Consider the following 109382-nt stretch of genomic DNA (forward strand, 5'->3'; position numbering starts at 1 on the left):
TAAAGGAGCAGCAGGAGTCGATGCGAAAGATATAGAAGCTACTCGCCTATATTTAAAGGAAAATGGTGCACAGATTATCCAACTGATTAAAGAAGGTAAGTATAAACCTCAACCAGTAAGAAGGGTGGAAATTCCTAAACCAAACGGGGGAACTAGAAACCTTGGAATACCTACTATCACGGATAGAATCCTTCAGCAAGCCGTAGTACAGAAACTTACACCCATATTTGAACCGCAATTTAGCCCATATAGCTACGGTTTTAGACCGAACAAAAGTGCACATCAAGCGATTGAACAGGCTAGAAAATATATCGAAGACGGCTACAACTTCGTCGTAGATATTGATTTAGAAAAGTTCTTTGACCGAGTTCAGCATGACAAATTAATGTCTCTTGTATCAAAATCCATCTCAGACAAACCCACTCTAAAACTGATTCGCCGATACCTTCAAGCTGGAATCATGGAGAACGGTATAGTCACAGTAAATCGTGAAGGAACACCGCAAGGTGGTCCACTTAGTCCGTTATTAAGTAATATCATTCTAAACGAACTAGATCAAGAACTTGAAAAGAGAGGTCACCGATTTGTCAGATACGCAGATGATGCAAACATCTATGTGAAAAGTCTTAAGGCTGGAGAAAGGGTTAAACACGGGGTCTCAGATTTCATTGAGAAGAAATTGAAGCTCAAGGTGAATGGGGAGAAAAGTGCGGTGGGAAAGCCGATAGCACGAATATTCTTAGGAGTGAGTTTCTATGGAAAGAAAACAAGAGTATTTGTGCCAAGGAAGACCAAGAAGAGATTCGAGGATAAGCTAAAGAAGCTGACCAATCGTAACTGGGGAGTAAGTATGGAGTATCGTATCTTAAAGATAAATCAACTCATCCAAGGATGGGGGAATTATTTTAAAGTCGGAGACATGAAGGGTTATGCCTTAAAGTGTGATAAACATACGAGGCGTAGGTTGAGAGCGTGCCGATGGAAAGAATGGAAGAAGGTAAGCACCAAATACAGAAACCTAAAGAAATTAGGAATTTCAAAAGAAGAGGCATGGAAAAACGCCAATACCAGAAAAGGATATTGGCGAATGTCTAATAGTAAAACATTAGATAAAGCCATGAACAATAAATACTGGATTAATTTAGGATTAAAATCGTTGTCTTTAGTAATTACATAAACTTTCGAACCGCCGTATACCGAACGGTACGTACGGTGGTGTGAGAGGTCGGCACGGTAACGTGCCTCCTACTCGATTATGTTGAAAAAATATTTTCAATTAATAAGGTGTATACCCTTGTTGCGGGTACGGATAAGGGTAGGGAAATGGATAAGGCATTGGGTAAGGATAAGCAGGGGTAGAAGTTGAACCTGCTGCTGCACCTGCAAGGCCTCCTAGCAGTAATCCTCCAGCAAAACCTCCAACATAGGGATATCCGTGACCTCCAACGACAGTTGGACCATAATGATTGAACTGATCATGGTGCACTGGATTGAAGGGACCTGGGTTCTAGCCGTGTGGATTCGGGTTGAAATTCCCACCACCATGGCCAGGGAAAGCTCCACCACCAAAACCGCCGTAAACACCTACATTTGGACGTCTTTGATACATGGTATCACTCCTTTACTTACCTACTTTATGTAAGAAAAGGGAAATGGGTGTTTTTAAGAAGATTAATTTGTTAGCTGGGAGGATTCCTCAACAATTTTCAAAAGAGTATTTTTGATATTGGTTGATTCGTATAATCCTCCATAAATATCTGTCAATGTATTTTTTGTGAAGTTTTCTTCCTATTAAGAATTTGATATGTTTAATAAGTAAATAAATTCTGAAGGGGCAATTGATGGTGACCGAGAGATTATATTATGAAAATCAATATTTAGTGAACTTTTCCACTTCTATAAAAAAACAGGCACAGGATCATAATGGAAAATGGTATGTCGTTTTGAATGAAACGGCATTTTATCCAACGGGTGGTGGCCAGCCTCATGACATAGGGGAAATAGCAGGCAATGAAGTCGTAGATGTGGAGGAAGTAGAAGGAGAAATTAGGCACTTCTTACACTCGCCGTTATCAGTAATATCTGAAGATGTCAGTTGCTCTATCGATTGGAATCGAAGGTTTGATCATATGCAACAACATGCAGGCCAACATATCTTGTCGGCGGCGTTTGAGGAAATATACGGTTACCGGACGACTAGCTTCCATTTAGGAAATGAAATTTGTACGATAGATTTAGATATACCTCAACTAAATGTCCATGAGGCCGGTCATGTTGAGGTTTATATAAATGAAGTTATCATAAAAAACCTACCCATTGAAACTAAATGGGTTACGGAAGAAGAGGCAATGTCATTCCCGCTTAGGAAGACATTATCTGTCACGGATGAAATTCGTTTAGTCATCATTCCTGATTTTGATTACAATGGCTGTGGTGGAACACACCCTGATTCCACTGGTCAGGTACAGGCTATTAAAATCCTGGAATGGGAAAAACAGAAAAATGGAATAAGACTTACTTTCGTTTGTGGACGACGAGTATTAAATCAGCTACAACTCAAACATGATACAATCACAAAAATGAAACCTGTACTGAATGCTTCAGAGGAAAAGTTACTAGAAGCAGTAAACAGTTTAAAAGAAAGAGAAAAGTCATTGGATAAGGAACATCAGGCCACCCTTGTAATGTTAATGGAATACGAGGCACAACAATTTATCAATAATGCTAGTCCTTTTGGTAGTGAAAACTGGAAAATGATTGCAGAAAGCTTTGAAGGTAAGACGATGCAGGATCTTCAAAAATTGGCCAAAACCATGTTATCTAAAACTAATGAATCCATGGTTATCAGTCTAGTTTCCAAATATGAAGGAAAGCTTCAAGTGGTAGTTGGTCGAACGGGTGATGTAACGGTCAGTATGAAAACCTGGGTCAATTTATTCCTCCCAGAGATTGACGGACGTGGTGGAGGGAACGATACCTTTGCGCAAGGTGGGGGAGAATCCAGTATGTCAGCCTCCGATTTATTGGCTCTTGCATTAGGGAAATTAGAGAAAGAACTTACATATTAACAATTGAGTAAAAAAATTGTATGATATTAGGTATGCAATAAACCAAGTTTACATAAGGTAAAGGAGCGAAAATTCATGGAAAAGGTTTTAGTTTTTGGTCATAAAAAACCAGACACAGATTCAATCTGTTCTGCTATAGCTTACGCAGACTTAAAAAATAAATTAGGGATGGATGCAGAGCCAATCCGTTTAGGAGAGGTAAGTGCAGAAACTCAATTCGCTTTGGATACATTTAAAGCTGAGGTTCCACGCTTAGTGGAAGCAGTGGCAAGCGAAGCGAAACAAGTAATTCTTGTAGACCATAATGAACGTCAACAAAGTGCGGATGATATTGATCAAGTGAAGATTATTGAAGTAATTGATCACCACCGCGTAGCAAACTTTGAAACAAGCGATCCATTATATTTCCGCGTTGAACCGGTAGGTTGTACAGCGACGATTCTAAACAAAATGTACAAGGAAAATAATGTCGAGATTTCTAGTGGAGTGGCTGGATTAATGCTTTCTGCCATTATTTCAGATTCCCTTCTATTCAAATCTCCGACATGTACAGAAGAAGATGTAAAAGCTGCTCAGGAATTAGCTTCGATTGCAGGTGTGAATGCTGATGAATACGGTTTGGAAATGCTAAAAGCAGGAGCTAGCCTAGGAGACAAAACAGCTGATCAATTGATTGCGATTGATTCAAAAGAATTCCCAATGGGAAATAGCAAAGTTGAAATTGCACAAGTCAATGCGATTGATGTATCAGAAGTAATGGCTAGACAAGCTGAGCTTGAATCTGCAATCAACGAAGTTATTGAATCAAAAGGATTGGATCTTTTCGTATTAGCTGTGACTGACATCCTAAATAGCGACTCAACCGTCCTAGCACTAGGCAAAGAAACTTGGGCAGTTGAAAAAGCATATAACGTAAAACTAGATGGCAATAAAGCTGTATTACCAGGAGTAGTATCTCGTAAGAAACAAATCGTGCCTATCTTGACTGATACTTTTACAAATAAATAATCAATTAGCAGAAGCCTCATTAGTTGGAGGCTTCTTTTTTTATGCTAAAGAAGTACTATGGTGTTGTTTGTCCAGCCACTTCTGCATCAATCATATTGCTCATTAAGGTTTAAACTATATACTCTACCTTTTTTAGTCCCTGAAAATGGGAGATTTAGAGAAGATAGAAGCCTAGTAGCTGAAGACGGTGATTCAAGTACCAAGTACTCTCTTGCTTGGATGTTCGTGATGGTGTTACCAATCAAAAGCATGTAATCATTTAAGGCTGTAAGTGAGCGAACCCTTACACTTTGGACAAAACCAAACTCCATGTTGCCTAATGAGAGGAAGATAGCTACATTCAGGACAATAGATACCTTTTAAAATGTCTCTATGGTTAATTTGGTATTGTTCGAGAATGGAGGTTTCACCTTCAATATTGTGTTTCGTGAGTAGGCGAATAATCTTCTTTATTTCTTTTTCTGAAATGATGGGAATAGGGTTGGACTTTTCAAATTGTTTGATTTTGGAGGGTAATAAATCGCGATGAATGACTTTTTCTGCTATGGAATGGTTATCAGGGGAAGTACGAATGAATGTTCTTGGATTACTAATGAGGACTAAGGAATAGATGGGAATGTGGGGAAAGCCTTTTAATGTGAACCACTTTTTAAGTTGAAATTCATGCCGTTTAAGTCTTTTATGATCATTTTATCACTCCAATCTAGATTTTAATGTTAATTTCTACATAAACAGCTAAAATCCTTTATGTTGATTAGTAGATTTTTAGGTTAGGGAAACGTTAATTTTCGAAACTGAAAGATTTAAAATCGAAACTGAAAAAATAACTTCGAAACCAGGGAAAATAAAATCGATATGGCCAAAATAAAATCGAAAATCATAATATATCGATTATTCGACAAAATACCATCCCCATAAAGATAATGCGCTCGAGTGCTTACTACATCTACATAAGTATCTTTCAAAGTTCAGTAAATAAATTAAAAGTTTATATAGAAAATTGCAACAATTGTAAGGTATAATTTATACTTATGATAATTATAACCATTATTTTACATAAGCGGGTGAACGAATGCGGAAAATTTATCCTATCGGATTAAAAATAACCTCAATCATTCTTCAATTTTTGGTTGGGATTGCAATCATAATATTAGTTACCGGATTACCCATTTTATTTGATAGTCTTGGATTCCACGTAAAAGAATACCTTCAATACACAAAATTATTAACAATGAAACTAATATTCTTTGATAATGCAACATACTGGGAACATACTGAATTATTTCCTATCTTTTGGGTGAAATATAAAGAAACAGCGATTTTTATAGGATCTTCACTCTTGATTGGATTACTATTTTCTATTTTCGTAGTTATTATTTGCTATACATTCTTCTTTAGAAAGGTAGATTCATTTTTAAGGAAATTAGTAATTTTCGAATCCATTCCAGATATATTGATTATTTCTGGTTTACAACTGGGAGTCATTTTAATTTATAAAAACTATGGTGTAAAGCTTACTCAAGTCATATCCATGGGGTCTGAGAGGAGTATTGTTTTACCATTAATTTCACTTAGTATTCCAGCAAGCTTTTATTTCATAAAAATTATTTTACTTTCTATCAAAAACGAATTTGAGAAAAATTATGTCTTATTAGCACAAAGTACTGGCACAACACATCTTTCTATTCTAGTAAAACACATCACAAGAAATATTATTGACGAAATATGGATTAATTCGAAAACGCTTATTTGGATTTTGTTATCTTCTATGGTGGTCGTGGAATATTTGTTTAATATCCAAGGTGTTGCCATGTTTATTCTTACTTTTGAAGCGCCAGAATTATTTGTCATCGTTGCATTATCAATTTTTGTTCCATTTTTTATTGCGTATAAACTGTACGAGCTCATTACTCCTCAGATTATGAAAGGAGAAAGAGAATGAAATCTTATCTTTTAAAAGATTGGAAGTTTATGATTAGTACCATATTCTTTGTAGGGCTTTTTCTATGGAGTATTGGTTATGGTGTTTTTTTTGACAATAAAATCAAACTTACACTTTTGGAAATGAACGAGAAAGCGGAAGTGTTATCAGTACCACCTTATTCACCATTAGAAAAGTTGCCATTTGGTACTGATATATTAGGATATGATATGCTTCAGACGGTAATAGTAGGGGCAAAGTATACACTTTCTGTTGGATTAATAATAGCAATATTGCGCGTTGCAATGAGTTTTCTCATCGGATCTACTGTTTCTTCCTATATACCTAGAGCAATGCCCTTCATGAGATGGATTTCGGAACCTTTTTCTATTGTCCCTCAAACTTTGATAGCATTTTTTATTTTGTTCAACGTTTTGTGGATGAAAAGGACTGGATTCGAGCATCCTTTTTGGGAGCGAGCTTTATTTGAAATATTAGTCTTATCCTTTTTAGCCGTACCGACTTTAAGTTTACAGTTTACTAGTCAGATGAAGAAACTGTGGAGTCAGGAATACATAGAGAGTGCCCTTATATTAGGTGGGTCTAAATGGCATATTTTTTGGAAGCACATTTTACCTAATATGACAGATAAAATATTTTTATTATTTATTCAACAATTTATTCAGGCATTAATTATCCTAGCACATTTGGGAACCCTTAAATTATTTTTTGGAGGAACCTTTATAGATTATGAATCAGGTCAGCCACCAAAATCTATTTCCATGGAATGGTCTGGTATCATTGGTGATTCTTATCGATATTTAAGAGCATACCCATGGATTCCGTTAACACCTATCTTCTTTTTTGCCATAAGTATTCTATCTTTATCTACTATATTAGAATCCTTGAAAAAAGCATTCCGATTAAAGGATGAAGGTAAAATTTAGCGTAATTAGATAATTTTTCCTAAAATACAGGGCCATTTGACCCTGTATTTTTCTTAGGTAATACCAGGTCTTCTTCTAATACAATTGGTTATCCAGGCGCACTTACAAATGTAATCGCAGTAGCCGCATTAGAAAACGTCCAGGAAAATGGGACGTATAGAGTAGCAAACTTTTCATCTAGAGGTAATCCATTAACAGATGGGGACTATTACATTCAAGAAAAAGACGTTGAGGTATTAGCGCCAGGTGCAGCCATTGAATCCACCTGGATGAATGGAGGCTATAACACCATAAGCGGAACTCGATGGCCTCTCCTCATATTTCTGGACTTGCTGCAAAAATTTGGTCTGCAAATAAATCATTGAGTTCTGCTCAAGTTCGTGCAGAATTACAAAATAGAGCAAAGAGTAATGATATTAATGGAGAAACAGGGCAGCTACAGGGGATGATTATGCATCTGGCTTTGGATTCCCGACAGTAAAAAAATGTAATAATAGGGCCTATTATCACTTATCGATAATAGGTCTTTTGCTGTTCTCTATTATTTTTTATCGAAGAAGGATATTGATAGAGATATCCCGAAAAACATACCAATAACTATAAAAGGGTGGGCGGTACATGGAAAAGAAAATACTTTGGAGCATGGCGATGGTGTTACTACTTTTCATTACCGTCAAACCTACGACTATTGGAAAACAAGAAATACAAGTTGAAGCAGAGCCTGTCAAGGATCCATTAAATGAGAAAATTGAAAATGTATTGAAGAATCCAATCCTTGAAGGTGCATTGACTTCTGTCAGTATAAGATCTGCCAGTACAGGTGATTTAGTTTACTCGAAACTGGGAGATGTCAATTTAAGGCCGGCATCCAACCTGAAATTATATACTGCAGCAGCAGCGCTTGAAGTATTAGGAGAGGATTATAAATTTTCAACAGAAGTTTGGACGGATGGTAAAATAATAGGTAATGTTTTACAAGGAGATTTATACGTAAAAGGAAAAGGAGATCCAACCTTACTGAAAGAAGATATAGCAGAACTAGTTACCCAATTGAAAAAGCAGGGTGTGTCCATCATAAAAGGTAATTTAATAGGGGATGACACATGGTATGATTCTGAGCGTTATTCAAAAGACCTTTCATGGAGCGATGAAGGAGAATATTATGGTGCGGCGGTATCAGCATTAACGATGTCTCCAAATAAAGATTATGATACCGGTACAATCATGGTGGATCTTAAACCTTCGACTAGTATAGGGAAGCCTGCCAGTATTAAAATAACTCCATTAACTAATCTTGTATCTATAAAGAATGAAACCGAAACTGTAAAAAAAGGTGAGAAAAAAGAGATTGATATTAATAGAGACCATGATTCGAATTCTATAAAAATAAAGGGGAAAATACCTGTTAAATCATCCCCTTCAAGATCATGGATTGCGGTTACCGAACCAACAGAGCTTGTCATCGATCAATTTAAGAAAGCACTTCTTGAACAAGGCCTTCTTTTTATTGGAGATACAAGCTATAGGTCAACTCCTTCTAATGCAACTTTATTATCAAAACAACAATCGATGCCTTTGTCAGAAATTTTAGTACCAATGATGAAGTTAAGCAATAATGGACTTGCAGAGGTTCTTGTCAAGGAAATGGGAAAAATTCAAAAAGGTGAGGGCAGCTGGGAAAAGGGATTGAAGTATTAGAAGAAACACTTAAAAGTTTTGGAGTCGATCCTGAAAAACGATTAATTCGTGATGGGTCTGGAATTTCACATGTGAATCTTGTAACAGCAAATACATTATCACAATTTTTGGTATCTATTCAAAATGAATCTTGGTTTCCTAGTTTTGAAAATTCTCTTCCTGTCTCTGGAAATCCTGAAAGGATGATAGGCGGCACATTACGAAAAAGAATGAAGGCTGAACCTGCAAAAGGAAATGTGAAGGCAAAAACGGGGACCATTACTTCAGTATCGGCACTTTCAGGTTATGCAGATAACTCCAATGGGGAAAAGTACGTATTTTCAATCCTTATCAATAACGTCAAAGATGAAGAAAAAGTCACAATCATCCAAGATGAGATCGCTACTCTACTAGTTAACCCATAAAGGTGTTTTGGTTTTTATTTAATCGACTATGTTAATGTTGAATATGATTTGGCACTATGTTGATTGGGACGGAAGGCTCGAGATCCACGCAAATGCATTCGCATTTCCTTATTGCGGTGTTTATTCGAGGAGTTGTTGCAATTTCCTGGAGGAAAAGCGGGTCATGGGAGACCCCAAAGTCTCGCAAACCGAAGAGGCCCCCGGAGCGACCGCGGACAGGATTTGCATCACGCTGCAATCAACAGGCTAGTTTAGCAGAGCCATTAATTAGAAAATGAATTGCTCAATTTCGAAAAATGTTGAATAATGTATATCATATGTCATGATAGGAATTTCTCATAAACTATTATGAAGGGAGTGTAATATGAAAAAACGTGCATTAAAGTGGGCAGTGGCTTGCTTATTTTTTCTAGTTTGTATAAACCTACTTGGATTTGTCTCGATCAAGTTAGTAAATGAAAATACAAGCGAAGAAAATAGATATATCAAAATAAAAAATGTGACCATCGTCATCCAAAATGACGGTAATTACGATGATGCTCTTTTGGATGAAATCGAAAAGTACATCAAAACCGCGACAGAAGACGTTTTAGGGGCGATGAAGTCTTCTATTGCACCGAAAGAAAAGGCTACTATAGTCCTGAATAGCAGTAAAGCAGTACAGTATGTACCGCCAAGTTATGTTTCTATGTATTTATATGATCCAGACCAAATGTATTTAGAAGACTGGAATTTCCATGAAATGATGATTTATAGTTTGTATCCTAAAATCAAGATGCGACCTTTTACTACGATTGGTCTAGGAAACTATCTTCATTATTTGCCTAATGAAGGCATTCAATACACAGCTCATGATATGTGGATTATACATAAAAAGCATTTTAAAACTCCTGAATTCAATGAACTTATGACAAAAGATTGGTTTTTTTATGCCATAATCCGTGGGAATGAAGACAGGGAGATTTACACAAAGAATCAAGCATCATATTGGAAAATCGCATCATTTAGTCTCTACTTAATAGAGCATTATGGACCTAAAAAATATCTCCAGTTATTCAATCATCATACTGCCGAACTCAATATGGAAGCGGTATATGGTAAAACACTACATAATCTCCAAAAAGAGTGGGACCGTTATACAATTGAAATTGAAACAACATGGCCAAAGAAATATGAAAATGATTTAGAAATGCACATCCAAAATTTATATGAATAGACGGTATTTCCTATGTTAACAGATCATTTGACAAAGCCAATCTCTCCCAAACTTTTTCTTGGCATGTTCCTAATTACCATCGGGGCGGAGATTACATTATATTTAAATCGGTATAGTTATTTCTTCAGTACAATTTATGATGCAATAATGATCGTAGCTTTTTTTATTGGAATTAAACTGAATGATAGACTAAATTTGGAGGGAAATAAATCATCTTTTTCTGAGAAATTATTTCTTTTTTTTATGGTATCATCGATTTTTATTACAGGTAGCATTCTATCAGATCTGTATACCTCTAATTTATTCAAAGACTTCAATAATAGTTATATAGACTATGTGGAGAGCTATTCAGACTCCATTTCTATTATGGAGGATTCAGGATTGGAAAAATATCCTGGTGCAGAATCTGCTTCCATATTCGATACAATCGATTTAATTGGGTATGACTTATATACAGACCTTTTAGCAGGTTTAGAGGAAGTATGGAGGCTATCTTATATTATTTTTATTCTTTTATTGTGCAAATTTTTCTTCCCAATCCAATGGAATAGTGGCAAAAGGGATCGATTCTTGCTTACATCAGTGTTTATGACCTCGATATTATTTGGAATGGGGCACGCCCTCTCCAGTGAAACAGACTGGCAAATTACCATCGGGACCGTCGTCACATATTCAAATATGGGATTATTGTTCGCCTTACTTTTATTATGGTCTAGAAGCTTGTGGACTTGTGTGATTGTTCACTCGTTATATGATGTTACGGCCACCTTATCCTACCATTATGTGGAATATGCAGTTTTATATTATTTATTACTATCGATACTCGGAATGATAGTAATTTCTGTAATTAAAAGATTAAAAGATAAAAATCAAGTTCCAACTGTAACCAAAGATGTATAGTAGTTTTATTAAAAAAGGGCGACTCGAACCGGTAATAACGGTCATTCGAGTCACCCTTTTTTATTTCTTTTTAATGGAATACACAATAAAACCAAAAACAGTTCCAAAAGTGATTAACAATAGTATCGGCAAAAACCAGCTACCTAATCCAACGGCCGATCCTTCAATTACTTGAATGATTTTCCATTGAATATATGAGAATAAAAAAATCATCCCATTTTTTAATGAATTTACTAAAAGTCTTCCAATTTTATATTGATTCTCAATATTTTCAGGTGTAAGATTCATATAGTTATAGGTGTGCGGAAATCGTTCGAGTATACTCAACCCAACCCAAATTAGCATGCCAATAGCTGTCAGGATCCAAATGGTATGTTTTGAGCCCCAATCATCTGGTTTTCCATTCGCGCCAAAATGCGTCGGGATTATGTCAGGGAATCCCATCCAATGTTGGGCAACATAAACAGCACTTCCAAGAAATGCGATGATGCCAAGACCATCAAACAGCATTTCGATTTTGGTTTTAGGTATTTTAAGTACAGGCTTCTCCAATTTATGAACACCTCCATATTATGTTTTTATTAATATTATAAACGTATTGGGATAATTTTTGGGAAAATTTTCATTTTTTGTTAATGATTTATCAGTGGAAATGGATGATGACAGTGGAAAAAATTACAACCGTACTATTCGATTTAGATGGGACATTATTAGATAGAGAGCTTTCAATCATGAGTTTCATAAAAAATCAGTATGAAAGACTACATACCTTGTTTCCCTATGTGTCAAAAACGGAATACATAAAAACCTTCTTGGAATTGGATTGCAATGGTTTAGTGTGGAAAGACGTGGTTTATGCTGAAATGATCAAAAAATTCGAGATAAATGTTTCTGTTGAATTTTTACTAACTGACTACATAGCGGAGTTCAAAAACCATTGTATCGCTTTTTCGCATTTACAACCTATGATCGAACAATTGAAAAAGAATTCAATTCGTGTAGGCATCATTACTAACGGGAGGGAGCAGTTTCAAAAAAGCTCCATACGTGCTTTAGGAATAGAAAATGATATAGAAACGATTGTCATCTCGGAGGCGGTTGGTATGAAAAAGCCTGACCTTGCCATCTTTGAATGGGCATTGAAGGAAATGAATGTATCTGCTGAAGAATGTTTATATGTAGGAGATCACCCACTTCATGACATTTTCGCAGCAAAAAGTGCAGGGATGAAAACTGCTTGGAAAATCAATGGGTTGTGGGAATACGCAGAAGCGGATTATTGGATTCATGATTTAATGGAAATTCCCGAATTACTCGAATCAAAGAATCGGGTATCAATTTAATATTTTACAGTAAAAAGAATACGAATGAACTAGGTCCTCAGTTCATTCGTATTCTTTATTTAGAATGGCAAAACAATTCCGATACTATCTAATCCTTCTCCAATAATTCATCATCAATATTTTCTTTAAAAGCAAAGGATAACAATAAGGATACTAATATACCCCCTCCAATCAAATTACCAATAGAAGCAGGAATCATATTACGGAAGATGAATTCATACCAACTGAATTCAAATCCTTCAAGCACTGAAATACTGAAATACCCCATATTGGCCACTGCGTGCTGGAAATTCCCAGCTTCAAATATGATGACGGGCAGGAAGATTCCAAGTATTTTACCAGCTACATCACGGGCTGCAGTTGCTAGAACTGCTGCAATGCCAATTAACCAATTTGCAAGGATTCCTGAGAATAATTCCTGCACCCATCCCCAAGTTCCTCGATTATAAAATTGTGTTTTCTTTTCCATGAAATACAAGAGGCTTTTGTAAAAGGAAGCATCCAATGATCCTGATAGGTTTACGAGAAAACCTACAAATAATGCCCCAAGGAAATTCCCTATATAACAAACAGCCCAGAATTGTAAGATTTGTTTTGTTAACCTAAATTTATTGTGGAGGATATAGCTAGGCAAAAGAACGTTTATTTCAGTAAACAAAATCGACCCAGATAAAAAAATCATGGCGTAACCAGAGCCAAATCCAATTCCAGCCAATACATTAAAGTATCCAGCTGTTTTTACTTCTAAAGATAATAGGACTGAAGCCAAAGCTCCAATAGCAATAAACGAGCCTGCCATTAATGATAGGATAAACTGCGCAAGAATCGTCTTGTTTTGGGAATTCTCTCCTTCTTTTATAAAGGACTCAACGATTTGTTCTGGGAAGTAATATTGGCGTAGAGTAAAACTATTTTGGATAGGTTTTAGCTTTTTATCACTCAATGGCTCGCACTCCATTTTTAATCTTGTTTTCCCTAAAACAGATTTAATAAACAGAGACTCAAAAAGAGTGAATCTACTTTGTAAAAAATAATTGAGAATATCAGACATAAAATGTTACACTAAAAAACAATATTCTTAAGGAGGCAAGCTATGAGAGATGTGACTTTACAACAAATAATCAATCATCATATCGCCCAAAAATACTTAAATCGTTCTGGGCTAGCGCACGCCATTGCTGTATCATATCATGCATTTAAGCTTGCCAAACGACATGGAATAGACGTAGATTGTGCAGCAAAGGCAGGTCTACTTCATGATATCGGCCATTTCACATGGTATAAAAACGGGAAATGGGATTATGAGCTATACAAGAAAAATGATATTCACCCAATAAAGGGAGCAGAGAGAGCCCATAAGTTATTGATAAGGCTTGGTGAAAATCCAGTAAAGGCAAGAACCATCTCTTTAGCAATCCTGTTTCATACAAATTCATTTTTACCATCAAATGATATTAAAAGGACTCCTTTACAACAAATTGTTAAATTAGCGGATGAAAAAGATGAAGAAGAGGGAGGAAAACATCATTATAGAAAAATATCCAACGAAAGGGCCGCTTCTAGTTTAGGCAGATTGGATCAATGGATTGATGAGTTTTATAATTGAGAAAAATTCAAAAAAATATTTTGAATTTTTTGTAAATATACTTGATACCTTCTTGTTATAGGAGTAAAATAACTCTAATTCATTACCACTTTACAACATCACCCTTTAAAAGTATAGGGAACAAGGAGCCATGTCTATGTATGACCATTCGATCTTAATAACTGAAAATCCTACAAAAAAACCAAAACCTTCTCATGAAAACCTGGTCTTCGGTAGAACATTCACAGACCATATGTTTATGATGGATTATACTGAAGGAATTGGTTGGCATGATCCACGGATCGTTCCTTATCAACCGATAACATTAGAACCGTCTTCAATGGCATTCCATTATGGGCAGACTGTATTTGAAGGCCTAAAAGCATATCGGAATAAAGAAGGAAGAGTTTTGTTATTTAGACCAGAACAAAACATGAAGCGGTTGAATTTATCTAATGAAAGATTATGTATTCCGGCAATTGATGAGGAATTTGCCCTCTTTGCTTTAAAAAAGCTGATTGATTTAGAAAAGGAATGGATTCCTACGGCTGAGGGTACTTCTCTTTACATACGTCCATTCATTATTGCAACCGAGCCGTTTTTAGGAGTTTCACCTTCGAAACATTACCAGTTCATTATCATTTTGTCCCCAGTAGGTGCTTACTATAAAGAAGGCATTAATCCGGTAAAAATTGCAGTGGAAGAAGAGTTTGTCCGATCAGTAAAGGGTGGGACAGGGACTGCTAAAACAGGTGGGAATTATTCTGCAAGCTTAAAGGCCCAGGAAGTTGCAACAAAAAAAGGATGTGCACAAGTCCTATGGTTAGATGGTCTGGAGAAGAAGTATATTGAAGAAGTGGGAAGTATGAATGTATTCTTCAAAATTAATGGAGAAATCATCACTCCTGCACTTAACGGTAGCATTTTGGCGGGAGTCACACGATCTTCCATCATCGATTTATTAGAACATTGGGGAATTCCTGTTACAGAGAAAAAGATTTCAATGGAAGAAATCAAGGAAGCCTATTCAAATGGATTGCTTGAAGAAGCATTTGGAACTGGGACAGCGGCAGTCATTTCTCCAATCGGAAGTTTCCATTGGCAAGACCACGATATGATCATAAACAATGGTGAGACAGGAAAATTATCAAGAAAGTTGTTTGAGACACTAACTGGACTCCAAACCGGTAAATTGGAAGACACATTTGGTTGGGTAAGTGAAGTAAATGTTTTACAACGATCATAATGTTAAGAAAGGTAAGAGGAGATTTATGCTCCTCTTACTTTTTTTGCTGCACCTTTACTTAGAAAAATTGGTAACAGAGAATGATCCACAAAGGAAAGTATGAGTTTAACTACGCTTCTGCCATCTCTAATGCTCTCCAATCGACGAATTTTCTAACTTTTTTTCCCTCTTCATATAAAACGTCAGTGGCTGATCACTTCCTGTCATAAGCTTATAAATATATGAGGAGGTTAATTCATACCCACTTTCAATCTTTTCAACTAGATGATTCGTTCTTTCAAAAAGAATAGATCGGAAATCATTCAATTGCATCATTATACGTTGGACCAATGCTTCTTGTTGATCTAGCCTTACCAGTACTTCTTTTGTGCCAACTTCTGATTGACCTAGCCTTACTAGTACTTCTTTTGTGCCAACTTCTTGTTGATCTAACCTTACTAGTACTTCTTTTGTGCTAACTTCTTGTTGATCCAACCTTTCAAGTACTTCTTTTGTCCGAATTTCCTGTTGATCCAGCTTTGCCGTCATTTCCTTTTGCTGTTCATTTAGTTCTCTATGCTCTACCTGTACTTCATCGAACTTCTCAGCAATTTCAAGAGTTGCTTGACTCTGTACCTTAAGCTGCTCAATCATTGCTTGCTTCATGCTTTCTTCCTTAGCGACTAGTTCTTTCAATGCCTCTGTTTTTTCATCTATTGCTTTCATCCAAGTGATCATCATTTCGGCAAATTCATTTTGTGATTTCCCACTCTGCTTTAAATCAATCAATTGGTTTGAAATATCATTCCAATTAGTAGTTTGTTCTTGCTCAATTTTGTCAAAGGAACGCGAAAAAGTTTGCATGATGTCTTGGACAGAATGATTGAATAATTCTTGTTCTTTCAGTAACTCTTGCAAATAATTCTTTCTGTCTTCCATTTGATTAGATGTTTTTATCTCTCCTGAGAATTTATAAACGTCTAAATTACGATTAATGAAAAGTCCCATGTTTTCACCTCCCCATAAGGAATTGATATATACTATGCTAATAGACAACATATTGGGAAAATTTCGCAAATTTATGCTTGTTGCTTGATTACTAATGTCATATAGTATGGTGAAAAGGCTTATCAGGAGGCAATCATGGTGGAACCAATCATGAGCATTGAAATCCCAGATCCCATTAAGAAATTTTTTATAGAAATTCAAAGACTAGAATTCCCACGCCAAGGGTGGGCATCAGATGTAGCCATTGTTTATTCGAAAAAGGGTACGTTTGCGTTAAAGAGAACAAAGAAAGAAAAATACAATCTTTGGCTTAAAAAAGAAATTGAAGTAATGAACGAGCTCGCTCTCCATACTGACCTTCCCATTCCTAAGGTTTTCTTATCACATATAGATGATGAGCAGGTTTGGGCAGTATTGGAGTACTTCGAAGGAATAACTTTGCGAGAAGCACTAATGCGTACAAAGAACAAGGAAGTGAGACGGAACCTGATTTTCGAATTTGGGGCAACACTCAACAGAATCCATTCAGTAACCTGTCCCCCTGCATTAATCACTCCTTCCGATTGGCTGGAAGCTAAGCTTAATGAAGCAAAATATAACTTGATCACATATGGTACTGAAGGAACACTTGAATTATTGGATAAACTGATTAAACATAGGCCAGAACCAATTCAGCCATGTCTGATTCATGGAGACTTCACAATCGATAATGTTCTAGTGGTAGACCAAAAAATCGTGGCTATCATTGATTGGAGCGGTGGAGGATATGGTGACCCGCGTTATGATGTAAGCCTTTCTGTCCGACAAAAAGAAGGAATCTTTGACCACAAGAATGATAGTGTTATTTTTTATGAAGGATATGGAGAAAAACTAATTACGGAAGAAGAATATGATTACTTCGAAAATGGTCTTTATAACTTTTTCTAAAAATTTTTTCTCACCCGTATCTAATTCCTCTCTGTTTTCGTTTAAATAGCAGAGGGATGAAAAAGGAGTGATGGTAGATGGCTGGCAAAGCTATTCACCTACAAGTAATTAGTAACAAGGTAGAAATTGACGAGGAAACGAAATGGGATCCATATTTTTCGCGCATAAAGCAGTATTGTAGGTTTCTAACACAGAGCGTTTGGGATGGGGATGACCTTGCCCAAGAAACCTTAATTAAAGCATTGAACTCTTATCCTGAATCATCGGTCTGTCATTCTTTATTGCAAAAAATCGCCTATAATACTTGGATTGATATCACGAGGAAAAAGGCTAGGCAACAGGAAGAGCAATTGACCGATCAATTACAGGACAAAACTTGGAATACACAAACTCAAGGAAATGAAGTGGTGGAGCATTTATTGGAAATATTGACTCCAAAGCAAGCGGTCGTTCTTGTATTAAAGGAAGCGTTTCTCTATAAAATCAAGGAAATTGCCGAAATCCTAAATACAACTGAAATGGCTGTCAAATCTACCCTCCATAGGGCTAAACAAAGACTTCACTCCCATGGAAACGATTCGCTCACATCATCGAAGAAAGTCCATTTCATGAACGAAGAGGAGGAAAGGAAAATTAAAGAATTGTTCCTATCAGCCATCTCCTCCGATGATCCATCGGTGTTATTAATCGCCATTCCGTTGTTCCCAAGTTTATCGAGCCTTGCTACGGAACCAGTCCAAAACAAAAACAAGTTTACTTCCTTCTCATCTCTCTATTTGGCTGCATAGCCGCGAATTATGAAGGAGGACAAAACAATGAGCACGATTCCTTATGTGATTGAACAAAGCAGTCGCGGAGAGCGTTCTTACGATATTTATTCAAGATTATTGAAAGACCGGATTATCATGATTGGAGATGAAATCAACGATCATATCGCAAATAGCGTAGTGGCACAGCTCCTATTCCTTGAAGCGGATAATCCTGATAAAGATATATCCATCTACATCAATAGCCCTGGTGGTTCGATTTCAGCAGGATTTGCCATCTTTGATACGATGCAATACATTAAACCTGATGTAAGGACAATTTGTACCGGGATGGCAGCATCATTTGGTGCGATGCTATTATTGGCTGGGACAAAAGGAAAAAGATTTGCTCTCCCAAACAGTGAAATCATGATTCACCAGCCTTTGGGAGGTTCAAGAGGGCAAGCGACTGATATCGAGATTTCGGCTAAAAGAATATTAAAACATCGTGAGCTGATCAATGGCATCATTGCTGGTAGGACCGGCCAGCCAATCGAGAAAATCAACCAAGATACTGATCGGGATTACTTTATGACTGCAGAAGAAGCCAAGGAATATGGGATCATCGACGAAATAGTTTATCCTAAAAATAAATAAAGAATTTATCGAAACAGGGTATCTTGTGATACTCTGTTTTTTGTTATCTTACAAACAAATAAATGATAATCTTTAACACAATTATGCTATTTTATTATAGTAGTTGATTATACCGAATAGATAAGAGGAGAAAATATATGAAATTAGTATCTTGGAACGTGAATGGAATTAGGGCATGTGTGGGAAAAGGCTTTCTAGATTATTTCCATGCCATTGATGCAGATATTTTTTGTATTCAAGAATCCAAGTTGCAGGCAGGTCAAATTACACTGGAGCTTGAAGGATACCATCAGTACTGGAATTACGCATTAAAAAAGGGGTATTCAGGGACTGCGGTTTTCACAAAAAAAGAACCCATCTCTGTTAAATATGGAGTTGGATTGGCCGATGAGGAAGCCGAAGGTAGGATATTGACTCTTGAATTTGAAAACTTTTTCTTAGTTAATGTTTATACCCCTAATTCACAAAGAGACCTTGCAAGACTATCCTATCGTCTACAATGGGAAGATGAATTGTTAAACCATTTAGTTGAACTTGAAAGAATTAAACCTGTCATATATTGTGGTGACTTGAATGTGGCACATGCTGAAATGGATTTAAGGAACCCAAAATCAAACATGGGTAATTCAGGATTCACGATAGAAGAAAGAGGGAAAATGACACAACTGCTTTCATCTGGTTTTGTGGATTCGTTCCGATACCTTTATCCAGAAAAGACAGAATCCTATACTTGGTGGTCGTATATGGCTAAAGTAAGGGAAAGAAATATCGGATGGAGAATCGATTATTTCATTGTTTCAAACCGATTAGCTCCTAATATAAAGGATTCACAAATCCATTCGGATGTAATGGGCAGTGATCATTGTCCGGTCGTGCTGGAGATTGAATTGGATTAAAGGAGCTGTAGAACGATCTGAGAATATTTAATAAATCAAGCAAAAAAGACTTGTGATTGCCACAAGTCTTTTTTCTTGAATTCTAGCCAATTATTAATAATTGATAATAGATGAATTAATCAAATTAGGGTCACCAATTACAATGATCGGTTTTTTCTTCGCGTCGAGCCATCTAAGAATGTTTACTACATGTTTCTCACTTACAGCCACACATCCCGCAGTGTATGTGGTTGGACCATTCCATACGTGAAAGAAGATTGCACTTCCTTTTCCATTTACGATCGGTTGGTTATTAAAGCGAATGACAAATGCATATTTATATAAAGGATGGTTTAACCGTTCAAACGATTTCCAACGGGAATAAGGGTTTCCTGTATAATACATCCATTTGTTATAATCCCTAGATGTTGTATCATCCACCCAATAATGAAACTTATTCGTTTGTTTATAGGGCATTTTCATGTTAGTTGGACTTTTGGCCCAACCAAAAGTACTTCCAATTTGATAAGCCCCAACTGGCGTTTTTCCATCACCCTCTGTAGTTTTACCGATTCCATTTTTACCAATCACAGCAGGAATAGGTTGGAAAGAAGCCATCCATTGTCCATTGATTTTCTCGAAACCTTGTACTGTAGCAGTTCTTGAATATGGTTTTGCTTTCACTATAATAACTTGTCCGGTATCTCTTACCTTTGATAATGCATTTCGTAAGTTTGGATCGCTGATTGGTGTTGCGGCACTGGTTGTATTACCGAGACTAATAACAAATGTAAATACCAATGTGAAAATAATGATAAATTTCCTCTTCATGCTTCCCTCCATTTTCGAATGTTACTCTATAATAGTAGGTGAAACAAAACGGCTACATTAAAGGCAAAAGCATTAAATCCATACAGTCATTTCATACTATTTTGTGGAATTTGTACGAGTTAATCCTATCCATCCTTAAAATTACCTAATCCTATTTGATCTAAACTTTTAAATATCCAATTATAAAGAGGGTATTGTTTTAAATAAATGAAAAAAATTTTTAAAGAGTAATTATAAGGTTTCTGTGGAAAATACTCCTATATTAATGAAATAGGAGTGAATTTTTATGGAGCAAACACTTTACGAAAAAGTAGGAGGAGAAGAAGCTATTGCGAAAGTCGTAGACTATTTTTACTCTGAATTAGTTTTGAAAGATGAAACTGTTAATCATTTCTTTAAAAATACTGATATGGAAAAACAACGTCGCCATCAAGCTAAATTTATTAGTTTTGCATTAGGCGGTCCCCATCAATATACAGGGAAATCAATGGCAAAAGCACACGAAGGTATGAATTTACAGCCAGCACATTTTGATGCAATCGCGACTCATCTACATGACTCTCTGGCACATTTTGGAGTTAGTGAAAGGGACATAGATACAGCGTTAACAAAAGTCGCTTCTCTGAGGGATGATATTCTATATAAATAATGCCTAGCTTTCGATGATAAGTAGGATAGGATAAAAAAAAGACTAAGATAGACAAAGTTATTTCTGTCTATCTTAGTCTTTTTTCGCTTATGATGTTGGGCACTTTCCTTTTTGACTCTTCAACAATTGCTGATTATTGCCCGATGCGATTCACAAATTCCCTTACCATTTCTTGAGTCACCTGCTTACGGGAAGGAAGGTTCTCAATTTTCATGGAAAGTTCATTCATTTCCTTTGTAACAGCATTAATTTGGTCGGTCGAAAATGGTTGACCATTTTTACAAAGAGCTGCTGCTTCTTCAATGAAACGTTCACGTTGCTCGTCTAAGTAAGCAAAATGACGGATAATTTCATTCTGGCCATTAACATGCTTGCTGATTGCTTTATGTACACTCATATTGTCTCTCCTAGATTCTTTTTCGACTTTATCATAACAGGATTTTGAGGATAACGTAAGGGTTAATGTGTCACGCTTTTCATTCCATTGGGAAAAATGATATGATAATAACTGATTTTATTTACAAAGGAGATGATTTCCATGACTAAACAAGGATACATACTAATGGAAAACGGCGAGAAAATTGAATTCGAATTATACCCAAATGAAGCACCTGGAACTGTAGAAAACTTCGAAAAGCTAGCAAAAGAAGGCTACTACGATGGTTTGAATTTCCACCGTGTAATCCCTGGCTTCGTTAGCCAAGGTGGATGCCCAACAGGTACTGGAACAGGTGGTCCAGGCTATACAATCAAATGTGAGACACAAGGAAACCCACATAAGCACGTAGCTGGAGCTCTATCTATGGCTCATGCTGGTAAAGACACAGGTGGAAGCCAATTCTTTATCGTTCATGAACCACAACCACACTTAAATGGTGTTCATACTGTATTCGGAAAAGTAACTTCCGGCTTAGAGACAGCATTGAACATGAGAAACGGCGATGTAATGAAAGAAGTTAAGGTATTTGACGCTGAATAATCGTTTACTTAAGACACTTGGATTTTCCAAGTGTCTTTTTTTATTCAGATTTTAATGATTGATTAATTTAAAATTCATTCTATTTGAGCGAACACTATTCATAAATAAAATAGGGGTTTATAAAATTCATTTCAGGAATGATTTATCCAGCAATTCCTGTGCCAGCTGCAAAATTTCATGGACTACTGTATAAAATCAATCTATTTGAACCAGATGTACAAAGGTATTAAAGGATTAAAACTGGTTATGGCCTTTTTTATGATGAATTAGAGAAGTTCAATAGAGGTTTATGTATAAGAGTTTAGGAGGTGGGCATTGTCCCGTTTTTTAATTGGGATGGTTGTTAAGCTCGGTTTGATTAAGCTGTACTATAAAGTCAGAAAGGCGAAGGATAAAAGTGGTTAAGTGAAGGATAAATGCCCTCAAAAGTGGATAAAAGAAGTATTTCGTGGGAAAAATTCAATTTTTCCAAAAAAGTGAAGGATAAATTTTAAAAAGTGAAGGGTAAAGCTAGCAAAAGTGCAGGATATCGTGGGTAGAGTGAACGATAACGGATCTAATGTGAAGGATAAAATGAGAGGTTTTTTTAATGACCTGATTAATGGACTGAAGAGTGAAGGATAAAAGGGTTAGAGTGAAGGATAAATGCCCTCAAAAGTGGATAAAAGAAGTTTTTCGTGGGAAAAATTCAATTTTTCCGAAAAAGTGAAGGATAAATTTTAAAAAGTGTAGGGTTAAGCTAGCAAAAGTGCAGGATATCGTGGGTAGAGTGAACGATAACGGATCTAATGTGAAGGATAAAATGAGAGGTTTTTTAATAATGACCTGATTAATGGACTGAAGAATGAAGGATAAAAGGGTTAGAGTGAAGGATATTGACCCTCAAGTGAAGGATAAAAGGAGTAGAGTGAAGGATAAATGCCCTAAGAAGTGGATAAAAGAAGATATCCGTGGGAAAAAATCAATTTTTCCAAAAAAGTGAAGGATAAATTTTGAAAAGTGAAGGGTATCGGGGGTAGAGTGAACGATAACGGATCTAATGTGAAGGATAAAATGAGAAGTTTTTTTATATGACCTGATTAATGGACTGAAGAGTGAAGGATAAAAGGGTTAGAGTGATGGATATTGACCCTCAAGTGAAGGGAAAAAGGAGTAGAGTGAAGGATAAATGCCCTAAGAAGTGGATAAAAGAAGATATTCGTGGGAAAAAATCAATTTTATCGAAAAAGTGAAGGATAAATTTTGAAAAGTGAAGGGTAAATCTAGAAAAAGTGCAGGATATCAGGGGCAGAGTGAAGGATATTGCACCTCAAGTGAAGGATAAAATGAGAGGTTTTTAGAATATAACCGGATCCATGGTCTGAAGAGTGAAGGATAAAATGGGAGGTTTTTAGAAATTAGATGAACAATGGTCTAAGGAGCGAAGGAAAAAGAGGTGAATTGAAGAATAAACGCCATCCAAAGAAGATATAAAACGAATAAATCAGATTTCCCCAAAAAATAATCTTTTTATCGCAAATAAGTCCTCATGCCTACCAAAATATTGAATTATATAACTTTTCAAACTATAATCCTATTATGTTTATTAAATTCGTTAGGAGACAACTATGTTAAAGCGATTTTTTTCTTATTATCTGCCTCATAAAAAATTGTTTATCCTCGACTTCAGTAGTGCCATTGTGGTTGCTGTTTTGGAACTCGCATTCCCGGTTGCTGTCCAATGGTTCATTGATAAGCTTCTGCCAAGTGGGGATTGGTCTACGATTGTATCAGTAAGTATTGCATTATTAGCGTTATATCTTATCAATACGTTCCTCCAGTTTGTTGTGAACTATTGGGGACATATGCTTGGTATTAATATTGAAACGGATATGAGGAAGCAGTTATTTGTCCATGTGCAAAGACAATCCTTCCGTTTCTTTGATAATACGAAGACAGGACATATTATGAGTAGGATAACGAATGATTTATTTGATATTGGTGAGCTTGCCCATCATGGTCCAGAGGATGTTTTTATTACGATCATGACCTTTGTAGGGGCATTTTGGATTATGTTAACGATTAATGTAAAACTTGCTCTGGTCACAATTTGTATTCTACCATTCTTAATTCTTCTTATTGTCATTAGCAATTTAAAGATGAATAAAGCTTGGGGAAATATGTATAGCAATATTGCCGATGTGAACGGGCGTGTTGAAGATAGTGTATCTGGGGCACGTGTAGTGCAATCATTCACGAATGAAGATTTCGAGATTTCAAGATTCACAGTCGATAACAATCGTTTTAGGAAAGCAAAGTTAGGGGCATATAAAGTGATGTCCTTTAGTTCATCAGGTATATATATGATGACACGATTCGTGACATTATCCGTGTTAGTTGTTGGTGCATGGTTGAGTTTTACTAAACAGCTTTCCTACGGTGAATTGGTAGGGTTTGTATTGTACGTAAATGTCCTCTTCAAACCGATTGATAAAATCAGTGCTTTGATGGAATTGTATCCAAAAGGTATGGCTGGGTTTAAACGATTTACAGAATTAATAGATCAAGAGCCAGATGTAGTCGACGTGAAAGATGCTGTTGAAGTGTCGTCATTGAAAGGGAATATACATTTTGATAATGTGACCTTTGCATATGATGATAAAAAGTCAGTGTTAGATTCCATCTCCTTTAAAATCAAGGCAGGTGAAACGGTTGCATTCGTGGGTCCTTCCGGAGCTGGGAAAACAACCATATGTTCATTGATACCACGTTTCTACGATGTGAAATCTGGTAGTATCACTGTTGATGGAATTGACATTAGAAATATGACGAAGCAATCCCTTCGTTCTCAAATTGGAATTGTCCAGCAAGATGTGTTCCTGTTTACGGGTACCATCCGTGAAAATATTGCCTATGGGATGTTGGATGCTACGGATGAACAAATCATTTCTGCTGCAAGACGGGCTCATCTTGAAGGGTTCATACAATCATTGCCTGATGGATATGAAACTCAAATCGGAGAAAGGGGATTGAAGCTTTCTGGAGGACAAAAGCAGAGGCTTGCAATTGCTAGAATGTTCTTAAAGAACCCACCAATCCTGATTTTGGATGAAGCCACTTCAGCGTTGGATACAGAAACCGAACAAATCATCCAAAAAGCACTAACCGAACTGTCTAAAAATAGAACAACCCTTGTCATCGCACATCGACTTGCCACTATTCGTAATGCAGATAGTATTATTGTCGTTACGGATGAAGGAATTAGTGAGCAAGGTAATCATGAAGAATTATTACAGATGGATGGGGTATTTGCAAACCTCCATAAAGTTCAATTCCAAAAATAAAATCAATCCCCCTTCAAAATCATGAAGGGGGATTTTTCAATAAATTTACAATTTGACAAGGGATTTGGACTAGTGTTGTGGAATAAAGTGTAAAAAACAACGAAAGAGGGTACGCCTTTGAAAAATAATTTTTTAGCTATATCAATCGTATTATTAAGCATTTCTCTCATATACTGCAGTTTTCAGTTAAGCAGTTCTTTTCCTAAAAAACAAAGTAATAGTGAAGTAGCAGCAACTGGTTTGATGAATATGGAGGAAGCGGCTGAATATTTAAGTATACCAGTTGATGATCTTGAAACGGTCATATATCAGCAAGATCAGCTACGTAAAGCTGCAGGGACATTTAATACATATACCTTTATTCCCTATATCGAATTAAGAGGGAAAAAGTACTTTAATAAATCTCAGGTCGACGAATGGATTAAAGAGGCATCCATAACTTGGCAAGTGCATAAATAAATCAGATGCACAATTTAAATGAAGAAAAAATCTACCAAACAAAAATAGCTGTCGATTTATACTCGACGGCTATTTTTGTAAAATGAAACATCTATGATATTTTTCTAGCTTACTCACAAGGTTTAAATTATTAGTATAAAAATTATGGAAAATGAGTTTCAGGCTTAATTTTTGTGCTGTAATGGGTTAGAAAAAAGGTCATTTATTTTAAGGGGAGAGATTTTATGTTTTCGATACAAGCAATTGGAACCGTACTAAATAAACGAAAAGAAGTGGAAGACGATTTTTGGGGTGAAGTAATTTCAGTCATCGAAATTACACAAAATCTCGATGAAAGTTGTTTAGATGAAATCGATACGTTTTCACACTTAGAAATTTTATATATGTTCCACCTTGTTGAAGACAAAAAAATTCAATATGGCTCAAGGCATCCAAGAAACAATCAGGACTGGCCTGAGGTTGGGATTTTTGCACAAAGAGGGAAAAATAGACCGAATAAAATAGGTGCAACTATCGTCACATTGATTAAAAAGGAAGGGAAAAAGCTTTATGTAAAGGGTTTAGATGCGATTGATGGAACACCTATCATTGATATAAAGCCTGTAATGAAGGAATTCTTACCTAGCGAAGAAATCAAGCAGCCTCCTTGGGTTTCTGAACTAATGAAGGATTACTGGAAGTAAAATAGTGTATGAACTTTATTTCTTTTTCATGGTATCCCTACCTAAACTCGCCAATCGGCGGGTTTTTTTAGTTCATTTATACTTTTCTTTCAAATACCTGTTATGCATAAGCAATGAAAATCAACAAATACTAATTTCCATATAATTCTGTTCGGGGTGGTAGCAATAAAAAATCAAGATTCGATTACAGTGACTCAATTAATTTTATTATTTATGACTTCAGTCGGAATGCAAAATCATGTTATTGTAATCCCACCCATGATACAAGCAGGGGGAAGAGACGCGTGGATGGGGGCACTTTTAGTCCTATGTATAACTTTGGTCTGGTGTTTTCTCCTACTTTTTATTCAAAAAAATACAAAGCGCCAAAATCTTTTCGAATGGTTGAGTGGGAAAATTGGAAAAGTTTTAACTTATGTCATTCTATTAACAGTGATTATTTATCTAACAATACTTGCTGGTGTGACTTTACGAGAAACGATTACATGGATTGGCATTGCATTCCTGCCAGAAACACCTCCTTTAATTCTGATCTTTGTCATTTGTCTGATTTGCTTGATTCTTGCAGGAACAGATTTCAGAACAATCAGTATCGTGAATTTCATCTTATTGATACTGATTGTAATTTTAGGATTCTTTGTTGCTTTTTCAAATATTAAACATAAAAATTATACCCTTTTGACACCATTTCTAGAGAATGGTTATACTCCCGTTTTCAAAAGCATGATTTATCAGGCATCAGGTATGATTGAAATATTATTTTTTGTATTACTTCAACATAAAACAGATAAACCTTTTAAGTATAAACATTTAGCTATTATCGCACTCATTCTGACTGGCCTTACTATGGGGCCGTTGATGGGGGCTATAGTAGAATTTGGTCCAATTGAAGCTTCAAAACTCCGTTTTCCAGCATATGAAGAGTGGGGACTTGTTACAATTGGGCACTTTATTGAGCATGTTGATTTCTTATCCATCTATCAATGGCTATCAGGTGCATTCATTAGAATATCATTACTATTGCTTCTAATTAGAGAGTTGATCCCATTTAAGAAAAACGCAGAACGCTGGAGTTTAGGTTTTGTAATTTTAATGATTGCAGGATTTACTATGCTACCAATTAGTGATTTTCAATATACAGATATTTTGTCAACTAAAATTTTACCTTACACTTTTTGGTTTCTATTTGGTTTTTCTATTCTCCTTGGTGTAATAGTTGCGATATTTGCAAATAGGGAAAGGAGGTCAAAAGATGTGGTTTAGTAAAAGAAAAGCTAATAAAAATGAAAAATCAGGACAAGAAACACCTGTGATTAGGGATACATCCGAACCATCAGTTCCAATAAATGAACAAAGCTTAACCCAATTGTTTAAAAAATGTACAGATGTTAAATTTGTTTCTTTTAATTACAACGAGCATAGGGTAGTCCTTTTTTATTGCATAGGTCTCATAAGTACGGAAATTTTATATAGAAAAATTCCCGAGACTCTTGAAGCATTTTTTCAAACCTTGGATGTGAAACCAACAAAGGAAGAAATTTTGAATGGTATTCATTTACCCTCATTTGATGTGGTTACAGATTCAAATCAAGTGATTAAAGATATCTTTGCAGGAAAGCTATTCATCGATTTTGGTATCGAGGGCTCTGTTTTTTCTGTAGATATATGTGACCGTCCTCAACGAAATCCAGAGGAAACAAAAACTGAAATGAGTTTGATGGGACCTAGGGACAATTTTATCGAAGATATCACTATAAACATGGCATTAATCCGAAAGAGACTTAGGACTACTTCATTAGTTAGTGAACCATTTGAAATAGGAGAAAGGACGAAAACTAAGGTCGCCTTATTATATATGGAGGATATAGCAAACGACGAGTTCCTTACACAGCTAAGAGATAAATTGAATTCGATTGTTATTGATGGACTCTTTAGTGGAACGCAACTTGAGGAATTATTAAATGACCAATGGTTTACCATGTTTCCACGTTATTACTATACTGGGCGTCCTGATTTTGCAGCACAATCCTTGTTAAATGGTAGGTTCATCATACTAATTGACGGGGTTTCACTTGGATATGTAACACCAATCAATATGTTCTATCTGCTTAAAAGTTCAGAGGATAAGGAATATGCCTTTGCATACAACTCCTTTGAAAGGATAATTAGACTTGTAGGTTTGCTAGTAGCAACATTCCTTCCTGGCATTTGGATTGCTTTAACAGCCTTTCATCAAAATCAGCTTCCGTTGACCTTCTTAGCGACAGTTGTTGAGTCTAGACGAGGTGTGCCTTTATCTACGACAGCTGAAGTCTTATTAATGCTCTTATTGTTTGAGCTTTTTAAAGAAGCAGGCTTACGTCTGCCATTGGCAGTCGGTCAAACTTTAAGTGTAATTGGAGGCTTGATTATCGGTGATGCTGCCATTAGAGCAGGGTTAACGAGTCCAGCCACTTTGGTGGTCATTGCTGGATCCTCGGTTGCCACCTTTACTTTAATCAATCAATCTTTAGTTGGTACGGTTTCACTTGTTCGGTTTTTTGTCATATTATTTGTGTCACTTTTCGGTTTTTTGGGAGTATTTATTTCGTTATTTTTTATCCTTGTATATCTTGCCAAAATTAGAACCTTTGGGGTTCCATACTTGGAAATGGCCACAAGGATCAATTTTGTGAATATATTAAGAACAATTGTCCGCATACCAGAGCAGAAGAATTTTAAACGTCCGAGTATGTTAAATCCAAAAGACTCAACCAGAAGAGATGGTGGCGCGGAATGAAGCATTATTTTAAAAAAACAATGCTTCTCATACTTGTTATTATTTCCATTTTGCCAATTACAGGGTGTTGGGACTCCAATGAGCCTGAGGGAATGGTATACGCCCATGGTATGGGGATTGATTTTAAAGATGGTGTCTATACAGTTTATCTTGAGATAATAAATTTAGGCTTATTGGCAAAATCAGAGGCAGCAGGAGGTGCGGCTGAAACAAAGGTAGAGGTAGCCCATGCTTCTGGAGAGTCAATTGATGCAGCAGCTTTCAATATGTATCACACCACGCAAATACAAGTTTTTTGGGGTCACCTGACCTATCTTGTATTATCTGATGAGGCACTAAAGCATGGGGCACTCGAACAAATGTTAGAATTAATGGATCGATATCGTGAGACACGGTATCGAATATGGCTATATTCGACAAAGGATCCGATTAATAAGGTATTCACGACAATGCCAATGTATCAAAAATCTACAAATAACTCTCTTTTAAGTAATCCAGAGGCTTCGTTTAATCAGAGCTCGATCATCAGGGCATTGGATTTAAGAGAGATTTTACTCTCCATACATGAGCCTGCTCATGAGGCGAAAATACCAAATGTTACCATTTCAAAAGAAAGGTTTTCGACTGAAAAGCAAAAGCATGATGCATTAATGTTTGATGGGATTTCAGTGGTCACATCAAATAAACTTAAGGGCCACATTAAAGGAAATAAGGCTATGGGTTTAAAATGGATGAATAATGAACTGAAACGAGATGAATTAACTGCTGAAATTCCAGATTATACAGACGTTAGCTTGCTGGTAGAAAAGGTTAAGTCCAAAATTGAACCAGATGTTAAGGGAGAGAAAGTAACGTTCAAAATCAATATAGAAGGAAAAGCAATAATTGATATATTACAAGAAGACGTTCCTTTGAAGAAAATAGAGGCTGCAGCTAATAAAAAAATAAAAAATCAAGTTATGAAAACCTACAAAGAAGGACTTAAAATTGATTCTGATATGTATCGTTTTTCCGAAGTTTTATATCGAAAGAAAATCGATACTTGGAAAAAGATCGAACAAAATGGAAAAATTCCATTAGACAAAAATTCTATAAGTGAAGTAAAAGTGAAAATAAAAGTGATACATGGTGGTAAAAACAAGAAAGAACCAGTGTTTAAATAGAAATCAGACCTTCCACTAGCGAGGAAGGTCTGATTTCTATTTTTCAATTAACCTGCCATTTTCCATATAAACAATTCTATCACACAAGTCCAAAACTCGTTTATCATGTGTGACCATTACGGCGGCTTTTTTATTTAATTTCACTTCATTTGCTAACAATTCAACAACGTCTCTTCCACGTTCAGCATCTAGGCTAGCGGTTGGTTCATCAGCAAGTATCAATTCAGGATCATTCATCAATGCTCGTGCGATGGCCACTCGTTGACGCTCCCCACCAGACAAATGTTCTGGATAATGATTTCTCCTATGCTTCAATCCTAAGCGTTCAATCAAATCATCAGCAAGTTGTTCATTTTGTTTTGACCTGACGCCCGCTAATTCAGAAATCAGAAGTAATTGATCTCGAACCGTTAAATAAGGGATAAGGTTCGATGATTGAAAGATAAAGCCAAGATTTTTTAAGCGTATTTGGTTCATTCTTTGAGGAGAAAGCCTACTAATATCATGATCTCCAACAATGATTTTGCCGCTAGTGGGAGACAATAAGGCACCCGCAATAGATAAAAATGTACTTTTACCAGAACCAGATGGCCCCACTACAGCAACGAATTCACCTGCTCGAACCTGCAAATTGACCCCATCAAGGACGGTTACAGCATGGTCTCCATCTTCATAAACCTTAGTAATATTATGCAAAATAAGTTTCGTATTCATTTATGCAGCCCTCCCTATTGCTTCAATTGCGTCAACCTTCACTACCCGATAAAGAGATAACAAGGAGCCAATTACTGATACCGCTAGAAACAGCACAGCACAACCAATAACCAATGTCGGAGTTAAGCTAAAAGGGATGCTTTTAGGCAGGATGAAAGCAACGCCATAGGAAAGGGAAACACTTACAGAAAGACTTAAGATTGATATCGACATTACTTGTGAAATAATGGTCCGAGCTAAATAACTGGATTTTGCGCCAATCGCTTTCAGGACTCCATATTGATTCATTTTCTGGATGGTCATGACGTAAAAGAAAACGGCTAAAACAAATGCAGCAATAACAAACAGAAAAACAATCATCATGATTAAGGAACCTTGTTCTTCCTTGTAACCAGGTATCCCATTCAATGCTTCTTTTTTGCTAATTACCTCTATTCCTGAAACCTCTGATGCTATTTTTTGGGCAGTCACTTCATCTGTATCCAAAATAAGTGCATTAAATGAGGCTTTTGCATCATTCTTGGTTTGGATTAATTCCTCCCACTCTTTAAGGTTCATATGAATGACAGGGGAGTGGCTGAAGGTCTGGCCTTCAGTGAAACCTACAATTTCAAATTCCTTTCCAGACATTTTTTCCTGTATTACATCTCCTAAATCAACGCCTTCGCTCTTTAAAGATAAATCGGCCACAACTTCATTCATTGATTTGTTCGAAATCGATTTTCCTTCTACTACCTTAGGAGTTAACTTACTAGTAAAATCAATGGCAAAAAAGGTGGCATCCCATTTTTGTACAGAACCATTTTTAGTAATAGTTGTCATTTGCATACCTAATGGTGTTGAGGATCCTTCTTGTCCTTTTACATTTTGTATGGTTTCCTCGGTTAAAATAGATCGGTTTAATCGATTTTCAGAGTGTTCTTGTAAAACGATATACTCTGCATTCATGTTTTGAATGGCGGAAGCATTGTCAGTAGAGAGTCCATTAGCCAAGCCAGATACAAAAAGCACGAGCCAGGATATCAGAACCATAATCGAGGCTATTAGAACATAGCGTAACTTAGCAAATTTTAATTCACGTAAAGCAAGAAACATATTCGTACAGCTCCATTCCCATATGATTATATAAAGTTATCTTCAAAAATCAGTATAGGAATGAAAAATGAACAGAATATGAACAGCATATTACAACTGAGGAAGCCGGATATGAAATGTAGTGCCTTTTCCTAAGGTACTTTCGGCAGTAATCGTTCCATTATGCATTTCAATAATCTTTTTGGAAATGGCAAGTCCTAATCCACTGCCTTCTTTTCGACTTCGTGATTTGTCGGCTTTATAGAAGCGATTAAAGATGTTTGGAAGATCCGTTTCATCAATCCCAATACCAGAATCCTTTATATCAATATGACATACTCGGTTGACTTCGGATAATTGTATCGATATCGTTCCGCCATGTTCCGTAAATTTAATGCAGTTTGTTAACAAATTTGTCCATACTTGGTGAAGCAATCTTTGGTCTCCGTGAATAAAAGTTGATGGAATATCCAAATCCATGGCAAGTTCCTTTTCTCTCCAATTCCACTCAGTCAAGAACAACACTTGCTTGATTTGGTCAGCTACATCAAAGGTATGCATTTCTATCGCTTCCTTGTCTTTATCTAAGGAAGCCAATGTCAGTAATTGCTTACTTAACAAGGACAATCGTCTGCTTTCATTCTCAATGATGGATAAATACTCTTTACGTTGATCCTCAGTAAGTGTTTCTGCTTTTAAAGTTTGAGAAAAACCTTGTATCGAAGCGAGGGGAGTCTGCAATTCATGGGAGACGTTTGAGACAAACTCTTGCCGCATCTCTTCTAGGTTCTCCAAGCTTTTTGTCATTTTAGAAAAGTGAGCTGCCAATTGCCCTATCTCATCGCTTCGATTCGTCTGTAATTGGATATTATAATCTCCTTTTGCAATTTGTTTCGTAGCTTCGGAAAGTTTAATAATTGGCTTTACAATATATCTAGTACTTATTGCCACAAACAAAATGCTCAGAACAACGGTTATTACAAGAAGTACCGCGAAAAAGAAACGCATTTCTCCAAATTGGACTTCCACATTAGGCCTGATAAAAAGTGCATATTGTTCGCCATCCTTAACTAATGGTACGCCAATGGTATTAATCAGAGAATCTTCAAAAAAACCAGTGTTAAATGGTTTGGATGGATATTTAGAAATACCGTGATAGACATTTCCACTTAAAACATCTTGAATCACTTTCAATGATAACTCTTTGTTCCTGAATGGATCCCCAAAAAATGTTCCTGTTTCTTTTCCATTTGTAAGATACATTTGATACCCTAAGATACCGACGTTTTTTAGATAAGAATCAATATCTTTAACTTCCTTGCTTTGATAATAATTTTGTACATTTAGTGCCATGTGAGTTACTTTTTGATCGTTAAAGGACTTTAAGTAATATTGATAGTACGCATTTGAAAGGAAAAAAGCTAAAAGACTGCTGATAATCATAAATAGTAAAGTAGTTACTACAATCCGCAAATAAAGAGTCTTCACTTTTTGACCTCCAGCTTGTATCCAACTCCGCGAACGGTTTTAATGGAAAAATCGTCCGTCTTATCGGCAAAGCGTTCCCGTAATCGTTTTATATGCACATCTACCGTTCGATCGTCTCCAACGTAGTCTAAACCCCAAATCATTGTGATAAGCTCTTCTCGACTATAGATTCGTTCAGGATAGCTTGCTAGTTGAGATAATAATTCAAACTCCTTCATCGGAAGCATGAGGAGTTTACCATTACAGTGGACTTCATAACTTTTTCGATCAATGATTGTTTCATTAAGCCTAATTTTTTCAGCATTTACCATTTGATAACGGCGTAAAAGGGCCTTGATCCGGAATATCAATTCCTTTGGTTCAAATGGTTTGGTTAAATAATCATCGGTACCGACTGAAAAACCTTTTTCTTTATCCACTAATTGATCTTTAGCAGTTAACAACATGACAGGGAAATCATAATAAGTCCGAATTTCTTTACATAATTGAAACCCGTCTTTATTGGGCATCATCACATCGACAATCGCTAAATGTATCTGTTGTTGACTAAGTAGCAAGGCTGCCTGTTCACCATCTATAGCTTCTACGACTGAATAGCCTTCTAGCTGAAGATGATATTTTACTAATTCCCTAATATTTGAATCATCGTCTACGATTAATATTCTAATCATAAGTTGACATCTCTCCTTCATAACAAAATCCCACATAATACGATAAACGATTCCAATCAAAAATAGAAGCAAGGTAGCTGTAAGTTTATAAATTTCATTGCTTCTAACATTTAGTGGTAAAATGACCATAGCATGAGAAAATGAAGGAGATCGTAATCGTGGAGACTAAGGAACAGTTACTTAAAGAATTAGATATCATAAAAAAGTGGGAAGAAGATCAAAGTGATTTATGGTTTTGGGAAAAGCTAGGGAGATTGCCTTTTAAACTCCTAGATAAGATTACTCCACAATTTCTCCATAATAAAATCGGGACTTTACTGGACGAATTGGGAGGTTACATACAAAACGGCGGAAAGTACTTAGTCAGTGAAAAGAATATTCTTAAGGACCTAGAAAATGAAATAGGCCAACCTATAGAAAATATGGAGGAAGTCAAAGATATTCCTTTATATACAATGGAAAAGGTCTGTCAAAAAGTCATGCATCAAAGAAAAAAATTGGCCACGGTCCAAGGTGCCAGTACGGGCATTGGTGGGATATTCACTCTTGCTATCGACATTCCAGCGATTTTGGCCCTATCATTAAAGACACTACAAGAAATCGCCATCATCCACGGATACGATCCGAATGAAAAAAACGAACGAGTATTCATCGTTAAATGTTTGCAATTTTCCTCTGCTGACATAGTAGGAAAGCGTGCCATACTGAATGATTTATCATCGCTTAATAGGGAAGGAGCTAAGTCAGGGGAGATGATTTCTCAATTACAGGGATGGCGTGAAGTGGTTTATACATATAGAGATAATTTTGGGTGGAAAAAACTATTCCAAATGATCCCTATTGCTGGATTGATTTTTGGGGCATTCACAAACCGAAGTATGATTAATGATTTATCAGAAGTAGGAATTATGTTATACCGAAAACGAAGAATTTTAGAAAGATTGAATAGGATTGATTAAAACAATTACAAGGGTGGCTCCATATAGAGTCACCCTAAAGTATTTAATTCACAATGGGAGCACAGGCAATTCGGTTGCCTGCATTGCCAGCTGGGTCTGTTTTATAATCGTCCGCTTTTTCGTGAATGATAAGGGCACTTCCGTCCTCGTCCAATAAGGAATTGTTTTTCCCTTGGATTAACGTCACTTCAGAAGCATGCATTTCGATATCCACTTTTCCATCTTGGGACACCTCTAAATTAGGTAGATCACCCGAATGATACCCTTTAGGATTTTCGAAGCCATGCTGCCTATGATAAGGATTAAAGTGAGTACCAGCAGAATTAAAGTCAGGTTTGTCACACTTTCCAGTTTGATGAATATGAATGGCTTTTACGCCAGGTTCAAGACCATCCGCCTGTAGTCGAATCGATACCCCAATTGAGGCTTCTACAATCGTTGCTTTTCCGATTTTTTCCCCCTTACTATTCATTACATCTATATGAAGCGGAGCCACTTTATTTTCACTTACGGGCACTGCTTCCTGATGGTCTTCCATTTCTGAATAATCGTTGTTCACACTACAAGCTGTACTAGATATAACTAAAATAATCATGACTAACCAAAACATCGATTTTTTCAAAATGAAACCTCCTAGCGTTTAAAATTCCTTAGAAGGATTGCCTTTTGAGAGAATAGATATACTTAGATTAGCCGATACATTATAATTAGGTGATTCATTACCATTGTCAGATAAATAGTAGAACTTTCACAGTATTGGAGGAAAAGGAACATGGCAAATGATAATTTATTCGAGAATGTCTATATGGAGAGATGCGATAAAGAATCTGAAAATATGATTGCAGAAGAAGGTCTTAACTTTTTACAACAACCGATCGATCATTTAAAAAAACATAAGAATGAATTTATTTACATAGAAGGAGATTCCTTTGATCAATTAGGTATTGATTCTCTTTCTTTAGAGATAGATGACGTATTTGGTACATATGAAGCTTTATTGGGATTAAAGCTTCAAAAGAAATTCCAGCCTAACATTAAGGATTATTTAAGTCATCAACTGGAAGGTGAAGACCCGAAATATAGTTTAATGTTTAGCAATGAAGATGGTTTGTGGAACCTGAACTTTCCGTTGAATCGTGTTGAAGGATTTAAAGAAGAAATGACATTTGAAGAAGCTTTTACTTTGATTCATCATTTTTTAGGGGATTTAGTGAATTCAGTAAAGGTTAGAAAATAATTATATACGAGTGAAAATGGAAAGGCTCATGATCCTGGTTTTTGAGCCTTTCAATGACAATACATAATTTTGTGGTTACATTTGAATTTCAACATTTTAAAAGAATCATTCCATATTTGAAAGGTGGAAACAGTATGTGGGAAGAATTCAAGAAATTTGCTATCAAGGGAAATGTTCTTGATTTAGCGGTAGCAGTAGTGATTGGAGCTGCTTTTGGAAAAATCGTTTCCTCCCTTGTTGACAATATTATCATGCCCCTAGTTGGGGTCCTTCTCGGTGGATTGAGCTTTGAAAAATTATCATATCCTGTTGGCGATGCAGTCTTAAAATACGGTGTTTTCATTCAAAGTGTGGTAGACTTTTTCATCATTACCTTCTCAATCTTCCTGTTTGTGAAATTATTAAATAGCTTTAAGGACAAAAAAGAAGAACAAGCTGTGGGAGAAAAGGATGTAGTGGCTCCTGAAATAGAACTGCTAACTGAAATTCGTGACTTATTAAAAAATCAGAAATAAAATCGAAAACCGGAGGATCCCTCCGGTTTTTGTGTTTTTAGTAGAAATATCCAGGTCGTAAGATTAAGTTAGAATCCGCTAACGTATATCAGCAAATCCGCTGGATCAGTTCTACTGAATTGTTCTTAGGTGAGTTTACTAAATTTGACACTTCATAGGTTTCCATTAGGTCTTCATTATAAGAGGTTAAAAGGCTATTTAGCTGACTTATATTAGTTATCGAGGGGTTTAGCCATTGTTGTTGTACTTCTTTTTCCAATATCACTGGCATCCTATCATGAATGTCTTTAATAAGCTCATTAGAACCAGTCGTTATGACCGAGCACGAATAATAAGGTTTTCCTTCACCACTTTGCCATTTTTCCCATATTCCAGCCATCCCAAATACTTCATCATTCTTCAATTTGATCCTCATCGGGGTTTTTGTTCCATCAGAATTTCTTTTCCATTCATAAAAACTGTCAGCCAGGACTAAACATCTTCTTTTCAAATAAGCTTGTTTAAAACTCGGTTTCTCTAAGAGTGTTTCTGCTCGAGCATTAATCATTTTATATCCTATCTTTATATCTTTAGCCCATGAAGGCACTAAACCCCAATTCAAATAACCCAATCGATTTTTTGCCCCATCATTAATGACTGCTAACACAGAGTGTGAAGGAGCGATGTTATAACTGGTTTGAAACAACTCCTCTTGTAGGAATTGTTCAATTTCAAACTGTTCCAAAATATCATATATGGGAGCGGTCAAAGTGAATCTTCCACACATTCATATCACCTCACCTGAATCTTTAATAAAAAACCGCATGATAGATGTCTACCATTATTGTCGACAGGATTCTTTGGTTTTGTCGAACGATTATTTTTTTAATATTATGACGGAAAAATGAGAATGCTAATCAACTACTTATAATGTTTGTATTATTAGTTGGAAAAATAATGGTTGCTAATAATTATGTTATTGAAAAATAGTATTTCTTTTCTCTTTGGACGACCCTTTTTTACATATTATTTAAGAATTATAGGATAAATTAAAAGAACTTATTACTAATTACTATTGTAGTTTACCATTTCCTCTTTTTTTAATTAGCTCTGTAAAAGCTTATTGTTGATTTTTCCACTTAGTTGATTGGAGTGGAAGGCACTCGACTCCTGCGGGAGCAGCGGGATAGGTGAGACCCCACAGGTGCGGTAGCGCCGAGGAGGCTCACCGCCCGCCCCGCGGAAAGCGAGTGCCTGGAACGGAAATCAACAACACTGTTTAACAGAGACTTTTAATTAAAAAATGCCCTCTATTTCTACTATTTTAATCCTTTGTTACGCAAAAAAAATGAAATCGCTTTCTTTTGGCCAGCATAAGTAAGTAAAGTTCAATTTCTATTAAGAGAGAGAACTTACTATATATAAAACTACCAAAGGGGGAAATGTATGGAAGTACGTGGTCTGTGGCAGTTCTATCGTGATTGAGGCCCTGAGACGTACGGAGAAATGATGTCAATATTGCCTTAGAGAATCAATGGTCAAATCTAGGTTTACATATCTTTCGTTGTGTAAAGCCTTATTTTTACTATTAGAAAGGGAGGACATACATTTGCCTAAAGAAAAAGGTTCTCACATCTCTTTACTCGATTTGCCGAAAAACTTTGAGGAAGTCCATCCAGGACTTTCAAAGCAAGAGGCAATCGAAGAAGCCAATCGATGTTTATATTGCTATGACGCTCCATGCATAAAAGCCTGTCCAACCGATATTGATATCCCAACCTTTATTAAGAAGATCGCATCAGGTAATCTTTTAGGTTCCGCTACCACCATTATGACCTCTAACCCAATAGGAGCAAGCTGTGCTCGTGTTTGCCCAACTGAAGAGCTCTGTGAAGGTGCATGCGTATTAAATCATTCCACAAAACCAATCATGATTGGCAATCTACAACGATATGCCACGGATTGGGCCATTCAAAATCAAAGAGTATTGTTCAAGGCTGGTGAAACCAACGGAAAGAGAGTTGCCGTCATTGGTGGCGGTCCAAGTGGTCTATCAGCAGCCAGAGAATTAGCCCGACTCGGTTTTACAACTACCATTTTCGAAGCGGAAGAAAGGGCCGGCGGATTAAATACGTATGGCATTGTATCATTCCGATTGCCTCAAGCCATATCTTTTTGGGAAGTCGAACAGGTAAAATCCCTGAATGTAGAAATAAGGACTAATACTCGTGTTGGAAAAGATATTTCAGCTCAAGAAATACTAGATTCTTATGATTTTGTGGTTTTTGCAGTCGGCATGGCTCATGTCCCAGCCCTAGCCATACTTGGGGAAGATTTAGATGGTGTGTATGATGCGATCCAATTTGTTAAAGACACAAAGACGAAGGAAATTTCACAAGACCTGCTTGGTAAAAATGTCGTGGTCATTGGTGCAGGCAATACAGCCATTGATGGTGCAACCTGTTCTGTTCGATTAGGTGCAAAAAACGTCAAGATCCTTTATAGAAGAACTCAGGAAGAAATGTCTGCTTACGATTTCGAATATGAATTCGCAAAGCAAGATGGAGTTGAGTTCCGTTGGTTAACAGCACCAAAAAGGATTATCGGTGAAAACGGTGAAGTAAAATCCATAGAGTGTATCAAAATGGAGCTTGGTGATCCCGACCAAGATGGACGTAGAAGGCCTATTCCAGTTGAAGGATCAGAATTCATATTGGAGGTCGATGCAGTAATAAAAGCGATTGGGCAAACAAGACATCAAGACTTGATCGAACAATTTGGTTTGGAGCATCAAGGCGGAGTTGTAAAGGTACATCAGGATACGTATCAGACTTCCCATCCAAAAGTATTTGCTTGCGGTGATGTCGTGTTTGGAAAAGGCAAGGGAGACGCGATGGTCGTAACAGCTGCTCAACAAGGGAAGCTCACTGCTCATGCTATCCACAAACTCATTAGCCCTGTAACCATTCAATAGATTCATTGACGAAAGGAGAGAAACGAATGGCAGATTTATCAATTAACCTAGCAGGAATTAAGTCTCCTAACCCATTTTGGCTAGCATCTGCGCCTCCTACCAATTCGGGTTACCAGGTCCAACGGGCATTTGAAGCGGGGTGGGGAGGAGCGGTCTGGAAGACACTCGGAGACCCTATCTTGAATGTTTCTTCCCGTTTTGCAGCAGTGAGTTTCAATGGACATAAAGTTGCGGGATTCAATAATATCGAGCTCATTACAGACCGTCCTCTTGAAGTGAATTTAAAAGAAATCTATGAAACTAAAAAGCGATTCCCCAATCATACGATTATCGCTTCGTTGATGGTTGAGCCGAAACAAGAAAAATGGCATGAAATCGTCAAGCGGGTCGAGGATGTGGGAGTCGATGGGTTTGAGCTTAACTTCGGCTGTCCCCATGGGATGGCGGAGCGTGGCATGGGGTCAGCCTCTGGCCAAGTTCCTGAATTAGTCGAAAAACAAACCTATTGGGCTAAAGAAGCCGCAAAAACTCCTGTCATTGTTAAGCTTACACCGAATATCACGGATATTACCGTTACTGCAGAAGCAGCGGTTAGAGGTGGCGCAGACGCCATAAGCATGATCAATACCATCAATAGTTTGATGGGAGTCGATCTGGACACATGGAACACCATCCCACATGTCGCAGGGAAAGGTGCCCATGGAGGTTACTGCGGTCCAGCTGTGAAACCAATTGCACTCAATATGGTGGCGGAATGCGCAAGGAACCCAAGGATTAATGTACCTATATCAGGTATTGGTGGGATTTCAAACTGGCAGGATGCAGTTGAATTCCTATTAATGGGTGCGATAGGAGTACAAGTATGTACAGCAGCTATGCACCACGGATTCCGGATCGTGGAAGACATGATAGAAGGATTAAGCAATTACTTAGATTCAAAAGGACTTTCGTCTGTAGCTGAACTTTCTGGAAAAGCAGTCACGAAATTTTCGGATTGGGGCAATTTAGATTTAAATTACAAAGTTGTGGCACGCATCAATACAGACACATGCATTAATTGTAATAAATGTCATATTGCCTGCGAGGATACGTCTCACCAATGTATCGATATGCTCTCAGACCCTAACGGTAAAAACTATTTGAAGGTTCGTGAAGAAGACTGTGTTGGCTGTAATCTTTGTTCGATTGTTTGTCCTGTTGATGGTGCAATCGAAATGGTGGAGCTGCCAAATGAACTTCCTCCAATGACATGGAATGAGCGCCAGGCAGCCCTTCAAACCCAAGGTTGTTCGATAGATGTAGTAAATAAATAAGCAGGGGGTACGAAAGTGAAAAAGCTAATAACAAATGGAACAATTGTTACGGCAACAGATACGTTTAATGCGGATGTACTGATTGAAAATGGCAAAATTTCAGCGATAGGTCATCAACTGCCTTCACATGGTGCCGAGGTGGTTGATGCGAAGGGCTGTCTTGTTTTCCCTGGTGGCATTGATCCACATACCCATCTCGATATGCCTTTTGGAGGAACGATTACGAAGGATGATTTCGAAACAGGTACAATCGCAGCGGCTTTTGGCGGGACGACAACGATTATTGATTTTTGCCTAACGAACAAAGGAGTGCCTTTAAGGAATTCCATCAACACATGGCATGAAAAAGCGAAGGGAAAATCGGTCATCGATTATGGATTCCATCTGATGATCGGTGAATGTAACGATGATGTTTTACAGCAGCTACATACTGTTGTCAACGAAGATGGAATCACCTCGTTTAAAGTGTTCATGGCCTATAAAAACGTGTTGCAGGCAGATGATGAAACTCTGTTTAAAACGCTCATCGCCGCGAAAGATCTAGGCGCTTTAGTAATGGTCCATGGAGAAAATGGGGATGTCATCGACTACTTGACGAAGAAAGCCCTTAAAGACGGCAATACCGATCCAATTTATCATGCATTGACAAGACCTCCTGAAGTGGAAGGGGAAGCAACAGGTAGAGCAGCAACTTTGACGGGACTTGCAGGATCACAGCTTTATGTCGTACACGTCTCATGTGCTGATGCAGTAGAAAAAATTTCTGAAGCCAGGAAAAAAGGATTTGATGTATGGGGGGAAACATGTCCTCAGTATTTAGTGCTTGATCAATCCTACTTAGAAAAGCCAAATTTCGAAGGTGCCAAATACGTCTGGTCTCCACCTTTGCGAGAGAAGTGGAATCAAGATGTACTATGGAACGCGCTAAAAACTGGACAGCTTCAAACGTTAGGATCCGACCAATGCTCCTTTGACTTTAAAGGTCAAAAAGAGCTAGGCCGCGGAGACTTTACGAAAATACCGAATGGCGGTCCTATCATTGAAGACCGTGTTTCGATCCTTTTTTCAGAGGGAGTGAAAAAAGGAAGATTGACGCTTAATCAATTCGTGGATATCACCTCAACGAGAATCGCTAAGTTATTCGGGCTTTTTCCAAAAAAAGGGACGATTGCAGTTGGGACCGATGCAGACATAGTCATATTTGATCCGAATGTAGAACGGACATTATCTGCTGAAACACATCATATGGCAGTGGATTATAGTGCCTTCGAAGGAATGAAAGTAACCGGTGAACCTGTTTCTGTACTCGTTAGAGGTGAATTCGTTGTCAAAAACAAGAAGTTTGTTGGCAGCCCTGGCTCAGGTCAATATTTAAAACGGGCAAAATACGGCATGTTAAGTTCTTCAGATCAAAATGAAAAACTAACAATATAAGATTCTGTATTCCTTGCATTTTTATAAAACAACTCTACATCGATTTGGGCTCATAAATCTGAACTGCTCCTGCAATTGCTTGCCCTCTGTAAGGAATTGTTTGAAAGATGAATTCCCCAATTAAAGGAGAGTGTTTAATGAGTAAAAAGCAATCGTATTTAAAATCGCCTGATCTTTTGCCGATTTCCCAAAAAGACCGGAAAATTACACCACTTGGTTATTCTTTCATGTGGGTTGGTATGGTTGTAGTATTGGCTACCTTTGCCATTGGAGGGGGTGGGGTCATAAACCTCCCCCTTCCGTTGGTAGTACTGGGAACCCTCATTGGTTCATTGGCAATAGGGCTCTTTATTTCATTAACTGCTGATATTGGAATTGAACATGGAATTTCATTTCCTGTCTATATGAGAGCTCCTTTTGGAACTCTAGGTACCCATATACCTTCGGTAGCTCGTGGTGTTACAGCATCGATGTGGTTTGGGATTAATACCTATTTTGGCGCAACAGCCATAAACGGTATTTTAAATATCCTATACGATTTTGATAACTGGTTTGTCTGTTTCCTCATTTTCGCATTACTTCAAATCATTAATACTGCCCTTGGCATCAAGGCAGTTGAACGATTTGCAGATTTAGCTGCTCCCGTCATTATTATCATTTCCTGCTGGATGTACTCTTCTTTATCTGATGCAGCAGCTGCAGAAGGAAGAGATGTATGGAGCTGGGTGGAAAGCCCTGTAACTGGTGGAGCAGCATTTACGGCATTTTTAGTGGTGATTTTCAGTAATATGGGCTTTTGGGCAACTCTTTCTGCTGATATATTTTCTATTTCCCGTTTTATGCATGCACCAAGAAATCAAAAAAACTGGTTTAAAAGAAATCGAAGCTCATTGATTGGTAACTTGATTGCTTTACCTTTAACACAGGCCTTTATGGTTGTTATTGGTGGAGTTTCATACATTGCCGTTTTGAACTATGATCCAATTGTTGCTTTGCAAGAAGCCGCAAGTGGGTTTGCTCTAGGTATTTTATTATTAATGATTGTTTTAGCTCAATGGTCTACCAATATTGCTGCCAATATCGTTCCAGCTGCAACGATTTTCTCAAACGTAGGTGGACCTAAGTTTCCATTTTGGGCAGGTGTTATCACTTCAGGATTTGTAGGTATCGTGGTTCAACCTTGGAACTTGTTTGATATCATCATTCCTGTTCTTTTATTCGTCGGTGGTATTTTATCTGCTATTGTCGGTATTTTGATTGCTGACTATTACCTACTTCGTAAACGCCGTGTAAATGTCCCTGACTTATATGAGGATGATGGGCAATTCAGGTATTCAAATGGAATAAATTATGCTGGTTTTATTTCATGGATCCTTGGGGGAGTAGCCTCCTATTTCGTTCCAAGCTATGGATTTCTAGTTGGGTTCTTAGTAGGGGCATTTTGCTATTATGTCTTGGCAAAATACTGGTGGTTCCCGAAATACAAGCAGGCTGAAATTGAAGATCCAGATGATAAAAAATATCTAGGGATTTCAGTTGGTCGTGACTGGGTCATCAGTGATTATGAGCAGGAACAGGAACAGCCTAAGAAAATATCTGTCTAAAGGAGAGGAGGCACTTTATTTGTCTGACTACCAACAATTTTTAAGTGAACGTGAAAAGATTGATTTCATGATTGAAAAAGGGTATCGAATCAAAGGGGTAAATGAAAATCTAAGTGGGTCATTTGTAGAGTTTGAGAATACTAGCTTAGATCGAGAAAATACGGAAACTCTTCACATTCAAACTGCAGAGGCAAGAAAGTATTTCTCTGTCATCCTCATTAAACAACAGCAAAAAACTGGTTGAAAAATCGAAATACGATGGAGGTACGATATGGAATTTTCGTTAAAAAGCAAGGATAATGTGTATCCGTGTGAAGTGACCATCGATGAGGATAATGGAAGATTTATGATCCGAAATACGGATTCAACAGGTGAAGTATTTAACTCACCAGAAGAGCTAGTGGTATGGATCATCGAAAACTGGGAATCCAGTGATTTCGAATCAGAACAAGATTTTGACATTATGATGAAAGAAATAGAGGTTTACCTGCAAATCAATCATTAATTCTAGCTAGAGGGTGACTGAAAGTCCTGCCCCATACGAAATGTACAAAGAATATTTTGTTTGGGGCATGCACTTTATATAGAGTCACCCTCTTTCATTACATATCCATTCTAAAGGAGGCATTTACCCGTGACTGTAACGAAAAATGAGACTCTCCATCTGAAAAATTTTATCGGTGGGGAATGGGTTGAATCCGGTGGAACACAAGCATTGGATGTTTTGAACCCAGCTACAAATGCTGTGGTTGCAAAGGTACCTATCTCTACGAAGGAAGATGTGGATCGTGCAGTGAAGGCTGCCAGGGAGGCATTCAAAACATGGAAGAAAACGCCGGTTCCGAAAAGGGCTAGAATCTTTTATGCCTATCATCACTTAATTTCCGAACACCATGAAGAACTAGCGCAATTGATTGTTCAAGAGAATGGAAAAGCTTACACAGAGGCCTATGGAGAGGTTCAACGAGGAATTGAATGTGTGGAATTCGCAGCGGGAGCTCCGACTCATATGATGGGTGAAACACTTTCAGGCATTGCCGAGGAAATAGATTCGGAAATGTTCCGTTATCCACTAGGTGTAGTTGGTGGAATCACACCTTATAATTTCCCGATGATGGTTCCTCTTTGGATGTTCCCATTAGCAATTGCTTGCGGTAACACGTTTGTTTTGAAACCTTCAGAACGTACACCAATCCTTGCTAATAAATTAGCGGAGCTTTTTACAAAGGCAGGAGCACCAGCAGGGGTCTTGAATGTTGTTCATGGAGCACATGATGTGGTGAATGGACTGCTCGAACATGAAAACATTGCAGCGATATCCTTTGTAGGTTCTCAACCGGTTGCCAAATATGTCTATGAGAGAGCTGCGGTTACTGGAAAAAGGGTACAGGCACTATCTGGTGCCAAAAACCACCATGTTGTCATGCCAGATGCTGACATGAGCAAAGCAGTTGAGCATATCGTCACTTCAGCTTATGGAAGTGCAGGTCAACGATGCATGGCTTGTAGCGCTGTCATAGTGGTAGGTGATAACAATGATTTTGTAGAAGCGCTTCGGAAAAAAGCGGACCAATTAATCATTGGTAATGGGATGGATAAGGAAGTATTACTGACTCCTGTCATTCGTAAAGACCATCGTGAAAAAGCACTGGGCTATATCCAAAAAGGTCTCGAAGAAGGTGCGACGTTAATCAGGGATGGCCGTAAGGAAATGGATGAAATGACGGAAGGAAACTTCCTAGGACCAACCATTTTTGACCACGTCACCCCTGATATGACCATCGCCAAGGATGAAATTTTCGCACCAGTATTAAGCCTATTACGAGCTGTTGACTTAGATGAAGGTCTTGAGTTCATCAGAAAGTCGAGGTTTGGTAATGGTGCTACCATTTATACAAAAGATGCAAAGGCAGTCCGTCAATTCCGTGAAGAGGCAGATGCGGGAATGTTAGGTGTAAATATTGGTGTTCCTGCTACGATGGCTTTCTTCCCGTTTTCAGGATGGAAGGATTCTTTCTACGGTGATTTACATGTTAACGGAAAAGACGGCATTAACTTCTATACAAGAAAGAAAATGATTACATCACGTTACGATTTTTAATTGATAGGAGGGTGGACATGAGTAAACTAGATCAAAAACCAGACCTGTTAGCCAACGATGAAAAGTATGTTTGGCATTCGATGAAACCCTATAGCCCAAACAATACCTTAGTTGCCACAAAGGCTGAAGGGTCATGGATTACAGATAGTGATGGCAAGCGCTATATCGATGCCATGGCAGGATTATGGTGTGTAAACGTGGGCTATGGAAGAGAAGAACTTGCTCAGGCAGCTTATGAGCAGTTAAAAGAAATGGCTTATTTTCCACTGACACAAAGTCATGTGCCTGCAGTCCAATTGGCAGAAAAGCTAAATGAAATGCTTGGTGGAGACTATGTGATATTCTTCTCCAATAGTGGGTCTGAAGCAAACGAAGCGGCATTTAAGATTGCTCGCCAATATCACCAGCAGCGTGGAGAATATAACCGTTATAAATTTGTTTCCAGGTACCGTGCCTACCATGGTAACTCAATGGGAGCACTAGCTGCGACAGGTCAAGCTCAACGAAAGTATAAATATGAACCACTTGCACCTGGGTTTATCCATGTAGCACCACCAGACAGCTATCGAGATGGTGACGAACATGTTATGAATCCTCATGAATTAAAGTCAGTACAAGAAATCGATCGGGTCATGACATGGGAACTGAGCGAGACGATTGCAGCGATGATCATGGAACCGATCATCACAGGTGGTGGAGTCCTCGTACCAAATGAACAGTATATGAAAGGTGTCAAAGAGGTTTGTGAAAAACATGGAGCTTTACTGATCGTTGATGAAGTTATTTGTGGTTTCGGAAGAACTGGAGAAGCATTTGGATTCATGAATTACGGAGTTAAACCTGATATCATCACGATGGCAAAAGGCATCACCAGTGCGTATTTGCCACTTTCAGCAACAGCAGTGAAAAGAGAAATTTATGAAGCCTTTAATGGATCGGATGAGTATGAATTTTTCCGCCATGTTAATACGTTTGGTGGGAATCCGGCTGCCTGTGCATTGGCATTGAAAAATCTCGAAATTATGGAAAAAGAAAATCTGTTCCAACGATCCCGTGAATTAGGTGAAAAAGTTATCAATGAATTAAAAAATAAACTCCAAGCCCATCCATTTGTCGGTGATGTAAGAGGGAAAGGCTTGTTAGTGGGTATAGAGTTAGTAAGTGATAAACGCACTAAAGAGCCACTTGATGGTGCAAAAGTCAACGGAGTGATAGCCACTTGTAAACAAAATGGCGTCATTATAGGGAAGAACGGGATGACAGTAGCTGGATATAATAATGTCCTAACATTATCTCCACCTTTGAATATTGAAGAGAAGGATTTAGATTTTGTCCTAAATACGCTCATAGGTGCCTTAGATCAAATTAAATCATAGGAATGAATAATAACCCGGATAATGGACATTTTTAAATAATGGTCCGTCGTTCGGGTTATTTTTATAATAGGTAATTTGAATATAAAATAAATCTTGAATTCGAGATAATAGGCATGCTATAATTATCTCGAAGTTGAGATATTAATTAAAATAATTTTTTAAAAAACAAGAAAGGCGTGATTTTATGACGACTCTAAAAGCTTTAAAGGGACAGCATCACGTTTCAGCCATTACTGCAAATGCCAAGAAAAATTATGAATTTTATACAAAAGTATTAGGACTAAGACTAGTTAAAAAAACAGTGAACCAAGATAACACTTCGGTTTATCATTTATTTTTTGCTGATGAAAGAGGAAACCCTGGAACAGATTTAACATTCTTTGAAATACCTCATGCTGGAAACACTTATTATGGTGCAAATAGTATTTCAACTACATCTTTACGTGTGCCGAAAGACTCTTCTTTACAATATTGGAAGAAGCGTTTTGAGGAATTTAATGTAGAACACGACGAAATCTCTAACGTCACGGGTCGTGCCACATTAGCTTTCAGAGATTTTGAAGGCCAAAGACTAACCCTTGTATCTGATGAAAATAATGTGGGGGTTGCAGGTGGGAAACCATGGGATAAAAGCCCGGTTGAGTTAGAGCATGCAATCGTCGGACTTGGTCCTGTTACCTTAACGGTCCAAAATATATCAGTACTTTCAAATGTATTAAAAGACGTTTTGGGCTATCGCGAAAAAGGGAAGTATGATGCTGAAGGACACGAAGTGTTGGTATTCGAAACAGGTGAGGGAGGTACAGGAGCGGAAGTCCATGTAGTATCAAGAACTGATCTACCTGTTGAACGTCCTGGACGTGGAAGTGTTCACCATGTCGCATTCCGAGTGGAAGATCAAGAAGAGCTCATGAAATGGGCGAGCTATTTAAAAGAGTTACGAATTCCAAACTCTGGATTTGTAGAAAGATACTATTTCAAATCGCTGTATTTCCGTGAGCCAAACGGAATATTATTCGAACTTGCAACGGATGGTCCAGGTTTTGAAGGGGACGAACCATTTGAGACATTAGGTGAAAACTTATCCTTACCACCTTATTTTGAAGGTCAAAGAAAAGAAATAGAAGCAAAGTTAAAACCATTAGACACTAAAGAAGTAGGTAGGGAATAAGTATGAAGCATACATTCATCCAAGGCTCAGATGAAAAATTACCTACACTGCTCCTATTGCATGGTACAGGCGGAAATGAAGAAGACTTAATTCCATTGGCAAATATGATTGCGCCTGGTGCTTCGATTCTTGGAGTAAGAGGGAACGTATTAGAAAACGGCATGCCTCGTTTTTTCCGAAGATTGGCTGAAGGTGTATTTGATGAAAAAGATTTAGTGTTCCGTACAAAGGAATTACACGACACAATTTCTGATTTAGCTTCTCAATATAACATTGACCGTAAAAATATCGTAGCCATAGGATATTCAAATGGGGCGAACATTGCAGCAAGTATGTTTTATCACTATAGTAATGTTCTGGCTGGAGCCATTTTGCTCCACGCCATGGTCCCACTAAGAGGAATGGACTTACCAAACCTCTCAGATACGCCAATCTTCATTGGAGCAGGAAAGAGAGATCCATTAATACCGGCGGCAGAAACGAAGGAACTGTCAGACGAACTCCAAAATGCTGGTGCAGAAGTTACAGAATATTGGACAGAAGGCGGCCACGAACTCAGAAGAGACGAAGTGGAGCAAGCAAAAACTTGGTTTGATAATAGATTTCGGAAATAAATGATAAGGGTGCCATCACTTTGGATAGTGATGGCACCCTTATTGATTTTGGATTTTGGCAATCGAATGTAAATTTCGTGTTTTCGAAAGTGTTTTTTGAAAATCGAATGTATTTTTGCAGTTTCGAATGTATTTTTTGATAAACGAAAGTATTTTTGAATGATCTTTTTTTACTTCTTCACTAAATCTCCATTTTTGCCCCATATCCTCTAGGTTGCTGTTTATTAATCTGTTCAATCACCTGAAATTCTGTAAATACATCTTCTAACAAAATAGATGGCAGGTCTAGAACAGGTAAGTCTTGAGATAAAAGAGCTTCAACAAGCGCATTGATAAATTCCTGTTTTTCGCCTGATTCCATATTTTGAATGGCATTAAGGGTAAATGGTTCATTTTCAATGATAAATTGGTGAATGGACTCGATAAATTCCTGATCAAGGATTTCTAGGTATTGTAAAAGCAGGATTGCTGCTCGTTTTGGTTGTTTGATTTTGAATGAAAACGTAGACTCTGACAGTCCGATGGTAAAGACTTTTACCTCTTCAGAAACTGAATCATAGGTGACTTGGATTTTATATAAAAGTTCATTTCTCTTCCATGGATTATACATGATTCCTTTAGTTGTATATTGAATGCCTTCATAGTCCCCTTGATGTTCGAGAGTAAATGCCATACCTTGGATTCGATTTTTCAGCTGATTAACACATTCATTTTTGAGTTTCTCCATTACCAGATATCCGCTCCTCTTTAGAAAAAACTATTCATTTATTCTTATTCATCCTAAATCGTAAACTAGACTTTTTCAAAGAAAACACTTGGATTAAAAATATTTTTTATTCAATTTATAATGTATATTTTCCATCCTCCGAATAAAATAACATATCCTATTGTAAAAGAGTGGAATGAATATGACCGAAAAGGGAGAGGACTTAATACTTGCTGGAGCAATAATCGTTGCTATAGGTACCATTCTTACTGCTGTCGGACAAACAAAAGAAACCATTTTTAAGGATAGGAATGGTTTAAGCCTTGTTTCAAAAGGGAATGGAGTGGAAGCTTTCGGCAATGTTCTTCAAGCGATAGGTAGGTCCAAAAGTGATAATCCTGAAAAAATAGGCATAAAGGGTAGTTGGATTCAAGCTGTCGGAAATTCAACAAACTCTCTTGCATCGGAGACAGAACTGAATGATTCAGGTCCAGAATCCATCAGGATAAATGCTTTAGGAAGTGGGGTCCAAGCTCTTGGTGCAAAATTAGAAGCCATTGCTGTTGGTGAAAATGAAAAAAAACAATTAAAAAACCTTGAAGTCACTGGTCTTGAATTAATTTCAATAGGAGCATTTTTAGATGCAATAGGAAATTTATTTTTATTAAGGCAATTGGATGAAAAAGGTGATTTTATTTCCCTGATTGGGAGTTGGACGCAGGTAATTGGTGCATCCATTGGAGTGTTTGTAGCTACATATGTTGAAGAGGTTGAATTTGAAAAAAAGGATTTTTGGCATACATAAAGAATGTATGTAAAGTGAATGAAATGGAGGGCGTAAAATTGAAACGAACTTTATCCATCGTGACATTATTTATTTTCATGATGCTTTCAGGCTGTGGTCTGTTAGAGGGAGTAAATGACACACTAAATTATGTAAATGATGCTACTAGCTATGTGCAAAATTTAAATGATGCAGCTCAGGAATTACCAGGTCTGGCCGAACAGGCAGTCAAAGATACAGCAGCTTTATCGCAGTTAGATACGAAACTTGAACAATTAAAAACAGATATTAATACGTTTAATGAATTAAACCCACCATCGATTGCTGATGGTCTCCATGAAAAAATAGTTTCCCAAAATGAAAAACTTGAAAGCTCGATTGACGATTTTCATCAACAAGTGAAAAAAGGGAATGTTACTTTGCAGGGATTCCAAAACTCGGAAATCATGACAACCATAAATGAAATCACCAAGCTTCAAGACCAAATCCAACAGTTAGGAAATTAATATGGAATTATTCCAAAAAGAGAAAATAAGAGTTCGAACATTAGAAAACCATGATAATGTTTTAATCGCAAAATGGCTTACCGATCCAAACGTCCTTCAGTTTTATGAAGGAAGAGATCGCCCACAAACTCAAGAATTAGTAAATGAAAAATTTTACAATCGAGAAGAGGATGAGGTCGGGTGTATTGTAGAGTTCGATGGAGAACCGATAGGTTACATTCAATTTTATCCACTAGATCAAGATGCTCGAAAGCTTTATGGATATGACAAAAGTGAAGTGATATTCGGTACGGACCAATTTATTGGCGAAGTGGAATATTGGAATCAAGGTATCGGGAAGCTGTTAGTCCAATCTATGGTGCAATATTTGTTGGATCAACATGGTGCAGAAAAGATCGTAATGGATCCACAAGCTTGGAATGAAAGGGCAATCCGTTGTTATGAGAAAAGTGGTTTCAAAAAGATCAAATTCCTTCCAAAACACGAATACCACGAGGGTGAATATCGAGATTGTTGGTTGATTGAATATAATCATTTATGCACCTAAATAAAGGTGCTTTTTTTCTGAGGGGAGTTAGAGCACTTAGGACTATTTATAAAGGGTGTTTCCTACCGACATTGCCTAGAAGCTTCAGTTTTTAATATTACAAAAAACTTCTTGAATTAAAGGGAAATAGGGCTTAGAGGGAAACAATCCTAAATATACTGAAATGAGTTATGACCACCAAAGGCGTGGTCTTTTTTTTTGTGAAAAGTTGGCTTTCTTAGTATTAACACTTCCTATAAATTGCTGTTTACACTATGAATTCAGTAGCTTTAGAATGTATCAAAAATATTTTCTACCAATCTGCCTACTCCTCGTAATAACCAGAAAATTATTCTGAAGGGTAGCAATAACAATTCAGGTATCCAGAACAGAACATCAAAAATTAAATCAAAAAACGTATAATGATCGCTATCTTTCTTATATTTTCTCATTTTCTGTTTCTTTTTAGTCCACCATTCACGCATTGTTTATTTCATATCCTTTCGTTGGTATTTATTTTTTTCTACGACTTAGCTGTAATTACGTTGTACTTCCTTTAAAGTTTCATTAACGAGAGATGATTTATACACTCGTTACAGAACGAATATAATCATCAATCTAAAATTCTTTTAAGTAGTAGGAATTTTTCCTCATTTGACCTTCCACAAAGCACCACTATGAATCTATGGATAAACGGGTGTAAAATAAACAAGTGAAAATATAACTAAAAATTAGAGTGGGAGACTAAAAAAGTGAAAAAGTTACTAACCATCTTTATCTCCGGCATTCTCTTATTAAGTATTGTTCCTATAAAAGGAAAAGCAGTTAATCAAAACTTTACAATTGGTACTGTCATTGATGACAACGCTAATTTATATATATCACCTGATTTAAAGTCTTCAGTAATTGCAGTTCTTAAAAAAGACGAGGAATTTCCTATAATTGCATCTTCATCCGGGATTACAACGCCAACCTATCATAAAGTTACGTCCGGCAACACTTTAGCGAAAGTAGCTAAACAATATGGGACTACAGTACAGGATTTACAAAAGGAAAATCATTTAACATCAAGTAAAATAATCTCTGGGCAAGCACTGAGGATTCCACAGAAATATTCAATTCACGCTGTTCAATCAGGAGAATCGTTATGGAAAATTGCCAATAAGTTTGGAGTTACTGTTTCTGACTTGAAAAAGGTTAATTCCTTAAAAAACGAGCATTTAGCGATTGGACAACCAATCAGGATACCGGATTATTTTTGCCAAGTCCAAATTCTGGGAGGTACGAAAGGGTGGATTAAGAAGTCACAACTTCAAGTAAGCAGCAAGGATAGAGTAGTTATGGGCTGGACTACCCCAGGTACTAATTTAAGTTATGAAAAAAATAACCCAGTAAATGTTGTTTCTCCTCGTTGGTATACGCTAGTCAACTCTGGCAAAATGGTAACGTCCACTGAAGATGCGGTATATGTAGAAAATGCCCATAAAAAAGGAAAAAAAGTATGGCCATTAATTGGTAATTTATTCGATCCAGATTTAACAGACGCAATTTTAAGTGATTCAAAAAAAAGACAAACACTTGTTTTAACATTGCGTGATTCTTTAGTTAAAACAAAGAGTGATGGGATCAATGTTGACTTTGAGAACATCAACCCTAAGAATAAACAGGATTTTGTTCAATTTATCAGTGAACTTAAGCATGCTCTTCAGCCTTACGGAATAACTCTTTCCGTCGATGTAACGCGACAAAACGAAGACCCTTTTTGGTCAGGGAGCTTTGATCGGAAAGAACTGGGCAAAATAGCGGACTATATAGTGATTATGGGATACGACGAACATTGGGGAACAAGTCCAAAAGCAGGTTCAGTATCATCATTGCCATGGATTCAAGAAGGTCTCCAATTATTAATGCAAGAAGTTCCCACTCACAAAATCCTGTTAGGTGTCCCTTTTTACACAAGAGAATGGGTAACGGACCACTCGACGCAAACAGTGAAAAGTCATGACCGAACCATGCACCAAATCAATCAGCTTATTGCATCTAAAGGACTCAAGAAGGTCTGGGATCAAAAAGCCTCTCAACATTATGTTGAATACTCAACCGCCAGTGAAAAGCACCAAATCTGGATAGAAGACAAAACTTCCATGGGAAAACGAGTTGACCTCGTGAAACAATTCCATCTTGGCGGGACTTCAGCGTGGTATCTTGGCTCTGAAACTCAAGATATTTGGGAAGTATTCAACTTTACCAACTAAGGGAAGGGAGCGACTTCCATTTGACCAATGAGAACAAATGAGGTAATATACTAATACAAGCTGCGTTGTACGTATTGATAATAAAGTTTTAACCTTTAAGCTGTAATAGGGAGTTTTATATAAAAACTCGAATGACAAGCATCTGTCTATAAGACAAGGATGACAAGCAGGATGGTTTTTGCGAACACCCACTTTGAGGAGTGGTGGTTTAAAACTTTCTTACGCAAAATACGGCAAATGCGGCTTTTTAAATCGACGACAGCAAACCAGCTTCCAACGGAAGCTGGTTTTTTTATTTATCCTTCACTTTATCCCGTTTATCGATCACTTTTATTCTCAATCCTTCAGAAGAAATGTGATATCCTTCACATTAGGGAGGTGGAAATTTAAGGATTGAGATGTAGTAGATTTATCATGCACAATACCCACTTTATCCATCACATACCTCCGTTTATCATTCACATCTGGGGGATTTACCCTTCACTTTTTAAAAAATATCCTTCACTTTTCGCGAAAATGCAGAATTTATCCCTCACTTTATCATTTTACCGATCACTTATAATCTATATCCTTCAGATGAAAGGTGATATCCTTCACTTTTAGGAAAGTGAAACTTAAATGATGGCGATGTAGTAGATTTATCATGCACAATACCCACTTTATCCATCACATAGCACCGATTATCCTTCACTTCTAGGGGATTTACCCTTCACTTTTTAAAAAATACCCTTCACTTTTCGCGAAAATGCAGAATTTATCCTTCACTTTATCAATTTACCGATTACTAATGATTTATATCCTTCAGATGAAAGGTGATATCCTTTACTTTTAGGTAAGTGAAATTTAAATGATGGCGATGGAGTAGATTTATCATGCACAATACCCATTTTATCCATCACATAGCCCCTATTATCCTTCACTTCTAGGGGATTTGCCCATCACTTTTAAAAAAATATCCTTCACTTTTCGCGAAAATGCAGAACTTATCCTTCACTTTATCTTGGTTATCAATCACTTTTGATCAATATCCTTCAGATGAAAGGTGATATCCTTCACATTTTCCCTTGATCCAATTCTTAAACTAAATTACCCTCCCATCAACACGTTCCCAGAAGAGAGCGTCATTGTACTCTGTATCAATTCACCCTCAATTTTTCCTTCCTTAGTACTTTTGAATTGAAACCAACCATAATTCTGATCCTGAAGCATACATTTTGATAAGGGCAACTTTGAATAACAGGAGGAGTGGTATGGACGTTTATGTTAGGCAGGGGGATTCATTTTGGTATTATAGCCAGTTGTTCAAGATGAATTTTCAACTTATTGTTGATTCCAATAGTGGCGTAAATCCGAATCAACTTTCTATTGGACAGCGAGTTCGAATTCCCGGCTATGTTGGAATTGCATATCAAATTAAGCAAGGTGATTCCTTGTGGCAGATTGCTCAAAGTCGAAAACTATCGCTGGATGCAATATTGGTTGCCAATCGGGATATCAATCCGAATTCACTTCAGGTTGGTCAAACGATTAGGGTGCCGTTAAGGATTACATGGCCATTAGTGAAGGGGAAGCAGGAATATTCGTTTGAGACGATGATGAATGACATTGCGAGATTACATCGCGTTTATCCATTTATACAGGTGCCGATGATTGGGAAATCAGTTTTAGGAAAGGATATCCCTGAGGTCCTTATTGGAAAAGGGGATAAAAGAGTACATTATAATGGCTCATTCCACGCAAATGAGTGGATCACAACGCCTGTTGTCATGACATTCTTGAATGAATATTTACTCGCTCTTACGAATCAAACATCAATCCGTGGCATCTCCATGTTTCCTCAATATCAGCAGACGATGTTATCCATTGTTCCGATGGTGAATCCGGATGGGGTGAATTTAGTATTAAATGGTCCTCCACCAACGGAACCATGGAGAAGTAGAGTAATCCAATGGAATAAAGGCAGTACTGATTTTTCTGGATGGAAAGCAAATATAAGGGGAGTGGATTTGAACGATCAATTCCCTGCACTTTGGGAGCGAGAGGTAGCTAGAAATCCTAAGGAGCCGGGTCCTAGAGACTATCCTGGTCCAAAGCCTTTTAGTGAGCCTGAAGCAATAGCAATGGGGGATTTGACCAGAAGACGAGACTTTGCAAGAGTGCTGGCGTTTCATACTCAAGGAGAGGTTATTTATTGGGGCTTTCAAGATCTTGAACCACCGGAGTCAGAAGTAATCGTAAATGAATTTGCAAGAGTCAGTGGGTATGAGCCTGTCAAAACAATTGAGAGTTATGCTGGATATAAAGACTGGTTTATCCAGGACTGGAGAAGACCAGGCTTTACTGTTGAGCTTGGTAGTGGAGTCAACCCGTTACCAATCGAACAGTTTGATGAAATTTATCGAAAAACATTGGGTATCTTTTTAGCGGGGTTATATATGTGAAATGAAAGACAAAAAACTAGCTATTAAATGTTGGCTAGTTTTTTTATGCATTCTGAATTTCAATATAGTATGATGTAAAGGAACTATTCAGCATATGAAAGTTGGGGATAGGTTTTGATTACTCTTGGTCCACGCGTGATAAAAACAGGACTTGCTGTCGTGTTAGCATTATACATTAGTAAATGGCTAGGATTAGAAAATTCTGTATTTGCGGCTGTGGCTGCGACACTGACGATTCAGCCATCTATATATCGTTCATGGAAACAAGTCATTGAACAAGTTCAAGCGAATGCATTGGGTGCAACCATAGCGGTTGCTTCCATTTATTTATTTGGTAACAACCCAATCATTATAGGGCTCGTCATGATCATCGTAATTGCAGTCTGCTTAAAGCTGAAAATGGAAGGAGCCATTTCTCTAACCTTAATTACGGTATTAGTGATGATGAGTTCACATGCTTATGAGGGAATTCTGGCAGCAGCTAATAAATTTGTCGTTGTATTGGTCGGAATGGGATCTGCATTCCTAGTGAATTTAATCATTTCTCCACCTAACTATCAGAAGAATTACTTGGAAAAACTTGATTCGACGTTCAGGAACATGTCCCTTCTATTACGAACAGCGATTTCAAATGAACTAACCGAAAAATCGTTTCAGGAACAATGGGAAGCATTTAGAAAGGATATTAAGAAACTTGAGGATTTATATAATATCCTAGATGAAGAAAGAAGGAAATTTTCTAAACTCAAGCCAGTGGATGCAAGGGAGATTGTTGTCTTTAAACAAATGTTAACCTCACTACAGCATGGTTTAAGATTATTAGATTTGATTGATAGTCATTTCTTTCGCAGTAAGCCTGAAAAAGGTGTAGTAGAGTTATTTGATAAGCATTTAGAAAAACTAATAAACGATCATGAAATCATTTTTCTAAAATACGACGGGAAAATCAAAGAGAATGAACCTAGTAATGATAAGGAATACACGATTGCAAGCAAAAATTTTCTTGAAAAAATCATTGGGGCCAATTTAATTGAAGATTATCAAAAATTAGGACTCGTAGTTATCGCTTCTGCTTTCTATGAGTATTCATTTGAATTAGAAAGATTGAATCAAATAATTGAACAATATTCGAGACGTAAAAGTAAAATGGAATAAGAGTTAAGCTAAGCTGCCAATAACAACGGCAGTTTTTTATTTGGGTAATTCATACTATTGTAAACAATTCATAGGCATCCATCTAATGGAATATATTTCTATAAATCCTTTTACCAAGGAGAGAAGAGATGCCGAAAAACAAAAATGTTCAATTATCTTCTGAACAAATGATTCAAATTATTAAGAATGGACTTCCCGAAACAAAATCCTCTAAACATATTATCATCGTTGGTGCTGGAATGGCTGGCCTTGTAGCAGCCTCCTTGTTAAAGGACGCTGGCCACAAAGTTACCATTCTGGAAGCGAATAATAGAATTGGTGGACGAGTTTTCACTTCACGCTCACCGTTTAGCAAAGGATTATATTTTAATGCTGGCCCGATGCGTATTTCTGATTTACACTTTTTAACCTTTGAATACATTAAAAAGTTTTCTTTACCTACAAATCTATTCATTAACAGAACAAATTTAGATATTATTTATGCTAATGGAATCAAAACACGGTTGGACCAGTATGAAAAAAACCCCGATATGCTTAATTATCCAGTAGCCCCAAATGAAAAAGGGAAATCTTCGGAGGAATTATTACTTTCTGCGGTCCAGCCAATCATTGATTTCATAAATCAAGATCCAACTAAAAATTGGAAGATTGTTGAAAGTCAGTATGAAAACTATTCTTTAGGAAACTTTCTCAACATGTATTTTTCTGATGGAGCAATTGATATGATAGGTGTTCTCCTTGATTTGGAGGCATTCATGGGAATGTCTTTTATCGAGATTCTAAGAGAAATCATTACTTTCACATCTACAAAAGAATACTATGAGATTACTGGTGGAATGGATTTATTACCCCAATCATTCCTCCCTCAATTAAAAGAAGAAATATTGTTTCATCAAAAAATGACGAAGATTTCACAAACTCCAAACAATGTATCCATTGATTCAATTCATCCAAATACATTTGAGGCGACCTCTACCACAGCTGATTTTGCCATCATTACCATTCCTTTTTCAGCGTTACGTTTCGTACAAATAGAACCATACGATTCTTTTTCTTACTATAAACGAAAAGCGATTCGCGAAATTAACTATATGTCTTCAACAAAAATAGGAATCGAATTCAAAAGTAGGTTTTGGGAAAAAGAAGGACAACGTGGTGGAAAAACTATTACAGAATTGCCAATCCGTTTTACATTTTTCCCTAGCACTGGAATTGGAACTGAAGGCAATGCAGTGATTGTTGCAAGTTATACATGGGCGGATGAAGCATTGACTTGGGATTTTCTACCTGAAAAGGAACGTATTCATTTTGCTTTAACCAATTTAGCAGAAATATACGGAGACCAGGTTTATCAAGAATTCGTAACTGGAAAATCCTTTAGTTGGAGTCATAACCCATATTCGGGAGGAGCTTTTCCAATTCTCGAACCAGGGCAGGAAAAAGAACTGTTTCCACATATACTTACACCTGAGGGTAGAGTTCATTTTGCCGGTGAACATACATCATTGACACACGGCTGGATACAAGGAGCAATTGAATCAGGAATTCGCGTTGCATTTGAAGTGAATAACTTGTAATGGTTTATATTTTTGGATAAAGCAGGTTTAAACGGATTTTATCGAAAAGATAAAAAATGAAATTTTACAACAAGAAAAGTAGTGGATTTCCAAAAAAGAAATTCACTACTTTTTATAATTTCTAGCCCTTCATAATATACTGATTTCCGTCTTCGTCTTTAAACTGTACGAAGGTACCCCACTGCATTTCTTTTGGCTCTTCGATAAATTCCACACCATTTGATTTCATCGTTTCGTAAGTACCAAGAACGTCTTCACATTCAAAAACGATCGAAGCTTTCAGTTCATTCCAATTTGGCATCATGGATTTAGGATAAATAACTAAGTGTGAGTCTGCACCTTTAGGAGCGACCTCTAGCCAAGATGCATTAGGACCCATCGGGAATTCCGCATTGACTTCAAATCCAACCTTGTTTGTCCAAAAATCTTTTGCCTTTTGTTGGTCTTCAACATAAACTGCTACTGTTGCTATTTTTTTGATCATTATATTTTCCTCCTCATTTTGTCTTTGCAATTTGAATTCTATCAAGGTTTTAAAGATTCATCTTGTAAAAAAACGACATTCTTGTTCGAAGTATCTATCTTTTTACTTCGATCCAACATCCATTTTTTATATTCATTTGGAGTTAAGCCAAGTCTTTCTTTAAAATCCTTTGAGAAATGCGAGTAGTCGAAGTATCCAAATTCATTCATACAATCATGCAAATCCAATGATGGATTAAAGAATAGTTTTAGACGCACTTGATTGAATCGCGCTACTTTACTTAGCTTTTTGGCAGATAAACCGATAAGATCAGAACATTTTCTTTCAAATTGTCTTGGGGAATAGTGGCTTTCTTTTATAACAGTCTGTACATCTTGATTAATGGGATTAGAATATAGCTTCGATAATAGTTCAATAAACTCAAGTTCTTTTTCAATCTTATTGATATCGAACCGTTCTAATATAAACCCTTTTAGGATTCCTATTCCTTCCTCTAACTCAGCCTTTTCCAATTCTTTCTCAATATTTTCAATACCTTTTAAAAGAATAGACAATGGTAAAAATTGATCCTTAAGCAAATTAATTTTTTCTTCGAGGACTGGTATTAATCCCCATGGTTTAAAGCGTATCCCAAATAATCGGATTTCACCATTCCCCTCTAAGAAATGGTATTTAGATAATGTTCCAATTAAACAGGCAGTTGGTAATGTCTGACCTTGGCTTTTATATTGACTACCATAATGAATAATCATTTCATGACATCCATCTGGCCAAAGAATTTCCCCTGAATCCACATCATTATATGTACGATTCAAGTACCAAAAACATTTTATATATGGTTCCAGCTCAAGTGGAGGCTGTTTTTCGATATATTTCATACATTATTACCCTCTTAGTTCTTTTAATATCACTAATAATAGAATAGGGAGACAACCAACTCAACAGACGAAACCAAAAACTTGAGTTGAGCCAAGGATTCATTTACTATTTAGCTACATTAACATTTGAAACAGAGGTAAAGACATGAAAGCATTAGTTTTTAATAAGTTTGGAGGACCAGAAGTCCTGTATTGTTGTGAAATTCCCGATCCCACCATTAAGCCTGATGAGATTCTGGTAAGAATGAAGGCGATCGGCCTAAATTTTGCCGATGTTTATAGAAGGAAAGGAAACTATCATCTTGTAGGTGAACCGCCTTACATATTGGGGTATGAAGGGGCTGGAGTTGTTGAAAAAGTAGGTTCAAAAGTTACTAATATCAAAGTTGGGGATCGGATTGGTTTTGCCGATGTTCCATTTGCCAATTCTGAACTAGTTGCTGTCCCTATTGAAAAAGCGATTCCAATACCTGATGACATTTCCTTTGAAATTGCATCTTCTGTTTTTCTTCAAGGACTGACAGCTCTATATTTATCCACTGATAGTTATTCAATCAACCCTGGAGATTGGGTTCTTGTTCATGCTGCGGCGGGAGGGGTAGGTCAGCTTCTCGTTCAGATTGCAAAGCTTTCAGGTGGGAAAGTGATTGGTCTAACTTCCTCTAAAGAAAAAGCTTTAGTTGCTCAATCGGCAGGAGCGGAACATGTTTTCTTGTATGAAGAATCATGGGTGGAAAAAATCAAGGAAATTACAGAAGAAAAAGGTGTAGATGTAGTGTACGAGTCAGTAGGTTCTACATTGAATGACAGCTTTGCATCAACTCGTATTGGAGGTACTGTTGTATTTTATGGTATGGCAGGAGGCGATCCAGCACCAGTTGATCCAAGGATGCTCATGGATACATCAAAAACATTAACTGGTGGCGATCTATGGAATGTCCTTACCTCATTTGAAGAAAGAGTTAATCGTTCAAATCAACTTTATCAATGGATTCGTGAGGGGAAACTGAAAATAGAAACTCCTACAACATTTTCTTTGGAGAATGGTCAAGAGGCACACAAGTTGTTGGAGAGCAGAAAAAGTACTGGGAAAATATTATTAATACCTTAAAATGGTTCTCTTAGTAAATCCGTCAATGAATGGCAATATAATTTGCAGACCAAATCGCATTAAGATTTGGTCTTTTCGTATCTTATTAAAATGATGCTATAAGACATTTAAAACAAAATAATTAATAGAAAAAGCGGACATTTTACCCGCTTTTTTATTTTTTCAATTTATAGTTTTTGTGATTAACGACAGTGGTAAGTGGTGCGTTTCTTTCTTTAGAATAACCAAATTCAACAATTACAGAATTTTCTCTAATGACCTTAACGACCCCCTCAAAATTTTCTCCTTCCCGTATAAAAGAAATTGTGTTGCCGATTTCTGCTATTGCCATTTAATCACCCCTCTTCATTTATAATGTCCGAAAATAAGGAGAAATACTGTTAAAAAAAGAGAATATAAAAGGGCTCAATTAGGACGAATAGCTCTAAGGTAAATACTCAATATACGTACTTTCTTTCGTAAAAAAGGAATACGCAAATAGTATGCTCTAATGAAATTAATTGGGTTTAAATTGGATTAAAGTTTCCAGATAGAGAAAGTTCTGAATTAGTATTAAGTAATAACCTTTATATAAACTTTATGGAAGTAGAAATCCTGTTTGATGAAGTTCGGACGACTTACGATGAACTTAGTAAAAATAACGTGGTAAAGTGGATAAGAACTCCGTTTGCAACAGAGTCATGTCATGTCGTTGTAATGGGAGCGTCAGACAAAAATGTATTCGTATAGGTTGGAAAATAAAACAAAGTTTTCAAAACAACTTATTTTATCCAAACAAAAAAGAACTTGGATTTTCTCCAGAGTTCTTTGTATTTTTTATAAAGCTCTTTTCTAAAAGATTGTTGTTTTTTAATTAGTTTTTTTAAGACAAACAGTTATAAACAGGTTGATTGGAGCGGAAGGTGCGAGACCCCTGCGGGAGCAGCGCGACAGGTGAAACCCCAAAGGCATTAGGAGCAGAGGGGGCTCACCGCCCGTCCCGCTGAAAGCGAGCATCCTGGAGAGGAAATCAACCACTCCATTGTAAATTAGCAACTAACTTTACGAAAACAGCCTTTATTAATGAAGATTTTGTTGGATTAGTTGGCTTGTTTGTGTTTTTGTCTGGCTATACTCCTGAATCTGCTTTGAAATATCTGAACTAAGGGCAGGACCTGATGTGTTATACATATTATTTTGTGACATAAAGTTATAGACCTGCCCCTGCAATTGAAGACTATCATTCAATAATAACTGGAACTTCTGTCTTACAACAGGACAATTTGATTCTGTAGTGGCAATTGCATATTCAAAAGAAGTTCGCTTTAAGTCTGCAAGAATTGTATATACAAGATCTTCGTCCTTTAATATGGTATTATGCTGATTCATTTTTTATTGCCTCCTATTGTAAAGGGGATTGGATTCCTTGGTTTTGCTGTTGTTGCATCTGATTTTGCATCATGGTTTGCATTTGAGATTGTTGTTCGGCTTCTTGAACTGTTTTTGGTGCAATGGCAGTATGCTCCTGTAACATTGACAGCAGTTCTTGATAATGCTGCTGGTGTTTCGTTATAAGTTGTTGGCAAAGCTGCTGTACAGCTGGATTACTAGAACTGACTGCTGCTGCTACACATTGTTTTGTCAGCAAATCCTCATTGGACATTGAATCCACAATATATTCTAATTCTTTAGCTGTTAACGGTTTCAAAACAAAACCTCCTAATTATTTATTCCTTTCTATAGTGGATGTTGGCGTGTTTTTCTATTCAATTTCAGTGACAATATTTATCCATTTCCTTAACAACGTAAATATGCTATAGTGTTCAAGGTAAAACTATAAGTAGAAATTCTGTACTGATTTGTGCAGGAGAGGTTCGTGAACTCCCTCTATAAAAAACTAACGAAGGAACGATATCTTCTTTAGGTATGGTTTTTTTCTGTTTTCTTTTGGTGTTAATAGGGTAAGTTCAAGACTTCTCTTTTTTGAATAGAAGGGAAGAAAAAACATGAAGAATGAAAAAGCAGTAGTCGTATTTAGCGGCGGTCAAGATAGCACAACTTGTTTATTTTGGGCAATGAAGGAATTTAAAGAGGTCATTGCCGTGACGTTTGACTATGGTCAACGTCATAAAGCAGAAATTGAATGTGCAAAGACTATTACGAATGAATTAAATATAAAACATCATATTTTAGATATGTCCCTATTGAATCAATTAGCTCCAAATGCATTGACTAGGGATATAGAAATAGAGGAATCTGAGGGTAGTGTCCCAAACACTTTTGTGGATGGCCGCAATCTGCTTTTCCTTTCATTTGCTGGTGTGCTGGCAAAACAGGTTGGAGCAAAGCACATCGTAACAGGTGTTTGTGAAACTGATTTTAGCGGATATCCAGATTGCAGGGATGTATTCATAAAATCACTGAATGTGACACTTAATCTTTCTATGGCTTATGATTTTGTATTAGATACCCCATTAATGTGGTTAAACAAGGCACAGACTTGGGAGCTTGCTGATCAGTTAGGAGCATTCGAATTTGTACGTGAAAAAACGTTGACATGCTATAACGGAATCATAGGAGACGGTTGTGGCGAATGTCCGGCTTGTAAACTCCGTAAAAGAGGTCTGGACGAATATTTAGCAGAAAAAGAAGGTGCAACCCAATGATTCAACAAATCTATCCGGTTGTCTCACATTCTTATCAATATGAATTAAATAAAGACTTTCATTTTGCTGCTGCTCACTATGTCCCACATGAAACAGCTGGTAAATGCCAGCAAATTCATGGGCATACTTACTTTGCCAATGTAACGATTGCGGGTGATGATCTGGATGAATCAGGTTTCCTCGTCAATTTTAAAGATGTAAAAACATTACTACATGATAGATTTGATCACACAATCATGAATGACCATCATGATGTATTTAACGATAAAAACCCTAATGATTTTCCTACAACTGAAGTGACAGCAAGAAAAATGTACGAAATCATCCAGACACATCTGGACCAACTTCCAAATCAACCAAAATGCTTGCAAATCTTTTTACGTGAAACACCAACGAGCTATGTAATATTCAGACCGAAAGCAGCCAAACAGTCATGAAGAAGTTTCCGGTTTTAGAAATTTTTGGACCAACTGTACAAGGTGAAGGAATGGTCGTTGGTCAGAAAACGATGTTTGTTCGAACAGCTGGCTGTGATTACTCTTGCTCGTGGTGTGATTCAGCCTTTACATGGGACGGAAGTGGAAAAGACGATATTGAACAAATGACGTCTGAGCAAATTTGGGAAGAGCTCCGAAAAATTGGTGGCAATTCATTTGGTCATGTCACAATTTCAGGTGGAAATCCTGCACTTTTAACACATCTTAATGAATTGATAGATTTGCTTCATGAAAAAGGTGTGAAAGTCGCAATTGAAACACAGGGAAGTCGTTGGCAGGAATGGTTTGTCGATATTGATGATTTAACGATTTCACCAAAACCACCAAGCTCTACAATGAATACTAACTTTGGAATGTTGGATGAAATCTTGGAAAAGTTACAGGTTGCTGATCGATTTAAGAATGTGAGTTTGAAGGTCGTTGTGTTTGATGACAAGGATCTGGAATATGCAACAGAGGTGCACCAACGTTACCCTCATATTCCTTTCTTTGTTCAAGTGGGGAATGAGGATTTACAAGAAGCTGATTCTACTAAGCTAATGCAGCAATTAATAAAAAAATATGAATGGCTCATCGATCAAACGATGGCCAGTGAAAAACTAGTAAACGTTAGAGTGCTACCTCAGCTACATACATTCGTATGGGGCAATAAACGGGGAGTTTAAGGAGAGATAGACATGGCAGGACGTAAAAATGATGAATTACAAGATATCACATTATTAGGTAACCAGGGTGTGAACTATTTATTTGAATACTCACCAGAAATCCTTGAGACATTTGACAACAAACATCCAGACAGGGATTATTTCGTAAAATTCAACTGTCCAGAGTTTACAAGCTTATGTCCAATTACAGGACAACCAGACTTCGCAACGATCTATATCAGCTACATTCCTGATATTAAAATGGTTGAAAGTAAATCTCTGAAGCTATATTTATTCAGCTTCCGTAACCATGGGGATTTCCACGAAGACTGCATGAACATCATCATGAAAGACCTAATCAAATTGATGGACCCGCGTTACATCGAAGTATGGGGCAAATTCACGCCACGTGGTGGAATCTCCATCGATCCATACACAAACTACGGGAAGCCTGGAACGAAATTCGAACAAATGGCTGAATATAGAATGATGAATCATGATCTATATCCGGAGAAGATTGATAATAGATAATAGATAATCAAAAGAGTCTTAAGAGTTTATTGTCCTTTTACTTAGGACTCTTTTTTTTGTCATTTTTTATGTTTTGGTGATTTCTAGTGGTGACTTCATATGATTTATGATATCCATGTAATAGTATTGAAGGACTGTTAAGGTGTCAGTCAGACTGTTTTTCGTACGAGCCATTTCTTCAGCCTTCTATTCCACATCTTTATACTTATTTTGCCGCCTTCTTACATAAATGAAATTATGGAATATTCAAATATTAAAGGGCCCAATAATGGACCCTTATCTGTGTGAATGAATCATTATGCACTTATTTCTTGTATTTGATATGTTTTGTTTCGCCTTATTGAATAATATATCGCAGAGATCCAGCCAATAAGTATAAATGCATAAATGTATGGAGTCCAATTTGCATCTTCTACCCATGTAGTAATGAGTGTTCGTGAATTTGTTAAAATAATTAATCCACCAACTAAAACACCTAAAAGATGAGCTGGAAGTTTTCTTACTAACCAAGCTGCAATTGGGGCGGAGATAATTCCACCAAGCATAAGTGCAGCTACCCAATACCAATTCACTTGCTCCCATCCTAAGGAAATAAAAAATCCAAGCGTAGCTGAAACTGCAATAGCAAATTCACTCGTATCAACTGTCCCTACAACTTTTCTAGCTGACGTGCCTTGTTTTGATAATAAAACTGGAGTTGCGATTGGACCCCAACCTCCACCACCCGTTGCATCTGCGAATCCTGCAATAAGACCAAGAGGAATTGACTGCTTAAGCGACAAATCAATCGATTTATTTTGAGCCGAGTTCGTAAATTGAAACAAAAATCGGAAAAGAACATACACCCCAAGTAGCAGGAGGAAAATAGCGATGTATGGTTTTACTATATCCCCTGGGAGATTGCTTAAAAAACAAGCTCCAACAAACGCTCCGATCGATCCTGGAATGATTAATCTCAGCACCGTTTGTTTATCAACATTTCCAAATTTAATATGTGCGATGCCAGATGTAGCTGTTGTAACAACTTCTGCTAAATGCACGGATGCAGAGGCAACCGCTGGGAGTATTCCGAATGTTAATAATAATGTAGTTGATGTAACTCCATATGCCATTCCTAGAGCCCCATCAATTAATTGTGCTAAAAAACCAATGGAAGTAAAAATAATTAACTTGCGCATCTTTAACGCCTCCAATTTTAGTCCTAATTAGAATATGAAAAAAACAAAAAGGTCCTTAACAATTGTTAAGGACCTTTGGTTATTCCAATCAGTCTTGTTTTATTTTTTAAAATTATCTTCATTATAAACTATTCCGATTAGATTACAAGGTTTTGTTTTTAAAAATTTTTTTATTTTTACATATGACACTCTATTACTCTAATAATCCCATTAACATGAAAAAGCGAGACTTGTGACCAAATTTCAGCACTCCATTTTACTAAAAATAAACTTCCCCATTTATCTGCAATTTCAGTTTTAAGCATGAAAGCTCAAATCTCTGACTATACTGTTATAAAAAATTTAGTGAGGTAAGTATGCTTTTTAAAAATAAAATTCCATGCTCCACCTGTAAAGGATATTTTTCACGTGTAACTGACAACAACAAGCGAAATGTTTGGACTTGTTTATCCTGTAAGGAGTATTCAATAGATGAAGGGGCAATGAAGTCATTTATTGGAATGAGATTGTGGTTTCATGAGAGGGAAGAGCAAAATATACATCAGTTGATTATGGAGAATGTAAGAAGTATTGAATTAACAGGAAAAAATTGTTTTGTAGTGAATTTCTATGATCAAGAACCTATGTTTCAGAAGGAAAAGCATATTTATTTTGGGATGAATGGATAAATTTATCAGAACATAAAAAATATCAGAACAAAATAAAATCCACGGATGAAAGTGATAATTGATAAGGTATCTTTAGGCTTCCTCAAGATAATGGGGCTTTTAAGTATTTACTTTTTTACTAAACGTAAGAAAAAAACACCTGCAATGTATTAATATTTTTTTAACATTGAAATAAGTTAGCAAATCGGAATGTCTGTTATCGTTAGCATGATTTAACCTAATAAAACTGAGAAAATCAGCTCAAGCATTGAAGCAAGTTGAGCTGATTTTTTATGGTTTGGTTATAAGAAAGAATTGGTTTTATCCATTCCTTTAACTAGAATTCAAACTCTAGACCCCATTTATCTGACACTTTCACTATATTTATCCATCACTTTTCAAAATTTATCCTACACTTTTTCTTGAAAAATCGAATTTTTCCACTTTTAATTCCAGTTAACAATCTAATTTGGAACTTATCCATTTTAATAATTCTTTATCCACGGTTAACCTAGGATATCCGCTAAAATTAGAAGATATCCTCACTTCCCATATTCGCCGATGATTAAGAGACATCCTTCGACTTCCCGGTCATCCCTTTCTCAAAAGCATCCAACAACGAACTAAAGAACCCAACCCTATGAACTACCCAATAAGACATAACCGCCGCAATAATACCAACAACCGCTCCAACCAACACATCGCCAGGATAATGTACTCCAACACCGATTCGTGAAAGACCGACACAAACAGCAATGATGACAAATACAGAACCAACCATTTTTCTAAACAGCCAAATAGTAAAACAGACCGAAAAAAATAAAATAGTATGATCACTCGGAAACGAATTATTGACGCTTTTTTCTATCAGCTGATTGACGTCTGCTAATTCTGCAAATGGTTGGTAATTGCTATAACATAAACCGACTAACTTCCCGATTACTTCAGCCAATCCAAAAGCAACCACAGCGCTCATGACCATCATTCTGTTCTGTTCACGACCCTTAATCCAAAATATGAGAAGGGCAAGTGCTAATAGATAAACGGTATATTCAGCCGTAACTACAAACACTTGATTTAAACCTTCATATTCTTTCCCTAAATCATTGATCATCCTGAAGTATTGAATATTCAACTCTTTCAATGGAAAAATGCCTCCTTGCAAGTCTAATAAGGAGAATATACGTTATCTTCCAATTGTGATGAATTGAAATTGCTTACATGTACCTTACATTTATGTAAGGTAAGAGGATATTGAAGGCAAAAGTCGAATTCGTAATTGGTGTTTAAATAAGATTTTCGGAGTGGATAATACTATGAAATATAAGGTTTCACTTGAAGGGGTTTCTCCAGATCAATTACAGGGATTTTTTGTTGGATGGCCTAATCCACCGAGTCCGGAAACACATTTAAAATTATTAATAAATAGTAATAAGGTTGTGTTAGCGGTTGATGAAGAGATAGATCGTGTGGTTGGCTTCATTACGGCTATCAGTGATGGGGTGTTATCCGCTTATATTCCTTTACTGGAGGTTCTTCCGGAATTTCAAAACAGAGGTATAGGAGCACAATTAGTAAAAAGAATGATCGGTGAACTGAATGAAATTTATATGATTGATTTATTATGTGATGAGAATTTACAGCCTTATTATGAAAAATTAGGGATGAGCAAGTCGAGAGGTATGGTAATTCGAAACTTTAAAAATCAGATTGGAATTAAGGATGAATTGTGATAGTATTAACATTTACAGAAGAAGAGGAAGTGGACTATAGTGATAAAAATTGAAATCCCTACACCGGATGTTACTATTACAGAGCGTAAGCAATCAAAACATGATGAAATTGAGATTCCTTCCATTTATGGATTCATTGATTTCCACCTAATTCCACGTGATAAAGGCGGAGTCTTCATGTTTTATAACATAAATGATGAGCTTTTATTCGTGGGCAAGGCAAGGAAATTAAGACAAAGAATTAAAAAGCATTTCGAGGACAATGTTTCTCCTATTAAAAATCACAGAGACGAAGTATACAAAATCGAAGTTTGTGTGGTTGAAGATCCAACGGAACGTGAAATTTACGAAACATACATTATTAACGAACTTGAGTCAAAATACAATGTAGATAAAGTATTCTATAAATAAAATGTTTAAAGCTTGTGGACGAAATACAGTCCGCAAGCTTTATTGTTTGTGTATGGCTGTTTTCGTAGAGCTTTATGTTTAAAGGGAGGGGAAAAACAACATGACAGCAGATCAACGTAAAAAAATGACAATATTAATGATTAATATGTTTATTGCAATAGGAAGCTTCGGAATCATCATCCCTATCTTACCGGCTTATTTAAAGTCCATTAATCAAGGTGGGGCAGCAGCTGGTTTGATGATTGCTATATTTGCAGGAGCACAGCTGATCTTTTCACCGATTGCTGGAAAATGGGCCGATCAATATGGTAGAAGATTAATGATTATTTACGGATTAACGGGTTTGACTATTTCCATGTTCATTTTCTGGGGTTCAAACTCCATTTGGGTGCTATATTTTTCCCGTGTGGTCGGAGGGATTGGTGCAGCGCTATTGATTCCTGCTATATTCGCTTATGTGGCAGATATTACTACTCTTCAACAACGAGCTAAAGGGAATAGCTTTATCTCTGCTTCAATGTCTCTAGGAATTGTTATCGGTCCTGGAATCGGAGGTTTTCTGGCAGATTTTGGATTGAAAACTCCACTGTTAATTTCCGCGATCGTATCGCTTGTTTCAGTGATTTTTTCAGTAGTGGTCCTGAAAGAAAGTAGAGTACAGCAGGATGCAACAATGAACTCTGTCACAGTAGAAAACGAAACCATGATAAGAAAAATCGGACGTTCTGTAAAAATGCCATTCTTCATTCCTTTAGTCATTACACTTGTGATGAGTTTTGGTCTAATGTCGTACGAATCTATTCTTGGTCTTTTCGTGGACAATCAATTTGGTGCAACACCACAGCAAATTGCATTCATGGTTACATCAACTGGCATCGTTAGCGTTATTGTCCAACTATTTGTTGTAGACAAAGTCGTGAATCGTTTTGGTGAAGTAGCCGTATTGAATTTATTTTTAGCAGTAGCAGCTATTGGTTTCTTCCTTTCCATTTTTGCGTCAAGTTATGCTTTATTCTTTGGGATATCGTTACTTATTTTCCTAGCAACTTCGATATTACGTCCGGTAATCAATACCTTGATTTCAAAACTGGCTGGGAACGAACAAGGTTTTGCGATGGGGATGAATAATGCTTACATGAGTATAGGAAATGTTCTTGGACCAACCTTTGCGGGGTTATTATATGATGTTCAAATCACTTATCCATTCATTCTCGGTCTAATTTTATTATCTGTAACCTTACTAATTACGATTACTTGGCAAAGACGCTCTTTAAAACAAAGGGAGTTCACCAATCCAGAGCAAGTATAAGTAAAAAAAAGCGCTCATGAATTTCAAGAAAAATTCATGGGCATTTTTTGTAAAATTATTTTTGTAGAAAAATATTCATTTACAGAAATTAATGAAAATAGTAAAATTATCGATGGACAACTAAATTGGAAAAAACGGGTATGATAGAGTTATATCATTTAAAAGGGAAGTTGGTGAAAATCCAACGCGGTCCCGCCACTGTAATATGGGAGTGACCTATAAATCCACTGATGGAAATCGGGAAGGAATAGGGAGCATTGATCATAAGCCAGGAGACCTGCCTGTTTTTAAAAAGCACCAATTTCACTACGAGGATAGGTTTGGTGTTAGAGAACGGTATAATTTATTAATCTTAAGATTATGTTTTTATACCATTAATACACACCCGTTTTCTAACATCTCCTTAATTCAAAGGAGATGTTTTTTATTTTTTCCTTTTAGTAGCTCCACATTAGAGTGTTGGAGGGTTTATCATGAAAAAAATTTCTAGTTTATGGATGCTCCTTGTCCTAGTAGCAAGTTTACTATTAGCTGCATGTGGCAATGATACGGAGACGAAGAAAGTTGACGAAGAAACATCAAAGGTTGAAGAAAAAGCAGAGTTCCCAGTCACGTTAACGGACGGAATTGGGAAAGAGGTAACTCTTGATGCTAAGCCTGAAAAAATAGTTTCATTAATTCCAAGTAATACAGAAATACTTTTTGCATTAAACTTAGATAAAGAAATTGTTGGGGTTTCTGATTTTGATAACTACCCAGAAGCGGCAACTAAAAAAGAAAAAATTGGTGGCATGGAATTTAATGTAGAGAAGATCATTTCATTATCTCCGGATGTTGTTTTTGCACATGCTTCAGGGGCACATAATTCAGAGGCTGGTTTAGAACAGATTCGTCAGGCTGGGATTCCAGTGTTTGTAGTAGAGGATGCACAATCTTTTGACACAGTTTATTCATCCATTGAGACGATGGGTACATTAACTGGTAAAAAATCAGAAGCAGAAAAATTAGTTACAGATATGCAAGCTAAATTAGCAGACATTAAAGAGAAGGTAGCAAACGTTTCTGATCAGAAAAGTGTAGTAGTCGAAGTTTCACCATCACCAGAAATTTATACTACAGGTAAAAATACATTCATGAATGAGATTTTGACTTCCATCAATGTGAAGAATGCTGCTGGTGATCAAGAAGGCTGGATCCAATTAACCGAAGAAGCCTACATACAAATGAATCCACAAGTTATCATCACTACTTACGGAGGTTATGTGGAAAATCCTGTAGACCAAGTCTTAAGCCGAAAAGGTTGGGATGAGGTTTCTGCGATCAAGAATAAAGCTGTTTATAATGTAGATGCCGACCGTGTGACAAGACCAGGTCCTAGACTAATTGAAGGAGTTGAGGAACTTGCCTCAGCCATCTATCCAGACATTTTCAAAAAATAAACAAAAATGGGCCTATCCAATTTCCATCGCATTATTGTTGATGGCAATGGCACTTGGAATTAGCATTGGAACATTTTCTGTTTCAATCAAGGATATTATTTATATTATGGGGGCGGAATGGTTTTCCATGCCGCTTCCTGACCATGTATCTTCTTCAATGGTGAACATTGTAATGGATATCAGGTTACCTAGGGTAATCCTAGCTGGATTAGTAGGAGCAGCACTTGCCATTTCAGGTGCTGCTTTTCAAGGTTTATTGCAAAATCCGTTGGCTGACCCATATACACTTGGTATTTCATCGGGAGCTTCTCTAGGGGCAGTCTGTGTCTTATTCTTTGGGATTCAAATTCCGTTTCTAGGAATGCTTACACTACCTGTAGTAAGTATCATTTTCGGACTCATAACGATTTTTTTAGTATTAATTTTCGCACGTATGATTGAAAAAACGATGAAAATCGAAACAATTATCCTGACTGGAATCATTGTTAGCTCATTTCTAGGTTCGTTTATATCATTAATGATTGCGCTTACAGGTGAAGAATTACGTCATATCATCCAATGGCTTCTGGGCAGTGTGTCCATGAGGGGTTGGCAATTCGTATGGATTATTGCTCCTTTTTTCTTCGTGGGTAGTCTTCTCATGCTCCTAAATACAAAGGAATTGAATGCCTTGTCCTTTGGGGAGGAGAAGGCACAATATTTAGGAGTGAATGTGAAGCATCGGAAATTTTTCATCCTCATTTCAGCTTCGGTTTTAACGGGGGCTGCAGTTTCTGTCTCAGGTACGATTGGATTTGTAGGACTCTTGATTCCTCACATGGTCCGGATGATTTGGGGAACGAACCACCAGCTTTTATTGCCGATATCATCGATAATAGGGGCCTCCTACTTAATCTTGGCTGATTTAGTATCGAGGACCGTTATTTCACCAACTGAATTACCAATTGGAATCATTACATCTCTTATTGGCGCACCTGTTTTTGGATTGATCTTACTTAGAAGAAAAAAGGAAAGGAGAGGGTAGTTTTGTTACAAGTTCAAAATATATCTGGTGGGTACAACAATCATGAGGTCGTACAAAATGTTTCCTTCTCCGTCCATAAAGGGGATTTCTTTGGGATTTTAGGGCCAAACGGAAGCGGCAAGTCCACGCTAGCTAAGCTAGTAAGTGGGGTGTTGCCATTAACAGCGGGTACAGTTCTTCTTGAAGGCAACCCATTGACATTATTTTCATCGAAAGAACTTGGTAGGAAGCTGGCTGTACTTCCGCAAACGATGCATACCTATTTTGACTATACGGTTGAAGAAGTGGTGTCCATCGGCAGATATCCTTTTCAAAAAGGGTTATTCCACCATCTGTCAAGTAAAGACCTTGAGGTCATTAGGACCGTTATGGAACAAACTGACACCTATCTCTTTAAAAATAAACAACTTGGTGAACTAAGTGGTGGGGAACGTCAAAGGGTGTTCTTAGCACAAGCCCTAGCACAAGAACCAAAACTGTTACTACTGGATGAACCAACCAATCATCTTGATATTTCCCATCAAAAAAACCTATTGGATTTCCTGAAATCTTATACACAGTCGAATGAGTTAACGGTTCTATCCATTTTCCACGATATCAATTTGGCAAGTCTTTATTGCGATCGCATCCTTTTAATGGATAAACAAGGAGTGGTATCAGTTGGGACACCAATAGATGTGTTGGAACAATCCAGTATTAATGAAGTATACAATACTGAAGTCATAAAACAACAGCATCCAACGATCGCCAAGCCTCAAATTTCAGTTCAACCTTCAATCGAATCAGATACCAATGGTTTGTTTGATCTTAAAGAAAGCTTAGATATTTCAGAAAAAAGAATATTGATCCAATCACGTGAACCATACAAAACTCTTTCATCAAGCCTATTAGGTGGTGGTTTTGGTTGGAACAGGACATTCATTAATCTTCATGTTCATAAAGACTATGACTGTCAAAATCCAAAAAAGGATATGGAAAATTACATTGTCAAAGAAGGATTCTCCCTCAATGAAACGATAGGGATGATGACTGCAGTCCAATTAGAGGATGTTGCAGTAATAGAATTGAATGAAGAGCAACATTCAGTTTATATTGTTGTAACTGCTGGAACTGGAAATGCAGTGGATGTGACGGCAAAGGTCAAAAGTAATCCTGTCACGGCAGGAACCATCAATGTTTGGATCTTTGTAGAAGGCAACCTTTCAGAAGAAGCATTTCTCCAAGGGATGATGACTGCTACGGAGGCAAAAGTGAAAGCTCTCTTTGACGAAGGAATTAAGGATCCTGTATCCAATACATCTGCAACAGGTACTTCAACGGATAGCATCCTATTGGCTGCATCCCAAAAGGGGACGTACTATCAATACAGTGGATCAATAACACCAATTGGTCAAAGTATTGGAAGAGGTGTGTACGAATGTATAAGGAAATCAATTCAATCTTACAAAACAAGGCGAAATATCCATGATTGAACATTGCATAGCTATAAGTATTGCCCTCCTTTTAGATTGGATGATCGGTGACCCGAGGTGGATGCCACATCCAGTCGTCGGGATGGGTAAAATGATAAATCTTTTTGATAAATACCTAAATGAAGGAAGTCATCGAAAAAGAAAAGGAATTGTAATGGTGGTAGTGCTAATCCTAATAAGCTACTTCGTCACCTTGTACTTGGTGAGAATGTTTTACTCCATCCATCCTGTCTTAGGAATCACTTTCGAATCAATAATCATTTTCACCACCATCGCTCAAAGAAGTCTAAGGGACGCAGCAAATGAAATATATACTCCACTATCTAGTGGTGACTTAGAACAGGCTCGTTACAAACTATCGATGATTGTCGGACGGGATACCAACAGTCTTCCAGAATCTGAGATAGTGAGAGGGACCGTTGAAACCATTTCGGAAAATACGAGTGATGCCATCACCGCACCATTGTTTTGGACACTGATTGGTGGAGCACCTTTCGCTGTTGTTTACCGTCTCGTTAATACATGCGATGCTATGGTGGGGTATAGGAATGCACAATACGAACAGTTTGGCTGGGCTTCAGCGAAACTCGATGACGTTCTTAATTGGATTCCAAGTCGGATTTCAGGCTGGTTGATGATGGTTGTCAATAAACCAATTGTGGAAATTAGTAGGAAGAATGCTATTTTACTATTTTTGAAGGATGCGAGAAATCACCCAAGTCCCAATAGTGGTTGGCTTGAATCTGCAGCAGCAGCCCTGTTAGGAGTTCAACTTGGAGGGTTCAATCGTTATAAAGGAATTCCATCGATAAGGCCGAAAATAGGCATACCAATCAAAATACTTGAAAAACATCATATAAAAGTAATGAATGTCATTATGCATCGTACGGTTGTGGCATTTTTTATTTTGTTATGGATAGGGGGCATTTGCATTGAATTTACCATCTCATGGATCAAATCCTTCTAGATTATTTCAGTCGCTTAAAATAAAACAACCCGATCACATCATAGATTTTAGTGTGAATCTCAATCCTATCGGCTCTCCTTATTTATCTTCTAAAACATGGGAAGAGCTCCAGAAGAAGATAATCGATTATCCAGATCCAGAATGCTATGAGCTAAGGAAACTCCTATCTATTCATGAGAACTTACCATTACCCAATATTATAGTAGGAAATGGAGCAGCAGAGCTCATACAACTCGTCGTTCAATCCCTTCTCAGAGGAAAGGACGTTCTAATCGTGGAACCAACCTTTTCTGAATATAAAAAAGTATGTTTACAGCATGACTGCGAGGTTCACTCTTACGTTTTAAGCGAAGAAGCCGGATGGAATATTAATAGGGATGAACTCGTCATTCAGTTAAAAGGAAAGGCTGCCTTATTTTTATGTAACCCAAACAATCCTACAGGAGTGGCGTACGATAAAGACCTGTTATTGTCATTGGCACATGAAGCCCAAAAAGAAGGAATCCTTTTAATAATTGATGAAGCATTCTTTGATTTTTCAATACATACACAATCTATGTCCCAATTTTTAAAAGACTACCCTAATTTAATCATCTTACGGTCCATGACGAAAATGTACAGTATGGCTGGGGTTCGTTTAGGATATCTACTCGGAAATGAGAAGTTAATTCAAAAAATAAAAGAGCATCAGGTTACATGGAGTGTAAATAGCATAGCTCAGAATCTTGGAATCCATTTTTTACAGGACGGACACCATGTGCTGGAATCAAAGCGATTTGTTGCAAGGGAATGGAACAGGTTATCACAGGCATTAGAGGAGCTTTCATTCGTCACATCGAAAAGCTCCGTCAATTTTTACTTGCTAAGAGAGAAGCAGAAACACGATCTTCAGACCTTAGTCCATTTTCTACTAGAAAATGGGATTGTTCCTCGTCATACCTATAATTTTACTAGTTTAGAAGGGGAATATATTCGACTTGCAATCAAAACGGTGCAAGAAAACAATCAATTACTGTCTGTTTTACAAAAGTGGAGGGCACAATGTTAATTTTCATTACTGGAGGAGTCCGGAGCGGCAAAAGTACATTCGCAGAAAATCTATTAACAAGTAGTCTACCTACAGGTGAGACCCCACATTATATTGCAACTTCCATCTATTCTGATGGTGAGATGTCATCAAGAATCAGAAAACATCAACTGGACAGAGAACTCTCCGGATATACATGGATTACCTGGGAAAAATCAAAGGACATACATGAAATGTGCAATCACCTCCCTGAAAATTCGTTTGTACTCCTTGATTGTATGACGACTTGGTTAAACAATGAATTATTTTCTGAAGTGTTTGAAGGTAGTGAGGATTGGATGAAGGTGAAGTTTCAAAAAGAAAAAATGAATCACATTTTACATGGGATTGAGAGTTTAAAGAAGCATTGTTCCAAAGTGATATTAGTTTCTAATGAGGTATCCTATGAACCTATTATGGATAAAGGTCTTGTTTTTCAATATGTAAAGATTATGGGGAAGCTGCATCAAGAGATTGTAGGTATATCCAATCAAGCCTATTTAATCCAGCACGGGGTACCTATTTTAATGAAAGGATTGGTCCTTAAATGAAGGGTGTAATGTTGCAGGGGACTGCTTCTGATGTAGGAAAAAGCTTAATTACTACTGCCTTATGTAAGATTTTTCACGATTGGGGCTATAAAACGTCACCATTTAAATCACAAAATATGTCCAATAACTCCTATGTGACAGTAGATGGAAAGGAAATTGGAAGAGCACAGGGTGTCCAAGCTGAAGCAGCCGGGGTTGAAGGGAATGTGTTCATGAATCCCATTCTATTAAAACCAAAAAGTGAACAGCAATCCGATATCATCTTTTTCGGAGAGAGTGTCGACCATGTGGATGGTAGGGAATACCGTGACAATTATTATGAAAAAGGAATAGAAGCCATTGGGAAAAGCTTAGCATATCTGGATGAACATTTTGACGTGGTCATAATGGAAGGTGCAGGAAGCCCAGTTGAAATTAATTTGAAATCAAGGGAACTCGTCAATATGAAGGTCGCTGAGCTGGCAGATGTTCCTGTCATTTTAATTGCTGACATTGACCGGGGAGGGGTTTTTGCTAGTATAGTAGGAACGCTGCAATTACTTTCCGAAGATGAACGTAAAAGAGTAAAGGGAATCATCATCAACAAATTTCGTGGCGACATTTCACTGTTTGAAAATGGTATCCATTGGATTGAAGAACAAACGGGAGTAAAAGTAGTCGGAGTCCTTCCATACTTACAAAACCATGGCATTGAAAGTGAGGATTCTCTATCTCTTCAAACGGTGTTTCAAAAAGCCGATGTAAAGCCCATCGAGATTGGAATCATTCGACTCCCATATGTATCTAACTATACAGATCTGGAGCCTTTTTTAGAGGAAGAGGATGTTCGCATTCGATGGATTAGCTCTCCATCAGAGTTTGGGAAACCAGACGCCATCATCCTTCCGGGAACGAGAAGCACCATACAAGACCTGCAGCATCTTCAAGGATTAGGCTTGGATCAAATGATTAGAGACCATGCAGCTTCTGGTGGAACAGTGGTCGGCATTTGTGGTGGTTATCAAATGTTAGGTGAAACATTGTTGGATGTCAGTGGCCTAGATACTGGAAAGCCTACTTATTCCATTAAAGGATTTGGGGTTTTACCAATCACAACAGAATTTCATGTTAAGAAAAAAACGATCCGTTCAACAGGTACGTTACATCCTGACTCAGGATTTCCTTCGATACCGGTCGAGGGATATGAGATTCATGTAGGAGTCACAGAAGTCCTTAGAAATGTCCCTCCTTTTATCCTTCAGGCGGATGGGAATGAAGGGATTAGTTTAAACAATGGAGCAATCATTGGCACCTATTTTCACCATATTTTCAATAATGATGTTTTCAGGAATGAATGGCTAAACAGTATACGTAAAAAGAAAGGGCTTCCTACCAAGGCTGTTGTACCTTTAGCTAAATTTAGAAAAAAAAGATATGAAGAACTTGCGACACATGTTCAAGAACATCTTGATATGGCTTACATTCGTGAGCTGGTATTAGGAGTGTTAGAGGAATGAAAGTATTGATAGACGGATTTATCCATTGTCTGCAATTTTTCACGAGCGTACCCATCAACAAGAATATATCCATGGAAAAACAACGTCTAAAAACTAGTTTGCTAATCTTGCCGATAGTGGGACTACTAATAGGAATCCTTGCATCTACATTGATGTATTTTTTACAAGAGTGGAGTCCATTTTCATCCCTCGCCATTGCATTTATCGTTTTTATATATTTTATTTTCATAACTGGTGGACTTCATTTAGATGGATGGGCTGATTGTAGTGACGCCTTTTTTTCCTTTCGGGACAAAGATAGAAGGCTAGAAATCATGAAGGATCCCCAGGTTGGGACGTTTGCGGTTCTATCTCTACTTATCATGCTAGCGGCTCGATTCTTATTTATATATGAGACGATTTTAGTGGAGAGTCCATACTATTATTTTTTCAGTGCCATCATTCCATTTTTATCAAGGTCTATGATGTTGCTGTTGCTAATTAAGGGGCCAGGGCTAGCAAAACAAGAAGGGTTAGCTGCTTTATTCTCACAATCTATAAGGTCTAAACATGTTTGGGTGATAGCCTTGTACAATTTAGTATTAGTAGGAGGAAGCTACATTTGGCTTGGGTGGCCGATTGTCCAACCCTTGATTTATGGAATGTTAGCCATTTTACTATTTTACGTATGGGCGAGTTTCTTCATCAAACGAGAGTTTAATGGATTAACAGGTGATACGTTAGGTGCGAGCATCGAAGGAGGAGAAACCTACTTATGGATGATATTGTGGCTATTACATTCCTACGCCATGGCTTGACCGAATCCAATGCGAAGAATGCTTATCTTGGATGGACAGATGAAGTATTAAGTGAACAGGGAAGAAGAGAATTATGTGGATACTCACACATTAATCCAACTTTCATTTTTACGAGTGATTTGAAAAGATGTAAGGAAACTGCATCAATTTTGTTTCCTTCTCAGTCTATTTCGACCGTTCAAGGATTGCGGGAAATGCATTTTGGGGATTGGGAAGGGTTAACGCATGATGAGTTACAAGCGGATAAGCATTATCAAAAATGGTTAGATAATTATGACAAAATGAGTACCCCAAATGGAGAATCTTTTCAACAATTTCAACAACGGGTCGAAACGGGATGGGAGCAGATTCGTAATAGAATTATTAGTGAAAAGATCAAGGAGACCGTAGTTATCGCACATGGTGGTTCACTTCGCTATATTCTGTCGCTTCTGGATAAAGAGAAAAAATCATTTTGGGACTTTCCTCTGTCACACGGAACGGGCTATACCATTCAACTTACATTACAGGATTTAGGGGAGGGGAAGAGATGCATTTTATCACCGGTGGAGCGTTTAATGGAAAACGGAAGTGGACCTTCCAAAAATTCGAATTAGAGGTTTCCCCCCATACTTGGTTAACAGCTTATGATGAAAAGGATATGATAGAAAAAGTCCAACAAACTGATTCATTCCAACCAATTACAGTCATTGAAGGATTGGAAGAAATAGTTCGAGCAATCCTCGAGTCCGATCAAGCCCCACTAGCAGTATGGGGTAATCTTTTGGAAGGTTGGCTTAATTGGGAACGTGAATTGCCAGGTAGAAGGATGGTCCTTATTGGAACGGACATCACAAAAGGAATTGTACCAGTTGATGCTTTTCAACGGAGATGGAGAGATGATTCCGGAAAATGCTTTCAAATGACCATGGAACAATGTGAACGAGCAAACTTGATTTGGTATGGAATTTCAACTTCATTAAAGGGGTAATAGAACAATGACCAATATAAAACTAAAAAAGACTGTTTTGACAGTTATGTTTATTTCTTTATCTACGGTCGGAGCTATGATTAAAATTCCTTCCTTTATGGGAAGCATTGCTCTAGATAGTTTACCTGCACTGATCGCAGCGGTATTGCTAGGACCAATAGCTGGTGGGGTTACGGCTGCGATGGGGCATATTTTGTCTTCATTATTAGCTGGTTTTCCTCTAGGGATGTTCCATGGGCTGATAAGTCTGGAGATGTTGGGTCTAGTCATGCTTTTCGGTTATCTATACAAGAAGCTAAAAATAATTTCTTATTTGACTATGTTTATCGGGAATGCATTCTTAGCGCCTCTACCGTTTTATTTCTTAATCAGTCCTACTTTTTATTACACATTGCTTACTCCATTAATGGTAGGTACTTTCATTAATATCATCGGTGCGTATCTATTGATACGTAAAGTAAGTCCTATCTTTTCTCGATATGTGGCAACTGGCGAGATCAAAGGATGAGGGATGTTCAATGTATTCCACTTTCAGACGAGGAATGGTTGGTGTTATCGGTTGATAATTCCGCGGGGGTCGGAATGAAAGAGCATGATGTGGTAAAAGCAGATTACGAAGCTGTGTATGAATTTGCATTGCGAGTAGCACTTATGGAATGCATGGCGTTCGGAGCGACACCTATTTCAGTCGTTGTTCATAATTTTATTGACCCTTTGATTTGGAAACCGATTAAAAGAGTTACTGAAGAGGTTTGTATGCAAGTCGGTCTTAAGGAGATGCCTGTCACAGGCAGTAGCGAATCCAATTTTACTTTGCTGCAATCGGCCCTTGGAGTAATGGTGGTCGGTAAAGTACATAAAAAGGAAGTAAGAAATGATGTGACAGCATCTTCTGCATCATATGCCGTGATTGGTTCACCGTTAGTTGGAGAGGAAGTTCTGAGTCAGGGAAATGAGATTTTACCATTACCACTATTTCGCCGATTGTTGGATCTGACAGGGATATATGAAATCCTCCCTGTCGGGTCGAAAGGGATTGCTGAGGAATTTACTCATTTTTCACCGTTGGAATTAGAATGTGAATTAGATATCCATCAATCAGGTGGGCCTGCTACTTGTGTCATCATTTCTTATGATAAAAAGTGCGAAGACATCATTAAAGAAACGACAAATACATATTTCCATCCAATTATCTTGAAAGGGGAATGACGAACATGACAACCAAATCACAAGGGTTAGTGCTCGTATATACAGGAGACGGAAAAGGAAAAACAACAGCGGCCATTGGCGTTGCCATTCGAGCAAAAGGACAGGGGAAGCGCGTTTGTTTTATCCAATTCATAAAAGCACCTGGCCGTTCGTACGGTGAAAAAGTCATTTTTGATGGGGTAGGAATCGAGAATTACCAAACCGGAGTTGGTTTTACCTGGACGAAAACGCCAGAGGAACACCGTGAGGCATTAAAAACTGGCTGGTCGTTAGCAAAAGAAAAAATCATGAGCGGAGACTATGATTTAGTCATACTCGACGAACTAAATAATGCATTAGCAATTGAAACCTTCCCAGTGGATGACGTACTTCCACTTGAAGACATCCTTTCTACGATTGATGGAAGACCAGAAGGAATGCACCTAGTCATCACAGGGAGATCGGCGAATGAGAAGGTCAAAGAAAAGGCCGACTTAATCACTGAAATGAAGCCATTAAAGCATTATTATGACAAAGGGATACCTGCTGTGGAAGGAATTGAGTTTTAATTTGTAAATTAAAGAGCTTGTAGGTGGATGTTGTCATTCCTCTACAAGCTTTTTGGTTTTTTGGTGGGTTGGTGGTTATAGGGGTGGGGGCATTTACTTTCGAAAATGAGTGATTTACATTCGAAAAATGAAAAATACAATCGAAAACCGAAATTTACAGACGAAACTGAACAATTTACTTTCGAAATTTGTGATTTATCGATTTTTCGACAAAAGGAGCCACAAACCTTCCTCCAAAAAAGGAAACCTCCAACCAAATGTAGAATTCAATTTCGAACAGAGTTTTCTTATATAGTCATTTATGTGGAAAAAAAAATGGTTGATACAAGTAGGGGCAAATTCGAGGTATTATTGTTGAAAACACGATACACAATGCCCTCCATTTTTTTTCAGAGTTATCTTCAAATCTCAATACTAATTATATTCAATGAGAGTAACCATTTACCGTATTTAGAGGAGGACCTTCGTTTTATAGAAATGATTATTCAATTTGAAAAAATAGCCTTAAAAGGAGCCAAATCATGACCCAATATACAAAAGAACATATAAACATTTTCCAAAGTGCATTATTCAAGACAACATCTACCGTTGTAGAAGGGGATAATTTCATCCTTATTGTTGACCCGAATTGGCTTCCAAATGAGATTGAAGCCATCCAGAAACATGTAGAAAAGGTACGGGAAAATCGTGAACTTTACATATTATTTACTCATGGAGACTTTGACCATATTATCGGGTACAAGGCATTCCCAGAAGCAAAAATTATCGGAAGTAAAGGATTGCAAAATCATCCGGAAAAAGAAAAGAAATTACGGCTTATTAAAGAATTTGATCACAACTATTACATTGATCGAGACTATCCAATAGAATTCCCAGAATGTGATATTGTCATTGAAAAGGATGGCCAAACACTTCAACTTGGCAATTCCATGGTTACCTTTTACTTAGCCCCTGGCCATAGCCATGATGGGATTTTTACAATCATTGACCCTCTGGGCATATGGATTAGTGGAGATTATCTTTCAGATTTTGAATTGCCATTTATCTATGATAGTGCAATAGCTTATAAGGGCACCCTAAAAAAAGCCAAGCAAATTTTACAGAAACATGTAATTAAAGTTCTTGTCCCTGGCCATGGTGAGCCTACCGAAGATATCGAAGAAATTCAAAATAGAATCAAAATTTCTGAGGACTACCTGGATGGAATGAAAGAGGCAGTGCTTAATGATGACATAGATGCCCTAAAATCGTTTGAGGATCGCCTACCGTACACATCTGACTTTACTGCTGAATGCCACAAGGAAAATATAGAAATAATGAAACGTGAATATAAAAAAGGAGAATGAACATGGATGTAATAAATCTTTACGATCTAGGTAATGCACAGGAAGTAGACAAGGATTTTATATTAAAGGAGTTCAATAAAGGAAGTTTACTCCTGATCAACCTAAAGGAACAGGAATATCCTTATGAAGAGCATTTTGATGTGGAAGAGATGATCATTGCTTTTCAAGGTGAATTTGAACTTGAAACTGAAACCTCAAAGATATCCGTTCCTCAAGGTTCAATGATTACGGTACCGAAGGGAATCAGACACCGATTTGGTTCAGGAAGCAATGGTTTAATCTTAGTGGCATTCGGTGAATGATTGGTCCTCAGATTTGTCTAGGATTTTTTTACTATCGTAAGGAATTTTGTGGGACATTCCAGAATCAACTCGACGATGGTGCAGTAATAACACTGAAGTTGAATGGAGAATAGGTCAAAATAATAAAACGTTCAGTACGAATACTGAACGTTTCAGACCGTAGACAAACTCGAAGAATTTCGAGTTTGTCTACGGTCTTTTTTCTTTTACAATGAAAGAAGTTAACAAGAACTAGAGAAGTTGATTGCAGCGAAGGGCGAACGCTTTCCGCGCGCGTGGCTTGAGCCTCCTCCTTCGCTACGCTCGTGCGGGGTCTCAAGTCTCACGCTTTTCCCGCAGGAGTCGTCGCCCTACGCTCCAATCAACGGTGTTTGTACATAATTCTTGAGGTGATAAGCGGTGATGACGAAAAATCAAATCAATGAACGTGAACAATTAGAAATGCTGGCTATTGAACAACTTGTTCCTTAAGACCACTTAGTCCGAAAACTCGATGCAGCGATTGATTTTACCTTCATCTATCCGTTAGTCGAACACCTCTTTTCTAATTTAGGACGTCCTAGTATTGATCCAGTTGTACTCTTTAAAATGACGTTCGATTGAACGGGTCTTTGCGGATGCGAAGGAAAAGCAAGGTATGCGTTGGACAACCCTAAGAGGATTAAAAAAATTGTCCATGCAGGCGATGCTTACGGTTGCATCCATGAATTTTAAGAAACTGGCAACTTGGACATGGAAAGTTGCTTAGGTGATTTTATGCTTAATGAACAGGTTTTTAAGTTGATTATTCAAGGACACTGGTTGATTGGAGCGGAAGGCGCTTGACTCCTGGGGGATTAGCGTTACAGGCGAGACCCCGCAGGAGCGGTAGCGACGAGGAGGCTCGGCGAACGCCCCCCGGAAAGCAAGCGGCTGGAGCGGAAATCAACCTATTCGCCTACCATACATATCAAAAATAACAAAAGGTATCGAGAGAGCATACTCTCGATACCTTTTGTCGACAATCTGAAACGTTCAGTATGAATACTGAACGTTTTATTGGTGTTACTATTCTTGATTTGTTGACCTTACAGCAAAATTAAAAATAGGATCCTTTAGTTCAAATTGATACGTATATCCATCTACTATACCTACTACTTTTTCACTGTCATATAGATCCAGCATAAATCCAGCCATTTCTTTTGAAGTATGGAACTTCGGGACAACGCCATTATATTTAAATTCTTCTATATCCAGAGATCGTTTTGCAAACTCAGTTTCTGTTGCTGCAGGAGCTAAAACTTTCGCTTTCATTTTTGCCCCTTGTAATGAAAGTTCTTGTGCAAGGCCTTCAGTAAATGCACTCACATAAAACTTAGTAGCACAATAGGTAATGGCATCTGCTACTATTGTATACCCTCCACCTGAAGATACATTAATCAATTGTGTCCCTTCAACATTTGAATAGTCGCCTACGAAAAGAGATGAGAGGATGGTTAAAGTTTCAATATTAAGATGTAACATAGCTTCAATCTTGTTTAAATTCTGTTTTCCAACGGAAGCAAAGTTACCAAAGCCTGCATTGTTAATCCAAGTTTCTATTTGATATTCTCGAAGGCTTTCGTATAGTTTATATGCATTTTTAGAATCTGATAAATCAGCTGCTCGAATTATTACATCCAAGTCTTTGTTAATTTGAGTGATTTTTGACTTTAGTTCTTCTAATTTCTCATTTCTACGGGCTACAATAATCAAGTTTTTTCCACGAGCAGCAAAAGCGAGTGCAGTTTCATACCCAATTCCAGAACTTGCTCCAGTGATAACAGTGTATTTCATTTGACGACCTCCAAAAAAATTTATTGAACTGTGAATCAAATTATAGTGGTTAGAGTTTACTCTAAGTCAATAATTATTTATTATTTAAAACAAGGTGATTAACTATGATGGATTAGATAATTAGGAGGCTATATGTACTCGATTGGTGAAGTTGCAAAAATATTGGACTTAAGCACACATACACTTCGTTATTATGAAAAGGAGAAAATCATTGTCCCTGATCGAAGTGAATTAGGTGATAGGATTTATCATGATTCTCATCTCGCATGGCTACGATTTGTTATGAAATTAAAAGAAACTCAAATGCCATTAGCGAAAATTAGAGAATATGCGCAGTTATTCCTCGAAGGAGAACATACCAGTCAAAAGCGGCTAAAATTACTTGAAAATCATAAAAGTTCAATTCAAGCTCAAATAAAAAACTTAATGGAAACTGATAAAATGCTTGAAGACAAAATTGCATCTTACAAAGATTTTATTAGTAATCAAAAACACTCCTGCAACGAATCTTAATAAATAGTTTTAATAGTTTACATTTATTGAAAATCAGTGTTTAATTAAGAGTGGTTTTAAAAGAGGAAAACTTTATATTGCATTCTCAACTCTATACGAACTCTGAGAATAATCATCTATAGCAATGTGAATTATATTTATAAATAAACAATACAGGGGAATTTATGTGATGGACCAAGCCTTACTATTAAATCTACTAGAAATTATACTAATTAATATTGTATTAAGTGGTGATAACGCAGTAGTTATTGCATTAGCTTGCAGAAATTTACCTGAAAGGTACAAAAAGAAAGCAGTATTTTTCGGTACTTTAGGAGCGGTTGTTTTAAGGGTTCTTTTAACTTTTGTAGCTGTGTATCTATTAACAATTCCCTTCTTGAACTTCATTGGAGGATTGTTATTACTATGGATAGCTGTAAATTTGCTTAAAGGGGAAGAAGAAGAGGATATAAAAGCCAATGCTACACTCATGGCTGCTGTAAGGACTATCATTATTGCAGATTTGATCATGAGCTTGGATAATGTCGTAGCTGTTGCTGGTGTTGCGAACGGGAATGTTACACTAATTATTATCGGGCTTTTAATAAGTATTCCATTAATCATTTGGGGCAGCCAGTTATTAATGAAAATCATGGAAAAGTTCCCAATTATTATTATTCTTGGAGCAGGTCTTTTAGGTTATACAGCAGGTGAGATGATGTTAAAGGATCAGGTGGTTGGTCATTTCTTGGAAAGTATACTTCCTGGCCTGCACCATATAATCCCGTTTGCATTAGCAGCTTTGGTCATTATTGTTGGAAAGCTAAGCAATCGTTCTGATAAAGAAAGAGGACTTATGAGAGGCTAAGCCATAATATAAGATTAATATTGAGGACTTCCCAAGATGGAAGTCCTTTTTTTATTAAAAAGGTTTCTAAGATATTATAAACGTATGTATGATATACATATAACCTTTAGAAACGAGGAATATGATATGTACATACCGAAATACTTCAAAATAAATGATGAAGAAGTAATTTATAATTTCATCGAGGAAAATGGCTTTGCAACGGTTTTTTCTCAACATAATGGGGGTCCGTATGCTACTCATTTGCCATTAATATTGGACCGAACAAAACGGGAGTTGTATGGACATTTTGCAAAACCTAATCATCAGTGGAAAGATATTGAAAACCAAGAGGTGCTGATCATATTCCAAGGACCTCATTGCTATATTTCTCCTTCTTGGTATGAAACGCAAGATGCTGTGCCGACCTGGAATTATGTATCGATTCATGTATATGGAAATATGGAAATGATAATGGACGAACAAGAAATCATGGATGCTCTAAGCGATTTGGTCGTTAAATACGAACTGCCGGAAAGTCCTTACAAACTTGAGGATGTAGACTCCAATTACATGTCTGGGTTAAGTAAAGGAATCGTCCCATTTAAAATCAAAATCAATAGAATTGAAGGGAAATGGAAATTAAGTCAGAACCATTCAGAAGAACGACAAAAACTTGTAATCCAGCAACTGGAAAAGATTCCGAGCGAAAATCAAAAACAAATAGCAAAGCTAATGAAAGAAAACCTCGCTTGTAAAAAATTATAGACAACTCCTCCATGAACTCTGAATATAAATAATTTAAAGCCTATCAGATTTTGGCTTTAAATAAATGATTTAGGGGATTATCAAAAAATGGACCAAGCTTTAGTACTTAATTTGCTTGAAATTATTCTCATTAATATTGTGTTAAGTGGTGATAATGCAGTCGTCATTGCCTTGGCTTGCAGAAATTTACCTAAACATTATAAGGATAATGCTGTATTATTTGGTACTCTCGGTGCCATTGTTTTGAGAGTTTTATTAACATTCGTTGCAGTATATTTATTAACGATTCCTTTTTTAAACTTCATTGGAGGTCTGTTGTTACTGTGGATCGCTGTAAAATTGATAAAAGGTGATGAAGAAGAGGATATTAGAGGAAATACCACTCTTATGGGAGCCATCAAAACCATCGTGATTGCCGATATCATTATGAGTATAGACAATGTCGTCGCTGTAGCAGGAGTGGCTCAAGGAGATATTATTCTAATAATCATTGGACTTCTGATCAGTATTCCATTAATCATTTGGGGCAGTAGCTTCCTAATGTTCATCATGGAAAAATTCCCAATCATCATTATTATAGGAGCTGCTCTATTAGGTTTCACAGCTGGTGATATGATGTTAAAGGATCTGGCAGTGGGTCAACTAATTGAAAACCTACATCCTACCTTACATCATATTATCCCATTTGCATTAGCCACAATGGTCATTATTGTTGGCAAGCTTGGCAAATCTTCAAAGTAAGCATTCTAAGTAGGGCTTCCAATTGGAAGTCTTTTTTGTTTTCTAATTTGTGCTTTATAGAATTGAACTATGTGATTTTTCCATCACCAAGCCTAAATGGTAAATCAAAAAACGAATGCCAATTGGAGGTGTTTTTTTCCATAAATAAAACAATAATACTGGGTCAGTATATAGAGGTACCCTAAGTAAAAAGGAGAGATAGTATGCCACAATTTGACGTAAATCAATTGAATCAAGCAAAAGCAAATGTATCACTTTCTCAAGAATTATTAACAAAAGTGATTGAAAAATCCAATTCTGACCCCGTTTTAGCACAGGAAGCGCTAAAACAAGCATCTAACGAAATTTCGTCAGCCTTATCAGCTGTTGCACAAGTACAAAATACAGCTAAATCACAAGCACAAACTACAGAATAATTTATATACCTGTGGAACTTAAAAATTGATTTAGGATTTTAATATACTATCCAATAGTAACTCAATCATATAAAGGGGAGAAATAAATTCTCCTCTTTATATGAATTATGGTTCAACGACCTTTCATTTGACTATTTATATGGAACGAGTGTATTACGGCCCTTTGATTTCGCTTCGTAGAGAGCGTCGTCTTCATATGCAATCAGGTCTTTTTGATTCATACCTGGGTTAGGAATTAAAGTTGCAATCCCTATGCTGATGGTGACAATGTCACTGATAGGTGAAGCTTGGTGTGGGATACTAAGTTCTGCGACTATGTCCTTTAAAGAAATAGCTACTTGATTGGATTGATGTCTATCGGCTCCAGCTAAAACAAGGACGAATTCTTCGCCACCGTATCGGGCCGTGAAATCATGTCCAAGGCTTAATTTTGATAATGATTGTGCAATTTCAATTAAACAGGCATCACCGCTTAAGTGGCCATATGTATCGTTGTCCTGTTTGTAATAGTCGATCTCGAGAATAAGTGAGAGTGGGATAGAATCACTTTTGCATTGATTCCAAACCTTTTCCAATTCATTTTCAAAAAATCTCCTGTTTGCAATGTTAGTTAATCCATCCAAACATTACGATTAAAACAAGATTGATGCCAACCAACCTGAACAAACATTTAAACCCTCCATGAAAACTGTTCAAAAAAATTTCTATAAATATGAAATAAGATAATTTACATATAATATCATTTACAGATCGGTAGTAAAGAAAAAGACAGCCATATAGCTGCCCTTTTTCTGTCCAATTATTGATTTTTCTTAATGAATTCATAATAAAGAGCAGTAGTTGTCTGAATTACTACAAATATGATCAATGAATATTGAATGTTATAACCATTTAGATAATGTGTGACACCCATTATAGTCGATACTTTTTCCATGGCTAAACCAATAACAGCCCAAGCCACTACATAAAAAATAAAGGTTCTTTTATTTATCCTAAATTTTTCATAAAAGTAAACAAAAAAATAACTGAATGGGGCAAACAAGAAATAGGTTAAAAGATCAGTCAATTCATATTGGTTCGAATCATTGACCTTATAAAAATCAAGTAATCCACCGCCTATTGTAAAATCAAACAAAGTTGCGCTGGTGAATCCCCAAATCAGGAATAAGAATGTGATATTCCTTGGCAATATCTTAGGAAATAAAAACAAGGCAGCATAGGCAACGACTAACAAAATGAAGATATAAATTTCGTTTTTATCGAAGCTTTCCCACAATATCATGATACTCTCACCGTATTCTGGGATATGCGCTTAAATAGCTTATAAAACAATATTGCAATCAGGTTAAGAATCAAGTAGTAAATGACGACAAACCCAAAATTCCAATTTGAATAATCTGTAATTTTCAGACTTGCTGAAAGGGAACTGATACACGACAATAATAAAACAGAAGTGAATATCACAATACTTTTCTCAACCATTGTTTCTTTTGCTTGAAGGAAATTCAGATGGATGAGTATCACCGTCGGGATAATTACACTTCTAATCAAAAGATATGCTGTATAACCAAGACCTTTCTTGGTTACGGTTATTAGTTTAAGCTCCTCAGATACAATCCATGAGTAGTTGATACTTATGATAAGGACAAGAAGAAATACTACAGTGTTTTCTATAATGGATAATTTCTTGATGATAATAGTAAAAATCGAAACGAATAGCCAAGAAAGAAATGAAAAAACTACAAAACCCATAGTTGGTAAGCCTCCAATAGATAAAGATAATAATATTAGTCTTCTACTATTAAATAAATTAGATTCCATATACTAGCTATTTCCTTTAAATGGATTTCTAGTTAATTTGATTATGTTGTGAATGCTGCACCGTAGACACCCCGAGGGCATGATTTTCCCAAAGGATCTTTTCAACCCATTCCTTTTGGCTTACCTCTAATTGAATCATCACTACCACTTCTGATGTATTGGACTTTGTGCCGTTCTTCTTTTTTTTCACGATTGCCAACTTAATGGCTATACCAAGTACAATCCCGGTAACTGCCCCGATGATACCCCATAGGATTGGGCCCCACTTAAGTTCATACCCATAAATCGCGCCTAATAACATTAGGCATGTCCCCAATATGGCTGCAATATCGAGCATCCCCATCCCGTCTGCATAGTGAATCGAATCAAAAAGTTTGTGAGATTGCTTCCTTTTATCCAACGGTACTGCGAATATCTTATCCTTTTTGATTCCTTTTCGATCCAATTCAGTTAGTGCCAACTCTAGGAACGTGTTCTGTTCAAATGTAGCAATGGCCAACATATCTATTTCCTCCCCAAGTGGGTAGTGAAAGGAGGGGCTCTGGTAGCTCTTCCTTAAATACTGAGATTGTTCCTTTTCAAAAAGTTTGTTTTGTTCGATTGCCGAGATGTAAGCGTCATATATGATGAAGGTATAGATGGAAGGTATATATATGAACCACTGCATGTCAATAATCTGCTTGGCTTGTGAAAAATCACCAGTGAATGAAAATTGAATTGCTTGTGGCAAGTGGGAGAAATAACAGATCACCAATGTGTATATGAAAATAAAGAAACCAACGATTAATTTCTGGACATAAAGGTGGCCAAGCCCTGGAATAAGGAATGACCATGCCATGGCCATCCATGGTTCTCTTTTATCAAGATGATTGATCCCCCATGCACTCATTTTCATCAATTTTATGGGAGCGTCTTCCCAGTCTGATAATATATACTGTTTATTCAAATCAATGGTCGAGCGGTAACTATCCCACATGGCATATATATAAATTCCTACATAAAGCATGAGCCATCTTTCATCCAAAACATCCTTAGCTTTTTCAAAATGTCCCTGTAAGGAATACATAATGCCAAGGTTAATTTTTGCCTGTTGATTAATAAACATCTCCCAAAGGATGAGAATAAACGCCTTTCCATATTTATGCAGCATTAAATTCCCAAATCCAGGATATGAAAATGCGAAAAAAGCAATAACCCAAGGGTTCCTTAAATGTAGATGAGTCGTAGTGAAAGTAGAAAGGTAAGCCCTTGGTCGCCTATATGATTGACTCACTAGATGAAATCTCCTTTATTGAAAAAAATACATGATCGATTGCTGATAACAAAAGAATCATTTTTCAAGAATAAAGAACCTATATTTAAACCTATTATTTCCAAATTAATGAAGGTTAATGTATGATCCAAAACATACCTAAATAAAAAGTGAAAGCAAATAGAAATGTGAAAGTGGTATGCAAACACGTTTTTATGTCTCCGAATTAAGTACATAATACGGAGGAGTACACCGATTTCAATATTCCTTCCATTATTTTAAGTCCATAAATTAAATTATAAATAGAAACACATTCACAATAATTTTTAATAGAGCCTATTAATTAATGGATTTTTTGTCAGAATATTATGTTATCATATAATTACCTATATTTACCTATAAATACAAAGGCAGGTTTGATCATGAATTCCATTCAAAAGTTAAAAAGTAATATTCAGAAAGTTTTTATTGGGAAAGATCAAGTGATAGATTTGGTGATTGTTTCACTTTTGTCAGATGGACACGTTTTACTTGAGGACGTTCCGGGAACGGGGAAAACTCTGTTGGCCAAAACATTAGCAAAAAGTATGGAAGGGGCATTTTCTCGTATCCAATTTACCCCTGATGTACTGCCAGGGGATGTGACAGGAATTGAATATTTCAATCCAAAAACGAACGAGTTTGAAAAGCGCCTCGGTCCAGTTCATACGAATATTCTGTTAGCAGATGAGATTAATCGTGCGATGCCAAGGACTCAATCCAGCTTGCTGGAAGCAATGGAAGAGCGCCAAGTCACCATTGACCGGGAAACAGAGAAGCTGCCACGCCCATTCATCGTAATTGCTACTCAGAACCCTATCGAATCACAAGGGACGTTTCCACTACCAGATGCTCAGCTCGATCGTTTTTTAATCAACATCCCTGTCGGTTATCCAACTAAGGAACAAGAAAAGCAAATCATGCGTCTATTTAGGGAAGAACAGCCATTAGATCAGCTGGAGCCTTGTATTACAATCGAAGAATTGATAGATCTCCAAAAGCAGACGAAAAGCATCCATGTGTCGGAGGCAATTGAGGAGTACATATTAAACTTAGTTGAAGCGACTCGTTCAAGTCATTTATGTGAAAAAGGATTGAGTCCACGTGCGACTTTAGCTTTAATGAGAGCCTCACAAGCAAAGGCTTTATTTGAAGGACGTACATACTGCATTCCTGAAGATGTTCAGTTTGTGTTCCCATACATAGCGATTCACCGCATTTCATTGACGATGGAAGGCTCACTGACCGCCAACCGTAAAGATATAGTTAGCGAGATTGCAGCATCGGTGGATGTTCCTGTGGAGATTGCTAGATGAATAGGAATTACATAGATGTCAAAATTCTATTCCAGGAGAGCATGGTTGCTTTATCCCTCCCGGTTTTTTTACTAGTGTTGTTCTTTAAGCAAGAACTTATGGTAGCGGCCTTCCTTTTTTACTATCTGTACGTGTTTATGATTCGGGCCTATACAAAACATATTCCAAGCTATCTACATCTTTTACAGGAGAAAAAGAGAAATCGTTTGTTCCCGGGAGATGCAGTGACATTGAACATCGGTATCCTCAATACATCAAGAATTACCATACCAAATGGAACCATTCATTTAACGATGGATTCATCCATTCAAAAGGAAAATAAAGGTGAATCATTGAAGCTATTGGGTAATTCCACAACGCTCCAATTTTCTGCACCGCCAAATAAACGTCTTCAATGGAAAATCGAGCTTTTTCCTCAAAAAAGGGGACTATATCGAATTGAGAATCTAGAAATCCTTCTTTATGACTGGTTTAGTACATCTAGGGTATTGATTCCCAAAATAGATAAATTGGAGACAGAATTTTTAGTGTATCCGATCATTAAGCCAATCAGAAATATCGAGGCGCTTCAAAAAATGGTAACAGGAAGCCAGCCTACAAACTTCTCATTTTTTCAGGACGAGGCTTCTATATCTGGAATAAAACCCTATGAAGGAGAGATCTTCCGTCAAATCCATTGGAAGGCTTCTTTAAAAACACAGAGTATCGTGGCCAAAAAATATGATCGTGTGACCCATAATGGGATGACTATTTGTTTGAACCTTTCTTCCAAGCATAAAAATTCTTTTCATATAGAAATGGAGAATCTCATTTCCTATACAGCATTCCTATGTCAGTATGCTGCTAAGCAAAAAATGCCTTTTGAGGTTTTCATCAATCTCTATCAAGAAGGTAGGCCAATCACTATCAGTATGAAAGAAGGGGTGGAACATGTGGGTACCTGTCTGACAGCACTTGCTCAGATTTCCAATGCTGGGCTGTTGGTAAAGGAAACTGCGTTCTACAAATATATCGAGTCAAACAAATCCCCATCAGTCGTCTCAGTCATTGTGGGAGACACGTACCATTCTGGAGCAATCAAAGGAAATGTGATTTTTGTGAATGAAAGTGGAGAGATATCAGGAGGTAATTCGAATGCAGCTTCTTTTTAACTCTTCTATATTTCTCCTTTTTTTCTTGGTTTCTATGAAAGAAGAGCAAATGATTTATTTCTTCCCATTTTTTTTCGTAAGTATAGCAGCACAGTGGTTATTGCGAAAAAATAAAGCAACTTGGGTTCGGGTGACCTTTTTTATTCTTCAGTTAGTCATTTTAGGTGTTCTCCCATTTTCATGGATGCAAAGCTTCGTACTTTCATTAACGTTTTATTTACTCTATTGGGATTCCTATGTAAAGAATTTCCATAAAATCTGGATTGCACTTTCGGCGCTAGCTTATTCTGCATTGAACCTATTTTCCATGCCAAGAATAACCGAAATAGCCTTATTCATTCTGATACTAATCCTCGTAGTATTTGTAGAAAGCCAATCAGTTCGAGTGGCAATGAACCGTATTGGAATGCTTGGAACGACTATTCTATTAAGTGCTGCAGTATATTTTGTCTTGCCATACGGCTTTAAGGCATTGGGGTGGCTACTCTATTCAATCGTCCATATCATCTCCTTGCCTATTGGTTTTCTGGTAGAAGGGCTATTGTTTGCATTCCCTAAATTATCGATAGAAGGGAATATGAATGAAGAAGTTGGGTTACTCAAAATGGATAAATGGAATGATTATTATAAAGAAGAAGCTAAAACTGACAACACGATTCCATTAATCATCCTGTCCATTATAGCAGTGTTGATCTTAATTTATCTGTACCGTAAAATCCGGAAGCGGGTTGAAGATACAAGAAACGATTATACAGTAGAAAATTCAGGTTTCCTACAGGTGACAACATTAGGAACAGGACTCATGAATAAGCCTCCAACCAATCCTATACGTAAAGCCGTTTATAAATGGGAAAAGAAATTGAAAAATCCATTCTCTCGACAGAAAGGCGAAGCTTTCTCCAAATGGATAAAGCGAGTCTCAAAAACGGACCATGAATACATCCAACAAGTATATGATAGGGTCCGTTATGGAGGGCAGTCTTATTCTACAGAAGAGGCGAAAAGGTTTCAGAAGGAATTGAATCAGTTGTTTGGTGAGGTAAAGAAGGATAAATAATAAAAATGGTTCTACCTTTGGCTAACAAGGGTAGATTTTTTGATGATTAATAAGCCCCAAAAATAAATGGTTTTGTAAACAATGTGGGCTTTCTCTAAAAAAGTGAATTTACAAGAATACGAAAATGATTTAATGGTAAATGATCAGACAAAAATCCCCCAAACAAAAGTTGGGGGACTCATAGAAGGAGTTTAAAAGTCAAAAGATTTTGGTCATCGACCGTCAATTGCCATAGTGGGTCATCGGTAACTGGTAACAGTGTAATGGGTCATTGGATGATTGGTTTACCTTTGCCATTACAAGTGTATGAGAGTACACGAAAACAGGGCTCCTTCTATGCCTTGAAGAGGAGTCTCACCGCTTCAAGGGTTAGAAATACTTTTCACTGTCAAAGTCTAATTCTATGGAATAGTTCTTAGAGTTGATCAGGTTCGATAATTTATTTGCCTGACGTTCGATATCCAGCCCTTTTAATCGGTATGCTTCAGGGTCAAACATGGCTATCTTAATAAGGGAGATACTTTCTCCATAAGAATAAGAATACTCCTCTTGAGCTGTAGTACCATATTCTTTATATTTTCTTGCTTTTGCACGTAACTGTGTTGCCAACTCGATCGCTTCGACAATCGTCAACCTTTCATCATTAAATGCAATCTCATTTTCAATATTTGCTTGATACATCAATTTGTCGAGTAGACGGAAATCCTTTCGAATCTCATCTATATCCTGCTCTACATGAGAAAGTGTACGTACTTGTTTAGGAACTTTACTGCCTTTTTCCATTTCTACAAATGCTACCCGGTCCATTTCTTCTTCTAACTCACGAATTCGTTTGGACAACACACTTTTTAATTTAACAGCTTCTGCAAGAGAAATTTTAGACATGTGACAAGCTCCTTACCTATATATTAGAAGTTATTAATAGTCTGATAGTTTCATTTGAATTCTAATGGAATCCATCCAGCTAGTCTATGGGAAATTATGAGAGGAACGATACTATGAAAAGTTGGAAACCATTTCTCCTTATAGTCTTTATTGGATTTCTGTACTTCACTAATCCTACTTTACAGAAATATAAATGGTTTTCAGAAAATAAATATGGTGAAATTCCTAATAATCCAGAGCTTCCAATGGAAATTGAACGAATAAATTTCTTACTATTTTCAACGTTCACACCCATTATTGGACTAGAAGCCGGAATAACACACCTTGGTATAATGGGTCAGTTTATTCAAATATCAGATGGGCAATTTGATTATCCTGTTTGGTTAGAGTTATTCCACTAACGAAGTGGAGCGGGAATGAGTAAAAAACAAAAAGTTATTTTTAGCACATCCATTGGAATCAATGTAATTCTTATTTGTATATTGGTCCTTGGAACTATTGTTTTTTAACAAGCAGTCCATTGAAACCGTTGATGGTGGAGGAATAGTAATCCTCATCATTCTGCTGGGTGGAATGCTGCCATTTTTGTGTTTTTGCAAGTAAGGAAGTTATTGAATCATGCGGATGATGCATTAATGAAATACAACGTTAAAAATCATAAAATTATTATGTAAACTAAAGGAGATCCAATAGTGCAATGGAGCAAATCAAAATCAATTCTGGAAAGTTTTTTATGTGAAAAGTTAAAAGGCAGGGTCCAAATTTATACCACCGTTTATCGTAAATATCATGACGGACCAAGTAGGGTATGGATTACTTTTGATAAAAAGCAAATAGTTAGTGCATCTGATGTGACATATATGATGAAACATAACAAGCTCTATGAGGAAATCAAAAAAGAACGCGAACTGAAAAAAATCCCATACAGCCCAGACTTTGATGTCATGTACAATTCGAAGGAACGTCATGAATTAGTAAAGGCGTCGGATGATGCTGAACAAATATTGATTAACGCAGAAATATTTGAATCGTATCATCTTCTCAGGCCGATTATGGATTATCCTTCCCTATCGATTGAAGAAGCCATGGATTCCGAAAATATCTTCATACAAGCTTTTTCAATGTTTGATAGACGGTTAGGGAAGCGACGTTTAGAAAAGAAGATTTTTTTAGAATCTACCCATTCTTTGGTAATAAAGTTTTTCAAAATTAGGTGTGAAGTGGAAGGGATAGACTCCAAAGGATCTATATAATTAGGAACTTATTTTTTGACTAAGTACTAATAATCCAAGCTGTCTTAATGACGGCTTTTCTTTTTAACTAATTGGGCTTCTTAAGGCCCCATAACCCACATGATCCATAAATGCTGATAACCAGAAATAATTCCATTATTTTTGGAAATGTTTGTCCATATACTGAATACTACTCCATAACGCAAAGGTTCATCCTTTGGATTACCACTTAAAATCATAGAATAAAATATTTTTGTGTTTGAATTTCCTGTTTTAAAGAGAAATACATGAATCTAAAAATTGTAAGGAGTAAAAAACATAAAAATGACTTGTATTATCGTCATCCAAACTCTCATATGTATATAAAGTAGGCAAAATATTCATGAAAGGAGTAATTGTATGAGCGAACATATTATGTGGAATTCTGCTTCAGTGTATGATTATTTCTTGAATGATTCTTATGAATGTAGTACTTGTCGAATGTTATTGAATGATAACAAAACGTTTGAAGCAAATGGTAAAGTATATTGTGATAATTGCTTTAAGAGTAAATGAATACAAGGGATAAGTGACACAATTTAGCCCTTTCTAGTAAGATGGTTATTAGAAGAAAATTATGGAATTAATCATGAAGCAGAAGTTATATTGTTGGATATTGGTGTTCCTGATTTGATTGGTACTCCTTTTCCAACATATATAGAGCTAAAAAAACTAATCAAGATCAAAGTTGCCATTAAGGGGCAGCTTTTTTTAATTAACTAGATGGGCAGGTTTGTGGAGGAGGAATGTAGAATATGAGTTTAGAGTAGAGAAGATAATATGTCTTTTGATTTTCTAAAACAAAGTAAGAAAAGCCGGGATATAGTGGCCAATCATTTTAATGTAATAAAAAATAACTGCAATTAGCACTTCTCTAACTTCCCTATTTAAGGGGTACGTTATAATTCATCTTTATTTATCATATTTTGAAAAGGATTACAACTCACTCATATTGAAGACTTATATTATGAGAAGGATAAGCAATTTACAATTGAAAAACGATTTCGATAAAGGGGAATACTAATGTTAACGACACAACAATTACAAGACATTGAACAATTACAAAATGAGTGCGAAACTCATGATCAGCTTCAACTGAAACTTAATTGGGATATGTTGAGAAAACGTAAATCTAATCAGTTAGACTTTCTTCATTATGAAAAAGACGAACTTGTAGCATTTTTAGGATTGTATCCTTTTGGATCAACAGTGGAAGTCTGTGGAATGGTGAAACCGAGTGAACGAAGGAAGGGACATTTCAGTCAATTGTTCAAACAAGGGATGACAACAGTAAAACAAAACGGGTACAAGAAAATCTTATTGAACGCACCAGCGGGTTCAGATGCAGCAAAAGCTTTTTTGAATAAACAAGGTGCTGTTTATTCATTTTCAGAAAATCAAATGGAGTGGCAAGAAAGTGCTGTTGAAGAAGTAGACGGTTTAACACTGCGACAAGCAAAAGCAGATGATTTAGACATGCGTGTACGTTTGTCAGTAGAAGCGTTCGGTATGGAAGAAAAAGATGCCCTAAAGATGGAAAGCTTAATCGACGGTGATGGAGACTCCGATATGTTCATGATTGATGTGAACGAAAAAACAGTAGGGAAAATACGTATAAAACGAGAAGATGGGCAAGCCTGGATATATGGATTTTCCATTTTGCCAGAACAGCAAGGAAAAGGAATTGGCAGGAAAGTGTTGCGTCGAGTCATAAAAGAACAAAGTTCAGCTGGTCATTCAGTACACTTAGAAGTCGAAACGAAAAATGACCATGCTTTAGGATTATATGAATCTGTTGGATTCAAAGCAGTACATTCACAAGATTACTATACTTATCAACTTTAAAAACCAGGCCATTTTACATAAAATCTCTTAAGCACCACACCAAATTATGTGTCTTCCAACATACAGTACGTGAAATAAAGAATGGAGCTGTCATTAAGACAGCTTTTTTTATTAGACTATGGGGAAGATTAAAATTAAAAGGATAAGTATGAAACTGATCGGTAATAAATCATTTTACTTCTGAGGGGTAGTTTATGAAAAAATGGTGGAAGTTCCTCCTTATTGGAGTAGGCGCTCTTTTATTTTGGATCGTTTTTTATTCGAATCTGATTAGATATCCAGTTGGTATGACAAACTTGATCGTCGGTATTGAAGCTGAACCAACTTACATACCTTTTGAATATCAGAATAGCTATGCGACTATTCGATCTTGTGGGAAAAGATGTGATATTCTCAACTTAAATTATTTAGGAACAAATAAAAAATTAGTCATAATAGCTACAGATTATGTAAGTTGGGCAGATGATCCGAAGTGGGATAAAAATAAAAAGATACCTAGAACGGATTATTACTACCAGAATAAAAATGGAAAGCAACAGTTGAATTGGAAAGATAATAAAGAGGAATTAGAACTTGGCATCGAGTTCACAGGAGAAATGAGCTTGCCAAAAGAAGAATTAATAAAACTAGCAAATTCTATTAAAGTGGAAGGTAAGAAACTAGATTGATACTATTCGTCACAGGTTTTAAATTTCAAAGATTTTTTCTCCAAAAGGTCATCAAAGTGTTCGTTGAAGGTTTCATATTTTATATTTATCTAATTGGAAGGGAGCAGGATGCATTACCAATCGATAACAAATTGTTTGTGTCAATTAACTAATGGCAGCATATAGTAATCTTACCCATTGTAATACTTCCTTTAATTTAAAATAAGGAGATGTTTAATTAATGTCAGATTGTCATCATGATAACCGTGGAGTTAGCGGGTTTGCATTAATAGTTGTTTTGTTTATTCTTTTGATCATAGTAGGTGCTAGTTTTGTAGGTGGTGCGTGTTGTGGTCCTGTTGCCCCAATCGCTCCAGCCTATGGATACCCTTCTTATTGCTAAGATAGATAATAAATGCAACCACAAGACACCCTTTAAAGGGTGTCTAATTTTTTAAACGGAAAAAATTGCTGCACGATGTTAAACTAATATGAATCAGGTAGTATGTAAGATGTTTCCATAAAAAAGTTATTAACCTATATATCATTGAAAATGCTGGTTGTTTTTTTGATTTTCAAATGTACCTAACTCAGCCAGGAAATAATCCATTTAAATGGATTTTATATGGTAATATTAAAATGATTATTATCTGTTGTTAATTAGAAGGAAGTGTAAGTTTTGTCTAATCAATTATTAGCTAACGATGATATACGAATTAATTTAAATTCTGACTGTGAAAATTGTTTCGGATTATGCTGTGTGGCTTTACCCTATGCAAAATCTGCTGACTTCGCTTTTGATAAAGATGGAGGGGCTCCATGTAGAAACCTGCAATCTGATTATCGCTGCGGTATTCATAAGAATCTACGAAGGGAGGGCTTTCGAGGCTGTACGGTTTATGAATGCTTTGGAGCAGGCCAAAAGGTTTCCCAAGTCACGTACAAAGGAAAAGATTGGCGAGATCATCCTGAAACAGCTAAGGAAATGTTTGATGTATTTCCTCTTATGCAGCAACTTCACGAAATGCTTCGGTATTTAAATGAAGCACTAAGTTTAGATGAAGCTCGATCTATACATAAAGAATTGCAGAAGGCTATAGAAGAAACAGAACAGCTAACAAATCTAAGTCCAAAGTCTATCTTAAATCTTGATATACCAAGCCATAGAGCAATTGTTAATGATTTACTTCTACAAACAAGTGAATTAGTCCGAGCTAAAGCAAAGAAAGATAATGTCCAAGGTAAAAAAAATAAAATCAAAAGGGGAAGTAATCTAATTGGTGCGAATTTAAGAGGTACTAACCTTAGGGGACTAAATTTGAGAGGAGCTTTACTCATTGCTTCTGACCTTCGAGAGGCAGACTTGAGAGTGACAGACCTTATTGGAGCAGACTTGAGAGACGCTAATTTAAGTGGTGCCAATCTAACAGGAAGTATTTTTCTTACTCAAGCACAAGTAAATTCGGCTAATGGGGATAGTAATACCAAATTGCCACCTTCTTTAAGCATTCCTGAACATTGGTTAGTAAGAGGTTAGGAGTCCATCAATGAATGAATAGAGATTTTATATATTTTTAATTTCTAATATTAAAAGCTGTCATTCGACGGCTTTTTTATATTGGTAAACGGGTATGGGCAGTTTAAAAGTTATCCAAATAATTTTAATGCATTAGGAAAATCTAAAGTAAGAGTATATATGTAGTTAACAGTCACGTTAAGTTAGGGTTTTATTTATTAATAGCCTAGTTTTTAAATTATTTAAATGGAAATAATAGTAAAAATGCACATGAACAACGGTGGTCAATCTTTTTGACCACAGAAGTTAGTATGGTTTAATACATTTGCACTTTTGGATATTCGACCTACCTTATTATGCTATTTGATTTTGATATTAAAAAAATTTAATTTGGAGTTGTCATGATATACTATTTTTCAGAGCTAATAAATCTACAAATAATGAATTCCATTTCACTAGACCAGCTTTTAGAAGTGGAAAAAAATTTTTTTGATACCCTGCAATCTTATTGGCGTGAACATAATTATTTATCTTTTAAGTGGTGGATTTTAGTTATTCTTAGCTTCTTCGCACCTATTGTCTGGTGGATGATAGTCGATAAGAAGAGAATTACTGAAATAACTTCATTCGGTTTATTTTTTGGTGTTGCTGCCATCCTTCTTGATTCCATTGGAAGTACAGCAATGTTATGGACTTATCCCGTTCGTCTTACACCATATTTATACCCACAATATTATCCGTACGATGTTGGTATTGTGATAGTCCCATTTATGTATGTGTACCAGAAATGGGGCAATAATTTTAAAAAATTCGTATTATTTGCTGCTCTTCAATCTGCTGTATTGGCTTTTATTGCTGAACCTCTTATGGAGTGGTTGAAGATCTACAAGGAGTTAACATGGAAATCCATGTTTTCCTTCCCAATCTACTGGTTTTTAGCGATAATTTGTTGCCTGATAATTACACGGTTTAAAAAACTAGAACAGAGACCTTAAAGTGTACGGATAAACTTATAAACTAAAAGAGGGCAATCTTGTATTGCCCTCTTTTTAAGTTATTCTAGCCACACTTACTACGCACCATGAGCTAAGGGGCAATCTTCACTGACTGGGAAATTTAGAAGAAGAAAATAGCTTAATAATAAAAAATGAATTAGGTTCGGATAACCTATTGATTTTATTAAGTATTTTCAATGTAGAACATCTAATCTTACTATCTTCATCTTCAAATTTCTTATTAATACCATTATTGTCCCTCTCGAATAAATCGAACCGCATTTAAACCGATCATCTGAGCAGGAATAGATGTGTTACCGTCAGGTAGGATAGGAGCTATGGAAAGATCGGCTACTTTTAAATGATGAACTCCAAAGACATTTAGATATTTGTCTACAACTCCCTCTTGGATGTCTTTGCCCATCTTACAATGACCTCCATAATGTTCAAAGTTTGTGTACGAGGCTTTCGCATAATCTTTAAGCAAGTTACGCTTTTCAACCTCATTTGTTAATTTGAAAATATTTTCATGAGGGTAAACCAATCTGTATTTGCCATCTCGATCTAGCTCACGGGCTTTCATAATAATATTGAACGTTTCAATATATTGATCAACTATATATTCTAAGTCGTTGTCATTATTTAATGGATTAAAGGTAATGGATGGATAGGATTCAGGATCACTATGGGCTGCTTTTATGGTCCCTTTACTGTTTGGGTTAAGATCCAAAATAGCGATACTCATAATATTGGTTAGTTTTGTATCGTCAAAATTCCACTTCTTAATAAATACATCCTGAATAGGGACAAAGAATGGCAGCGGCAATCCTATTAATTGAAGGCGACGGCCTGGCCCTTGATCCTTTTTGAAAGCACCTAAGGCAATTGGTTGATTAGGATCAGATAACAGTACCTCTCGAAGGCGGTTTGTTTCTACCTCTACTCCCATCCCAACATAGTAGTGGGTTTTTAAGTTATATCCAACATTTGGGTTGTTGATTAATGGCGTAATACCTATTTCAATTAAATCTTCTGGTTTACCAATACCAGAACGTTGAAGTATGACGGAGGAAAAATTACCTGCTGAGACAATGATTCCTTTAGTTGCAAAAGCTTCTTGTGATATCCCATTTTTAACAAATTGAACTCCAACAGCAGTATATTCGCCATTTTTTTCGTCCATTAAAATCTTATTAACAGTCGTTTTTGTATAAATGACCAATTTTCTGTTACCTACTCCAATTTCATCTGGAAAGTTCTCATTTCCATGTGTGACAATATCTTCGTTTAAATATCCCGTTGCAGTAGATGAACGAACAAAATTCCCACCTACTTCTTTTTGGATGAATTGTGATTTATTGAAAGTACAGTCTCTTATCCCAGTATTGTAATCTTCGACAATGGGGATTCCCAAGATTTTTGATGTAGCGTTTGCTAAAGTATTGATAAGGACAGTATCAGGATTGATTTGCTGTCTGACATAAATTGGTCCTTCATTACCTCGTTCCTTTGATTTTTGTGTATCTCCAGTGTAGGTTTCATTTTGCTGAAATAAGGAACGGATCTTCTTATAACTCCATTGGCGTTTTCCATCGACTAGAGACGCCCATTCATCATAGAGGTCTCTGCTTCCGCGGACTGCATACATAGCATTATGGGATGAGCTTCCCCCAATAGCTCTTCCTCCTGCCAACCTAAGTGGACGGCCAATCATTGGCTCGAATCGTGATATCATATTAAATGAAAACTTATTATCTGAAGATTGTATAAGTGCTTGTTCCACAGAGGGACTACTAAGCTTGTCCGTTAAATTAGTACCTGCTTCAAGTACGAGGACGGAGGTTTTATTATCATCCGTCAATTCTTTGGCAATAACTCCTCCCGCAGTTCCTGCTCCAATTACAATATAATCAAAATTATTATTAGAATGGTTTTCCCCCAATTAAATCATCTCCTTTCATATAAGTAGATTATGTTGATATAGAATAATAGAAATGATAAATGAATCTATTTTTAAGAAAATGTGTATATATCCATAGATTTAGAAAAATATTAGCTCGGAACCTGGTTATCATAGAAAATTGAAGATTACCTACACTAACTTATTAATGATATGGCTCGTTAAAGGGAAAATTGGAATAAATAATTGAATGAAATTAATAAATGTGATACATTATATGGAAATTAGAGGTGGATATAATGTCGTCTTTTAAATGTTATCGTACGCTTTCACAATTACATCATCACATCAAGTAGCCTTGCTATTCGATTTTTATAAATCGTGTATAGGAAGGTTATTTATCATTAAACCGCATTGGTAAAGTTTAAAGACTTTAATCTAATGCGGTTTTTTATTTATCAATAAAAATTGGAGGTAAGACCAATGAGAAAAATGGATTATCAAAATGTTAGGGGAACACAAGATTATTTACCAGATGCAGAAGTGGTTCGAAGAAAAATCAGGAGAACATTGGAAGACGTATTTATCCAATATGGATGTAAGCCTTTAGAAACACCAATCCTAAATTACACAGAGCTTATGGCATCTAAATATGGCGGAGGAGCTGAAATATTAGAGGAAATGTATACATTGACTGACAGAGGGGAAAGAGACTTGGCATTACGATATGACCTTACTATACCGTTTGCCAAAGTAGTTGCCATGAATCCTACAATCAGGTTGCCTTTTAAAAGGTATGAGATAGGTAAAGTATTCAGAGACGGCCCCATAAAAACTGGCAGGTTCCGTGAATTTACACAATGTGACGTGGATATTGTGGGAGTAGATTCTCAGATTGCAGAAGCAGAGTTAATGGTGATGGCCTTAGATGCATTTAGCAAACTTGATTTGAATGTAATCATTCAATATAACAATAGAAAATTGCTAACTGGAATGCTTGAAGTATTTGAAACGGAAGCGGACAAAATAAATAAAGTTGTCTTAATTCTAGATAAACTTGAAAAAGTTGGTTTAGAAACTGTTACTTCGGAACTTACGGCTCTAGGTCTACAAGCGACTTCTATCAACTTAATTAAACAGTTTTTAACGGATAAAAATAATACAAGTTATTCCTACTATGAGCCCTTCAGTGAAATCAATGAAAAAGTTATGCAAGGATTAGAGGAACTAAAGGAGCTAGAAACCTATCTGGAGTACCTTGGTGTCAATCAGCAATGTTTATTCAATCCATTTTTAGCAAGAGGCTTGGAAATCTATACAGGTACTATTTATGAAATATTTCTATCTGATCAGACTATTAAGTCAAGCATTGGTAGTGGTGGAAGATACGACAATGCAATCGGAGGTTTATTAGGTACAAATGAGAGCTTTTCAACAGTTGGAATATCTTTTGGTTTAGATGTTATCTATACTGTTCTCCTTTTATCAAAGGAAATGGTTTTAGAATCCTCTGATGTGGATTTTTATATAATACCAATTAATACTCAAAAGGAAGCATTATTAGTGGCTAGTAACCTAAGAAATCAAGGATTCAAAGTTGAATTGGATTTGTCTAGCAAAAAGGTGGGCAAAGCTTTAGATAAGGCCAACAAAGAGAAAGTTCGGAATGTAATCTTAATTGGGGAAGATGAAGTGAAACAGAATCAATTTAAGATTAAAGATATGTTGTCTGGCAATGAAAGAACAGAATTTTTTCAGTTTAATATTGAAGAACTTTGATCTGTTAACTGGTTACAGGTATTTACAAGAATTCTCAAAAATTCGACGGAAAAATTAATAATGAATATTTAGTAAACTATGATAAATATACAGATAATACGATATTATTTTAAGTAAGAATAATACAAAACTTATTATTACAGGGGAGTAGAAATATGGTGCATTCAATAGAAGTATTATCGGATCAGTTGTTAGCTAACGCTAATGACCCGAGCTGGTACATTCCATTTTCAGATTCAGTGGAAAATTTGACTGAGGAGCAAGCATTTTGGAAGCCGAACGAAGATAGTCATAGTATAGCTGAAATTGTGCAGCATCTTTTATATTGGAATCAAACGTGGCAAACAAGGTACCTAAAATCTGATTTCAATGCTGTACCCTCAATAGACAATAATAAGAGCTTTATTATTCCTGATAATCTAACATTTGCAGACTTGAAAACTAGGCTATTAAATGTGCTCTTACAATGGCAAAGATTATTATCTAAAGAAAAAGTTGAAAGTGATGTAAAAGGATTACCTGAACAGGTGAAATGGTGGGCAGTTTTAGGGAATTTATCAACTCATAACTCATATCATATTGGTCAGATTATGTATATTAGGAAATTGCAATATAGCTGGAAAATGGATCTGAAATAGAGGGCTAAACGATGTTAGCCACACATTAAGAGGAATAACCAGTACCATATTGTTTATCTTTGTAGCATTTCTTCAAGTGGAGAGGTGCTTTTTTGTTGAACATACTAGTACATTTGTAAAAACAATATGGATCTATCCCTAAAAATTTCTATGTTAGAGGAAATATTGACATGATACTCAAAATTGAAAGGGGACAACTTATTTTAATGGAGCAGACTAGTTTTACAATCTGAATTAATAACATTAAACAACACATAATATGATGGATTAGGATTAATACTTTCAATAAGGGGGTTGTGTAAATGGCAATATTCTTGACATCAGACGATACTGCACCTGTATCAGGTACGTATGTTGAAGTTGGTCATGGAGGCGGAAAAGTTAAAAAAGCTCAACAAATACATGTGAATCAGGGAGAGAATTTACCAATGTTAAGTCCGTACTCTATAAAAATCCAACATAAAGGCTCAGTGAATGAAAGAAACCGACAGCACAGCTGGAGGCATGTACAATATTGATGTAGGTATTTTTGCTGTGGGGGAAGTTATTTAAAGCATCCATCAATTTGGATGCTTTTTTGTTTTTACATCATACCGGGTAGCACTGGTCATACGGTGACAGATACTGAGCAGTGATAACTAATGCAGATCAAACCCTATTTGATCCAGTTTCAGAGCAAGAGCTGATAAATCTAATACAATTGGAAAAACTTCTTCAATAGGTATTTTTGATACGTTTGGAACTGAGGGTTTATATAAAAATGTAAAATGTGTTGCAGCTTTCATTTAGTTATAAAGGAATGCTTTCCTACAAAAGAGGGAAGCTTTTTTTGTCCCTGAAATAATGCAGTAAAGCATTTGCTAAACTAGGGATTTTTTCATTATTTGAAAGATTCTATTAAGGAATAATGTTGATAAATTAACAACACCAATTAGCATAGCCAACAAAAAAGAAAGCAAACTAAAATCGTGGGTGCTGTCGATATCGAAAAAAATAAAAAGTACTTCATACAAGTTGGCACCCTTTAAGGTAAAAAAAATCGAACTACAAGGTGGTGAAAATATGGCTAAAAATAAAAATAACGAATTTAAGAATAATAAAAATGCTTTACCTAAAGTAGATGTAGAATTTGCGGGTGAAAATGGACTTGAAGAAAAATCATTAAAAGCCCAAAAAAGTCAAAATAAATAATAACAAGCCGGGACAATAAACCTGTCCCTCAAAATTAATTTTAAATTTTTATCTGGATTTTAAAAATAGATCGTCATTATGGACTTAACCCCGTCAAGTAGACAGCTCTAAAAAAGACTATGCAGCCATCGTGATTCGATACTCAATCGGAGCACGATGGTTTAGTCGTTTTTGGAA

The 109382-nt window shown here is 36.7% G+C and carries 113 protein-coding genes, 1 other RNA gene, 5 pseudogenes and 2 riboswitches; of the genes and pseudogenes, 92 read left to right on the forward strand and 27 right to left on the reverse strand.

All coding sequences use genetic code 11. The annotated features are described in order from the left end of the window. The coding region (ltrA, locus tag G3O09_RS15005) for a group II intron reverse transcriptase/maturase (RefSeq protein WP_163102311.1) at positions 1-1177 on the forward strand (1177 nt) is incomplete at its 5' end. Between the two features lie 99 nt (positions 1178-1276). On the opposite strand, the gene G3O09_RS15010 is transcribed toward ltrA, so the two are convergent. Then, positions 1277-1486 carry a hypothetical protein gene (locus tag G3O09_RS15010; protein ID WP_163102312.1) on the reverse strand — a complete coding sequence of 70 codons (210 nt, stop codon included), beginning with the start codon at positions 1484-1486 and terminating at the stop codon, positions 1277-1279. Between the two features lie 355 nt (positions 1487-1841). Here G3O09_RS15010 and G3O09_RS15015 point away from each other — a divergent pair, with 355 nt between their 5' ends. The 8 genes and pseudogenes from G3O09_RS15015 (at position 1842) to G3O09_RS15050 (ending at position 11162) form a co-directional block, all read left to right on the forward strand. Further along, a complete protein-coding gene (locus tag G3O09_RS15015; protein WP_163102313.1) occupies positions 1842-3068 on the forward strand; it encodes an alanyl-tRNA editing protein in 1227 nt (408 codons plus the stop codon). 75 nt (positions 3069-3143) lie between these two features. Then, positions 3144-4076 carry a manganese-dependent inorganic pyrophosphatase gene (locus G3O09_RS15020; RefSeq protein ID WP_163102314.1) on the forward strand — a complete coding sequence of 311 codons (933 nt, stop codon included), beginning with the start codon at positions 3144-3146 and terminating at the stop codon, positions 4074-4076. 1072 nt (positions 4077-5148) lie between these two features. Then, positions 5149-6018 (forward strand): ABC transporter permease subunit, encoded by an 870-nt coding sequence (locus G3O09_RS15025; protein ID WP_163102315.1) that lies wholly within the window; start codon positions 5149-5151, stop codon positions 6016-6018. Further along, positions 6015-6944 carry an ABC transporter permease gene (locus G3O09_RS15030; RefSeq protein ID WP_163102316.1) on the forward strand — a complete coding sequence of 310 codons (930 nt, stop codon included), beginning with the start codon at positions 6015-6017 and terminating at the stop codon, positions 6942-6944. Before G3O09_RS15025 ends, G3O09_RS15030 begins: the two co-directional genes overlap by 4 nt. A 77-nt stretch (positions 6945-7021) precedes the next feature. After that, positions 7022-7427: pseudogene (locus G3O09_RS15035) on the forward strand (S8 family serine peptidase); the annotation flags it as partial. Between the two features lie 135 nt (positions 7428-7562). Continuing rightward, a pseudogene (gene dacB / locus G3O09_RS15040) lies at positions 7563-9046 on the forward strand (D-alanyl-D-alanine carboxypeptidase/D-alanyl-D-alanine endopeptidase). A 364-nt stretch (positions 9047-9410) separates the two neighbouring features. Beyond that, positions 9411-10262 (forward strand): hypothetical protein, encoded by an 852-nt coding sequence (locus G3O09_RS15045; RefSeq protein ID WP_163102317.1) that lies wholly within the window; start codon positions 9411-9413, stop codon positions 10260-10262. A 12-nt stretch (positions 10263-10274) separates the two neighbouring features. Further along, positions 10275-11162, forward strand: a complete 888-nt coding sequence (locus G3O09_RS15050) for a CPBP family glutamic-type intramembrane protease (RefSeq protein WP_163102318.1) — start codon at positions 10275-10277, stop codon at positions 11160-11162. A 60-nt stretch (positions 11163-11222) separates the two neighbouring features. On the opposite strand, the gene G3O09_RS15055 is transcribed toward G3O09_RS15050, so the two are convergent. Beyond that, positions 11223-11714: a DUF1648 domain-containing protein gene (locus G3O09_RS15055; protein ID WP_163102319.1), complete on the reverse strand. Its 492-nt coding sequence runs from the start codon at positions 11712-11714 to the stop codon at positions 11223-11225. Between the two features lie 113 nt (positions 11715-11827). On the opposite strand from G3O09_RS15055, the gene G3O09_RS15060 reads away from it, so the two are divergent. Further along, positions 11828-12505: an HAD family hydrolase gene (locus G3O09_RS15060; protein ID WP_240338449.1), complete on the forward strand. Its 678-nt coding sequence runs from the start codon at positions 11828-11830 to the stop codon at positions 12503-12505. Positions 12506-12593: 88 nt separating this feature from the next. On the opposite strand, the gene G3O09_RS15065 is transcribed toward G3O09_RS15060, so the two are convergent. After that, entirely contained in the window at positions 12594-13448 is an 855-nt protein-coding gene (locus G3O09_RS15065; RefSeq protein WP_163102320.1) for a formate/nitrite transporter family protein, read from the reverse strand. 150 nt (positions 13449-13598) lie between these two features. Between G3O09_RS15065 and G3O09_RS15070 the strand changes: the two genes are divergently transcribed. Both G3O09_RS15070 and G3O09_RS15075 read left to right on the forward strand, forming a co-directional pair. Next, on the forward strand, positions 13599-14111 hold the full coding sequence (locus G3O09_RS15070) for an HD domain-containing protein (protein WP_163102321.1): 513 nt from the start codon (positions 13599-13601) through the stop codon (positions 14109-14111). Positions 14112-14247: 136 nt separating this feature from the next. Continuing rightward, on the forward strand, positions 14248-15336 hold the full coding sequence (locus G3O09_RS15075; protein ID WP_163102322.1) for a branched-chain amino acid aminotransferase: 1089 nt from the start codon (positions 14248-14250) through the stop codon (positions 15334-15336). Between the two features lie 126 nt (positions 15337-15462). Here the strand turns inward: G3O09_RS15075 and G3O09_RS15080 are convergent, their stop codons facing one another. Beyond that, on the reverse strand, positions 15463-16323 hold the full coding sequence (locus G3O09_RS15080; RefSeq protein ID WP_163102323.1) for a hypothetical protein: 861 nt from the start codon (positions 16321-16323) through the stop codon (positions 15463-15465). A 135-nt stretch (positions 16324-16458) separates the two neighbouring features. On the opposite strand from G3O09_RS15080, the gene G3O09_RS15085 reads away from it, so the two are divergent. From G3O09_RS15085 to G3O09_RS15100, 4 genes are all read left to right on the forward strand, one after another. Next, a complete protein-coding gene (locus tag G3O09_RS15085) occupies positions 16459-17250 on the forward strand; it encodes a phosphotransferase family protein (protein WP_240338450.1) in 792 nt (263 codons plus the stop codon). Positions 17251-17327: 77 nt separating this feature from the next. After that, positions 17328-18038 carry a sigma-70 family RNA polymerase sigma factor gene (locus tag G3O09_RS15090; protein WP_163102324.1) on the forward strand — a complete coding sequence of 237 codons (711 nt, stop codon included), beginning with the start codon at positions 17328-17330 and terminating at the stop codon, positions 18036-18038. 9 nt (positions 18039-18047) lie between these two features. Beyond that, positions 18048-18653: an ATP-dependent Clp endopeptidase proteolytic subunit ClpP gene (clpP, locus tag G3O09_RS15095; RefSeq protein ID WP_163102325.1), complete on the forward strand. Its 606-nt coding sequence runs from the start codon at positions 18048-18050 to the stop codon at positions 18651-18653. A gap of 137 nt (positions 18654-18790) precedes the next feature. Then, positions 18791-19549: an exodeoxyribonuclease III gene (locus G3O09_RS15100; RefSeq protein WP_163102326.1), complete on the forward strand. Its 759-nt coding sequence runs from the start codon at positions 18791-18793 to the stop codon at positions 19547-19549. 93 nt (positions 19550-19642) lie between these two features. On the opposite strand, the gene G3O09_RS15105 is transcribed toward G3O09_RS15100, so the two are convergent. Continuing rightward, positions 19643-20359: a L,D-transpeptidase family protein gene (locus G3O09_RS15105; RefSeq protein ID WP_240338452.1), complete on the reverse strand. Its 717-nt coding sequence runs from the start codon at positions 20357-20359 to the stop codon at positions 19643-19645. 286 nt (positions 20360-20645) lie between these two features. Between G3O09_RS15105 and G3O09_RS15110 the strand changes: the two genes are divergently transcribed. Beyond that, the gene (locus G3O09_RS15110; protein ID WP_163102327.1) at positions 20646-21008 is read left to right on the forward strand and encodes a group I truncated hemoglobin; all 363 of its coding nucleotides are present in this window, start codon (positions 20646-20648) and stop codon (positions 21006-21008) included. Between the two features lie 133 nt (positions 21009-21141). Here the strand turns inward: G3O09_RS15110 and G3O09_RS15115 are convergent, their stop codons facing one another. After that, positions 21142-21405, reverse strand: coding sequence for a DUF2533 family protein (locus G3O09_RS15115; protein ID WP_163102328.1), 264 nt, complete (start codon positions 21403-21405; stop codon positions 21142-21144). A gap of 141 nt (positions 21406-21546) precedes the next feature. Between G3O09_RS15115 and G3O09_RS15120 the strand changes: the two genes are divergently transcribed. The 7 genes from G3O09_RS15120 to G3O09_RS15150 all read left to right on the forward strand — a co-directional run bounded on the left by G3O09_RS15120 (position 21547) and on the right by G3O09_RS15150 (position 30394). After that, positions 21547-21987, forward strand: a complete 441-nt coding sequence (locus G3O09_RS15120; RefSeq protein ID WP_163102329.1) for a peptidylprolyl isomerase — start codon at positions 21547-21549, stop codon at positions 21985-21987. A 1607-nt stretch (positions 21988-23594) separates the two neighbouring features. Next, positions 23595-25310: an ABC transporter ATP-binding protein gene (locus G3O09_RS15125; RefSeq protein ID WP_163102330.1), complete on the forward strand. Its 1716-nt coding sequence runs from the start codon at positions 23595-23597 to the stop codon at positions 25308-25310. 117 nt (positions 25311-25427) lie between these two features. Continuing rightward, the gene (locus tag G3O09_RS15130; protein WP_163102331.1) at positions 25428-25769 is read left to right on the forward strand and encodes a helix-turn-helix domain-containing protein; all 342 of its coding nucleotides are present in this window, start codon (positions 25428-25430) and stop codon (positions 25767-25769) included. Between the two features lie 224 nt (positions 25770-25993). Then, the gene (locus G3O09_RS15135; RefSeq protein ID WP_163102332.1) at positions 25994-26452 is read left to right on the forward strand and encodes an SAM-dependent methyltransferase; all 459 of its coding nucleotides are present in this window, start codon (positions 25994-25996) and stop codon (positions 26450-26452) included. A gap of 189 nt (positions 26453-26641) precedes the next feature. Continuing rightward, entirely contained in the window at positions 26642-27715 is a 1074-nt protein-coding gene (locus G3O09_RS15140; protein WP_240338453.1) for an endospore germination permease, read from the forward strand. Continuing rightward, the gene (locus tag G3O09_RS15145; RefSeq protein ID WP_163102333.1) at positions 27705-29231 is read left to right on the forward strand and encodes a spore germination protein; all 1527 of its coding nucleotides are present in this window, start codon (positions 27705-27707) and stop codon (positions 29229-29231) included. Before G3O09_RS15140 ends, G3O09_RS15145 begins: the two co-directional genes overlap by 11 nt. Continuing rightward, positions 29228-30394 (forward strand): Ger(x)C family spore germination protein, encoded by a 1167-nt coding sequence (locus G3O09_RS15150; RefSeq protein ID WP_163102334.1) that lies wholly within the window; start codon positions 29228-29230, stop codon positions 30392-30394. The genes G3O09_RS15145 and G3O09_RS15150 overlap by 4 nt, the downstream gene beginning before the upstream one ends. 36 nt (positions 30395-30430) lie before the next feature. On the opposite strand, the gene G3O09_RS15155 is transcribed toward G3O09_RS15150, so the two are convergent. The 4 genes from G3O09_RS15155 to G3O09_RS15170 form a co-directional block, all read right to left on the reverse strand. After that, a complete protein-coding gene (locus G3O09_RS15155) occupies positions 30431-31108 on the reverse strand; it encodes an ABC transporter ATP-binding protein (RefSeq protein WP_163102335.1) in 678 nt (225 codons plus the stop codon). Continuing rightward, positions 31109-32203: an ABC transporter permease gene (locus G3O09_RS15160; protein ID WP_163102336.1), complete on the reverse strand. Its 1095-nt coding sequence runs from the start codon at positions 32201-32203 to the stop codon at positions 31109-31111. A 90-nt stretch (positions 32204-32293) separates the two neighbouring features. Then, positions 32294-33670 (reverse strand): sensor histidine kinase, encoded by a 1377-nt coding sequence (locus tag G3O09_RS15165; RefSeq protein WP_163102337.1) that lies wholly within the window; start codon positions 33668-33670, stop codon positions 32294-32296. Then, positions 33667-34341 carry a response regulator transcription factor gene (locus tag G3O09_RS15170; protein WP_163102338.1) on the reverse strand — a complete coding sequence of 225 codons (675 nt, stop codon included), beginning with the start codon at positions 34339-34341 and terminating at the stop codon, positions 33667-33669. Before G3O09_RS15170 ends, G3O09_RS15165 begins: the two co-directional genes overlap by 4 nt. Before the next feature lie 158 nt (positions 34342-34499). Here G3O09_RS15170 and G3O09_RS15175 point away from each other — a divergent pair, with 158 nt between their 5' ends. Next, the gene (locus tag G3O09_RS15175; protein WP_163102339.1) at positions 34500-35300 is read left to right on the forward strand and encodes an EcsC family protein; all 801 of its coding nucleotides are present in this window, start codon (positions 34500-34502) and stop codon (positions 35298-35300) included. A 43-nt stretch (positions 35301-35343) separates the two neighbouring features. Here the strand turns inward: G3O09_RS15175 and G3O09_RS15180 are convergent, their stop codons facing one another. Then, a complete protein-coding gene (locus tag G3O09_RS15180; RefSeq protein ID WP_338048415.1) occupies positions 35344-35922 on the reverse strand; it encodes a superoxide dismutase family protein in 579 nt (192 codons plus the stop codon). A 150-nt stretch (positions 35923-36072) separates the two neighbouring features. Here G3O09_RS15180 and G3O09_RS15185 point away from each other — a divergent pair, with 150 nt between their 5' ends. Together G3O09_RS15185 and mscL are read left to right on the forward strand one after the other, a co-directional pair. Further along, the gene (locus G3O09_RS15185) at positions 36073-36537 is read left to right on the forward strand and encodes a branched-chain amino acid aminotransferase (RefSeq protein ID WP_163102340.1); all 465 of its coding nucleotides are present in this window, start codon (positions 36073-36075) and stop codon (positions 36535-36537) included. Between the two features lie 134 nt (positions 36538-36671). Next, positions 36672-37052 (forward strand): large conductance mechanosensitive channel protein MscL, encoded by a 381-nt coding sequence (mscL, locus tag G3O09_RS15190; RefSeq protein ID WP_163102341.1) that lies wholly within the window; start codon positions 36672-36674, stop codon positions 37050-37052. A gap of 88 nt (positions 37053-37140) precedes the next feature. Here the strand turns inward: mscL and G3O09_RS15195 are convergent, their stop codons facing one another. Continuing rightward, a complete protein-coding gene (locus tag G3O09_RS15195; RefSeq protein WP_163102342.1) occupies positions 37141-37818 on the reverse strand; it encodes an SOS response-associated peptidase in 678 nt (225 codons plus the stop codon). Positions 37819-38640: 822 nt separating this feature from the next. On the opposite strand from G3O09_RS15195, the gene G3O09_RS15200 reads away from it, so the two are divergent. The 10 genes from G3O09_RS15200 (at position 38641) to G3O09_RS15245 (ending at position 49618) form a co-directional block, all read left to right on the forward strand. After that, positions 38641-40005 carry an NAD(P)-dependent oxidoreductase gene (locus G3O09_RS15200; protein ID WP_240338454.1) on the forward strand — a complete coding sequence of 455 codons (1365 nt, stop codon included), beginning with the start codon at positions 38641-38643 and terminating at the stop codon, positions 40003-40005. Between the two features lie 26 nt (positions 40006-40031). Continuing rightward, positions 40032-41318 carry an NAD-dependent dihydropyrimidine dehydrogenase subunit PreA gene (gene preA, locus G3O09_RS15205; protein WP_163102344.1) on the forward strand — a complete coding sequence of 429 codons (1287 nt, stop codon included), beginning with the start codon at positions 40032-40034 and terminating at the stop codon, positions 41316-41318. 15 nt (positions 41319-41333) lie between these two features. After that, positions 41334-42752, forward strand: a complete 1419-nt coding sequence (hydA, locus tag G3O09_RS15210) for a dihydropyrimidinase (RefSeq protein WP_163102345.1) — start codon at positions 41334-41336, stop codon at positions 42750-42752. A gap of 137 nt (positions 42753-42889) precedes the next feature. Further along, positions 42890-44356 (forward strand): NCS1 family transporter, encoded by a 1467-nt coding sequence (locus G3O09_RS15215; protein WP_163102346.1) that lies wholly within the window; start codon positions 42890-42892, stop codon positions 44354-44356. Between the two features lie 19 nt (positions 44357-44375). Next, complete coding sequence (locus tag G3O09_RS15220) at positions 44376-44600, forward strand: hypothetical protein (RefSeq protein WP_163102347.1); 225 nt, start codon at positions 44376-44378, stop codon at positions 44598-44600. Between the two features lie 27 nt (positions 44601-44627). Continuing rightward, positions 44628-44861, forward strand: coding sequence for a hypothetical protein (locus tag G3O09_RS15225; RefSeq protein WP_163102348.1), 234 nt, complete (start codon positions 44628-44630; stop codon positions 44859-44861). A gap of 129 nt (positions 44862-44990) precedes the next feature. Next, the gene (locus G3O09_RS15230) at positions 44991-46457 is read left to right on the forward strand and encodes a CoA-acylating methylmalonate-semialdehyde dehydrogenase (RefSeq protein WP_163102349.1); all 1467 of its coding nucleotides are present in this window, start codon (positions 44991-44993) and stop codon (positions 46455-46457) included. A 17-nt stretch (positions 46458-46474) separates the two neighbouring features. Beyond that, positions 46475-47833, forward strand: a complete 1359-nt coding sequence (locus G3O09_RS15235) for an aspartate aminotransferase family protein (protein WP_163102350.1) — start codon at positions 46475-46477, stop codon at positions 47831-47833. Between the two features lie 184 nt (positions 47834-48017). Then, the gene (locus G3O09_RS15240) at positions 48018-49004 is read left to right on the forward strand and encodes a ring-cleaving dioxygenase (RefSeq protein ID WP_163102351.1); all 987 of its coding nucleotides are present in this window, start codon (positions 48018-48020) and stop codon (positions 49002-49004) included. A gap of 2 nt (positions 49005-49006) precedes the next feature. Next, complete coding sequence (locus G3O09_RS15245) at positions 49007-49618, forward strand: alpha/beta hydrolase (RefSeq protein ID WP_163102352.1); 612 nt, start codon at positions 49007-49009, stop codon at positions 49616-49618. A gap of 181 nt (positions 49619-49799) precedes the next feature. Here the strand turns inward: G3O09_RS15245 and G3O09_RS15250 are convergent, their stop codons facing one another. Continuing rightward, the gene (locus G3O09_RS15250) at positions 49800-50345 is read right to left on the reverse strand and encodes a hypothetical protein (RefSeq protein ID WP_163102353.1); all 546 of its coding nucleotides are present in this window, start codon (positions 50343-50345) and stop codon (positions 49800-49802) included. Positions 50346-50526: 181 nt separating this feature from the next. Between G3O09_RS15250 and G3O09_RS15255 the strand changes: the two genes are divergently transcribed. The 8 genes from G3O09_RS15255 (at position 50527) to G3O09_RS15290 (ending at position 59568) form a co-directional block, all read left to right on the forward strand. Next, complete coding sequence (locus G3O09_RS15255) at positions 50527-51129, forward strand: DUF6944 family repetitive protein (RefSeq protein ID WP_163102354.1); 603 nt, start codon at positions 50527-50529, stop codon at positions 51127-51129. 38 nt (positions 51130-51167) lie between these two features. Then, a complete protein-coding gene (locus G3O09_RS15260; protein ID WP_163102355.1) occupies positions 51168-51614 on the forward strand; it encodes a DUF6376 family protein in 447 nt (148 codons plus the stop codon). Between the two features lies 1 nt (position 51615). Further along, positions 51616-52161, forward strand: a complete 546-nt coding sequence (locus tag G3O09_RS15265) for a GNAT family N-acetyltransferase (protein ID WP_163102356.1) — start codon at positions 51616-51618, stop codon at positions 52159-52161. A gap of 731 nt (positions 52162-52892) precedes the next feature. Further along, the gene (locus G3O09_RS15270) at positions 52893-54395 is read left to right on the forward strand and encodes a glycosyl hydrolase family 18 protein (RefSeq protein WP_240338456.1); all 1503 of its coding nucleotides are present in this window, start codon (positions 52893-52895) and stop codon (positions 54393-54395) included. 54 nt (positions 54396-54449) lie between these two features. Further along, a non-coding RNA gene (gene ssrS / locus G3O09_RS15275) (6S RNA) lies at positions 54450-54645 on the forward strand. 1000 nt (positions 54646-55645) lie between these two features. Continuing rightward, complete coding sequence (locus G3O09_RS15280) at positions 55646-56836, forward strand: M14 family metallopeptidase (protein ID WP_163102357.1); 1191 nt, start codon at positions 55646-55648, stop codon at positions 56834-56836. 114 nt (positions 56837-56950) lie between these two features. Then, positions 56951-57991 (forward strand): FUSC family protein, encoded by a 1041-nt coding sequence (locus tag G3O09_RS15285; RefSeq protein WP_240338457.1) that lies wholly within the window; start codon positions 56951-56953, stop codon positions 57989-57991. A gap of 128 nt (positions 57992-58119) precedes the next feature. Further along, positions 58120-59568: a flavin monoamine oxidase family protein gene (locus G3O09_RS15290; RefSeq protein WP_163102358.1), complete on the forward strand. Its 1449-nt coding sequence runs from the start codon at positions 58120-58122 to the stop codon at positions 59566-59568. Positions 59569-59689: 121 nt separating this feature from the next. Here the strand turns inward: G3O09_RS15290 and G3O09_RS15295 are convergent, their stop codons facing one another. Together G3O09_RS15295 and G3O09_RS15300 are read right to left on the reverse strand one after the other, a co-directional pair. After that, the gene (locus G3O09_RS15295; RefSeq protein WP_163102359.1) at positions 59690-60052 is read right to left on the reverse strand and encodes a VOC family protein; all 363 of its coding nucleotides are present in this window, start codon (positions 60050-60052) and stop codon (positions 59690-59692) included. A 41-nt stretch (positions 60053-60093) separates the two neighbouring features. Further along, positions 60094-60930 (reverse strand): AraC family transcriptional regulator, encoded by an 837-nt coding sequence (locus G3O09_RS15300; RefSeq protein WP_163102360.1) that lies wholly within the window; start codon positions 60928-60930, stop codon positions 60094-60096. A 145-nt stretch (positions 60931-61075) separates the two neighbouring features. On the opposite strand from G3O09_RS15300, the gene G3O09_RS15305 reads away from it, so the two are divergent. Next, positions 61076-62041 carry a quinone oxidoreductase family protein gene (locus G3O09_RS15305; RefSeq protein WP_163102361.1) on the forward strand — a complete coding sequence of 322 codons (966 nt, stop codon included), beginning with the start codon at positions 61076-61078 and terminating at the stop codon, positions 62039-62041. 154 nt (positions 62042-62195) lie between these two features. On the opposite strand, the gene G3O09_RS15310 is transcribed toward G3O09_RS15305, so the two are convergent. Continuing rightward, positions 62196-62372, reverse strand: a complete 177-nt coding sequence (locus G3O09_RS15310; protein ID WP_163102362.1) for a DUF2187 family protein — start codon at positions 62370-62372, stop codon at positions 62196-62198. 179 nt (positions 62373-62551) lie between these two features. Here G3O09_RS15310 and G3O09_RS22530 point away from each other — a divergent pair. After that, positions 62552-62770, forward strand: a pseudogene (locus tag G3O09_RS22530) (hypothetical protein); the annotation flags it as partial. A gap of 330 nt (positions 62771-63100) precedes the next feature. Here G3O09_RS22530 and G3O09_RS15315 read toward each other — a convergent pair. Both G3O09_RS15315 and G3O09_RS15320 read right to left on the reverse strand, forming a co-directional pair. Next, the gene (locus G3O09_RS15315) at positions 63101-63409 is read right to left on the reverse strand and encodes a spore coat protein (RefSeq protein WP_163102363.1); all 309 of its coding nucleotides are present in this window, start codon (positions 63407-63409) and stop codon (positions 63101-63103) included. 13 nt (positions 63410-63422) lie between these two features. Next, positions 63423-63728: a hypothetical protein gene (locus G3O09_RS15320; RefSeq protein WP_240338462.1), complete on the reverse strand. Its 306-nt coding sequence runs from the start codon at positions 63726-63728 to the stop codon at positions 63423-63425. 155 nt (positions 63729-63883) lie between these two features. Next, positions 63884-63927, forward strand: a riboswitch (PreQ1 riboswitch). A gap of 99 nt (positions 63928-64026) precedes the next feature. Here G3O09_RS15320 and queC point away from each other — a divergent pair. From queC to queF, 4 genes are read left to right on the forward strand one after another with little or no spacing between them, the layout of a single operon-like run. Beyond that, positions 64027-64686, forward strand: a complete 660-nt coding sequence (gene queC, locus G3O09_RS15325) for a 7-cyano-7-deazaguanine synthase QueC (RefSeq protein ID WP_163102364.1) — start codon at positions 64027-64029, stop codon at positions 64684-64686. Further along, entirely contained in the window at positions 64683-65123 is a 441-nt protein-coding gene (locus G3O09_RS15330; RefSeq protein ID WP_163102365.1) for a 6-pyruvoyl trahydropterin synthase family protein, read from the forward strand. Before queC ends, G3O09_RS15330 begins: the two co-directional genes overlap by 4 nt. Continuing rightward, a complete protein-coding gene (gene queE, locus G3O09_RS15335) occupies positions 65120-65848 on the forward strand; it encodes a 7-carboxy-7-deazaguanine synthase QueE (RefSeq protein WP_163102366.1) in 729 nt (242 codons plus the stop codon). The genes G3O09_RS15330 and queE overlap by 4 nt, the downstream gene beginning before the upstream one ends. A 12-nt stretch (positions 65849-65860) precedes the next feature. Beyond that, positions 65861-66358, forward strand: a complete 498-nt coding sequence (gene queF, locus G3O09_RS15340; protein WP_163102367.1) for a preQ(1) synthase — start codon at positions 65861-65863, stop codon at positions 66356-66358. 296 nt (positions 66359-66654) lie between these two features. Here queF and G3O09_RS15345 read toward each other — a convergent pair whose 3' ends face one another. Further along, entirely contained in the window at positions 66655-67536 is an 882-nt protein-coding gene (locus tag G3O09_RS15345; protein WP_163102368.1) for a sulfite exporter TauE/SafE family protein, read from the reverse strand. Between the two features lie 482 nt (positions 67537-68018). On the opposite strand from G3O09_RS15345, the gene G3O09_RS15350 reads away from it, so the two are divergent. Next, positions 68019-68204 carry a hypothetical protein gene (locus G3O09_RS15350; RefSeq protein WP_163102369.1) on the forward strand — a complete coding sequence of 62 codons (186 nt, stop codon included), beginning with the start codon at positions 68019-68021 and terminating at the stop codon, positions 68202-68204. Between the two features lie 544 nt (positions 68205-68748). On the opposite strand, the gene G3O09_RS15355 is transcribed toward G3O09_RS15350, so the two are convergent. Beyond that, positions 68749-69297 (reverse strand): undecaprenyl-diphosphatase, encoded by a 549-nt coding sequence (locus G3O09_RS15355; protein WP_163102420.1) that lies wholly within the window; start codon positions 69295-69297, stop codon positions 68749-68751. Positions 69298-69499: 202 nt separating this feature from the next. On the opposite strand from G3O09_RS15355, the gene G3O09_RS15360 reads away from it, so the two are divergent. From G3O09_RS15360 to G3O09_RS15455, 20 genes and pseudogenes are all read left to right on the forward strand, one after another. After that, positions 69500-69916 carry a GNAT family N-acetyltransferase gene (locus tag G3O09_RS15360; protein ID WP_163102370.1) on the forward strand — a complete coding sequence of 139 codons (417 nt, stop codon included), beginning with the start codon at positions 69500-69502 and terminating at the stop codon, positions 69914-69916. A gap of 39 nt (positions 69917-69955) precedes the next feature. Continuing rightward, on the forward strand, positions 69956-70327 hold the full coding sequence (locus tag G3O09_RS15365; protein WP_163102371.1) for a nucleotide excision repair endonuclease: 372 nt from the start codon (positions 69956-69958) through the stop codon (positions 70325-70327). A 100-nt stretch (positions 70328-70427) separates the two neighbouring features. Next, positions 70428-71636, forward strand: a complete 1209-nt coding sequence (locus tag G3O09_RS15370; protein WP_163102372.1) for an MFS transporter — start codon at positions 70428-70430, stop codon at positions 71634-71636. A gap of 119 nt (positions 71637-71755) precedes the next feature. Further along, a riboswitch (cobalamin riboswitch) is annotated at positions 71756-71935 on the forward strand. A 174-nt stretch (positions 71936-72109) separates the two neighbouring features. Further along, positions 72110-73075, forward strand: coding sequence for an ABC transporter substrate-binding protein (locus tag G3O09_RS15375; protein ID WP_163102373.1), 966 nt, complete (start codon positions 72110-72112; stop codon positions 73073-73075). Next, positions 73038-74099 (forward strand): FecCD family ABC transporter permease, encoded by a 1062-nt coding sequence (locus G3O09_RS15380; protein WP_240338458.1) that lies wholly within the window; start codon positions 73038-73040, stop codon positions 74097-74099. The genes G3O09_RS15375 and G3O09_RS15380 overlap by 38 nt, the downstream gene beginning before the upstream one ends. 2 nt (positions 74100-74101) lie before the next feature. Then, positions 74102-75571, forward strand: coding sequence for an adenosylcobinamide amidohydrolase (locus tag G3O09_RS15385; protein ID WP_163102374.1), 1470 nt, complete (start codon positions 74102-74104; stop codon positions 75569-75571). Then, entirely contained in the window at positions 75564-76538 is a 975-nt protein-coding gene (gene cbiB / locus G3O09_RS15390; RefSeq protein WP_163102375.1) for an adenosylcobinamide-phosphate synthase CbiB, read from the forward strand. The genes G3O09_RS15385 and cbiB overlap by 8 nt, the downstream gene beginning before the upstream one ends. After that, positions 76504-77586 (forward strand): threonine-phosphate decarboxylase CobD, encoded by a 1083-nt coding sequence (gene cobD / locus G3O09_RS15395; RefSeq protein WP_163102376.1) that lies wholly within the window; start codon positions 76504-76506, stop codon positions 77584-77586. Before cbiB ends, cobD begins: the two co-directional genes overlap by 35 nt. Next, a complete protein-coding gene (locus G3O09_RS15400; protein WP_163102377.1) occupies positions 77580-78155 on the forward strand; it encodes a bifunctional adenosylcobinamide kinase/adenosylcobinamide-phosphate guanylyltransferase in 576 nt (191 codons plus the stop codon). The genes cobD and G3O09_RS15400 overlap by 7 nt, the downstream gene beginning before the upstream one ends. After that, positions 78152-79651: a cobyric acid synthase gene (locus G3O09_RS15405; RefSeq protein ID WP_163102378.1), complete on the forward strand. Its 1500-nt coding sequence runs from the start codon at positions 78152-78154 to the stop codon at positions 79649-79651. Before G3O09_RS15400 ends, G3O09_RS15405 begins: the two co-directional genes overlap by 4 nt. After that, positions 79648-80448 (forward strand): adenosylcobinamide-GDP ribazoletransferase, encoded by an 801-nt coding sequence (cobS, locus tag G3O09_RS15410; protein WP_163102379.1) that lies wholly within the window; start codon positions 79648-79650, stop codon positions 80446-80448. Before G3O09_RS15405 ends, cobS begins: the two co-directional genes overlap by 4 nt. After that, positions 80406-81044: a histidine phosphatase family protein gene (locus G3O09_RS15415; RefSeq protein WP_163102380.1), complete on the forward strand. Its 639-nt coding sequence runs from the start codon at positions 80406-80408 to the stop codon at positions 81042-81044. Before cobS ends, G3O09_RS15415 begins: the two co-directional genes overlap by 43 nt. Further along, positions 80978-81418 (forward strand): bifunctional adenosylcobinamide kinase/adenosylcobinamide-phosphate guanylyltransferase, encoded by a 441-nt coding sequence (locus G3O09_RS15420; RefSeq protein ID WP_163102381.1) that lies wholly within the window; start codon positions 80978-80980, stop codon positions 81416-81418. The genes G3O09_RS15415 and G3O09_RS15420 overlap by 67 nt, the downstream gene beginning before the upstream one ends. Before the next feature lie 7 nt (positions 81419-81425). Beyond that, the gene (locus tag G3O09_RS15425) at positions 81426-81926 is read left to right on the forward strand and encodes an ECF transporter S component (RefSeq protein ID WP_163102382.1); all 501 of its coding nucleotides are present in this window, start codon (positions 81426-81428) and stop codon (positions 81924-81926) included. A 74-nt stretch (positions 81927-82000) separates the two neighbouring features. After that, a complete protein-coding gene (locus G3O09_RS15430) occupies positions 82001-82627 on the forward strand; it encodes an ATPase (protein ID WP_163102383.1) in 627 nt (208 codons plus the stop codon). Positions 82628-82632: 5 nt separating this feature from the next. Then, on the forward strand, positions 82633-83175 hold the full coding sequence (gene cobO / locus G3O09_RS15435; protein WP_163102384.1) for a cob(I)yrinic acid a,c-diamide adenosyltransferase: 543 nt from the start codon (positions 82633-82635) through the stop codon (positions 83173-83175). A 521-nt stretch (positions 83176-83696) separates the two neighbouring features. Beyond that, the gene (locus tag G3O09_RS15440) at positions 83697-84521 is read left to right on the forward strand and encodes an MBL fold metallo-hydrolase (RefSeq protein ID WP_163102385.1); all 825 of its coding nucleotides are present in this window, start codon (positions 83697-83699) and stop codon (positions 84519-84521) included. 2 nt (positions 84522-84523) lie between these two features. Beyond that, positions 84524-84823: a cupin domain-containing protein gene (locus G3O09_RS15445; RefSeq protein WP_163102386.1), complete on the forward strand. Its 300-nt coding sequence runs from the start codon at positions 84524-84526 to the stop codon at positions 84821-84823. A 399-nt stretch (positions 84824-85222) separates the two neighbouring features. Further along, a pseudogene (locus tag G3O09_RS15450) lies at positions 85223-85420 on the forward strand (transposase); the annotation flags it as partial. Next, positions 85419-85571: pseudogene (locus G3O09_RS15455) on the forward strand (transposase); the annotation flags it as partial. The pseudogenes G3O09_RS15450 and G3O09_RS15455, both read left to right, overlap by 2 nt. Positions 85572-85870: 299 nt before the next feature. Here G3O09_RS15455 and G3O09_RS15460 read toward each other — a convergent pair. Next, positions 85871-86638: an SDR family NAD(P)-dependent oxidoreductase gene (locus tag G3O09_RS15460; RefSeq protein WP_163102388.1), complete on the reverse strand. Its 768-nt coding sequence runs from the start codon at positions 86636-86638 to the stop codon at positions 85871-85873. Positions 86639-86770: 132 nt separating this feature from the next. On the opposite strand from G3O09_RS15460, the gene G3O09_RS15465 reads away from it, so the two are divergent. The 5 genes from G3O09_RS15465 (at position 86771) to G3O09_RS15485 (ending at position 89902) form a co-directional block, all read left to right on the forward strand. Then, positions 86771-87151 (forward strand): MerR family transcriptional regulator, encoded by a 381-nt coding sequence (locus G3O09_RS15465; RefSeq protein WP_163102389.1) that lies wholly within the window; start codon positions 86771-86773, stop codon positions 87149-87151. 169 nt (positions 87152-87320) lie between these two features. Next, a complete protein-coding gene (locus G3O09_RS15470; RefSeq protein ID WP_163102390.1) occupies positions 87321-87998 on the forward strand; it encodes a TerC family protein in 678 nt (225 codons plus the stop codon). Between the two features lie 126 nt (positions 87999-88124). Continuing rightward, the gene (locus G3O09_RS15475) at positions 88125-88745 is read left to right on the forward strand and encodes an FMN-binding negative transcriptional regulator (protein ID WP_163102391.1); all 621 of its coding nucleotides are present in this window, start codon (positions 88125-88127) and stop codon (positions 88743-88745) included. 87 nt (positions 88746-88832) lie between these two features. After that, positions 88833-89486, forward strand: coding sequence for a TerC family protein (locus G3O09_RS15480; protein ID WP_163102392.1), 654 nt, complete (start codon positions 88833-88835; stop codon positions 89484-89486). Positions 89487-89689: 203 nt separating this feature from the next. Beyond that, positions 89690-89902, forward strand: a complete 213-nt coding sequence (locus G3O09_RS15485; RefSeq protein WP_163102393.1) for a hypothetical protein — start codon at positions 89690-89692, stop codon at positions 89900-89902. Between the two features lie 131 nt (positions 89903-90033). On the opposite strand, the gene G3O09_RS15490 is transcribed toward G3O09_RS15485, so the two are convergent. The 4 genes from G3O09_RS15490 to G3O09_RS22535 form a co-directional block, all read right to left on the reverse strand. Then, positions 90034-90525 (reverse strand): diguanylate cyclase, encoded by a 492-nt coding sequence (locus G3O09_RS15490; RefSeq protein WP_163102394.1) that lies wholly within the window; start codon positions 90523-90525, stop codon positions 90034-90036. Positions 90526-90701: 176 nt separating this feature from the next. Beyond that, positions 90702-91184 carry a hypothetical protein gene (locus G3O09_RS15495; RefSeq protein WP_163102395.1) on the reverse strand — a complete coding sequence of 161 codons (483 nt, stop codon included), beginning with the start codon at positions 91182-91184 and terminating at the stop codon, positions 90702-90704. Then, complete coding sequence (locus G3O09_RS15500) at positions 91181-91654, reverse strand: hypothetical protein (protein ID WP_163102396.1); 474 nt, start codon at positions 91652-91654, stop codon at positions 91181-91183. Before G3O09_RS15500 ends, G3O09_RS15495 begins: the two co-directional genes overlap by 4 nt. Before the next feature lie 97 nt (positions 91655-91751). Then, on the reverse strand, positions 91752-92996 hold the full coding sequence (locus G3O09_RS22535; protein WP_240338460.1) for a hypothetical protein: 1245 nt from the start codon (positions 92994-92996) through the stop codon (positions 91752-91754). Positions 92997-93397: 401 nt separating this feature from the next. On the opposite strand from G3O09_RS22535, the gene G3O09_RS15515 reads away from it, so the two are divergent. Genes G3O09_RS15515 through G3O09_RS15525 form a run of 3 tightly spaced genes read left to right on the forward strand, consistent with a single transcriptional unit; the run spans position 93398 to position 96538 of the window. Continuing rightward, positions 93398-94330, forward strand: a complete 933-nt coding sequence (locus G3O09_RS15515; RefSeq protein ID WP_163102397.1) for an AAA family ATPase — start codon at positions 93398-93400, stop codon at positions 94328-94330. After that, positions 94327-95481, forward strand: a complete 1155-nt coding sequence (locus G3O09_RS15520; RefSeq protein ID WP_163102398.1) for a DUF58 domain-containing protein — start codon at positions 94327-94329, stop codon at positions 95479-95481. The genes G3O09_RS15515 and G3O09_RS15520 overlap by 4 nt, the downstream gene beginning before the upstream one ends. Continuing rightward, a complete protein-coding gene (locus G3O09_RS15525) occupies positions 95465-96538 on the forward strand; it encodes a DUF4018 domain-containing protein (protein WP_163102399.1) in 1074 nt (357 codons plus the stop codon). The genes G3O09_RS15520 and G3O09_RS15525 overlap by 17 nt, the downstream gene beginning before the upstream one ends. Positions 96539-96907: 369 nt before the next feature. Here the strand turns inward: G3O09_RS15525 and G3O09_RS15530 are convergent, their stop codons facing one another. Next, positions 96908-97423, reverse strand: a complete 516-nt coding sequence (locus tag G3O09_RS15530) for a hypothetical protein (protein WP_163102400.1) — start codon at positions 97421-97423, stop codon at positions 96908-96910. Between the two features lie 113 nt (positions 97424-97536). Here G3O09_RS15530 and G3O09_RS15535 point away from each other — a divergent pair, with 113 nt between their 5' ends. The 8 genes from G3O09_RS15535 to G3O09_RS15570 all read left to right on the forward strand — a co-directional run bounded on the left by G3O09_RS15535 (position 97537) and on the right by G3O09_RS15570 (position 103697). Then, positions 97537-97824 (forward strand): hypothetical protein, encoded by a 288-nt coding sequence (locus G3O09_RS15535; protein WP_163102401.1) that lies wholly within the window; start codon positions 97537-97539, stop codon positions 97822-97824. A gap of 291 nt (positions 97825-98115) precedes the next feature. Beyond that, complete coding sequence (locus G3O09_RS15540; protein WP_163102402.1) at positions 98116-98676, forward strand: SF0329 family protein; 561 nt, start codon at positions 98116-98118, stop codon at positions 98674-98676. 378 nt (positions 98677-99054) lie between these two features. Then, entirely contained in the window at positions 99055-99210 is a 156-nt protein-coding gene (locus tag G3O09_RS15545) for an LIM domain-containing protein (protein ID WP_163102403.1), read from the forward strand. A 507-nt stretch (positions 99211-99717) separates the two neighbouring features. After that, a complete protein-coding gene (locus tag G3O09_RS15550) occupies positions 99718-100539 on the forward strand; it encodes a GNAT family N-acetyltransferase (RefSeq protein ID WP_163102404.1) in 822 nt (273 codons plus the stop codon). A gap of 194 nt (positions 100540-100733) precedes the next feature. After that, positions 100734-101207, forward strand: a complete 474-nt coding sequence (locus tag G3O09_RS15555; RefSeq protein WP_163102405.1) for a hypothetical protein — start codon at positions 100734-100736, stop codon at positions 101205-101207. A 220-nt stretch (positions 101208-101427) separates the two neighbouring features. After that, positions 101428-101589 (forward strand): YjcZ family sporulation protein, encoded by a 162-nt coding sequence (locus G3O09_RS15560; RefSeq protein WP_163102406.1) that lies wholly within the window; start codon positions 101428-101430, stop codon positions 101587-101589. Between the two features lie 276 nt (positions 101590-101865). Next, the gene (locus G3O09_RS15565) at positions 101866-102723 is read left to right on the forward strand and encodes a pentapeptide repeat-containing protein (protein WP_163102407.1); all 858 of its coding nucleotides are present in this window, start codon (positions 101866-101868) and stop codon (positions 102721-102723) included. Positions 102724-103103: 380 nt separating this feature from the next. Further along, positions 103104-103697 (forward strand): CBO0543 family protein, encoded by a 594-nt coding sequence (locus tag G3O09_RS15570; protein ID WP_163102408.1) that lies wholly within the window; start codon positions 103104-103106, stop codon positions 103695-103697. A 250-nt stretch (positions 103698-103947) separates the two neighbouring features. On the opposite strand, the gene G3O09_RS15575 is transcribed toward G3O09_RS15570, so the two are convergent. Next, the gene (locus G3O09_RS15575; protein WP_163102409.1) at positions 103948-105639 is read right to left on the reverse strand and encodes a GMC family oxidoreductase; all 1692 of its coding nucleotides are present in this window, start codon (positions 105637-105639) and stop codon (positions 103948-103950) included. 441 nt (positions 105640-106080) lie between these two features. On the opposite strand from G3O09_RS15575, the gene G3O09_RS15580 reads away from it, so the two are divergent. From G3O09_RS15580 to G3O09_RS22775, 4 genes are all read left to right on the forward strand, one after another. After that, positions 106081-107376, forward strand: a complete 1296-nt coding sequence (locus G3O09_RS15580; protein ID WP_163102410.1) for a histidine--tRNA ligase — start codon at positions 106081-106083, stop codon at positions 107374-107376. 155 nt (positions 107377-107531) lie between these two features. Next, on the forward strand, positions 107532-108014 hold the full coding sequence (locus G3O09_RS15585; RefSeq protein WP_163102411.1) for a DinB family protein: 483 nt from the start codon (positions 107532-107534) through the stop codon (positions 108012-108014). Positions 108015-108316: 302 nt separating this feature from the next. Next, entirely contained in the window at positions 108317-108532 is a 216-nt protein-coding gene (locus tag G3O09_RS15590; RefSeq protein WP_163102412.1) for a YjzC family protein, read from the forward strand. 544 nt (positions 108533-109076) lie between these two features. Then, on the forward strand, positions 109077-109205 hold the full coding sequence (locus G3O09_RS22775; protein WP_275898319.1) for a hypothetical protein: 129 nt from the start codon (positions 109077-109079) through the stop codon (positions 109203-109205). Positions 109206-109382: the final 177 nt, after the last annotated feature.

Origin of the sequence: Peribacillus alkalitolerans (assembly GCF_010882125.1) — a bacterium.
In the GTDB taxonomy this organism is placed as follows: Bacteria; Bacillota; Bacilli; order Bacillales; family DSM-1321; genus Bacillus_BN; species Bacillus_BN alkalitolerans.

Bases quoted from the DNA above. Each gene is read 5' to 3' on its own strand.
- G3O09_RS15015 (WP_163102313.1), top strand. From the start codon at position 1,842: ATGGTGACCGAGAGATTATATTATGAAAATCAATATTTAGTGAACTTT.
- G3O09_RS15020 (WP_163102314.1), top strand. From the start codon at position 3,144: ATGGAAAAGGTTTTAGTTTTTGGTCATAAAAAACCAGACACAGATTCA.
- G3O09_RS15025 (WP_163102315.1), top strand. From the start codon at position 5,149: ATGCGGAAAATTTATCCTATCGGATTAAAAATAACCTCAATCATTCTT.
- G3O09_RS15030 (WP_163102316.1), top strand. From the start codon at position 6,015: ATGAAATCTTATCTTTTAAAAGATTGGAAGTTTATGATTAGTACCATA.
- G3O09_RS15045 (WP_163102317.1), top strand. From the start codon at position 9,411: ATGAAAAAACGTGCATTAAAGTGGGCAGTGGCTTGCTTATTTTTTCTA.
- G3O09_RS15050 (WP_163102318.1), top strand. From the start codon at position 10,275: ATGTTAACAGATCATTTGACAAAGCCAATCTCTCCCAAACTTTTTCTT.
- G3O09_RS15070 (WP_163102321.1), top strand. From the start codon at position 13,599: ATGAGAGATGTGACTTTACAACAAATAATCAATCATCATATCGCCCAA.
- G3O09_RS15075 (WP_163102322.1), top strand. From the start codon at position 14,248: ATGTATGACCATTCGATCTTAATAACTGAAAATCCTACAAAAAAACCA.
- G3O09_RS15080 (WP_163102323.1), bottom strand. From the start codon at position 16,323: ATGGGACTTTTCATTAATCGTAATTTAGACGTTTATAAATTCTCAGGA.
- G3O09_RS15085 (WP_240338450.1), top strand. From the start codon at position 16,459: ATGGTGGAACCAATCATGAGCATTGAAATCCCAGATCCCATTAAGAAA.
- G3O09_RS15090 (WP_163102324.1), top strand. From the start codon at position 17,328: ATGGCTGGCAAAGCTATTCACCTACAAGTAATTAGTAACAAGGTAGAA.
- clpP (WP_163102325.1), top strand. From the start codon at position 18,048: ATGAAGGAGGACAAAACAATGAGCACGATTCCTTATGTGATTGAACAA.
- G3O09_RS15100 (WP_163102326.1), top strand. From the start codon at position 18,791: ATGAAATTAGTATCTTGGAACGTGAATGGAATTAGGGCATGTGTGGGA.
- G3O09_RS15105 (WP_240338452.1), bottom strand. From the start codon at position 20,359: ATGAAGAGGAAATTTATCATTATTTTCACATTGGTATTTACATTTGTT.
- G3O09_RS15110 (WP_163102327.1), top strand. From the start codon at position 20,646: ATGGAGCAAACACTTTACGAAAAAGTAGGAGGAGAAGAAGCTATTGCG.
- G3O09_RS15115 (WP_163102328.1), bottom strand. From the start codon at position 21,405: ATGAGTGTACATAAAGCAATCAGCAAGCATGTTAATGGCCAGAATGAA.
- G3O09_RS15120 (WP_163102329.1), top strand. From the start codon at position 21,547: ATGACTAAACAAGGATACATACTAATGGAAAACGGCGAGAAAATTGAA.
- G3O09_RS15125 (WP_163102330.1), top strand. From the start codon at position 23,595: ATGTTAAAGCGATTTTTTTCTTATTATCTGCCTCATAAAAAATTGTTT.
- G3O09_RS15135 (WP_163102332.1), top strand. From the start codon at position 25,994: ATGTTTTCGATACAAGCAATTGGAACCGTACTAAATAAACGAAAAGAA.
- G3O09_RS15145 (WP_163102333.1), top strand. From the start codon at position 27,705: ATGTGGTTTAGTAAAAGAAAAGCTAATAAAAATGAAAAATCAGGACAA.
- G3O09_RS15150 (WP_163102334.1), top strand. From the start codon at position 29,228: ATGAAGCATTATTTTAAAAAAACAATGCTTCTCATACTTGTTATTATT.
- G3O09_RS15155 (WP_163102335.1), bottom strand. From the start codon at position 31,108: ATGAATACGAAACTTATTTTGCATAATATTACTAAGGTTTATGAAGAT.
- G3O09_RS15160 (WP_163102336.1), bottom strand. From the start codon at position 32,203: ATGTTTCTTGCTTTACGTGAATTAAAATTTGCTAAGTTACGCTATGTT.
- G3O09_RS15170 (WP_163102338.1), bottom strand. From the start codon at position 34,341: ATGATTAGAATATTAATCGTAGACGATGATTCAAATATTAGGGAATTA.
- G3O09_RS15185 (WP_163102340.1), top strand. From the start codon at position 36,073: ATGGCAAATGATAATTTATTCGAGAATGTCTATATGGAGAGATGCGAT.
- mscL (WP_163102341.1), top strand. From the start codon at position 36,672: ATGTGGGAAGAATTCAAGAAATTTGCTATCAAGGGAAATGTTCTTGAT.
- G3O09_RS15195 (WP_163102342.1), bottom strand. From the start codon at position 37,818: ATGTGTGGAAGATTCACTTTGACCGCTCCCATATATGATATTTTGGAA.
- preA (WP_163102344.1), top strand. From the start codon at position 40,032: ATGGCAGATTTATCAATTAACCTAGCAGGAATTAAGTCTCCTAACCCA.
- G3O09_RS15215 (WP_163102346.1), top strand. From the start codon at position 42,890: ATGAGTAAAAAGCAATCGTATTTAAAATCGCCTGATCTTTTGCCGATT.
- G3O09_RS15225 (WP_163102348.1), top strand. From the start codon at position 44,628: ATGGAATTTTCGTTAAAAAGCAAGGATAATGTGTATCCGTGTGAAGTG.
- G3O09_RS15235 (WP_163102350.1), top strand. From the start codon at position 46,475: ATGAGTAAACTAGATCAAAAACCAGACCTGTTAGCCAACGATGAAAAG.
- G3O09_RS15240 (WP_163102351.1), top strand. From the start codon at position 48,018: ATGACGACTCTAAAAGCTTTAAAGGGACAGCATCACGTTTCAGCCATT.
- G3O09_RS15245 (WP_163102352.1), top strand. From the start codon at position 49,007: ATGAAGCATACATTCATCCAAGGCTCAGATGAAAAATTACCTACACTG.
- G3O09_RS15250 (WP_163102353.1), bottom strand. From the start codon at position 50,345: ATGGAGAAACTCAAAAATGAATGTGTTAATCAGCTGAAAAATCGAATC.
- G3O09_RS15255 (WP_163102354.1), top strand. From the start codon at position 50,527: ATGACCGAAAAGGGAGAGGACTTAATACTTGCTGGAGCAATAATCGTT.
- G3O09_RS15265 (WP_163102356.1), top strand. From the start codon at position 51,616: ATGGAATTATTCCAAAAAGAGAAAATAAGAGTTCGAACATTAGAAAAC.
- G3O09_RS15280 (WP_163102357.1), top strand. From the start codon at position 55,646: ATGGACGTTTATGTTAGGCAGGGGGATTCATTTTGGTATTATAGCCAG.
- G3O09_RS15290 (WP_163102358.1), top strand. From the start codon at position 58,120: ATGCCGAAAAACAAAAATGTTCAATTATCTTCTGAACAAATGATTCAA.
- G3O09_RS15295 (WP_163102359.1), bottom strand. From the start codon at position 60,052: ATGATCAAAAAAATAGCAACAGTAGCAGTTTATGTTGAAGACCAACAA.
- G3O09_RS15300 (WP_163102360.1), bottom strand. From the start codon at position 60,930: ATGAAATATATCGAAAAACAGCCTCCACTTGAGCTGGAACCATATATA.
- G3O09_RS15305 (WP_163102361.1), top strand. From the start codon at position 61,076: ATGAAAGCATTAGTTTTTAATAAGTTTGGAGGACCAGAAGTCCTGTAT.
- G3O09_RS15310 (WP_163102362.1), bottom strand. From the start codon at position 62,372: ATGGCAATAGCAGAAATCGGCAACACAATTTCTTTTATACGGGAAGGA.
- G3O09_RS15315 (WP_163102363.1), bottom strand. From the start codon at position 63,409: ATGAATCAGCATAATACCATATTAAAGGACGAAGATCTTGTATATACA.
- queC (WP_163102364.1), top strand. From the start codon at position 64,027: ATGAAGAATGAAAAAGCAGTAGTCGTATTTAGCGGCGGTCAAGATAGC.
- G3O09_RS15330 (WP_163102365.1), top strand. From the start codon at position 64,683: ATGATTCAACAAATCTATCCGGTTGTCTCACATTCTTATCAATATGAA.
- queE (WP_163102366.1), top strand. From the start codon at position 65,120: ATGAAGAAGTTTCCGGTTTTAGAAATTTTTGGACCAACTGTACAAGGT.
- queF (WP_163102367.1), top strand. From the start codon at position 65,861: ATGGCAGGACGTAAAAATGATGAATTACAAGATATCACATTATTAGGT.
- G3O09_RS15345 (WP_163102368.1), bottom strand. From the start codon at position 67,536: ATGCGCAAGTTAATTATTTTTACTTCCATTGGTTTTTTAGCACAATTA.
- G3O09_RS15350 (WP_163102369.1), top strand. From the start codon at position 68,019: ATGAAGTCATTTATTGGAATGAGATTGTGGTTTCATGAGAGGGAAGAG.
- G3O09_RS15355 (WP_163102420.1), bottom strand. From the start codon at position 69,297: ATGATCAATGATTTAGGGAAAGAATATGAAGGTTTAAATCAAGTGTTT.
- G3O09_RS15360 (WP_163102370.1), top strand. From the start codon at position 69,500: ATGAAATATAAGGTTTCACTTGAAGGGGTTTCTCCAGATCAATTACAG.
- G3O09_RS15370 (WP_163102372.1), top strand. From the start codon at position 70,428: ATGACAGCAGATCAACGTAAAAAAATGACAATATTAATGATTAATATG.
- G3O09_RS15375 (WP_163102373.1), top strand. From the start codon at position 72,110: ATGAAAAAAATTTCTAGTTTATGGATGCTCCTTGTCCTAGTAGCAAGT.
- cbiB (WP_163102375.1), top strand. From the start codon at position 75,564: ATGATTGAACATTGCATAGCTATAAGTATTGCCCTCCTTTTAGATTGG.
- G3O09_RS15400 (WP_163102377.1), top strand. From the start codon at position 77,580: ATGTTAATTTTCATTACTGGAGGAGTCCGGAGCGGCAAAAGTACATTC.
- G3O09_RS15405 (WP_163102378.1), top strand. From the start codon at position 78,152: ATGAAGGGTGTAATGTTGCAGGGGACTGCTTCTGATGTAGGAAAAAGC.
- cobS (WP_163102379.1), top strand. From the start codon at position 79,648: ATGAAAGTATTGATAGACGGATTTATCCATTGTCTGCAATTTTTCACG.
- G3O09_RS15415 (WP_163102380.1), top strand. From the start codon at position 80,406: ATGGATGATATTGTGGCTATTACATTCCTACGCCATGGCTTGACCGAA.
- G3O09_RS15420 (WP_163102381.1), top strand. From the start codon at position 80,978: ATGCATTTTATCACCGGTGGAGCGTTTAATGGAAAACGGAAGTGGACC.
- G3O09_RS15425 (WP_163102382.1), top strand. From the start codon at position 81,426: ATGACCAATATAAAACTAAAAAAGACTGTTTTGACAGTTATGTTTATT.
- G3O09_RS15430 (WP_163102383.1), top strand. From the start codon at position 82,001: ATGAAAGAGCATGATGTGGTAAAAGCAGATTACGAAGCTGTGTATGAA.
- cobO (WP_163102384.1), top strand. From the start codon at position 82,633: ATGACAACCAAATCACAAGGGTTAGTGCTCGTATATACAGGAGACGGA.
- G3O09_RS15440 (WP_163102385.1), top strand. From the start codon at position 83,697: ATGACCCAATATACAAAAGAACATATAAACATTTTCCAAAGTGCATTA.
- G3O09_RS15445 (WP_163102386.1), top strand. From the start codon at position 84,524: ATGGATGTAATAAATCTTTACGATCTAGGTAATGCACAGGAAGTAGAC.
- G3O09_RS15460 (WP_163102388.1), bottom strand. From the start codon at position 86,638: ATGAAATACACTGTTATCACTGGAGCAAGTTCTGGAATTGGGTATGAA.
- G3O09_RS15465 (WP_163102389.1), top strand. From the start codon at position 86,771: ATGTACTCGATTGGTGAAGTTGCAAAAATATTGGACTTAAGCACACAT.
- G3O09_RS15470 (WP_163102390.1), top strand. From the start codon at position 87,321: ATGGACCAAGCCTTACTATTAAATCTACTAGAAATTATACTAATTAAT.
- G3O09_RS15475 (WP_163102391.1), top strand. From the start codon at position 88,125: ATGTACATACCGAAATACTTCAAAATAAATGATGAAGAAGTAATTTAT.
- G3O09_RS15480 (WP_163102392.1), top strand. From the start codon at position 88,833: ATGGACCAAGCTTTAGTACTTAATTTGCTTGAAATTATTCTCATTAAT.
- G3O09_RS15485 (WP_163102393.1), top strand. From the start codon at position 89,690: ATGCCACAATTTGACGTAAATCAATTGAATCAAGCAAAAGCAAATGTA.
- G3O09_RS15495 (WP_163102395.1), bottom strand. From the start codon at position 91,184: ATGATATTGTGGGAAAGCTTCGATAAAAACGAAATTTATATCTTCATT.
- G3O09_RS15500 (WP_163102396.1), bottom strand. From the start codon at position 91,654: ATGGGTTTTGTAGTTTTTTCATTTCTTTCTTGGCTATTCGTTTCGATT.
- G3O09_RS15515 (WP_163102397.1), top strand. From the start codon at position 93,398: ATGAATTCCATTCAAAAGTTAAAAAGTAATATTCAGAAAGTTTTTATT.
- G3O09_RS15520 (WP_163102398.1), top strand. From the start codon at position 94,327: ATGAATAGGAATTACATAGATGTCAAAATTCTATTCCAGGAGAGCATG.
- G3O09_RS15525 (WP_163102399.1), top strand. From the start codon at position 95,465: ATGCAGCTTCTTTTTAACTCTTCTATATTTCTCCTTTTTTTCTTGGTT.
- G3O09_RS15530 (WP_163102400.1), bottom strand. From the start codon at position 97,423: ATGTCTAAAATTTCTCTTGCAGAAGCTGTTAAATTAAAAAGTGTGTTG.
- G3O09_RS15535 (WP_163102401.1), top strand. From the start codon at position 97,537: ATGAAAAGTTGGAAACCATTTCTCCTTATAGTCTTTATTGGATTTCTG.
- G3O09_RS15545 (WP_163102403.1), top strand. From the start codon at position 99,055: ATGAGCGAACATATTATGTGGAATTCTGCTTCAGTGTATGATTATTTC.
- G3O09_RS15550 (WP_163102404.1), top strand. From the start codon at position 99,718: ATGTTAACGACACAACAATTACAAGACATTGAACAATTACAAAATGAG.
- G3O09_RS15555 (WP_163102405.1), top strand. From the start codon at position 100,734: ATGAAAAAATGGTGGAAGTTCCTCCTTATTGGAGTAGGCGCTCTTTTA.
- G3O09_RS15560 (WP_163102406.1), top strand. From the start codon at position 101,428: ATGTCAGATTGTCATCATGATAACCGTGGAGTTAGCGGGTTTGCATTA.
- G3O09_RS15570 (WP_163102408.1), top strand. From the start codon at position 103,104: ATGATATACTATTTTTCAGAGCTAATAAATCTACAAATAATGAATTCC.
- G3O09_RS15580 (WP_163102410.1), top strand. From the start codon at position 106,081: ATGAGAAAAATGGATTATCAAAATGTTAGGGGAACACAAGATTATTTA.
- G3O09_RS15585 (WP_163102411.1), top strand. From the start codon at position 107,532: ATGGTGCATTCAATAGAAGTATTATCGGATCAGTTGTTAGCTAACGCT.
- G3O09_RS15590 (WP_163102412.1), top strand. From the start codon at position 108,317: ATGGCAATATTCTTGACATCAGACGATACTGCACCTGTATCAGGTACG.
- G3O09_RS22775 (WP_275898319.1), top strand. From the start codon at position 109,077: ATGGCTAAAAATAAAAATAACGAATTTAAGAATAATAAAAATGCTTTA.